This window comes from Qipengyuania xiapuensis, assembly GCF_019711395.1.
Taxonomy (GTDB): domain Bacteria; phylum Pseudomonadota; class Alphaproteobacteria; order Sphingomonadales; family Sphingomonadaceae; genus Qipengyuania; species Qipengyuania xiapuensis.
The window spans coordinates 1,056,816-1,169,533 of the sequence record NZ_JAIGNL010000001.1 but is presented as its reverse complement, the minus strand read 5'-3'; the positions used below and the strand labels follow the sequence as shown (position 1 = coordinate 1,169,533).

Here is a 112,718-nt window from a genome sequence, read left to right as displayed (position 1 = left end):
TTCAGCGCGGCATCGATCAGGCCGCGCGCAATGACCTTGAGGGCTAGCGTCTCTTCTGCGCCTTCGAATATCGAAAGCACGCGGGCGTCGATCCAGTACCGGCTCACCGGCATTTCCTCGGCGTAGCCCATGCCGCCATGGATCTGCAGCGCTTCACGCGATACCGTTTCGGCTGACCGGCAGGATATCAGCTTGGCGACGCTTGCCTCGCCGCTGCCCCCGCCCTCGTCGAGCCTCCTGCCGACATCGAATGCGAGCTGGCGGCAGGCGACATAGCGCGCCGCCATCTTTGCAATTTTGACCCGTGTCAGCTGGTATTCGGCAAGCGGCTGGCCGAAGACCTTGCGTTCACGCGCATAGGCGATCGCGGCCTTCAGGCTGGCGCGCATCAGGCCGAGCGCGCGGCCGGCGGTCTGGATGCGTCCGCCGGTCATGCCCGCCATCGTAAGGTAGAAACCGCGCCCAAGCCCCTCTTCGCCGCCGATCACATTGGCGTCGGGCACGAAGAAATCCTCGAAGGCGAGGTCGAAACTGTGCATGCCGCGATAGCCGATGGTCGGGATCGCCTTACCCTTCAGCGTCCCGCCGCCATCCTGTTCGACGAGGAATTCGTGTCCCTCGACGCTCGGTTTCTCGACAAGAAGGACGCTCAGCCCCCTGTGCCCCTTGGACCGGTCAAGATCGGTGCGAGTGACGACCATGAGCAGGCCTGCCTTGCCGGCAAAGGTGCACCAAGTCTTGGCCCCGTTGAGCAGCCAGCCGCCTTGGGTTCTTGTGCCCTTCAGGGCTAGCGAAGCGACATCGGAGCCGTAGTCGGGCTCGGTGATCGAGATCGCGCATAGCGGATCGCCCGCGGCAATTCGGGGCAGCCACTCCCGCTTCTGCTCTTCGGTGCCGCCTGCCAGCAGTGCCCGCGCGAGAATTTCAGGCCGCGTGATCAGGCTGCCCGCAGCCGCAAGCGAGGCTTCGGACAGGGCCTCGGTCACAGCGATCATCAAGGGCGTGTTCTCGCGCTCGCCAGCGCTCCCGCCATAAGCTTCAGGGATGGACAGGCCGAAAACACCCATCTCGCGCATCGGCTGGAGCAGGCTTTCCGGAACGGTCAGGTCCTTGCGGTGAATGTCCTCGGCAAGCGGCGCAACCACGTCCCTCGCGAAGCGAGAGAAGCCCTCGGCTGCCATTGCCGCCATCTCGTCGAGTTCGACCGCGCCCAGTTCGCCATCGTGTTCGACCACCCTTTCACCGAGATCGGAAAGGAAGGCAGGAGATGCGCCCCTGCTGCGCAGTTCGGCGAAATCATCGCTCGCGCGAATGGCAAGCAGCTCGCCCGTATCGATACCAAGACCGGCGTGGATTTCCTCCAGGCGGCCGAGCGAGGTGACGACACTCTCGGCGACGAAGGCGGTTGCCAGGTCCCGGTCGAGCTCGCTCATCCGCTCCTGACCTGCAAGGCAGCTTTGCGCGGCGAGCAGGTCGGCATGGACGACTGCGACCTCATAGCTCGCCAGCTGGTGCTCGTCGGCAAGCGCCGGATCGATCCGGCCATCGCGGGCGCAGCGTGCAGCCAGTGTCGCCACAGCACGCTCAAGCTCGTCGCCGATCCTGCCAAGAAGTTCGCGTGTCATTCTCTCTCCGCCTCATGACGGCAAAATTCCGTCATGCCCGTTCCCGCAATCAGCGGGAGCGGCACCCTGCAGTGGCTTGCGCTATCGGGCAAGGCGCGATTGCAGCGGGGCTCAGATTGCGGTGCTGAACTTGCGGAAGCTGTCCTCGCGATAGGCGTCGATGGTCGCTGCAAGCGTGCGTGCGTAGGGTCTGCCTTCGGGGAGCAGTGTGAGTGTGAGACCTTCGAGCCGCGCCAGTCCGCGATCCACGAATGGGTCCAGGCGGGTCCTGATGCCGGCAAGGATGCAGGGGGTGAGCTCCGCTTCGCCGCGGCACAGCAGGTGCTCGATGATCTCGCCCCTCATCCGGTCGTCGGCGCTGCGCACGATCCCGCGCGTCGTGGTCAGGCGATCCAGCGATGCGAGCATGCGGTAACGGCCGCTGTTCTTCTCATTCTGCGCGAGCAATTGCGGGAAGCTGCTGATCGCCGAGCTGCCCAGCCCGATCAGCGAATCCGCCCCATCGTCGGTAAAGCCCTGGAAGTTGCGCCGCAGCGTGCCTCCGGCAACTGCGATGGCCATCGGGTCGCGTGGTTTCGCGAAGTGGTCGAACCCGACGGGAACATAGCCCTTCTCCACGAGCAGGTCATGTCCACTTGCGGCCATGGTGAAACGCTCCTCAACGCTGGAGAGCGCTTTTTCGTCGATCATCCGCTGCCGCGGCACGATATGCGGGACGTGGGCATAGCCGAACAGCGCGATGCGGTCGGCACCGAGAATGCTGGCATATTCGAGGCTGTCCGACAGGTCCTGCGCCGACTGGTGAGGGAGTCCGTACATCAGGTCGAAATTGAGCGACGTAACGCCAGCATCGCGCAGCCAGTCGATCGTGCGACAGATCAGGCTGTCCTCCTGGACCCGGCCAATCGCCTGCTGGCAATGCGCGGCAAAGGTCTGAACGCCGAGGCTGGCGCGAGTAATTCCGGCCGCACCAATCGCTTCGCCCCACTCCGCCGACATCGAGCGGGGGTCGAGCTCGGTCGACCACACAGTATCGGACAACGTAAAATTGCGGTGCAGCGCCTCGACAAGGTCGAGGAACTCCTGCGGCAGGATGGCATTCGGACTGCCGCCTCCGAACGACACCCTGCTCACCCGGGCATCTTCGGGGAGCAGTTCGGCAACCGTCTCTATCTCGGCGTGAAGTGCCGTCAGGTAGGATTCCAGCCGGTGCCGCCTGCCTGCAGCGCCGGTATTGCAGCCGCAATAGAAGCAGATCTTCTCGCAGAACGGGATGTGCAGGTAGAGCGAGATATCGCCGCTCGCCCCCTCGATCGCCTCGCAGTATCTGGCCGGCTCCAGCGGGCCGAATTCGGCAGCCGTCGGATAGCTGGTGTAGCGGGGAACGGGCTTGGCGAGCAGGTCGGGGTAATGGGTCCACATGCCATCCTGCTGGAGGATGGCGTTCAAAGCTTCATTGACCTCGATCAATCTTCTTGCGCGAACATCCGGCGTGGCACCCTGATTGATGGCAGGCGCCCTCGCCATCATCCGGGGCGGGGTCGCCGAGATCGATCTCGATCACCTTTCCGCTACCGCAAAGCGTGACCGTGAGAGTGCGCTCCTCGGCAGGGAGCGGTCCGATCATCGCGGGAATGAGAGCCGAAACAGCGAGAAGCAGGGAATTCAAAGCCCCTACTCCTCTTCTTCGTCGATCAAGATGCGCTGCGCAGCACCGTCGAGATCGTCGAACTGTTCATGCTTCATCGCCCAGAAGAACACGGCGAGACCCAGTGCGCCCATCCCGAGCGCGACGGGGATAAGGATCGCAAGACCGCTCATCGTGCCGCCCTCGCCAGCCGGAGCGAATTGGCGACGACGATCAGCGAGCTCAGCGACATGCAAATGGCAGCGATCAGCGGCGTCACCATCCCTGCGAGCGCGAGCGGAACGGCCAGAACGTTGTAAATAATCGCGAATGCGAAATTCTGGCGAACGATCGCCATTGTACGGCGCGAGGCCCTGACGGCTGTCGCAACCGGCGCGAGTGTCTTTCCAAGAAAAACGGCATCGGCGGCCTGCTGGCTGATGTCGCTGGCCGTCCCGGGTGCAATTGAGGCATGAGCGGCGGCCAGTGCGGGCCCGTCATTGAGCCCGTCGCCCACCATCAACGGCTTGTGTCCCCTCGCCTTGAGTTCCTCAAGCATGGCGAGCTTGTCTTCGGGCCTTACCCCGCCGAAGCCCTCGATCCGGAGCTGGGAAGCGACCTTCTCGACCGCGCCCTTCGTATCGCCCGACAGGATCCTCGAAGAAATGCCAAGCTCGGAAAGCGTGGCCAGCGCCGTTTTCGCATCGGCGCGCAATTCGTCGGCAAACCCGATGGCGTAGCGGCGATCCCCGATGCGCAGCTCGGTACCGGGAGCCTCTGTCTTCTCGCTGCCGCGATGAAGGCGCACTTCCGTTCCCTGCCAATTTCCACGGATGCCGACGCCTGCGCTTTCGTCGATCTCGGTGATCTCGGCGGCGATCACGCCGTTCTCGCGCAGCTTTGCAGCAAGGCCCCGGCTGAGCGGATGCGCGCTTGCCTGCGCAAGGCCGAGCGCAACCTGCTGCGCCGTGACGTCGAGCGCCGAGACATCGGGAACGGGTTCGCCGAGCGTCAGCGTACCGGTCTTGTCGAACAGCGCGATATCGACCTCGGCCAGCCGTTCGAGCGCGCTACCGTCCTTGACCAGCACGCCCGCGCGGGACAGCGCGCCCGAGGCAACGACCTGCGCTGCAGGAACCGCAAGGCCAAGTGCGCAGGGACAGGTGATGATGAGCACGGCGATCGCGATGATCATCGACTGGTGCCAGCCTGCTCCGGCCAGCATCCATCCGGCAAATGCCAGCAGCGCCAGCGTGTGGACAGCCGGCGCGTAGAAACGCGAGGCACGATCGGCAATACGGACGTAGCGGCTGCGCGATTGCCCCGCCTCGTCCATGAGCCGCGCGATTTCGGCGAGAACCGTATCGTCATTCGCAGCCGTGACCTCGACCACCAGCGGTCCGTCGATGAGGATCGCCCCGGCATGGACGGTGTCGCCCACACTCACGGCAACCGACATGCTCTCGCCGGTCAGCATGGAGTTGTCGATCCGGCCTTGCCCCTCGAGGATGCGCCCGTCCGCCGCCAGTGCTTCGCCCGAGGGCACCAGCATGGTCATCCCCGCGGCCAGTTCCTTGGCCTCGAGCCGCGAAGTGCTGCCATCGGCCTGGACCACGGTGGCGTACTTGCCCATCCGCGACAGGAGGGCGCCGATCCCGGCGCGCGTCCGTCCGCGCATCGTGGCGTCGAGCGCCCGTCCGGTGAGCAGGAAGAACAGCAGCATGACCGCGCCGTCGAAATAGGCGTGCTCGCCGCCGACCACGGTCTCGTGGAAAGACATGATCGTCGCGAGCAGGACGCCGATGGAAATCGGCACGTCCATGTTCGTACGCCCGTGACGCAGCGCCATGAGCGCACTGGAAAAGAAGGGGCGGCCCGAATAGGCGACGACGGGCAAGGCGATCAGCGCCGAGAGCCAGTGGAACAGCTCGCGCGTGACCCCGCCCGCGCCGGACCAGACGCTGACCGACAACAGCATGATATTCATCATGCCGAAGCCCGCGACAGCCAGCGCGCGAAGCAGGCGGCGCGTTTCCTTGTCGTCCTGCGCCAGCGGGTTTTCGGCGGCTGGCTGCGCCTCGAAACCCAGACCCGCCAATTCAAGGATCAGGCTATCCTCGTCCCAACGCTCGTCGTGCCTGACAGCGACGCGCTTGGCAGAGAAATTCACCCGCGCAGCTTCGACACCCTCGAGCTGCGACAGGCCGCGCTCGATCTTGGCGATGCAGCCCGCGCAGCGGATCCCGGGCACGGTGAAGCGCGTGTCATGCTCCGCATGTGCCTCCCCGGGCGCCAGGGTTGCATGGGCGTTCACCCCAGCGGCCTCTCGATGCGGTATTCGCGTTCGCCTTCGGCGAGGATCAGCCGCACCAGCCACCGGCCTTCGGGAAGCGTCTCTTCACTCAGGAAACGATCGCCCTCGGCGGAATCGAGCTCCCAGCGAAGCGGCTCGGAGCGACCGAGGGGATGGCGAAGCTCCGCGATTGCCGTCACACCTTCGGGCGTACCTTGCGTGCGGACTTCGAGCCGTCCGTCACCGCTTCGGGCGATCTCGGCGGTCCAGCCGAGCTCGTTGGCCTCCTCCGCAGCGGCAAGCCAGGTGTTGAAGTTCTGGCTGGCGACATAGGAATTTTCGACCACCACGCCGCCGAAACTACCGACTGCCTGGCTCGCCATGAAGAAATTCACGGCAACAACGATGCCGAAGCCGCCGACCAGCACGCCGGTCATGTGCCATCCGCTGAAAGGCTTTCTCATCGGTCCTCCTCCGGAGCGCTAAATCGTATCGTGCCCCTGTCCGTCTCGGGGCGCTCGTCCTCGGTGGAAAGGACGAATGCGAATTCCTGCTGGGCGGTGCCACGCGGCGCGACGACATAGGCGCGCACGCTGCGTGTCTGGTCTGCGGGGACCGTGAAGGTCTGGCTGCGCGCGGCTGCATCGCGGCGAATACCGTCGGTCCAGAACACCCCGCCGTCGAGCTCTTCGAGCGTAACCGACATTTCGCGCGGTGTGCTGGACATGTTGCGCAGCCGCAGCGTGTAGGAGTTGCGCACCGAGCCGTCGCTCATCAGCATGAAGGGCGGGTTGCGGTCTTGCGCGATCGTGAGGTCGAGATGACTACGCGTCCCCAATGCGAAAAGCAGGGCGAGGCCCACGGCCGACCAGACACCGAGATAGACGAGCGTGCGCGGGCGCAGCAGTGCCTTCCACGCGGGTTTTGCCTCGCCTCCTGCAGCCTCACGGTCGCAATCCTCGAGCGTTGCATAGTCGATGAGCCCGCGCGGACGGTCGATCTGCGCCATCACCCGGTCGCAGGCATCGATGCACAGGCCGCAGGTGATGCACCCGATCTGGGGCCCTTCGCGAATGTCGATCCCCGTCGGGCAGACCTGCACGCACTCGGTGCAATCGATGCAGTCGCCGTAGCTTTCCGGGTTCTTCTTCGCCTTCTTGATGCTTCCCCGAGGTTCACCGCGCCAGTCCTTGTAGGTCACCAGCAGCGACTTCTCGTCCATCATCGCGGTCTGGATGCGCGGCCAGGGGCACATGTAGATGCACACCTGCTCGCGCATGAATCCGCCGAGGACAACGGTGGTCAGTGTGAGGATCGCGACCGTGATGTAGGCGACGGGCGCTGCCTCGCCGCGCCAGAAATCGTGAACCAGCGTCGGCGCATCGGCGAAATACATGATCCATGCGCCGCCGGTCCAGAAACCGATGAAGAGATAGATCGACCACTTGAGACCGCGCTTGGCCACCTTGCCCCAGGTCCAGGGAGCGGCATCGAGCCGCATGCGGGCGTTGCGATCGCCGTCGACGAAACGGTCGACGTGCTGGAAGACATCGGTCCAGACGGTCTGGGGGCAGGAATAGCCGCACCAGGCGCGGCCCACCGCGCTCGTCACGAGGAACAGGCCGATCCCTGCCATGATGAGCAGGCCGGCTACGAAATAGAATTCGTGCGGCCAGATCTCGATGCCGAACATGTAGAAGCGGCGGTTGGCCAGATCGACGAGGACCGCCTGGTCGGGCGCGTAGGGACCGCGGTCCCAGCGTATCCACGGCGTACCGTAGTAGATCGCCAGCGTGACCAGCATGACCAGCCACTTGAAGCGGCGGAACGGTCCGTCGATGCGCTTGTTGTGCACCGCCTTGCGCGCTTCGTAGAGCTTCTCCGGCACGTTCTGGCGCGGCGGCTCGTGCGGTTCGTGCCGCCGCGTCGCAGCCTCCGGCGAGGCGACGGCGCTGCTGACCGGTTCATTGGTCTTGGCAACGCCGTCCTCGACGACAACCGACCAGTCGCGGCCGGATTTGCCTTCCGGGTCGTCAGGGTTGCTCATTTGCTCCGTCCACGGCGCTTTCGGCAGTCACGGTCTCGGCACTCGTTTCGTCCGCGATAACCTCGTCCTCGCCGCCACCGCGCGTATGGACGTAGGCCGTCAGCATCTTGATCGTGACCGGGTCGAGCCTGTCGCCGAATGCCGGCATCACGCCCAGCTTGGGATTCAGGATCTGGGCGCGAACTGCCTCGGGGCTGCTCCCGCGTAGCCAGATCGCGTCGTCGAGGCGCGGCGCGCCAACGGTGCGATCACCCTGTCCGGCATTGCCATGGCAGACGCTACAATTCTCGGAATAGAGCTGCGCGCCCGCCGAGTTGGCGGCTTCAAGGCCGCTCAGCGACCGGACGTGCGATACGAGCGCGCTCATCTGGGCGCTGTCGAACGCGCCATCGAAGGACGGCATTGCGCCCTGCCTCCGGTCGGCGTCCGGCTGGCGGATACCGTTGGAGATCGAATATTCGATCGCGGTGAGAGATCCGCCCCACAGCCAGTCGTCGTCGTTCAGGTTCGGATAGCCCAGCTCCTGGTTGCCGCCGGCACCAGAGCCGTGACACTGGGTGCAATGGACGCGGAAGGCGGCTCCGCCACCGGCGGTCGCCTGCTGCATCAGTTCGGGATTGGCGAGCAGCTTCTCGACATCGGTCGCGGCAAGACGCTCGCCCACCGAGACACGTGCCTGGTCAGCGACGCTCATTTCCTCTGCCAGCTGGCCGCGGCTCGTCCAGCCCAGCAGGCCTTCGGTCGCGCTCGAGAGCATCGGCCACGCCGGATAGGCGATCGTGTAGCCAAGGCCCCAGATGACCGTCAGGTAGAAGGTCCAGAGCCACCAACGCGGTAGCGGTGTATCGAGCTCCTCGATCCCGTCCCACTCGTGGCCGACGAACTCGGTGCCGGTCGGCTGGTCGATGCGCTTTTCGTCATTCGCCATCGGTCTTGTCCTCGAAAATCGAATGGGCTGCATTGTGGTTGTGCTCGCGCGCTCCCGGACGGAACGGCCACGCACTCAGGCCGATGAACAGGATCAGCATCACGATCAGGAAGTAGCTGTCGGCGAAGTGGCGCAGCATTTCGTACATGGTCAGCGCCCCTTCTCGTTGGTGAGTTCTTCCTGCGCCGCGGCGCTTTCGACATCGACCAGCGTGCCGAGCATCTGGAGATAGGCGACGAGCGCATCCATCTCGGTCAGGCGCGAGGGATCACCGTCGTAATCGCGGACCTGCGACTTGGGATAGCGGCTGGCGAGTGCCTCCGCGTCGCCGAAGCTATCGGCCTGCAGCGCAAGATCGCTCTCGGCATTCTCGATCTGCTCGTCCGTATAGGGGACACCCACGCGGCGTAGTGCCGTCAGGTTCGCAGCCGGATCGGCAACCTCGAGGTCCGCTTCGGCGAGGAAGCCGTATTGCGGCATGATGCTTTCAGGCACGACATCCTGCGGGTTGACGAGATGCTGGACGTGCCATTCGTCCGAATAGCGACCGCCAACGCGTGCAAGGTCGGGACCGGTCCGCTTGGATCCCCACTGGAAGGGGTGGTCGTACATGCTCTCGGCGGCGAGGCTGTAGTGGCCGTAGCGTTCGACCTCGTCCTTGAACGGGCGGATCATCTGGCTGTGGCAGGTGTAGCAACCCTCGCGGATGTAGATGTCGCGCCCTGCCAGCTCGAGCGGGGTATAGGGGCGCATCCCGTCCACCTTCTCGACGGTATTGTCGATCCAGAACAGCGGCGCGATCTCCACGATCCCGCCGATTGTGACGGTCAGGAACGTCGCGACTGCCAACAGCGTGACGTTGCGCTCGAGCCGCTTGTGGCCCTTGGCTGTTGCTTCGACATCGGGCGGTTCCTGCGAGAGGGGAGGTGCCGAGATCGCTTCTTCGGGTTTGTCGGTCATGGTCTCCTGGCTCCCTTATTCGGCCGGTACGGCGGTGGGAGGGACGGGCCGGTCGGCCTCTTCGTCATGCGGGGTCTCGGTCATCGGCGCTTCGTCACGCAGGCGGCCGGCGAGCGTCTGCCAGACGTTGTAGAGCATGATCAGGAAGCCCGAGAGGTAGAGGAAGCCGCCAAAGGCACGCATCAGGTACATCGGCTGGAGCGCTGCGACCGTGTCGGCAAAGCTGTTCACCAGGTAGCCGTCGGCACCGTATTCGCGCCACATCAGGCCCTGGGTGATGCCTGCCACCCACATGCTGGCGGCGTAGAAGACGATGCCCAGCGTCGCGAGCCAGAAGTGCCAGTTGATCATGCGCAGCGAATAGAGGCGCTTGCGCTTCCACAGGCGCGGCACGAGGTAGTAAACGCAGGCGAATGTGATCATGCCGTTCCAGCCGAGCGCGCCCGAGTGCACGTGGCCGATCGTCCAGTCGGTGTAGTGCGAGAGCGAGTTTACGGCCTTGATGCTCATCATCGGGCCTTCGAAGGTGCTCATGCCGTAGAAGGCGAGCGCCATGACCATCATGCGGATGATCGGGTCGGTGCGGACCTTGTCCCATGCGCCGTTGAGCGTCATCAGACCGTTGATCATGCCGCCCCAGCTGGGCATCCACAGCATGATCGAGAACACCATGCCGAGCGTCTGTGCCCAGTCGGGCAGTGCGGTGTAGTGGAGGTGGTGCGGTCCTGCCCAGATGTAGAGGAAGATCAGCGACCAGAAGTGGATGATCGACAGGCGGTAGGAATAGACCGGACGCTCGGCCTGCTTCGGCACGAAGTAGTACATCATCGCGAGGAAGCCCGCGGTCAGGAAGAAGCCGACCGCGTTATGGCCGTACCACCACTGGGTCAGCGCGTCCTGCACGCCGGCGAAGAGCGAATAGCTGCGCGCGCCGAGCAGGCTCACCGGCATGGCGAGGTTGTTGACCACGTGCAGCATGGCGACCGTCACGATGAAGGCGAGGAAGAACCAGTTCGCCACGTAGATATGCGGCTCCTTGCGGCGCATGATCGTGGCGACGAAGACGAGGAGGTAGCAGACCCAGACGATCGTCAGCCACAGGTCGACGTACCATTCCGGCTCGGCATATTCCTTCGACTGCGTGATACCGAGCAGGTAGCCGGTCGCGGCCAGGACGATGAACACCTGGTAGCCCCAGAACACGAAGCGGGCCATTCCGGGCAAGGCGAGCCGCGCGCGGCAGGTGCGCTGCACGACATAGAAGCTGGTCGCGATCAGGGCGTTGCCCCCGAAGGCGAAGATCACTGCGCTTGTGTGGAGAGGACGCACACGCCCGAAGTTGAGATAGGGCTCGAGATTCAGTTCGGGAAAGACGAGCTGCAGGGCGATGAAGAGACCGGCGAGGAAGCCCGCGAGCCCCCAGAATAGCGTTGCGAGAACCGCCCAGCGCACCGGGTCGTCATCATAGCGTGTCGCTTCCTGCGGGATCTTGAAGAAACCGCTCAGCGATGCTGCCGGATCGAACCGGGCCACCGATACGATCAATAAGCCGAAGGCGATGATCGCGACGATCAGCGCGTGTGCGGCGAAACCGCTATCCTTAGCCCCCAGCATTGCGGCCATCGCGGCGAGCGCGACGAGAAACCACAGACCTGCCCTGCCCAGCGTCGTTTCAGCTTGCATTGAATTCTCCGTCGTTTGCCACTCGGTAGCGGCGCGCGCGCGAGCGCACTTTGATCCACGTCAAATTGGCGAAATTGTCAGGCAGCTTCGGTGAGGTAGCCCGCGCGCGCCTCGAGCGCTCGCAGATCGGGAATGCGCACGCCCGCCTTGCCGGTGGTTTCAAGCAGGCCAAGCTCGCGTAGTACGCTGAACTGACGGCTGACGGTCTCGATGGTAAGCCCGAGGCTGTCGGCGATGTCACGGCGCGACATCGGCAGATCGATCGAGAGCGTCCCGTCGCGCATCGAACCGATGCGCACCGCCATCGCGACAAGAAAGCCCGCGAGCCGCTCTGTCGCGGTCTTGCGGCCAAGCGCGAGCGACTTCTCGCGGCTGCGCGACAAGGAGCCACGGGCGCATTCGAGCAGGCTGCGAAGCACTGCCGGATCGCTGCGCGCAAGCTCGGTGAAGTCGCGATAGTCGAAAACCAGCAGTTCGCTCGGGCGTACCGCCTCCAGCGTATAGGAGTGTTCGGCGCGTGCGGGCACGACCACCAGCTCGTCGGGGAAGTGGAATCCCACCACCTGGTCGCGTCGGTCCGAAGCATGGGCGACGAGCTTTGTCGCGCCCGAGCAGACGAACACGAGATGGTCGGCATGAAGGTTGAGCGCGAGTGCCTCTTCCCTGCCTACCGCAGCCGCGCGACCCAGCGCCTGGAAGCGCAATATAGCCGCATCGCTGAGATTGGCGGGCAGGTGTATCCGGGCGAAACGCTCGAACTGTTCGGGAAAGGTCATCATGCGCGCTTCATGACTCTCGCGAAGTTGCGGCGCATTGATTTCGATCAAGGACCTTCGCTTGCCGAGCGGGCAGTTGGGCGGCGAGCACCGTAACAACCTGGGCTGCAAGGGGCAGCCGCTGCGGTGCCGGGATTGATACAATGAAACACATGCTTGCACTTGGCGCTGCAGCCATTGCTGTCGGCGCCTTTCCGACCCAGGCCCTTGCCGAAGAAGGCGAGGTGCAGGTCAAGCTTCTGGCGACGGCCGTCCTGCCCGACGGCAAGATCGACACCGTGAACGTCGACATCGTCGGCCTGCCTGCCGGTACGCAGACGGAAGCCAACGACAACGTCGTGCCGACCATCGCCATCGAGTATTTCTTCACCGACAACTTCTCGGTCGAGACGATCGCCGGTGTCACGCAGCACGATGTCGACGGCGTTGCCGGACTTCCCGGTGCCGAACTCGTCGCCGATGCGAAGATCGTGCCAGCAACGATCACCGCCAAGGCGCATTTCGACCTCGGCGGCGTGAAGCCCTATGTCGGTGCCGGCCCCACCTACTGGCTGATCTTCGACGAACAGCCGGGCGCTGCCACCCTCCCGCTCGGCGTCACCGACTTCAATTTCGACAATGAATTCGGTTTTGCCCTGCAGGCAGGTGTCGACGTTCCGCTCGGCGAGGACGGTTTCGGCCTGACGCTCGATGCGAAACGCTACTTTATCGATCTCACCGCGCAGTGGTTCGCTGGCAACACGCTGGCCATCGAGACCGAGCACAAGATCGATCCCTGGGTCCTCAGCGGCGGTATCAGCTACCGCTTCTAAGCTCGGCGATCAAAAGAGAACGCCGCGGAAGGTCCTCCCCTTCCGCGGCGTTTTCCTTGTCCGTCCGGCAATCAGAACGAATACTTGGTCGAGACCTGGACCTTCTGCAGGTTTCCGGACTCTCCGCTCTCCAGCGTGCGTTCGGCATACATGTATTCCAGGCCGATATCGATCGGGCGTGACGGCGAGTAGATGATATTCGCCAGCACGTTCCAGCTCTCGTCGGTCACGGCGCCGCTGGTCAGCAGCACCGGGTTGTCCGCCTTGAAGTAAGAACCCGCCACGTTCGAGCGAAGCTTGTCCGACCACAGGTGGCGATAGGCAGCGAAACCCGAATAGGTGAAGATCGGATCGAGATCGCCGTTGGCGTCGAGCGCGGCGTCATTGACGATGTTGAGACCGATGTAGCGGCCAAGACCGTCGCCGACCGTGCCCATGAAGCGGAAGTCGTCCTTGTCGCCGAGCGCGATCTTGCCCGAGAGGCTGAAGCCGTAGCCGAGCGCGCTGTCCTCGCCCGTACCGAAGTCGTCATCGGTAATACGCAGGTTGCGCAGGATGCCTGCCGCCGTGATCGAGCCCCAGTCCCCGCCGAGATTGTAGCGGGCAACGAAGTCGGGGAGCGTATCGTCGCCGGCCAGCACGCGGCCACCCGTAGGCGTGGTCACCGTGGTTTCCGGCTGTTCGACAGCCAGCATCAGCCCGCCATTGGTATAGCGGACCATGGGCTGGCGCTCGAAGACCGTGCCCGGCGTCGTCCCGATGAAATCGAGACTATCGGGCAGCGCGCCGACATTCTGGAAGGTCGACCAGGTCTGGCCGAACAGCCAATTGTCATAGGTGATGAAGGCCTGTCGCAGGCGCGGCTGGTAGCTGTTCGAAATGCGCTCGTCGCCGTTCGGCGTGACCATGAAATCGAGCTCGATCTGCGAGTTCAGCTTGTGCTCGGCACCGACATCGGTCGACGTCTTGAAGATAAAGCGCGACTGGCGGGCGTTGAAATCGGTATCCCAGCCCGAGGCTTCCCCGCCGACCGGAATGGCGCCGGGAATGAGGAAATCGCGCACGATGCTGCCCGAGGCGACCTGCCCGCCGCTGGTGCGCTGCGAGATCGCATCGAGCTTGACGTATCCGGCATAGGAAACGGTGGTGTTGCCGACGCGGAAGCCCTTGTCTTCCTGCTTTTTCGGCTCCTCGATCTGCGCGGCGAGCTCTTCCTGGCGTGCTTGCATTGCCCGGGTTTCGGCGAGGGCCGCCTCGGCCGCTGCAGCGCTTTCGGCCTGGTTGGCCTCCATCTGGCCTTCCTGCGCATCGAGCCGTTCGATGAGGCCCATGACCAGCGTCTCGAGCCGGTCCAGCCGTGCCTCGAGTTCCGCGTCCTGCGCCGCGGCGGGCGTTGCCGCGAGGCATGTCCCTGCCAGAAGCGCCACGCGAAATCCCGTCCTCATCCTGCTGCCAAGCATGTCCAATCTCCCTCGTCTGTTATCGAGACGGACAATGCGCCCACATCATAGGAGCGATAAATCGGCAGATAGTCGTAAGACCTTGGTCTGACAGCGCCGCCCCCTTCCCTGCTGCTATTCCGAGTCGGGAAAGGGAGACCGACCATGCTCAATGCAGTTCACCGGATCAGCGACGCCACCGAAACCCACTGCACGCCGGAACAGTATGACGAGCTGTACCGCCGTTCGGTCGAGGACAGCGACGGTTTCTGGCTCGAGCAGGCGAAGCGACTGGACTGGACGAGCGCGCCGACCAAGGCCGGCGATTGGTCATTCGACCCGGTCGGGATCAGCTGGTTCGCCGACGGCACTCTCAACCTGTGCCACAATGCGGTCGATCGCCACCTGGCAGAGCGCGGCAACGAGACCGCGCTTATCTTCGAACCCGACGATCCGCAAAGCCCCGGGCGCACCCTCACCTATCGCCAGCTTCATGCGGAAGTTGTCGCGATGGCCAATGCGCTCAAGGCGCTGGGCGTCACCAAGGGCGAGCGCGTGACCATCTACATGCCCATGGTCGTACAGGGCGTCACTGCGATGCTCGCCTGCGCAAGGCTGGGCGCGATCCACTCTGTCGTGTTCGGCGGGTTCTCACCCGAGGCGCTGGCCGGCCGGATCGAGGGTTGCGGCAGCCGCTTCGTGATCACCGCCGACGAGGGCCTGCGCGGAAGCAAGCGCGTGCCGCTCAAGGCCAATGTCGATGCGGCTCTCGACCAGCTGGACGAAGATGCCGGCGTCAAAGGCGTCCTCGTCGTGAGCCATACGGGCGGCGATATCGCCATGACCGCTGGCCGCGACCACTGGTACCATGAGCTCGCCAGCGATGCCGATTGCCCATGCGAGGAAATGAACGCGGAGGATCCCCTGTTCATCCTCTACACCTCGGGCTCTACCGGAAAGCCCAAGGGCGTGGTGCACACGACCGGTGGCTACGGCGTGTGGACCGCCACGACCTTCAACTACGTGTTCGATTACCAGCCCGGCGAAGTGTTCTGGTGCACTGCCGATATCGGCTGGATCACCGGCCACAGCTATATCGCCTACGGACCGCTGCTGAACGGCGCGACCCAGGTCATCTTCGAGGGCGTGCCGAGCTATCCCGACCACAGCCGCTTCTGGGAGGTGGTCGAGAAGCACAAGGTCAACATCCTCTACACCGCACCAACCGCCATCCGCGCGCTGATGCGCGAGGGCGACGACTTCGTGACCAGGCACGACCGGTCCTCGCTCCGGCTGCTCGGCACCGTTGGCGAGCCGATCAATCCAGAAGCCTGGCGCTGGTATTTCGAAACTGTCGGCGAGAAGCGCTGCCCGATCGTCGATACCTGGTGGCAGACCGAGACCGGCGGGGTGATGATCACCACGCTACCTTCGGCACATGACATGAAACCGGGTAGCGCGGGGCTGCCCTTCTTCGGGATCCAGCCGCAGCTGGTCGATAATGAGGGCGCTGTTCTCGATGGCGCGACCGAGGGCAATCTGTGCATCACGCATAGTTGGCCCGGTCAGGCGCGTACGGTCTATGGCGATCACGAGCGCTTCGTGCAGACCTATTTCAGCACCTACGAGGGCAAGTATTTCACCGGCGACGGCTGCCGCCGCGACGAGGACGGTTATTACTGGATCACCGGCCGCGTCGACGACGTGATAAACGTCTCGGGCCACAGGATGGGCACGGCCGAGGTCGAAAGCGCGCTGGTGAGCCACGCGAAGGTCGCCGAGTCCGCGGTCGTCGGATACCCGCACGATATCAAGGGACAGGGCATTTACTGCTACGTCACCTTGAACGCCGGCGAAGAGGGATCGGACGAGCTTTATGCCGAACTGCGCGGCCACGTCCGCAAGGAAATCGGCCCGATCGCCTCGCCCGACCATATCCAGTTCACCGACGGCCTGCCCAAGACGCGGAGCGGCAAGATCATGCGCCGGATCCTGCGCAAAATCGCGGAAAACGAATATGGTTCGCTGGGCGATACTTCCACACTGGCGGACCCAAGCCTTGTTGATCGGTTGATCGAAGGACGGCAGAACCGCTGAGCATCATGGCCCAGCGCATCATCATCGCCGACGACCACCCGCTGTTCCGCACGGCGCTCAGCCATGCGGTGGCCAAGGTGTGGCCCGATGCGGAGATCATCGAAGCGTCGAGCGCGGGAGAAGCGCGCCGCGAGGTCGAGCAGGGGGCGGAAGCCTTGCTGCTCGATCTTCACATGGAGGATTCGAACGGTCTTTCCGCGCTGATGGACTTCCGCCAGGATCATCCCGCCCTGCCGGTCATCATCGTGTCAGCAAGCGAGGAGCCGAGGGTCTATGCCGCGGCCAACCAGCTTGGCGCTGCGGCCTTCATCCCGAAATCCGCCAGCCTCGAGGAAATGCGCGAGGCGCTGTCCTGCGTTCGCGAGGGCGACAGCTGGTTTCCCGACAGCGAAGACGAAACCGATGACGACCTTGCACGCATCGCGTCACTCACCCCGGCGCAGCGTCGCATCCTCGGCCAGCTCAACGAGGGCCTGCTGAACAAGCAGATCGCCTACGAGCTCGACATCAGCGAAGCGACCGTGAAAGCGCATATCACGGCGATCTTCCGCAAGCTGGGAGTGGTCAATCGGACGCAAGCCGTCCTCTTGGCCGGCAAACTGATCGTCGATCAGGACACGGCGGACCCGGCGGAGGCCTGACCGTCTCCCTGCCCACGGGCAATGCAATCGGAAATCAGGGCCCGTAGCGCAGCCGGCGATGACGGCTTGAGCAACCGGTTCGCGCCCATCCTCTTGGCCGCAGCTTCGGTTTCCTCGCCAGCCTCTGCCGTAAGCAGGATCGCAGGAGGCCGCGCCCCCCACTCCTTCGTCAGCGCATCGTAGACACCATCGCCGCGTTCATCGTCGTCCAGGCGGAAATCCATGATCACCACATCGGGGGCTGCCGGACATGCGGCCCGCGCCTCGGCAAGGCTGCCGGCACAGGTGACCTGCAAGCCCCACTTCGAAAGCACGGCGGATGTCGCGCTGAGAGCGGCGGGATCGTTGTCGACCACCAGCACCCTTGCATCCGCGATGGCCGAGGCGCGCCGCTTCGGTTTGGCCTTGGGCCGCGTCTGCCAGCGCAGCACCGGCAGGCTGGCGGAGAAGCGGCTCCCCTTTCCGATCACGGAGCGGGTGACGATCTCGACATCGAGGAGCGCCGCGATCCTGCGCACGATGGCAAGCCCGAGGCCGAGGCCTTCCCGGTTGCTCGTGGCACCGCGCTGGAACTCGCCGAACAGCCGCTCGACGTCCTTCTCCGCGATCCCAGGGCCGGTATCGTAGACGCACAGGGAGATATCATCGCCGTCCCTGCGCACGCCGAGCAGGACACCGCCCTCGTCGGTGTAGCGCACGGCGTTGCTCACGAGGTTACGCGTGATGCTCGCCAGCAGGGCGCGGTCGGTATGCAGCCACGCGCTCGTCCGCACGCAGCGGAACCGCAGCCCCTTCTCCTCCGCCTGGACGGCAAACTCGCGCTCGATCTCGCGGAATATCTCCTCGAGCGCGACAGGTTCGAGCTTCGGTTCGATCCCGCCACCGTCGAGCTTGGAAATATCGAGCAGCGCTCGGATCAGGCGGTCGGCAGAGGAAATCGACCCGTCGAGGTCCCTTACAAGGCGCTCGAGCTGGTCGCGTCCGCGCACCTCCTCTCCGAGGGCTGATGCGAAGAGTCGAGCTGCATTGAGCGGCTGGATCAGGTCATGGCTGGCTGCCGCAAGGAAGCGCGTCTTGGACTGGGTTGCGGCTTCAAGTTTCTCGTTGGCTTCGCTGAGCTGGTGCGTGCGCTCCGCGACCTTCTGCTCGAGAGCCTGCTCGGCCCGCCGTTCTGCGGTCACATCGCTGTAGCTGGTCACATAGCCGCCGCCCGGCGCCGGATTGCCGACGATCAGCATGATGCGCCCGTCGGGCTGTTCGCGTTCCATGCGGTGCGTCCTGCCCGCGCGCATGTGATCGAGGCGGCGTGCGATCTGGCGCTCGATCTCGTCCTCGTCCGTGCCGCCGAGCCTGAGATTGAAGCGGATGAGCTCGGCGATCGGCGTTCCCACGCTGGCCAGCTCGTCGGGCAGTCCGAACATTTCCTGATAGCGGCTGTTCCACGCCACGAGGTTCATGTCTGCATCCACCAGCGCCACGCCCTGGTCGATGTTCTCGATCGCGAGCTGGAGCAGGTCACCGCTGAAGGTCAGGCGCCGGTTGGTCTCGTCGAACATGGCGACGACCTTTTCCAGCGGAACCGGGTCGCCCTGCGACCAGCTCGCCATCAGCATCCGGGCAGACGGTGTACCTACGACCCCAGCAATGGTGCGCTCGGCAAGCGCCATCACCTCCTGATCGGCAGGTGCGTCGTCACGATAAGCGCCCCCTAGCGTTTCGAGCGCACGCTTCTGGCCGACGAATTGCGCGAGCAGGAGGCGGATGTCGCCGACTCGTTTGCTGGTTGCGAACGCCGGGCGCATCCCCGGAGGTGTCATGCCCACGAATGCTGCAGCCTGCGCGGCATCCACCAGCGTTTCCCGCCCGAAAGCGGAGCCGGCCCAGTAGGCAGCGACATTGGCGCCGAGACTGAGGAGCACGCCTGAAACGAGCATATCGGGATGGATCGCAAGTAGCGGGGCCTGTCCGCTCGCCGAGGGCAGGATAAGCAGGGTCAGCCAGCACACGAAGCCCGCGACCAGCCCGCAGACCATACCCACCTTGTTGCCGTGGCGGCTGACCATGCCCAGCACCAGCCCGGGCGCGAACTGTGCCATCGCCGCAAAAGCCAGCGTCCCGAGGCCCGCAAGGTTCGCGGCGGCACCGAAGCCGAGATAGAACAGGTAAGCAAAGAACAGGAGCGCCGCGATGACGAGGCGCCGCACCATGAGGAGGCGGGTCGCAAGCCGGGTCCGGTCCCCTCGCCCGCGCAGCTCTCGCCGGAAGACGAGCGGCGACACGAGGTCATTCGTAATCATGGTCGAGAGAGCGACACTGGCGACCACGATCATGCCGGTTGAAGCCGCGAAACCGCCGATGAAGACGAACAGCGCAAGAGCCTCGTTCCCGCTGGCTAGCGGCAGAGCCATCACGATCATGTCCGAGGGCGTCGACGCTGGCAGGATGGCCAGGCCCGCCATCACGATCGGGACAATCACCAGCGAGGTCAGCAGGAGGTAGCCGGGGAAGAGCCATTGCATCGTGCGGCTCGCCCGGTCGGTCTGGGCCTCAACAAAGGTCATGTGGAACTGCCGCGGAAGGCATAGCGCGGCACAGGCTGCGATAAGCGTGAGGATGGCGAAGCGGGCATCGATCTGCGTGGCAGAAAAGGGCGAAGCCTCGGCCATCGTGGTGCTTTCCGCGGCAAAAATGAGCACGAGAGCAAAGGCTGCCACAGCCAGCAGTGCGAGGAGCTTCACGACAGATTCGACCGCGATCGTGAGGACCAGCCCAGCATTGTCGCCGGCGCTGTCTCCCCTGCGCGAGCCGAACAGGATAGCGAACAATGCCATGCTACCTGCCACGAGCAGGACCAGCTCATCTGCCGAAACGCTGGATTGCAGGTCGGGATCGAGGGCAAGCAACGTCGCGCCGACCGATTGGAGTTGCAGCGCCATGTAGGGCAGCGAGCCAATGGTGGCGATAATCGTCACCAGCGATGCGACCAGCGCGCTCTTGCCGTAGCGGGCCGAAAGGAAGTCGGCGATCGAGGTGGAATGCTGCGCCTTGGCCTGCGCGAGGATGCGCCGCACCAATCCGTAGCCGACAGTGAAGACGAGGATCGGTCCAAGGTAGATGGGCAGGTAGTGCCAGCCCGCACTCGCCGCCGATCCTACCCCGCCGAAGAAGGTCCAGCTGGTGCAGTAGACCGCAAGGCTGAGGCCGTAGATCCAGTCGCGCCTGCGCCGGGAAAGCGCCTGCCCCGACTGGCCGAGCCGGTCCTGCCGCGCCGCCAGCCAGAATAGCAGCGCGAGATAGAGCGTAGCCGCCAGGATTGCTGCGCCAAACAGCATCTCATCCTCCCTCCGCTTGCCAGCCTAACCCAAGGCCGTGAACTTGCAAAGAAAAGGGCGACACCGTGCGGTGCCGCCCTTCCCTGCGAGAGCCACGAAGGGCTTAGTGAGCGTGGGCTTCCCCGGCTCCGCGCGGAACGCGGATCGAGTCCACCAGCTTCTTGATCTCGACCGGCGGGCTGGCCGTCATCTTCGAGACCGCGATGGCGATGGCGAAGTTCAGCACCATGCCGACCACGCCGATGCCTTCGGGAGAGATACCGAAGAGCCAGTTTTCCGCCACGTTCGCTTCCGGGTTCATCAGCTTGAAGTAGAAGATGTAGCTGAAGGTGAAAGCGAGACCCGAGACCATGCCGGCGATCGCGCCTTCCTTGTTCATCGACTTCGAGAAGATGCCCATGAAGATGGCCGGGAACAGGCTGGCAGCGGCAAGGCCGAAGGCGAAGGCGACCACCTGTGCCACCCATCCTGGCGGATAGATGCCGAGGTAACCTGCCACCACGATCGCTGCAGTCGCCGCGATACGCGCCGCCATCAGCTCGCCCTTCTCCGATATGTCCGGCTTGAAGGTCGATTTGAGCAGGTCGTGGCTGACCGAGCTGGAGATCACCAGCAACAGGCCCGCTGCCGTCGACAAGGCTGCGGCGAGGCCACCGGCTGCAACCAGCGCGATCACCCATCCCGGCAAATTGCCGATCTCGGGGTTGGCGAGGACCATGATGTCGCGGTCGACATAGACCTCGTTCTCGCTGTCGGCGACCGGCGCATTGGTCACCACGCGTTCGCCCGAGGCGCCCGTACCTTCACCGAATTCCGGCGCGCCTGCGAAGGCATCACCGCTGCGGTACTGCATGACACCGTCGCCGTTCTTGTCTTGGAAGGCGATGAGGTCATTGCGCTCCCAGTTCTTGAACCACTCGGGGGCCTGCGAATACTCGGTCTCGTTCACCGTATCGATGAAGTTGATCCGGGCGAAGGCACCGACCGCGGGTGCAGTCGTGTAGAGCAGCGCGATGAACACCAGCGCCCACCCAGCCGACTTGCGGGCATCGGAAGCCTTGGGAACGGTGAAGAAGCGCACGATCACATGCGGAAGACCCGCAGTGCCCACCATCAGCGCAAGCGTGATGCAGAACACGTCGATCATGCTCTTCGACCCGTCGGTATACTCCCCGAAGCCCAAGTCGCTCAGCACGAGGTTGAGCTTCTGCAGGACGTACAGGCCGGACCCGTCGTTCACCGTCGAGCCAAGGCCGATCTGCGGGATCGGGTTGCCCGTGATCATGAAGCTCAGGAAGAACGCCGGCACCATGTAGGCGAAGATCAGCACGCAGTATTGCGCGACCTGCGTATAGGTGATGCCCTTCATCCCGCCGAGCACGGCATAGACGAAGACGATGCCCATGCCGATGATGACGCCCCAGAAGATCTGCACATCGAGGAAGCGCGAGAACACGATACCCACGCCGCGCATCTGGCCTGCGATATAGGTGAAGCTGATGAAGATCAGGCAGATCACCGCCACCACGCGCGCGGTCTTGGAATAGTACCGCGTGCCGATGAAATCGGGCACGGTGAATTGGCCGAACTTGCGCAGATATGGCGCAAGCAGGAGTGCAAGCAGAACGTAGCCGCCGGTCCAACCCATCAGGTAGACGCTCGCATCATAGCCGAGGAAGGCAATGAGGCCCGCCATCGAGATGAAGCTTGCCGCGCTCATCCAGTCGGCGGCGGTTGCCATGCCGTTCACGACCGGGTTTACCCCGCCGCCGGCAACGTAGAATTCCTTCGTCGAACCGGCCCGCGACCAGATCGCGATACCGATGTACAGCGCGAAGCTGAGGCCGACGAAAATGTAGATCAGGGTCTGTGTGTCCATGATCGCCTCCTCAGTCGTCGAGATCGTACTTGCGCTCGAGCGCCTTCATACGGACGACGTAGAAGACGATGAGCGCGATGAAGATGTAGATGGAGCCCTGCTGGGCGAACCAGAAGCCGAGCGGGTATCCGCCGAGCATGAACTGGTCGAGGAAGTCGCGGAACAGGATTCCGGCCCCGAAGGAACAGGCGAACCAGATCGCCATGAGTGAGACCAGCAGGCGGATATTGTCACGCCAGTAGGCGCCCTCCGCTTCGCTCGTCTGGTGGGTGTCGTTCTCGTCGGCCATAGCCTCCCCCTTTCTTCCTCTCCGGTCTGCAAAGCGCCCATGGATTCGGGAGCTTTGCCGGGAAGGCTATGCGGAGGAACGCCGCCGGACGAGCGCGACATAAGTCTAATGCGGGCTCAGCACTCCAGTGAGCCGAGGCTCATTTCGCGACCCATACGCGTCAATTGCGCGAGAAACAGCTCGGCAGATGCCAGCGCATCAGCGAGCGCATCATGCTGGGAATGCGGCGAAAGGTTGTAGCGTGCCCGGGATGCCTCCAGCCGGTAGGCTTCCGTCCCGACGAGCCCCGGACTGAGCTTGCGCTCCAACTCGAGCGTGCAGATGGCCCTGACCGGCGGGGCAATGCCGAAACGCTGTGCGACCAGCCGCTCGACAACTCCGCGTTCGATTGACGCTCCGTGGGCCACGACCACCTTGCCCGCCAGCGCTGCGAGCAACTCGTCGGTCACCTTGTGGCGATGTTCGCCTTCCCTCGCGCGTGTCTCGCCGATGCCGTGGACCGCGACCGCATCATCGTCGAGCCGGGCCTTGCTCCTGATATCGCGGCTGCTTGCTTGCGAAAGGTCGATCCCGGACAGGTTGAAAGGTAGCCACCCGGCCTGCAAGACATGCGCATCCTTGCCGAGGCCGTCGAGCTCGAAGTCGAGCGCGAGGAGCGGGACATGCGAGATCGGCGCACTCGCAGCCGGCCATTCGGCTTCGGCATAGGCCCGCAGCGATGCATGGTCCGATCGCCCACACTCCTTCAGGCGCCGGGCAAAGCGCCATTTGCGCAAGGCCTCAAGCAATGCCGCCCGCCAGATTGCGCTTGAGCGAGTCCAGCCCGCTGCCGATCACCTTGAAGGCATCCTTGAGGTATTCCCTCTCGAGAGGGCTCAGCTTTCGCGGATTGATCAGGTTGTCCGGCGCGGTATCGGTCCGGACCTGCTCTGCCTGGTGCGTGATCCTCAACTCGTTGACGAGCAGGAAGGCGTCCTTGAGGCTCTCCGCATCGCCCGGCGACATATGGCCCGAGGCTGCGAGTGCCTCCAGACGTTCCAACGTGCCCGTCTCCGAAAGACCCTCGGACAGTGCCAGGGTACGCGCGATGTCGATCGCCGGCATGATCGCCTGCGCCTTGGCGTCGAAGACCTTCTGGCCGTCTTCCGATTTTTCCAGGACGAGATTGCGGAATATCCCGAGCGGTATCTTGCTGCGCTGGGCGTCGCGCGCGAGGAAGCTCACGAATAGCGGGGATTGGCTCGCGAGGGCAACGACATCCTCGTGCAGACGTCCGGCGAGGCCCACGTCCCCGTGGACCGCGCGCATGTCGAAGTAGATCGTGGCACGCAGGATGGAATCCTCGTCGGGATCGGCGATCCAGCGTGCATAACGATCCTTCCACTCGCTCGCCGTGAGCCGCTGCTCCGGGTTCTTCGCCATGATCCCGCCCTTGCAATAGACGAAGCCGCTGTCGTCCAAGAGGTCTGAAATGCGCTCGCCCAGCGCCGCGAAATACGCCCTTCCCTCCTCATCGACGCGGTCGTCCATGACGATGCCGTTGTCCTGGTCCGACCCGACAAGCTGCTCGCCTCGAGCCAATGAACCGAATGCCAAGAGGGCATAGGGGACAGGAGGTGGCCCAAGCTCCGCCTCGGCCAGCTGCGCTGCCTTGCGATGCACCGCTTCGCCAAGCGCCGATGTGAAGCGCATGATGTGCTCGGCATGAAAGCCACCTGCCTCCATGCGGGCGAAGCTTTCCGGGATTTGCGCGGACGCTGCGACGAGGGGGGCGGGTCCGGCGGCTTTCGCCACCAGCATGCCGGTATCGATCGCACTGTCGCCGAGAAAGGCGAGGATATCGGTGGCGCTCAGGACGGCGAGGAGTTCGCCTCCATCGCCGAGGATGGGAATGTGCCGGAAGCCCCCCGCGGCCATCAGCGCCATCGCCTCGGCCGCGCTTGCATCGCGGGGCAGCGTCTGCGGCGATGCGGTCATCACCTCGCGCACCGGATTGTCGAGCGGGAAGCGTGCCGCAACAACCCGGCGGCGCAGGTCCTTGTCGGTGAATATGCCGAGCAAGCCTCCCTCGTCGCAAATAGCCAGAGTACTGACGTCGCGCTCGCTCATCAGGGCCGCGGCATCGCAGACGGGCATTTCAGGCGGGCAGGAGACCGGATCGCTATGCACGATCAGCTGCTCGATCGTGGCATGTTCGAGCGAACTCGATCGCTTCTGCCTCAAGTCGCGGACGGCGGCGCGAATGCGTTCAGTCTCGCTTTCGTTGAAATACTCACGCAGGCTCTCACTTTCCTCGCGAAGGCGGTGGAATTCCGTCGCGGGAAGGCAATAGACGAGCGTGTCCTCCAGCGCCCTGGTGGTATTCCGTACCTCTCCGCCGCGCAGCAGCGAAGGATAGGCAAAACACCCGCCCTGCCCCAGACGCATGGTAAGATCCTCGCCCGCGAGACGAAGCTCGACCGCACCGCTACGGATGATGAAGAGCTGGTCGTTGTGCGATCCGGCCTCGAGGATTGTCTCACCCGAACGGAAATAGCGCACGACAATACGCCTCGCGATGCGCGACTGCTGGTCCTCGCTCAACCGGTCGAAGGGCGGAGCATCGCCCAGGAAGGAACGGACCTCGCTCAATTCGCTGGCCATGGTCATGCCATAGCAGAGATGCCGGCGAAGCACCGCCCGACTTTGGTCGAAGGCGCTCGGCAAGGGTGTTCTTGATGGAGAGCCAGCCTTGGGCGCTGACGGGCCTCTGGTCATTTCTGGTAGCGGAGGAGGGACTCGAACCCCCGACACGCGGATTATGATTCCGCTGCTCTAACCACCTGAGCTACTCCGCCCCGAAAGGCCATGCGGCGGGTCCCCGACAAAGTGGGCTGCCCGCTCGGCAGGCGGCGCATTTAGGGCGCGCAGCCACCTTGGTCAACACTCATTTCCCGCGAAATGCGAACCGGCGCACGAATTCCCACGGACCGCCGCGATAGATGTGAAGCGCGAGGCCCGGAAAGGCGAATTCGCGCGGCTCGATCAGGCCCGAAAGCTCGGCCTGCAAGGCCTTGGCTTCCTTGGATGTCACCTTGTTCTGGATCGTGACGTGCAGCCGCGGGCGATGCTGGTCCTGCTTGGTGAGCATGCCGCGAAAATGCTCGGCGATCTCGTCGCGCAGCGCAAGGAGATCGGGGCTCGAAAGCTTGATTGCAGTTCCTCCGCCGAGTGACATCAGGCCCTCGACGCGCCCTTCGATGGGCGGCACTTCACCGACAAGCCGCGCCAGATAGCGCCGCGCTTCGTCCTCGCACTGGGCGGGAAGCGCGTGGAACAGCGTGACATGCGCCTCGAGGTAGTTGCGCTCGGGCGGAAAATGCTGCGTTCTGAGGTCGGTAAACCGGCGATGCAGTTCGGGCGGGAGTTCCGCCGTCAGGATCAGGGGCGCGTCGCCCTCGCTCACATTTCCCCGCGTTCGCGGCGCAGCGCCCGCCACTTGGCGGCGTTGCGATTATGCTCTTCGAGCGTCTCGGCGAAGACATGCCCGCCCGTGCCATCGGCAACATAGTAGAGCGCCTTGGTTTCCGCCGGGTCGAGCACGGCAGCGATGCTCTCGCGGCCGGGATTGGTGATGGGACCGGGAGGAAGTCCGGCGACCGCGCGGGTATTGTAGGGATTGGTGCTACGGAGCTCGGACACGCGGATCCGGCGGCCGAGCGGCTTGCCCTTGGTGATCGGGTAGATCGTCGTAGCGTCCGCGCCCAGCATCATGCCGATCCGCACGCGGTTCGACAGCGCGCCTGCGACCATGGGGCGCTCGTCAGCCTGGGCGGTCTCTTTCTCGACAATCGAGGCAAGGATCAGCGCTTCCTCGGGAGTCTTTACCACAGCCTTGTCAGTGCGCTTCTCCCAAGCTTCGGCGAGATAGGCATCCATCGCGGCCTGCATGCGAGAAATCACGGCGGAACGTTCCTCGCCCTTCTGGAAATCGTAGGTGTCGGGAAGGATCGAACCCTCCTCGGGCACCTCGATCTCGCCGACGAGCCCTTCCACCGCCATCAATCGCTCATGCACCAGTATCGAGGGCAGCCCCTCGGGAATGGTCACGAAGTTGAGCACCACGTCGCCGCTCTGGAGAATGTCCATAATGTCCGATGGAGTGGACATCTCCGGGATCGAATACTCTCCGGCCTTGATGGTGCCATCGCCCGCAAAGATGCGTGCACGCAGCAGGAAATCGTCGGCAGACGGTATGAGCCCCTCAGTCTCCAGCTTGCGCGCAATGGCGGTGACCGACGCACCCTGCGGCACGACGAAGCCGGCGTTCTTGGAAACGGTAGAAGTGCCGTACCAGCCGTTCGCGAACCAGATGCCGGCGCCTGCAATCAGCAGCGCGACGGCAGCCCCCAGTGTGAGGGCAGCCTTTTTCACCTTAGTCGACCTTCTTGACGATCAGCGATGCGTTGGTGCCGCCGAAGCCGAAGCTGTTGTTGAGGCAGGCCTTCACTTCGCGCTTCTTCGCCTCGAGCGGGACAAGGTCGACACCTTCGGTGCCTTCGTCCGGATCGGTCAGGTTGAGCGTCGGGGGCACGATCTGGTCACGGATCGCGAGGATGCAGAAGATTGCTTCCACGGCGCCCGCACCGCCCAGGAGGTGACCGATGGCCGACTTGGTCGAGCTCATCGAAGCACCGCACAGATCGTCGCCCAGCACGCGCTTGACGGCGGCCAGTTCGATCGTGTCGGCCATGGTCGAGGTGCCGTGCGCATTGACGTAATCGATGTCGCAGGGCTCGAGACCCGACTTCTTCAGTGCCATGCGCATGGCCAGTTCGGCGCCCTTGCCTTCAGGGTGCGGCGCGGTGACGTGGTATGCGTCGCCCGACAGGCCGTAACCGACGACTTCGGCGTAGATCTTCGCACCGCGTGCCTTGGCGTGCTCGTATTCCTCGAGCACGACGACGCCTGCGCCCTCGCCCATGACGAAGCCGTCACGGTTCTTGTCGTATGGGCGGCTGGCCTCTTCGGGACGGTCGTTCATGCTCATGTTGAGCGCGCGTGCCTGGGCGAAGCCGGCAACACCGAGCGGGTTGATGGTGCTTTCCGCACCGCCAGCCAGCATGATGTCGGCATCGTCGAGGGCGATCATGCGTGCGGCATCGCCGATCGAGTGTGCGCCGGTCGAGCAGGCGGTCACGACAGCGTGGTTCGGACCCATCAGGCCGTATTTGATCGAGACCTGGCCGCTGATGAGGTTGATCAGGCGTCCGTGGACGAAGTGCGGGCTGACACGGCCGGGGCCGCGTTCATGCAGGACGATCGATTCACTCTCGATGCCCGGCAGGCCGCCGATGCCCGAGCCGATCGAAACGCCAGCGCGCAGCTTGGTCGCCTCGTCCATGTCTTCAAGGCCGGCATCTTCGATCGCCTGTCCGGCGGCATCGATACCATAGACGATGAAGGGATCGACCTGGCGCTGGACCTTATGGTCGACGCGCTTGTCGGCATCGAAGCCCCACTCGTGGTCCTTGTCCTTTACCTCGCAGGCGATCGTGGCCTTCTGGTTCGATGTGTCGAAGCGGGTAATCTGCCCTGCCCCGCTCTTGCCGGCGATAAGGTTCTTCCACGAGGTTTCGACGTCACCTCCGAGGGGGGTGACCAGGCCAAGACCGGTTACGACGACACGACGCATGAAATTCTCCGCAAAAAAGACAACAGGCCCGGCCCATCATGAGGGTCGGGCCTGTCCGGTCCCGCCTGCTGGCGGGCAATTGAACAGCTAGGGATTAGCCCTTGTGCTCTTCGATGTACTTGGTCGCGTCGCCGACGGTGGTGATCTTCTCAGCCGCATCGTCGGGGATTTCGACACCGAATTCTTCTTCGAACGCCATGACCAGCTCGACGATGTCGAGGCTGTCTGCGCCCAGATCATCGATGAAGCTAGCTTCCTGGGTGACCTTGTCGGCCTCGACGCCGAGATGCTCGACGACAATCTTCTGCACGCGGTCGGCAGTATCGCTCATTCTATTCCCTCTCATCTTGGGGGTTTGATAATTGCTGATCGCCCTAATGAAGGGCGCGCGCTAGTGCAAGGGCCAGCTTGACCCTGCGTCAACTCTTCCACGCGCCTCCGCGTTTCCTACTGTGCAGCGCCCGAAGCGGCAGTCTCGGCCTCGACATTGCCTTCCTCGCCCGCAGCATATTGCTCCTCGGCGGGCTCTGCATAATGGATGGCGAGCTGTTCCTCGGCGCGCTGGCGGGATGCTATGCGCGACAAGCCGGCGGTCGGATAATCCTTGCCCGGCTCGAGCTCGAGCGTGCGCTGGTAAAGCTCGACTGCGCCCTCCAGATCACCCACGACCTCGCGGCACAGGCCGGCATTGAAGGTCAGCGTGATATGACCCGGCTGCGCCTCGTTGAGACGGTCGAACTCGGCGCAGGCTGCCGCCCAGTCCGACTTGGTTAGTTTGAGCGCCTTCTTGAACGGCTTGCGCAGCGGCTTTTCCATATCCTTGCGGCTTTCGAGGACGCGGATGTCCTCGTTGCGCTGGATCGGAGCGAAATCGCTGCGGACTTCCCAGGCAAAGCGTTCGACCATGCCGGTGACCATGTCGCTCACCGAGGGAACGCTGCTCTGGTTCCTGCAGTACCGCTGCGAGCCGGTGGTCGAGAAACCGCGGTCGTAAACGAGTTCGTCACGCGCATCGAGCATCTGCACCTCGCCGGTGAGACGCACGGTCAACTCACGGCAGCTGTAGGTGTACGTGCGATACTCGACGCATTTCTTGTCCGCGTCCTTGCGTACACACTTGCGCTCCTCGGTGGTGCCCGCAGGCAGCCGTTCGACCTCCGAAAAGGCAGTGCCGTTGATCCACGCCGCGGGGCCTTCGCCTTCGCCAAGACCCGAATCGCGGCGAACCTCGAAGTAGTTCTCGCCGTCGATGCGGGCGCGGCTCAGCGCATTGCGCAGTTCGAGCGCGAATTTCGCGCCTTCATTGCCGTCGAATCGCTCGACCACGAGTGTCTGGAATTCCGAAGGAGCATCCTGACCCGCAGCGTAAACCGCTGAAACAGGGAGAGTTTCTGCCGAAACTGCCGCCGGAATGATGCTTGCTGCAACTGCAGTCGTTACCGCAATCGACTTCGAAAGATACTTCACTTGAACGCCCCCTGCGTTGTCTGTTCGACCCAAGATTAGTCAGGAAAAGTGATTGGAATATGAACAAGCCGGGCGACAGCAAGGATTTTCCCTTGCCGCCGCCGGCGTTGACCTCACGATCTGGAACGCGGCACGACGTCCGCGAAGCTGGCCGGGATCAGCTGTTGTCGCCGGCTTTGTCCACGCGCGTCGCCTCTGCGCCTCCCGGCTTGGGTGCATCGATGGTGCGGATGTGCACGTCGCGCAGCTGGCGCGGGCTGACGAGGCTAGGTGCGCCCATCATCAGATCCTGCGCTTTCTGGTTCAGCGGGAATGCGATCACTTCGCGAATGTTCGGCTCGTCGGCGAGCAGCATCACGATACGGTCGATGCCCGGAGCCGAACCACCGTGCGGCGGTGCACCGAGCTTGAACGCCTCGATCATGCCCGAGAAGTTCTCGTCCACGTCGGCCTGCGAGTAGCCGGCGATTTCGAAGGCCTTGTACATGATGTCCGGGCGGTGGTTACGGATGGCGCCCGAGGACAACTCGTAGCCGTTGCAGACGATGTCGTACTGCCATGCGAGGATATCGAGCGGGTCCTTCGTCTCCAGCGCTTCCATCTCGCCCTGCGGCATCGAGAAGGGGTTGTGGCTGAAGTCGACCTTCTTCGCCTCTTCGTCGTACTCGAACATCGGGAAGTCGACGATCCAGCAGAACTTGAAGCAGTTCTCTTCGATCAGCTCGAGCACTTCGGCGACGCGGGTGCGCGCAGCACCAGCAAGCTTGGCGGCGTCCTTTTCCTTGCCGGCAGCAAAGAAGAGGCCGTCATTTTCGCCAAGGCCGAGTTCGGCGTAGAGCTTTTCCATGCCTTCGGTGCCGTGGTTCTTGGCGATCGGGCCGCCGAATTCGCCGCCCTTGCGGGTGACGTAGCCGAGGCCGGCAAAACCTTCCTTGCGGGCCCAGTCGTTCATTTCGTCGAAGAACTTCCGGCTCTTCTCATGCGTGTTCGGAGCAGGCACGACGCGGACCTTGCCGCCGGTGCCGACGATCTTCTCGAAGAGGCCGAAGCCGGACTTCTCGAAGTGGTGGGTCACGTCCGAAATGATCAGCGGGTTACGCAGGTCGGGCTTGTCGGTGCCGTACTTCAGCATCGATTCCGCATAGGGGATGCGCGGGAATTCACCGGCAGGCGTCACGGTCTTGCCGTTGGCAAACTCTTCGAACACGCCGGCGAGGACGGGTTCGATCGCCTGGAAGACGTCTTCCTGCGTCACGAAGCTCATCTCGAAGTCGAGCTGGTAGAATTCGGGCGAACGATCTGCGCGCAGGTCTTCGTCGCGGAAACAGGGCGCGATCTGGAAGTAGCGGTCGAAACCGGCGACCATCAGCAGCTGCTTGAACATCTGCGGCGCCTGCGGAAGCGCGTAGAAGCGGCCCGGGTGGAGGCGGCTGGGCACGAGGTAGTCGCGCGCGCCTTCGGGCGAGGAGGCACCGAGGATCGGCGTCTGGAACTCGCTGAAGCCCTGGTCGGTCATGCGGCGGCGCAGGCTGGTGATGACCTGGTTGCGCAGCATGATGTTGTTGTGGACGCGCTCGCGGCGCAGGTCGACGAAACGGTACTTGAGACGCGTTTCTTCCGGATAGTCTTCGGCCTGGTTGACGATCAGCGGCAGGTCGTCCGCGCGGCTCTGCACCGTGATTTCGCGGGCGAAGACCTCGATCTCGCCGGTCGGCAGGTTCTTGTTGACCGCAACCTCGTCGCGCGCCTTCACCGTGCCGTCGATGGTGACGACCGATTCCAGCTTCATCTTCTCGAGCACGGGCAGCGCCGGGCTGTCGCTGTCGGCCACGATCTGCGTGATGCCATAGTGGTCGCGCAGGTCGACGAAGAGCACGCCGCCATGGTCGCGCTTGTTATGCACCCAGCCGGAAAGACGGACGGTATCGCCGACATTGTCCTTGGTCAGCGCTGCGCAGGTGTGGGTACGATAGGCGTGCATCTGGAATTCTTTCCATTTTGGGATGTAAGGCGCTAAGGGCGCTGGCGTCGCGCTCCCCTAGCGGGGAATCGCGCGCGCTAACAGGGCACCAGCGGGCTTTTGTCAAGGTTCGCGCATGGTGCGGGAGCGGTACTCCGCTCAGACGACAGAAATGATACGATGAAAATACACGACCTGATTACCGATACCGAACGCCTCGCAGAGCTTTGCGAGCGCCTGGCGAAGAGCGAATTCGTCACCGTCGATACCGAGTTCATGCGCGAGAATACGTACTGGCCGGAGCTTTGCCTCGTCCAGATCGCGAACGAGGAGGAGGCAGCGGCAATCGATCCGCTCGCCGACGACATCGACCTCACCCCCCTGTGGGACCTGCTGTGCGACAACGAGGAAGTCCTCAAAGTCTTCCACGCCGGCGGACAGGACGTCGAGATCGTCTATAACTTCACCGGCAAGACGCCCCATCCGATCTTCGACACGCAGATCGCGATGATGGCGATCAGCCAGAACGAGCAGATCGGCTATGCCAACCTGGTCGAGAGCTGGCTCTCTCTGACCATCGACAAGGGCGCGCGCTTCACCGACTGGAGCCGCCGTCCGCTGACCGACCGCCAGATCGAATATGCGATCGGCGACGTGACGCACCTTTCGAAGATCTTCCCCAAGATCCTGAACAAGCTGGTGAAAACCGGCCGCGGTGCATGGCTCAATGCCGAGATGGAAAAGCTCGCCGACCCGGCGAACTATGCCAATGACGCGGACCAGGCATGGAAGCGAATCCGCTCGCCGGGCCGCAACCCCACCGTTCTCGGACGTCTCAAGGCGCTGGCGGCATGGCGCGAGGGCGAAGCCAAGCACAAGAACATCCCCCGCGGCCGCATCATGCGCGACGAGACGCTGGCCGACATCGCGAGCCACCCGCCCAAGAAGCAGGGTGATCTCACCAAGGTCCGCGGCCTCTCGAATGCGTGGAAGGACAACGACATCGGCAAGCGCCTGATGAAGGTACTCGACAAGGCCGAACCGCTTGCCAAGGAAGAGATGCCCGCCAAGCCCAAGCGCGGTGCCCCGCTCGGCAAGGAAGGTGCGCTGGTCGCTGACCTGCTCAAGCTGCTGCTCAAGATCCGCGCCCGCGAGATCGACGTCGCCGCCCGTCTGCTAACGCGTGCTGACGAGATGGAAGCGCTTGCGGCAGGTGTCCGAAAGTTGCCGATCCTCGAAGGCTGGCGCTACGAGGTCTTCGGCAAGGATGCGCTCGAACTGGTCGAAGGGCGACTCGCCTTTGCCGTGAAGGACGGCAAGCTGCTGATGACCCATGTCGATGATGTCCACGCAGGCATGATGCAAGCCGCGCAGGACGAGATCATTACCGAGGCAGAGGCCGGGTGAGCACTTACCTCCCCACCCTGAAGCAACTGCAATATCTCGTGGCGCTGCACGAGCATGGCCATTTCGGCCGTGCCGCCGAGGCGAGCTTCGTCTCGCAATCGACCCTGTCGGCAGGCATCCGCGAACTGGAATCGCTTCTCGGAGTGACGCTTGTCGAGCGCAGTCGCCGGGTCGTGCGTTTCACGGCACTAGGCAACCAGGTGGTCGAAAAGGCGCACCGTGTCCTGCGCGAGGCGGAAGAGCTTGCCGATCTCGTCCAGGCCGCCGGCAAGCCGCTTGCGGGCCAGCTGCGCATGAGCGTGATTCCCACGATCGCGCCCTTCCTCCTGCCGCGGTTCCTGCCGCGCATCCGCAAGGAGCGCCCCGAACTCGAACTGTTCCTGCGCGAAGAGACCAGCCACGATGCTGTCGAATCGCTCCAGCACGGACGCGTCGACTGCGTGTTGCTCGCCCTGCCCTTCAATACCGGCGAGGTGGACAGCGCGCATATATCGGATGATCCGCTCTACGTTGCCTTTCCCAAGGACGACCCGCGCGATCCGCCCGAAAGCGTCCCGGCAAGCATGATCGACGATGGCCGCTTGCTGCTGCTTGAGGACGGGCACTGCCTGAAGGACCACGCGCTCGCCGCCTGCAACCGGCCCGAGCTACGCGGTTCGACCACAATGATCGGTACCAGCCTGCACACTCTCGTACAGATGGTCGACAATGGTCTCGGCCTCACGATGTTGCCCGCCATGGCAGTGGAAGCAGGAATCCTGAACGGGACGGACGTCGTCGCGCGGCCGCTCAAGTCGAAATCGGCCAGCCGCGAAATCGCGCTCATCTGGCGCAAGAATTCACCGCGCCGGGAAGACTTCGAATTGTTGGCAGAGGAACTGCGCGCCGGTTAGGCGGACTGTTCGACAGGAGCTTTCGACTTCACGAATTTGTCGAGCTTCTTGTAAGCGAAAAGCGGCACGATCACGCTCAGCGCGATGCCGCCCAGAGCACAGATACCGAGCCAGATTGCCATTCCCGTCCCGCCCGAGGTGTACATGCCGTACAGCACCGGTGCAGCCAGCACGAGACCGCGGACTTCGTTGAAGACCATTGCGACGGCGCCGACCTTCAGAAGGTAGGACAGGATCAGGTGAAACGTTGCGCTCATGACTTATGAGATGAACGCAAATGGTTGAGAAAAAGTTCACCATGCAACGCGCGTTGCATCTATGAGGTGAAACGTTTCGTCGCGCGAATGTGGCGCAGATCGCCTTAATCCATGTGTTTCAGGCCGACCCGCAGGTAATCCCATCCGGTAATGACCGTCAGGATGGCTGCGCCCCACAGCGTGACGAGGCCCACGGTATGCGGGACATTCGCTTCGATCCCGCTCACCACGACATTCCAGTTTGGCAGGCCCTGCCCGAGGATGAGCGAGCCGAGCGCAAGCATCTGGAAGGTCGTCTTCCACTTGGCCAGGCGGCTGACCGGCACCGAGACCTGCAGCGGACCGAGAAATTCACGCAGGCCCGACACTGCAATCTCGCGCACGAGAATGACGAGGCCCGCCACGACATGCGCATCGCCAACATAGGGCCCGCGCAGTACGCCCTGCGCCGCCAGCACGAGGATCACGGAGGCAACCATGATCTTGTCGGCGATCGGATCGAGGAAGATGCCCAGCTTCGACACCGCACCACTCGATCGGGCGAGGTAGCCGTCGAAATAGTCGGTAATGCCCATCAAGCAGTACAGAGCAAAAGCCATCAGGAAGCCGACTTCCCAGCCCGGCCACCACAAAAGGAAGGCCAGCAGCGGGATTGCCACGATGCGCGAAAGCGTAAGGATGTTGGGCAAGGTCAGCATCTTCGGCCTCCCTAACGACAAACGCTGCGCCGCAAAACCCGCTGCGTGGGGTTGTCCGCCGCCACGATGTCTCTACCAATGGGTTCCGAGAGAGAGGTTGTCCTTCGGGGGGTCATGTTCACAAGCACGCATTTGCTGCGCACGAGGCGCTTCCTGCCGCTGTTCGTTACGCAGCTGTTCAACGCCTTCAACGACAATCTCTACAAGACCGCCATGGTCCTGTTCGTCGTCTATTCGATCTACAATTCGGAAGAGGCGGAGGGCATGTTTTCCGCCGTCGCATCGGGCCTTTTCATCCTGCCGTTCTTCATCCTGAGCGCGCTGGCCGGACAACTTGCAGACATGCGAGACAAGGCCTCGATCATCCGCAAGGTCAAGGCGTGCGAGATCCTGCTCATGGTGATCGGCGCAAGCGGACTGCTGCTTGCCTGGAAAGGCTACGAATTGCCGGTGAGCGTTTTCGGCCTGCAGACCAGCGTGCCGGTCCTGTTGATGTTGCTGGCACTGTTCATGACCGGCATCCAGTCGACATTCCTCGGCCCCATCAAATACGCGATCCTGCCCCAGCACCTGCGCAAGGACGAGGTGCTTGCCGGCACCGGCCTTGTCGAGGCCGGCACCTATATCGCGATCCTTGCAGGTACGATCCTTGCCGGCTGGATAGCCGTGGAGGTCGCTGCCGTCGGGATCGTCGTCACGTCGATCGTCGGCTATCTCGTAAGCCGTCAGGTGCCCCCGGCCCCGCCGCTGGGCAAGGTCGAGAAGCTCGACTGGCATATCCTGCGCGCCTCGCGGAAGCTGGTCAGCGACACGATGCACAATCACGAGGTGTTCTACGCCATCCTCGCGATCAGCTTCTTCTGGACCATCGGCGCCGTGCTGTTCATCCAGTTCCCGCCGCTCGCCAAGAACGTGATCATGGCCAGCAAGGAAGTGGCCAGCATCTTCCTCGTGGTGTTCTCGGTCGGCGTTGCCATCGGATCGGTCGCCATCAACGCGCTGCTCAAGGGCAAGGTCTCGGCACGCTATGCGCCGCAATCGGTCATCGCCATGGGCCTGTTCGTGGTCGCCTTCTACCTCGTCGCCAAGCTGTGGGAGGCCGACAAGCCGACCGAGCTGCTCGACGTGGCCGGTTTCATGGCCTGGCCCATGGCCAGCGTCCTGCTGCTGTGCCTGCTGGGCATCGCGGTTGCGGGCGGCATGTTCGTGGTCCCGCTCTATGCGTTCCTCACCACGCGCGCCGCACCCGATCAGGCCTCGCGCACGATCGCAGCCAACAATATCGTCAACTCGGGCGCTATGGTGATCGGCTCGCTGCTGGTGATGGCGATGAGCGCGGCCGGTGTCCCGATCGTCGAGCAGGTGCTGATCAGCGCCGGCATGTGCCTCGTGTCGGCATGGCTCGGACGCAAGCTGCTGACCGCCGAACGGCGTGCAGCGTCAGCATCGGCTACAGCTTAGATGATGAAGGCGAGGACTGCAGCGAAGGTGGCGAAATAGGTCGTCGCCACGCCGCGAACATCCGACGCGGTCAGCTTCCAGTCCACCGGCGCAGCCTGGGGTGCGTCCGCGAACATTGTGCGGCGCTGCGGCAATCCGGCCCGCATCCAGTGGCGGGCCGCTTCGCTAGAGAGGACTAATGCGCGTCTCATGATGCCCCTTTTAACGCTTTTTTAACCAACGGTTTCCCGAATAATCAAATGCGTACCAAATTGGGACGGTCGCGGAGCACGCTGGGGATAAGTGGGTAGCCGCGCCCCAGCGATTGCGCCTCTCGGCCAGCCCCGCTAACCGCCGAAGCCATGACAACGCGCCCAACGCCAGACGCCGCCCGACTGCTCGTCGATTGCCTGATCGAACAGGGGTGCGAACGCATCTTCACGGTCCCCGGCGAAAGCTTCCTGCAGGTGCTCGATGCACTGGGACAGCAGGACCGGATCGATCTCGTCACCTGCCGCCAAGAAGGCGGTGTCGCGATGATGGCCTGCGCCGACGGGGCGATGACCCAGCGTCCCGGCGTGGCATTCGTGACCCGCGGCCCGGGCGCGACGAATGCCAGCATCGGAGTGCATGTCGCCATGCAGGATTCGCAGCCGATGATCCTGTTCGTGGGCGATGTCGACAGCGAGATGCGCGACCGCGAAGGATTCCAGGAGGTCGACTTCGCCGCCTTCTTCGGTCCGATCGCCAAGTGGGCCGCCCGGATCGATTCGGCCGATCGCATTCCCGAATATGTTGCCCGCGCCTATGCGACGGCCATCTCGGGCCGTCCGGGCCCTGTCGTGCTCGCTCTGCCCGAAGACATGCTTGGCCGCGCAACGTCCGCCAAGCCGCGCCCGCGTGTCGAACGCCCTGCCCAAGCGCCCTGCCCCGACGCGATGCAGGCGATGATGGCGCTGGTTGCCGACGCGGCATCGCCGGTCGCGATCGTAGGCGGCGCCGGCTGGAACGCGAAGGCGCGCGAGTACTTCCAGCTCTTCGCCGAACGTCTTGGCATTCCCGTCGCCACGGCCTTCCGCCGGCAGGACGCGATCTCCCCGTCGAGCCGCGTCTATGCGGGCAACCTGGGCTATGGCCCGAACCCCAAGCTCGTCGAGCGCGTGAAGAATGCCGACCTTATTTTGGCCGTCGGCGCGAGGCTCGGCGAGGCGACTACCGACGGCTACACCGTCCCGCCGCTGGTGGCCGAAGACCGCAAGCTCATCCACATCCATCCCGATCCCAACGAACTAAACAGCGTCTATCCCGCCGATCTCGCGATCTGCGCCGAGATGGACGAGTTCGCCGAGAGCGCCGCGCTCTGGGATGATGGCGACCCGATCGACTTCGATGCCGGGGCCGAGGCACATGCCGAATGGGAAGCCTGGGCGACCGCCCACCCGGCCGACTACGCGCTCGACATGGGACAATGCGTCCAGTTCATGCGTGACACGCTCCCTGCCGACACCATCATCTGTAATGGTGCGGGCAATTTCGCCGGCTGGTGGCACCGCTATTGGCGCTACGAAGGTTTCCCGACGCAGCTTGCCCCGACCTGCGGTGCGATGGGGTACGGCGTTCCCGCTGCAGTCGCCGCAGCGCTACGACACACGGATCGCACCGTCGTCGCTGTCGCGGGCGATGGCGACTTCCTGATGAACGGACAGGAGCTGGCCACCGCCGTCCAGCATGGCGCGAACCTCATCGTCATCGTGGTCGACAACTCGGCTTACGGGACGATCCGCATGCACCAGGAACGCGAGTTTCCGGGTGAAGAGCGGATCAGCGGTACACGCCTCGCCAATCCCGACTTCGCCGCACTTGCGTCGGCTTTCGGCGGCTGGTCGGCCAGTGCGGCCACGACCGAAGAGTTCAAGAACGCACTGATCGCTGCGGAAGGACGCAGCGGTTTGCGGCTGATCCATTGCAAGATCGAAATCGAACAGCTCGCCGCGAGCGGCGCGACCGTCAGCGGATTGCGCGACCGCTGAGGTAATTCGGACCCGTTGCGACCAGCCGGTCGCACAGGGCGAGGTCGGTCAGATACCTGCCATGGAGCAGATCACCGACCATTCGTCCGGCTTGATCTCGGCAACCGAAAGCCGTGATAGTTTCACGAGCTCGCAATCCGCGAGCTTGGGTTCGGCCTTGATCTGCTTGAGAGTTACGGGCGAAGGCAGCTTGGTCTTGGGCACGACCTTCACGGCCGCCCACTTGCCTTCCGGATCGGTGGGATCGGTGATGCCGGCAACGCTGACCTCGCAGATGCCGACGATCTCGAGCCCCTCGCGCGAGTGGTAGAAGAACGCCTGGTCGCCCACTTCCATGGCTGCGAGATTGTTCTTCGCGCGGTGATTGCGGACACCGTCCCAAGTGCCCTCTTTCTCGGCGACGAGATCGTCCCAGCTGTATTTGAAGGGTTCGGATTTCATCAGCCAATACCGCGACATTCTCTCAATTCTCCTGGCAGTGGATCGGTGCGTGGGGAGGTGGTTAGCGGGGAGTTCCCGCGCTGGCCACCCCGTCCCCCCCCCAAGGGAAAAGGGATTCGCGATTAACGGCTTCTTAGCCTTGCGCCGGTAATCCCACGGGCAAGGCAAGTGCGGGGGTTTCCTTGAACCTTTTCAATGAGACAGTGTCGAAGGCCGGACGCCCCGTGCGGGCGATCGCATCTGTGCGCAAGCGCCGTGACTTCGTGACGCTGGGCATCGCGCTCGCCGCGACCCTGCTTTTCATTGCCACCGCCAGCTCTGTCCTTCCCGTCGCCATGCGCGCTTTGCAGGGCACCAGCGCAGGCCCGGATGTCGCGCTTACCAATGCCTTATTGCTGAACGTCGCGCTGATCCTTCTTGGATGGCAGCGCTACAAGGCGCTCAACAGCGAGCTCGAAGTGACGCGCATGTCGGAAGAAGAAGCGCGCCGCCTTTCCGAGATCGACGACCTGACCGGTTGCCTCAACCGCCGCAGCTTTGCAGAGGCGCTCGGTGAACTGCTGCTGTCGGGCAAGAGCGAGGATCGCGCCTTCGCAGCAATCGCGATCGACCTCGACAATTTCAAGCAGGTCAACGACCTCAACGGCCACGCAGCTGGCGACCTCGTCTTGCGGACCGCGGCAAAGCGTATCCGCTCGCTCCTGCCGGACGGCAGCTCGCTGGCCCGCCTTGGCGGCGACGAGTTTGTCTGCGTCGTTCCCTATCACCCCAGCTCGCCCGAGCGCATCGATCATCTCGCAACGCGCATGGTCGAGCAGTTCGCGATGCCCGTCATCAATGACGGCGTGGTACTGGAGGTGACTATTTCGATCGGTGTCGCCAGCTCGAACCTTCTCGAGGTCGGTACCGAGGACGAGAGCGGCGAGGACGCAGCGCAGAACCTGATGCACAAGGCGGATATCGCCATGTATCACGCCAAGAAGCAGGGCAAGAACCGCTTCTACTGGTTCGAGCCGAACATGGAGAGCGAGCTGCGCTTCCGCAACGAGCTCGAGGCGGGCATCCGTCGCGGTATCCAGAACGGCGAATTCGTTCCCTATTACGAACAGCAGGTAGATCTCGAGACCGGTGATGTCGTCGGCTTCGAAATGCTCGCCCGCTGGGAATCGCCCGAGTTGGGCATGGTCGGGCCGGACATCTTCATCCCGATCGCCGAGGAAATGGGCGTTATCGCCGAGCTGAGCGAAGGCCTGATCGAACGCGCTTTCGAAGATGCGCGCGAATGGCATCCCGACATCACGCTGTCGGTGAATATCTCGCCGGTGCAGATGCGCGACCCGTGGTTTGCGCAGAAGCTCCTGAAGCTGCTGGTCAAGCACCGTTTCCCGCCCAATCGCCTCGACATCGAAATCACCGAGACCTGCCTGCACGAGAACATCGGCATGGTGCGCTCGATGATCACCTCGCTCCGCAACCAGGGCGTGAAGGTCAGCCTCGACGACTTCGGCACCGGCTATTCGTCGCTGTCGCAGCTGCGCAGCCTGCCTTTCGACCAGCTCAAGATCGATCGCAGCTTCATCAGCGAGCTGAAGAACGAGGACCAGAGCGACAAGCTCGTCGACGCGATCGTCTCGATGGGCGACGGCCTCAAGATGCCGATCACCGCCGAGGGCATCGAGGACGAGAAGGTGCTCAATGCGCTCAAGCGCTGGGGCAAGATGCGCGGCCAGGGCTACTTCTACGGCAAGCCCGAGCCGGCGAGCGCTGTCACCAAGCGACTGGCTGCAGCCGGGCGTCTCGCCTCGTCTAACCCTGAGGGCGTGGTCGATATCACCGAGGCGATGCCCGGTGATCGCGACGGGGAAGACAAGAAGACCGGTTCGGGCAAGGCCGCCGGCTGACACTGGACGCTGCCCCGCGCAGCACCTAGATGCGCTGGGCAATGCGCGTCGACTTCATCAAGATGCATGGGCTGGGCAACGACTTCGTCGTGCTGGATGCGCGTGCGCGCGAAATCCCTGCGATGCAGCCGGCGATTGCGGCGGCAATTGCCGACCGCAACACGGGCATCGGCTGCGACCAGCTGATCCTGCTTGAGAAGAGCGATGCTGCGGACTTCCGCATGCGTATCTTCAACCAGGACGGCAGCGAGGTCGGTGCCTGCGGCAATGCCTCACGTGCGGTCGCCATGTTGCACGGCAGCGATGCCGAGATCGAGACCGCCGGTGGCATGCTTTCCGTGTCGCCCACCGCAGGCGGAGCTACCGTCGACATGGGTGAGCCGCGCTTCGACTGGGATGCAATCCCGCTGGCCTATGCGATGGATACGCTTTCCATGCCGGTCGGCTGGGAGATGCTCGGCGACCCGGGCGCGGTGAATGTCGGCAATCCGCACGTCATCTTCTTCGTCGACGACACCGACGCCGTGCCGCTCGACAGGATCGGTCCCGAGATCGAGGAGGACCCGCTCTTCCCCGAGCGCGTGAACGTGAACGTCGCGACCATCGAGGATCGCAGCCGTATCCGCCTGCGCGTATGGGAACGCGGTGCGGGCCTTACCCGTGCCTGCGGTACGGGAGCCTGCGCAACCGCGGTTCACGCCATGCGCCGCAAGCTCGTCGACAGTCCGGTGACTGTCGCGCTTCCCGGCGGAGAGCTGCAGATCGAGTGGACCCCGGGCGGCACTATCCGCATGACCGGCCCTGCGACCGAGAGTTTCCGCGGCAGCTTCGAATGGGACGAGTTCGCGTGAACGCGCCCGTCAAAGCTCCCGAAGTCGTCTCGCTGGGTTGCCGTCTCAACATCTCCGAGAGCGAGCGCATCCGCGCCATGCTGGCGGGCGAGGACAATCTCGTCGTGGTCAACAGCTGCGCCGTTACCAGCGAAGCCGTACGCCAGACCCGCCAGGCGATCCGCAAGGCACGAAAGGCCAATCCCGATGCCCGCCTGCTCGTGACAGGCTGCGCGGCCGATATCGAGCGCGAACAGCTTGCCGCGATGCCCGAGGTAGACGGCCTCATCGCGAACGAGACAAAGCTCGATCCGCGCGCATGGAATGTGCCAGCCAGCGCGCCGCCGGTCCCTGCCCTGCACACCCGCGCCTTCGTGGCAGTACAGAACGGCTGCGACCATGCCTGCACCTTCTGCGTCATCCCACAAGGGCGCGGGAAGAGCCGCTCGCTGACCGTTCCGGAGGTCTTGCGCGAGGTCGGAACCCATCTCGACGCCGGAGCAGGCGAAGTCGTCCTGACCGGTGTCGACGTGACCTCCTGGGGGCATGATCTGCCCGGTAGCCCTTCGCTCGGCTCACTGGTGCGCGCCGTTCTCGACGCCTTCCCCGCCCTCACCCGCATCCGCATGTCATCGATCGACGGGATCGAGGTGGACGAGGAACTGTTCGAACTCTTCGCGAGCGAAAAGCGCGTCATGCCGCACATCCATCTGTCGCTGCAGCACGGCAATGATCTCATCCTCAAGCGCATGAAACGCCGCCATCTCCGGGCCGATGCGGTCGAGCTGGTCCAGCGCCTAAAGTGGCAGCGCCCGGATATCGCCGTCGGCGCCGACCTCATCGCAGGTTTCCCCACCGAGACAGAAGAGCACCATGCGGAGAATCTCTCGATCATCCGCGAGCTCGATATCGTCCACGGACACATCTTCCCCTATTCGCCCCGCCCCGGCACGCCTGCCGCCCGCATGCCGCAGGTAGAGCGCGGCACGATCAAGCGCCGCGCTGCCGAACTGCGCGCAGAAGTCGCCAAGGTGCGTGCAGAGTGGCTGGCCACCCTCGTCGATAAGCCGCTGGAAGTCCTCGCCGAACGCGACGGCACCGGCTATTCCCCCGAATTCGCCCGCGTAAAGCTGCCTGAAGGCACGAAGCGCGGCTCCATCGTCTCCGTGACGCCCAAGACACTCGAGGACAATCTCCTGTCATGAGCAAACCCAGCTGGACCGAGCGCCTGTTCGGCGGCTTCAAGAAAACCTCCGATCGCCTGGCCGAAAACCTCACCGAGGCGGTCACCAAGGCGAAGCTGGACGATGCGACGCTCGACGATGTCGAGGATGCGCTGATCATGTCCGATCTCGGGCCCAGCGCCGCTGCGCGCATCCGCGAGAAGCTTAAAGAGAAACGCTTCGGCCTCGAGATCAGCGCGGACGAGCTGAAACAGGCGGTCGCCGACGAGATCGCCGCCATCCTCCGCCCGGTCGCCAAGCCGCTCGAGATTACCGCCTTCCCGCGCCCGCAGGTCCTTCTGGTGATCGGCGTCAACGGCAGCGGCAAGACCACCACTATCGCCAAGCTGGCGCACCTCTTCGTCGAGGATGACTACAACGTCATGCTGGCGGCGGGCGACACCTTCCGCGCTGCCGCGATCGGACAGCTGCAGACTTGGGCCGACCGCGTGGGCGTGCCAATCGTGCGCGGCCCCGAAGGCGGCGATCCGGCCTCTATCGTCTTCGATGCGGTCAAGAAAGGCACCGAGATCGGAACCGACGTACTGATCGTCGACACCGCAGGACGACTCCAGAACAAGCGCGAGCTGATGGACGAGCTGGCGAAGATCCGCAAAGTCCTCGGCCGCCTCAACCCCGAAGCGCCGCATGATGTGGTGCTCGTGCTCGATGCGACCAACGGGCAGAACGCGCTCAGCCAGATCGACGTGTTCAAGGAAGTCGCCGGCGTCACCGGTATCGTCATGACCAAGCTCGACGGCACTGCCCGCGGCGGCGTGCTGGTGCAGGCGGCCGAAAAGTACGGCCTGCCGATCCATGCTATTGGCGTGGGCGAGAAGATCGACGATCTGCGCCCCTTCGACCCCGATCTGGTCGCACGCGTCATTGCAGGAGTGGCCTGATGAGCGAGGCTGGCGAGAAGAAACCCACCGGCTGGCTGCACACGCTGGTCGACTACGGCCCGCTGCTGGTCTTCCTCGGCGTCTACAAGTTCTCACAGCCCGAAGGCGGTAGCGAGATCGCCGCGGTCATTTCGGGCACGGGCGCCTTCATGGTCGCCGCTGTCTTCGCGCTAGCGTTCAGCAAGTGGAAGTTCGGCAAGGTCAGCCCGATGCTGATCCTCTCCACCACGCTGATCATCGGCTTCGGCGCACTGACGATCTGGCTTCAGGACGAACGCTTCATCCAGTTCAAGCCGACCGCGATCTACCTGATGTTCGGCGCCGTGCTGATCATTGGCTGGCTGCGCGATCGCGCATGGCTGCAGGTCCTGCTGGAAGCCGCCTTCGAGGGCGTGACTCACGAGGGCTGGCTCAAGCTTTCGCGCAATTGGGGCTTCTTCTTCGTCTTCCTCGCCGCGCTTAACGAGGTGATGGTCCGCACGATGAGCTTCGAAAGCTGGCTCTGGGCGAAGCTGTGGGTGTTCCTGCCGCTGACCTTCCTCTTCACCTTCACACAGATCCCGATGCTGCTGAAGCACGGGCTGTCGCTGGATGACACGGACGAAGTGCTGAAGGATGAACCCCCGACGGGTTGAACTTGCAGGGCGGCTCGCTAGTGAGCCGCCGATGACCGATCATATCGAACTGCATTGGGCCACGCAGGCCGATCATGCCACGCTTGCCGACGTGATGTACGACGCCGTGCGCAACGGCCCCAGCAAGTACAGCGAGGCGCAGCGCGCCGCCTGGGTCCCCGAACGTCGCAGCGGCGATGCATGGGACGAGCGCCTAGCCCGTCAGGACGTGATCCAGGCTCGAAACCCGGAAGGCGAAACGCTCGGCTTCATGAGCCTCGATGCGGAGGGCTATATCGACTTCGCCTATATCCGGCCCGCTGCGCAGGGGAGCGGCCTTTTCCGCCGCATGTTCGAGGCGATCGAACAGAAGGCCCGCGAGAAGGGGGAGCAGCGCCTATGGGTCCACGCCAGCCTGATGGCGCAACCTGCCTTCGCAAGGATGGGCTTCACCGTGGTGGAACAGCAGGTCGTCCACATCGGCGAGCAGAGCTTCGAGCGCGCCGAGATGGAGAAAGTGCTGGCCTGAGGGCCCGCTAGATTTCGACCTGGCTGCCCAGTTCGACCACGCGGTTGGTCGGAAGGCGGAAGAAATCCATCGCCGTCGCCGCATTGCGGAGCATCCAGGCGAAGATCTTCTCGCGCCAGATGGGCATGCCCGGCTTGTCGCTGGGCAGCAGCGTCTGGCGGCTGAGGAAGAAGCTGGTGTGCATCATGTCGAACTCGCCGCCGCAGCGTTCCATTTCCTTCAGCCCCTGCGGCACGTTGGTCTCCTGCATGAAGCCATAGTGCAGCACGGCGCGGTAGAAACCGTCACCGAGGTCGTGGATTTCGCAGCGCTCGTCGGCATCGACATAGGGCGCATCGGCAATCAGCACGGTCAGGATCACCACGCGTTCGTGGAGGACCTTGTTGTGCTTGATGTTGTGCAGCAGCGCGGATGGCACGCCCGCGGTCTGGCTGGCCATGAAGATGGCGGTGCCGGGAACGCGCGTGGCGGAGTTCTTTGCGCTCTTGGCGAAGATTTCGATCGGCAGAGCCGTCTCGTGCATGCGCTCGCGCATCAGCTTGCGACCGCGTGCCCATGTGGTGAGCAAGGTAAAGGCGATCAGGCCGACGACAAGCGGGAACCAGCCGCCATCAGGCACCTTGAACAGGTTCGCCGCGAAATACGCACCGTCGATGATCAGAAAGAAGATCACCACTGGCGCTGCGTACCACCACTTCCACTTCCATACGCCGACGAACAATACGCCCATCAGCAGCGTGTCGATGGTGACCGCGCCCGTCACCGCGATGCCGTATGCCCCGGCGAGGTTCGACGAGCTCTGGAAGGTCAGCACGAGGATGATCACGGCGACCATCAGCGCCCAGTTCACGACCGGGATGTAGATCTGGCCCGCTTCGGTCTCGCTGGTGTGGCGGATCGAGAGACGCGGCATGAAACCTAGCTGCATGGCCTGGTGGGTGATGCTGAAGGCGCCCGAGATCACCGCCTGGCTGGCGATGAAGGTTGCCACGGTCGCGAGGATCACCAGCGGAAGGCGATATTCCTCGCTCGCAAGCAGGAAGAACGGGCTCTTCACGACCTCTGCCGCCTGCTCGGGCGGAAGGCTGGCAATCATCGCGCCCTGACCGAAGTAGTTTAGCAGGAGGCACGGCATAACGAAGCCAAACCACGAGAGGCGCATCGGGCCGCGGCCGAAATGGCCCATGTCCGAATAAAGCGCTTCGGAGCCCGTTACGGCCAGCACGACGGCGCCCATCGCGAGGAAAGCGACGAAGCCGTCGGTGACGAAGAACATCACCGCATAATAGGGGTTCAGCGCGTAGAGGATCTCGGGATGCTGGAAGATCTGGTTCAGGCCCAGCGCAGCAAGGGTCGTGAACCAGACGATCATCACTGGCGCGAACAGCGCGCCGACCTTTGCCGTCCCCCGGCTTTGCAACACGAACAGGATGACCAGCAGCACCAGCGCGATCGGGATAACCATCGGATCGAGCGTGTGATTGACCACTGTCAGCCCTTCCACGGCCGACAGGACCGAGATTGCGGGCGTGATCATGCTGTCGCCATAGAACAGCGAGGTCGCAAAGACCCCCAGAAGCACCACCAGCCAGCCCCATTTGGACTTGCCCATGTGGCGGCTAAGCAGCGCGACCAGCGCAAGGCTGCCGCCCTGCCCCTTGTTGTCCGCACGCATCAGGATGGTGACGTATTGCAGCGCCACGACGATCACCATTGACCAGAAGATCAGGCTGACGACGCCGAGAACGTGCATCCGGTCGATCGCGATATTCGCAGCACCGGCGAAGGTTTCGCGGAAGGCGTACAGCGGGCTCGTGCCGATGTCGCCGAAGACGATGCCGATCGCGCCGACCGCAAGCGCGGCCTTCGACCCACCATGGCCACCGCCATGCGAGGTTTCACCACCTGCGGGCGGTGCTGCGTCCGGCGCGTTGGCCGTGCTCATATGGTGGCGTATTCCTGCCGCATGGCGTCCAAAACCTGCATCTGCGGGGCTATCCCCCGTGCAAGGTCGCGGCGCTTAGCACCAAGGAAGGGCCACCGCAACACAAGGTAGACTCCCGCCTACTCGCCTGTCTCTTCGCGGGGCGGCGTTATGCCGAGCATTGCGTCGAGGCGCAGGAGGCGAAGGATCAGCGACTCGCGCCATGTGGCATCCTCGGGCGCATTCTCGAGCGCCTCGATCCACAATTCGCGCGTACGCAATGGCTGGCCTGCCCGCAACCAGGACAGGCCGAGAAAATACCGCGCACCGCCGTTGGAGCCATCGAGAGCCTCGGCACGCTCGAATGCATAGAGCGCAGCAGGGGTCAGGTTGCCCTCGCCATGTTCCACGAGGGCAATACCCAGAGCTATCCATGCCTCGAGGTCGCGCGGGTTTTCCTCGGTCGCGCTGCGATAGAAACCGGCGGCCTGCTCGAAATCTCCGCGCCGCGCGAAGCCGTCACCCGTCATGATCCAGCGTGAAGGCAGCTGCGTGCTGTCGAAATATTCGCGGCGCGCAGTGACAAGGAGCTCGCCGTCCACCGGCTGCTCGGCCGAAAATGCGCCGGGCGCAGCGGGCTGGCCGGGCGAGCCCTGCAGCCCGTAGCCAGCAAGACCGAAGAGCAAGGTCGCGCCGAGCAGCGACCAGCCGCCCTTCCCGACCTTCAGGAGAAATGCCGCGGCACCGAAGGTGATGGCGGCAAGGCCTATGACCAGAGCCCAGCTCATGCGCGCTTCCTGAAACGGCGCCAGAAGATCGCCGCAGCAATCAGCACCAGCAGCAAGGGTATGGCGAAAAGCGGCCAGGTGGATGCGCTCATGACCGGCTCGTAGCTCACGTAGTCGCCATAGCGCTCCATCAGCCAGCTGCGGATTTCCTCCGGCTCCTCGCCAGCCGCGATGCGGATGCGCACCTGGTGGCGCATGTCGCCGGCCATCGGCGCATCGCTGTCGGCAATCGACTGCGACTGGCAGGTGAGGCAGCGCAGCGTCTCCATCAGCTCCTGCGCCTGTGCTTCCTGCGCCGGGTCTTCGAGCTGGCGATAAGCATAGGGTGCGGGCGGCAGCGTCTGCTGCGCGGCCAGCGGCAATGCGGCCAGTGCCATGAGAAGGCCCGCGAGAAGTCTCATTCGCCGGCCTTGCGCAGTTCTTCGAGCAACAGGGGAACGTCCGAAGCGCGGACGTCGCCGATATGCTGGTAACGGATCCTGCCCTCGCCATCGACGACGAAGGTTTCCGGCACGCCGGAGGAGCCGATCGCAAGCTGCACTTCGGACAGGTCGTCGCGGCCGATACGGCTGTAGGGATTGCCGTGCTGGGCGAGGAACCGCTCGATATCCTCGGGCCGGTCGCGGATCGCCACGCCGACGATCTCAGCGCCCCCTTCCTTCAGCGCCTCCAGCTGGGGAGCTTCGGCAATGCAGGGCAGACACCAGCTGGCCCAGATGTTGAGAAGCTTCGGGCCTCCCTGCTGGAAATAGGCGCTGTTGACGGCGGGTTCGCCCTCGAAAGCAGAGGGAAGCTCGAAATAGGGCAGTTCATTGCCCACCATCCGGCTTTCGATGGTTTGGTCCTTCTCCTGCGTCAGCTGGTAGGCCGCGAGGCCGAGGAAGCCGGAAAACAGCAGCAGGGGTAGCCAGAGGCGCCAGCTCATTTGACGGTCTCCATCTCGAGGCGACGCGCGGCGCCCTTTCGTTTCGCCGAACGCCTGCGGAGATCGCTGCGGACCCGCCCGATCAGAGCGAGGATACCGCCCAGCGCGATCAGCATGCCACCGTACCAGATCAGCGTAACCAGCGGCTTCCACCAGAGGCGTACCTGCCAGCGACCGTCGGGTGCCTGCGTTCCGATGACGGCATAGAGCTGCCCGTTCCAGCGGGTCAGGAGCACGCTTTCGGCTGTCTGTTGTGCCGGCGCCCAGAAGTTTCGTGATTGGGGATTTATCTCGACCGGCTCGCCGCCAGAGTAGCTAACCTGCATGCGGCCCGACAGCGCGGTCCAGTTGGGGCCTGCGACCGGCTCGACGGCTTCGAGCGTGACTTCCCACGGTCCGACACTGGTTACGTCGCCCTCGCCCAGCGCAGCCAGTTTCTCCGTGGAGAATGCACTTTCGCTCGCCATGCCGAGCAGCGCGACAGCGAGGCCGAAATGCGCCAGCACCATACCCCACAGCGAAAGCGGAGCACGGCGCAGGCTACGGCCCCTGAGCGGAAGGAAACTTGCGACGCCCAGCGTGATCGCAAAGGCAAGGCCCAGCAGCGGGAGTATCGCGACCTCGGCGAGCAGGCCGAACAGCACGAGCGCCGCCAGCAGGAGCGCGACCAGCAGTGCAACCTCCTTCGAAATCCGTCCCCAACTGTCGCGCCGCCAGCGCAGCAGCGGCCCGACCGCCATGATGGCCAGCATCGGGAAGACGAAAATGGCACTGACCGGATTGAAATAGGGCGGACCCACCGACACACGGACGTCGAACGCCTCGGTCAGCAGCGGATAGAGCGTGCCGAGGAGCACGACCGCGAGGATCGCGCTCAGCATGACATTGTTGACCACCAGCGCGCCTTCGCGGCTCGCCACCGAAAAGCGCTCCCCCTCGCTGATCGAGCCTGCACGCAGGGCGAAAAGAAGAAGTGCGCCGCCGATGTAGATTGCGAGCAGGAACAGGATGAAGCTGCCCCGCTCGGGATCGACGGCGAAGGCATGGACACTGGTCAGCACGCCCGAGCGAACGAGGAAGGTGCCGAGCATGCTCATGGAGAAGGCGACCACGCCGAGCATGATGGTCCAGACGCGCAGGGCATCGCGGCTGGCAAGGACGCTTGCCGAATGCAGGAGTGCAGTAGCCGCTAGCCAAGGCATGAGCGAGGCGTTCTCGACCGGGTCCCAGAACCAGTATCCACCCCAGCCGAGCTCGTAATAGGCCCAGTAGCTTCCAGCAGTGATGCCGAGCGTGAGGAACACCCATGCCCCGAGGATCCACGGACGCATTGCCCGGGCGAAGTCAGGCGTGACCTGCTTGGTCAGCAATGCTCCGAGGGCGAAACTGAAGGCGACCGAAAGTCCGACATAGCCTATGTAAAGCGTGGGCGGATGGAAGGCGAGGCCGATGTCCTGCAGCAGCGGGTTGAGGCCTAGACCCTCCGCTGCGGGCTGCGCGAGGCGTTCGAACGGGTTCGAGGCGAGCAACAGGAAACCGTAGAAGCCGAGAGCGACGAAGCTCTGTGCGGCAAGCGTCGCCTGCATGGTCTTCTCGGGAAGGCGGCGTTCGACTGCCGCGATCAGGGCGCCCGCGAGCGCCATGACCGTGACCCAGAGAAGCATCGAGCCCTCGTGATTACCCCACGCACCCGACAGCTTGAAGATCATCGGCTTGGCGGTGTGCGAGTTGGCCGCGACGAGCTTTACCGACAGGTCGGTGATCGCGAACACCCAGAGCAGCGACGCGAAGGATACCGCTACCAGTCCGCCCTGTAGAATGGCTGCCGGACGCGTCAGGCGCGCGATCTCTGCATCCGCCCCGGCGCGCTGCGCCACGAGCCCTCCCACGAGTTGCAGGGCGGCAAGCGCGGCTGCAAGCCACAGCGCGGCGAGACCGATTTCGGCGATCATTCGATTCCTATCGTCGTCTCTCGCGCCATTTCGGCCGCCTGGTGCTCGTCCATGTCCTGCAATTCGCGGGGGACGTAATTCTCGTCATGCTTGGCGAGCAGCTTGTCGGCCTCGAACGTCCCATCTGCTGCCAGACGCCCTTCCGCCACGACACCCGAACCTTCCTGGAAGAGGTCCGGCAGGATGCCGGCGAAACGGACAGGGACGGCGGAATCCTCGCGCCCGGTCACGGTGAAGGTGACGGTGATGCCGTCGGCCTGCATCTCGACCGTACCGGGGGCAACCATGCCACCGAGGCGGACTGCCTGCCCGACTTGCGGCGGGTCAGCCTGCATCTGTTCGGGCAGGTAGAAATAGCTCGCCTGGTTGCGCAGCGCATAGGCGGCCAGCAAGCCGGCGCCCACAAGCGCGATGAGCGCCAGAACGACGAGCACAAGCCGCTGGTGTTTAGCCTTCATTTGCCCACTCTCGAACCCGAACGAACCTTCTCACGGCGTGCTTCGGCGCGCTTCATCGCCAGCCAGCTCCACGCCATCATCGCGAGGGTCGCACCTATGCCCAAGGCATAGGCTCCGTAAACGAAAAGCCACTGATCGAGTGCTTCACGCATCAATCGGCCTCCATGGCGCGGCGACGAAGCCGCGCGTCTGCCTGGATATCGGCGAGCAAGGCCCGCATTCGTGCGAGCACGACGCCGCCGAAAATGAGCGAAAACCCGATCACGGCGAAGAGCAGCGGCGCGAGAAACACGCCGTCGATCGCGCTCTTGCCCATCGTGATGCTCGGCGGTTGGTGGAGCGAGTTCCACCACACCACGCTACGGTTGATGATCGGGATGTTGATAGCCCCGATGAGGCCGAAAATGGCGGGAATCCGCGCCGAAACACCCTCGCGCTGGGCTGCCTGCGCGAGCGCGATATAGGCGATGTAGAGGAAGGCCAGCACCAGCATCGAGGTGAGACGTCCGTCCCATACCCACCAGGTGCCCCAGGTCGGCCTGCCCCAGATCGAACCGGTGGCAAGGCAGACGAGGGTGAACACGAGGCCCGGCACTGCAGCTCCGCGCGCAGCGATGGCGGCAAGCGGGTGGCGCCAGACGAGGAACACGAGGCTGGAAATGGCGATCGCGGTCCAGCCGCCCATGCCCAGCCATGCCGTGGGCACGTGGATGAAGATGATGCGCACCGTCTCGCCCATGAGGCGATCGGGCGGGACCTGCGTGAAACCCCAGTAAAGCGCCGCCGCGGTGACGAAAAAACCACTGACAAGCAGGAGCGGCGTCAGCCACCCTGCAAGGGCTAGGAAGCGTTTGGGATTTGCGAAACCGTGCATGTGTGTGAGCCGTCGCTGCCAGCCTATTGCAGCCCCTGCCCCCTGCCGCAAGGTGGATTAGCGCCCGATGAGCTCCTTGGCCATCTTGTCGGCGACCTGGTCGGGGGAAACGCCGGTCTTGTCGCTCTGCTCCCAGATCTGCTCGAGGCGACCCGGGATCAGCGCGATGCGCTTGCGCACCTCGTTGATGTCGCAGGGCGCGCCGTCGTTGCGGCACAGGTATTCGAGCGTGACCGAGATGATGCCGCCGGCGTTGATGACGTAGTCGGGCGCGTAGAGAATGCCGCGCTTTGCCAGCATCGGGCCGTGCTCGGGGCGCTTGAGCTGGTTGTTCGCACCACCAGCCACTATCTTGCAGTCTAGGCGCGCTACGCCTTCGTCGTCGAGGATCGCGCCGAGCGCGTTGGGCGAGAAGACATCGCAGGCGACCGACATAACGGCATCGGGGGCTGCCGTATCGGCGCCCAGCTCGGTTGCCAGCGCTTCGCAGCGGTCCTCGTGAATGTCGGAAAGGGTGAGCTTGGCGCCTTCCTTGGCAAGCAGGCGAGCAACGCCGCCACCGACGCTGCCGGTGCCCTGGATCGCCACGTGGACGCCTTCCATGCTGTCCTTGCCGAGCTTGTGCTTCACCGCGGCCTTGATGCCGAGGAAGATGCCGAGCGCGGTGAACGGGCCCGGATCGCCGCCCGCTGCATCCTCGCCATCGACCGGAAGGCCGGAGACGTACTGCGTGCGTTGTGCGACGGCCGCCATATCGGCTTCGGAGATGCCGACGTCTTCGGCGGTGACATACTGACCGCCGAGCGCTTCGACCGCATCGGCGAACGCAGCGAGCATTTCCGGCGTCTTGGTCCTGTTCTCGTCGGCGAGGATGACTGCCTTGCCGCCACCCATCGGGAGGCCGGCCATGGCGTTCTTGAAGCTCATGCCGCGCGACAGGCGCAGCGCATCGCGCATGGCGGCTTCGGGCTCGGCATAGTGCCAGAAGCGGGTACCACCCGCGCCCGGGCCGAGATGGGTCGAGTGGAGTGCGATAATCGCAGTGAGGCCGCTCTTCGGGTCGCGCACGAGCTGGACAAGCTCGTGATCGTCGTAATCCGCTTCGGTCCAGAATGCAGTCATCGGTCTCGTCGCCCCCTTGAAAGGTAACTTGTGACCCGGTGCAGCATAGAGAAAATGGGGCGATCGACGGGGTTCGAACCCGCGACCTCCGGTACCACAAACCGGCGCTCTAACCAACTGAGCTACGATCGCCACACGCCCCCGGAACGCTGCCGGGAAGGCGGCACATATACGCGAGAGGCAGGCCGTCAACCCGCCTTGCGCAACGGCGCGTGCCTGTTGCACAACAAGGTTCAAATGGGAAGTGAAAAAGCGCAGGCAAGCCAACTGGCGCAACTTTCTTTCTCGCCTTGCGACAGCGCCTTGAGGCTCTATCCTGCCTCGCCATGACCGGACCTGGCGAATCTTCCGCGCAATTGTTGCTGTCGAAACCGGGGGTACAACGGGTCCCCACAGATAAGCTCGAGCTTTTCCAGCTGCGCGATTTCGTGGGCGAGGAGCTGCGCGAAAAGATCATCTCGCTGATCGAGAAGGATCGCAGGCCCTCCACCCTCGCGGACGAAGGCGACGATCGCTATTTCCGCACGAGCGAGACCTGCGACCTCGATGCCGAGGAACCGGCCGTCCGCGAACTGGAAGCCATGCTCGCCGCGCTCAACGGAATCGACCCCGACTATGGCGAACCCCTCCAGGGCCAGCGCTACGATGTGGGCCAGGAGTTCAAGCCGCATTGCGACTACTTCAATCGTGACGGTCAGGACTGGGAGAAATACTGCTCGGTCGCGGGCCAGCGGACCTGGACATTCATGATCTACCTCAATGATGTCGAGGCAGGCGGTGCGACCCGTTTCAAGGCGGTGAAGAAGACTTTCCAGCCCGAGGCGGGCAAGCTGGTCTGCTGGAACAACATGCGGCCCGACGGGCGCGAAAACCCGAACACGATCCACCACGGCATGAAGGTCCGCAAGGGCGTGAAATACGTGATCACCAAGTGGTACCGCGAAAGGCCCTGGGGATGGTGAGCTTCGAAGAAGGCAAGGCTTACGAAGGCGGCTGCCACTGCGGGACGGTGCGGTTCAGCGTCACCATGCCTGCAGATCCGCTGATCAGGCGCTGCAATTGCACGATCTGCGCGATGAAAGGCGTCGTCATGATCGACGTGCCCATGTCATCGCTCAATATCATGCAGGGCGAGGATGCGCTCACGCTCTACACTTTCGGGAGCGGTGCCGCGAAGCACCGGTTCTGCTCGCGCTGCGGCATCCACCCCTTTCACCAGCTGCGTTCCGAGCCCGATCACTACGGCGTAAATCTCGCCTGCATCGACGGGATTTCGATCTACGACCTGCCCGACGTTCCGGTGTTCGACGGTCAGAATCATCCGGGCGATGGCAATGATTACGCCTATGTCGGCACGTTGCGCCTCGACCGCCACAGTGATTGATCCAGATCAAGTCCCAGCTACGAGCAGGGTGTTATCATGGCCTCCCAAGAGCGATGGAGAGGCACGAATGACCGACTATGGCAATTTCCGCGAAGGGCTGGAGCAACGCCTCGCAGCGCTGCTCGAGCGCGCCGAAGTGATCGAGGACGACCTGCGCCAGCCGCTGGACGCCGATTTCAGCGAACAGGCAATCGACCTGGCCGATGACGAAGCGCTCGAAGGGGTGGACGAAGTGTTGCGCCACGAGATCGCGCAGATCCGCCTCGCCCTGAAACGCATCGAGAGCGGGACCTACGGGACCTGCAGCCAGTGCGGGAAAGAGATCAGCAAGGGTCGTCTGGAAGCGCGCCCGATCGCGACTCGCTGCATCGACTGCGCCAGCTAGTCGCCCAAACGAAAAGGGCGGCCCCGCGGGACCGCCCTTGAATTCGTACTGTCTCGAAGAAGCTTACTTCTTCTTGAGCGACAGACCGCCGAAGCGCTTGTTGAAGGCTGCAACGCGGCCGCCTTCCTGAAGCTGCTGCTTGCCGCCGGTCCATGCCGGGTGGCTGGTGGGGTCGATGTCGAGAGCGAGCGTGTCGCCTTCTTTGCCCCAGGTCGAGCGCGTCTGGAATTCGGTACCATCGGTCATCTTGACCGTGATCATGTGGTAATCGGGGTGACCTTCGGCCTTCATTGTAAACGTCCTTCTAGCTTCGGAGCGGTTCCGACCGGTCCAGCTGTTTGTGGAGAAGGCGCGCGGTTAGCGCCGCGCGCGGAAATTTGCAACCCTATTCGGGTGCGTCGGCGATCATCGCCGTGAAGCTGACTTCGCAAGTGACCTTGCCATCGACGCTCGCCTTGCCGGCGAACTTGCAGACACGTGCGCGCTTCTGGACGAACTCGGCTTCGAGATCGAGCAGCACGCCGGGCGTAACCGGGGCGCGGAACTTCGCGTTCTCGATCGCCATGAAATAGACGAGCTTGCCCGACCCGGCGAGACCGAGGCTTTCCACTGCGAGCACGCCGGCAGCCTGCGCCAGCGCCTCGATCTGGAGCACTCCGGGCATGATCGGTGCGCCGGGGAAGTGCCCCTGGAAGAAGTCCTCGTTGAAGCTGACCGCCTTAACCGCGTGGATGCGCTCGTCGACGACGAGTTCCTTCACGCGGTCGACCAGAAGAAGGGGATAGCGATGCGGGAGGCGCTTGAGCACCTCGACGACGTCGAAACCGGTATCGCTCATCTGCTATCCCCCTTGTTTTCTAAAACTTAGCGGCCGGTCGGCTGTGCCGGCTGCTGCTGCTGCTGCTGCTGCGCTGCCTGCTGCTGGCGGGCCGCGATCAGGCGGATCTGCTGGACCTGCTGGTAGGCACCAACCGACTGCTGCGAGGGCTGCCAGCCCTGCGGAGGCGTGACCTGCACGGTCGTCGGCGCGGCATTCATCGCGTCGAGAACCTTCTGGTTGATGTTGGCAGTCGGATTCGACCAGATCGTGGCATCGGGCGAAAGCACGGCAACGATATTGTTCTGCGTGATAACCGACTGGAGCGCAGTGGCATACTGCTGGAGGACCTGCTCGACAGCGTAGACGCGCGCAGCGTCGACCTGGTTGGAGAGCTGTGCGAGTTCCTGGTCGAGCGTCTGGACCTGCTGAGCCTGCGGCGCTGCCTGGTAAGCCTGCATCTCGGTCTGGTTGAGCTGGCCGTCACCATCGGTGTCGAACGGCTGGACCAGCGTCTGGCGCTGCTGGCTCTTCTGCTGGAGCTGCGTGATCTGCGAGGCGTAGGTGGTGTTCACCTGCTGGAAGGCGGTGTTCAGCGAGTTGCTGAAAGCGATCGTCGCCGGAGCATTCGCGACAGCGATGTTGCCCGAAACCTGCGCCGCTGCGGGGGTGGCGGCGATGGCCGCGCCCATGAGGCTCGCGGCAGCGAGGGTCTGCTTGAAGAGTTTCATTAGAATTGTGTTCCTACGTTGAAGGACAAGGTCTTGGTGTCGTCACCCGGCTGCGTTTTAATGGCATGCGATAGATCGATCCTGAACGGACCGAAGGGCGAGTTCCAGTTGACACCGATACCTACGGTGATGCGGGGGCTCGGGCTGTTGCCGAGAAGCACCTCGCGATAGTAGCTGTTGGGGTCAATCACGATATCGTTCGGATCGCCCAAGGCGTTGAATTCGTTGGTCGACTGCAGCACTTCCTGGAAATCGTCGCTCGGATCGTCGGGAGTGTTGTTGTCGTTGATAATCGGGTTGAGGTCGGTATCGAACTGCAGTTCCTCGAATACCGGCAGGCCGCCGAGCGTGCGTGCCTGGAAGCCGTTCGGGAAATCGCCGAGCTGCGGACGGTCGATCGCGAAGAGCGAGCCGACATCGGCCCAGATCGACGGACGCAGGCCCATTTCGCGAGCGCCCGAGCCGAGCGGGATCTCCAGCTCTGCACGGCCGAGATAGTAGGCGCGTCCTCCCAGCGCATCGTCGAAGCGCGGATTGTCGACGCTGCGGAAGTCCTCGATCGTCTGCAGCGTGCGCGGCGTCGCCGGATCGTTGTCGAGGTCCTGATAGGCAAGACGGATCACGCGCGGGCCGAGGCCGCGGATGTCGAAGCCGCGGAACTGCGCTTCGCCGAGGAAGAAACGGTCGGTCAGGCGGACATCGTCGAAGCCGGGCGCCGCATTATCGTCCAGCGCGTGGATCCAGCCACCTTCGATATTGGCCGAGAAGATGAACCCGCTGCCGAGCGGGAACCACTTGCCCATGTTGGCGCGCAAGCGGGCATACTTCACGTCGCCGCCGAGGCCGGCCACTTCGCCGGTCACCGAGATACGCTCGCCGCGCGTGGGACGCAGGCGGCTATCGAGCGAATCGTAGTTGAGCGTCAGGCCCACGATCGACGAGGTACGCTGGCCGACAGCCTCGCAGACGAAGCGCGAGCTGGTGCATTCGAGAATGCCGTCGCCGTCGAAATCGCTGAAGTTGCCGCTACCGATCGTCACGTCTTCATAGTTGAAGGTATAGCTGCCGATCAGCGCCATGTACTCGCTCAGCGGCACACCCGCGCGCATCTGGAAACCGGTGGTCGCCTGCTTGTAGCGGTTGAAGCTGGTGGTGAAGCGTTCGTTGTCGAACTCGCGGTGGTAGATGTCCGCGCCCATCGAGATGTTGCGGTCGAACACATAGGGGTCGGAGAAGCTGATGTTCGCCGAGCGCGAGAAGCGCGAGTAGTTGACGCTCAGGCCAATGGTCTGTCCGCGGCCGCGGAAGTTGCGCTGGCGGATCGAGCCCGCGAGAATGAACTGTTCGATCGACGAGAAGCCTGCCGAAAGCTGCAGTTCGCCGGTCGGCTGCTCTTCGATATTGGCCTCGAGCACGATGCGGTCGGGCGCACTGCCCTCGACCTGCGTGATCTCGAAGTTTTCCTGGAAGAAGCCCAGCGACTTGATACGCGCTTCCGAGCGCTTGATCGCGAGGCTGTTGAACGCATCGCCCTCGGCCACGCGGAATTCGCGGCGTACGACCTTGTCCTGCGTCAGCGTGTTGCCGTTGACATCGATCCGCTCGACGTAAACGCGCGGCGCTTCCTGCAGGATGAAGGTGACGTCCATAGTGAGGTCGTCGGGGTTGCGGCGGAAATCGGGGCGCACGTCGGCAAAGGCATAGCCGAAGGTCCCCGCGAGGTCGGTGAGCTGCTCGACCGTGTCCTCGACCCGCTTCGCATCATACCAGTCGCCGGTCTGCATCGGCAGGCGCTGGCTCATCGATTCGCTGTCGAAGTCGCGCAGCTGGCTATCGACCTTAACCTCGCCGAACTTGTAGCGCTCGCCCTCTTCAACCACGTAGGTGATGATGAAGTCTTCCTTGTCGGGCGTAAGCTCGGCCACGGCGGAAACGACGCGGAAGTCGGCATAGCCTTCGGTCAGGTAGAAGGTACGAAGCTGCTGTTGGTCGAAGGCCAGGCGATCGGGATCGTAGCTGGTGTTCGAGCTGAGGAAAGTCAGGAGGCGCGCCTCCTTGGTGACCATCTCGCCCTTGAGCTTGCCATCCGAGAACTGCTCGTTGCCGATGATGTTGATCTGGCGAACCTTGGACTTGGGGCCTTCGTTGATCTCGAAGACGATATCCACGCGGTTCTGGCTGAGCTGGACGAGCTGCGGCTCGACCGTCGCGGCAAAGCGCCCCTGGCGCTTGTAGAGCTCGAGAATACGCGACACGTCGGCGCGGACCTTCGAGCGGGTATAGATCTGGCGCGGCGCAAGACGGATCTCGGGGATGATCTTGTCGGCCTTGATACGCTCGTTCCCCTCGAGGAGGATACGGTTGATCACCGGGTTCTCGGCCACGGTGATGACGACATTGCCGCTTTCGTTGACGACGCTGACGTTCGAGAACAGCTCGGTGGCGTAGAGATCCTTCAGGACCTGGTCGCCGGCTGCCTGCGTGTAGGCATCGCCGGGACGCAGGCGAATGTACGACAGGATCGTCTGCGGCTCGAGGCGCTGCGCACCGGCGACCGCGATGGTCCGGACGACGTCCTGTTGCTGGAGAGTGGCTGGCTGCTGGTCCTGACCCTCGTCCTGAGCGCCGGAGGCGGCAGTCGCATCGGCGTCCTGTGCCAGGGCCATTGCCGGCATAGCGCCGAGAACGGTTCCGGCCAGCAGGCCGGCCATCACGCGCTTGCTGCGCATTTTCGCTTCGCTTGCGGAAGTCGCAAATCCAGTCATCGACAAGGGAATTCCCGTCCTCAAATAATCCATCGACCCGCCCACGCTGAGGCCAGATGGCCCCCTGCCCGATGCAGGCCGCCCAATCAAGCCGTGTGACACCCGTTACGGGTGGAGCAACCGGCCCTGTCCCCGCCTAATTCCCGAAGAAGGGAAGTTTGGCGATATCGATGAAGGTGACGAAAACCATCAAGGCGAGCACGAGTGCCACGCCGGCCCTGTAGGCCACCTCCGTCGAGCGGGGTCCCAAGGGCTTCCGGCGGATTGCCTCTGCCGCGTAGAAAGCCAGGTGCCCGCCGTCGAGTGCCGGGATTGGCAGGAGGTTGATGAATGCCAAGTTAAGCGAAATCAGCGCCGCCAGGTTGAAGAAGGCGAGCGGTCCGAGGCTCAGCTGTTCGCCTGCATACTTGCCGATCGTGACCGGCCCGCCGAGCTCTTTCACCGACCTGTCGCCGACCAGAATCTGCTTGATCCCGGTTACCATCATGTCGACCAGCATGCCCGTTTGCTGAAGCGAAAGCTTGGCCGACTGGATGAGGCCGACGTCCTCGTAATCGTAGTGCGACCGCTCGGCGGCCGCGGTGATGCCGATCAGGCCGATCGTGCCCTTGTTGCCGAAGCGGTCCTCCTGCTCGACCGAGTAGGTTCGGACCGGGAAAACCATTTCCTCGCCGTCGCGCTCGATACCGATGTCGAGCACGGTGTTGGGATAAAGCTGGACCGCGCGGATCAGCTCCTGGAAACCAACGACAGGCTCGCCATCGACCGAGACGATCTTGTCGCCGACCTCCAGACCGGCGGCAGGTGCAGCCGATTCCTCGGAGAAGGAACCGATGGTCATCTGCTCTTCGACGTTCACCGGAACCGGCTTTCCGAACATCATGAAAAAGCTGATGAAAATCGCCAGCGTGACGAGGATGTTCATCGCCGGACCGGCGAAGACGATCAGGGCGCGTTTGCCGAGCGAGGCGTGATGGAAGCTGCCGTCACGCTCTTCGGGCGTCGCATTGGCGGCGGCTTCGGGATGCGGAATGCTCGCCGGATCCATGTCGCCCTTGAACTGGACGTAACCGCCCAGAGGCAAGGCGCTGACTTTCCAGCGGGTGCCTCGGCTGTCGGTCCGACCCCAGATTTCCTTGCCGAAACCGATCGAGAAGGCTTCTGCCTTCACGCCGAACCAGCGGCCCACGAGGTAGTGCCCAAGCTCGTGCAGGGTCACCAACGGCCCCAGCAGCAGCGGGAAGCCGATGATGTAGTAAACCCAGATGGGGATCGATCCGTCCAAAGTCAGGCTGTCTCCATAATCGCGTTGGCGCGCATGCGTGCATCCTCATCAACGCGCAGGACCTCTTCAAGGGTCCGCGGCGCGGGCGGAAGCGAATTTTCCGACAGGACGCTTTCCACCATTAGCGCAATGCGGCTGAATTTAATCTTACCGGCGAGGAATGCGGCCACGGCCACTTCGTTGGCAGCGTTAAGCACAGCAGGAGCCGCCCCGCCCGCTTCGGCTGCTTCGCGCGCGAGGCGCGTTGCCGGGAAGCGGGCTTCGTCCGGCTTGAAGAAGGTAAGCTCGCCGATCTCGGCAAGGTCGAGCGGTGCCATCGGCGTGTCCATGCGCGCAGGCCAGGCAAGGCACGAGGCGATCGGCACGCGCATGTCGGAAGGGCCGAGCTGCGCGAGCGTCGATCCGTCGCGATATTCGACCATCGAATGGATCACGCTTTGAGGGTGGACCACGATGCGGATGCGGTCGAGCCCGACCGGAAAGAGGTGATGGGCCTCGATCAGTTCGAGCCCCTTGTTGAACATTGTCGCGCTGTCGACGCTGATCTTCGCGCCCATGTCCCAGTTCGGATGGGCGATAGCCTGCTCGGGAGTGACCGCATTGAGGTCCTCGACCAGCCGCAGCGGACCGCCGCTTGCCGTCAGAGTGATCGTGCGCACCTCTTCCATCCTGCCGCCCTGCAGGCACTGGAAGATCGCATTGTGCTCGCTATCGACGGGAAGCAGGGTCGCGCCGTGCTTCGCGACCGCGGCGGTCATCACCTCGCCTGCAGACACCAGCGCTTCCTTGTTGGCCAGCGCTATCGTGGTCCCCTGCTCGATCGCCGCCATGACCGGTCCGAGGCCGGCGCAACCCACGATGGCTGCCATGACGATATCGACCGGCCTTGCCGCCGCTTCGCAAAGCGCCGCGCGCCCGGCGGCAGGTTCCACATCCGATCCGGCAAGCGCCTGCTTCAGTTCCTCGTAGCGCGCTTCGTCCGCGATCACGGCAGTCTCCGCCCCGAATTCGCGTGCGAGCTTGGCCAGTTCCTCGACATTGGAGTGCGCGGTAAGCGCGGTAACGCGCCAGTCGGAAGGGTTGCGGCGTACCAGATCGAGGGTTGATGCGCCGACCGAACCGGTAGCGCCCAGAATGGTGATCGAGCGTGTCATGCGCCGCCCAGCACTGCACCGGCGATAAGCGCCACGGGGATCATGCCGTCGGTCCGATCGAAGAAGCCGCCGTGCCCCGGGATGAGGTTCGAACTGTCCTTCACCCCCGCCTTGCGCTTGAGCCAGCTTTCGAGGAAATCGCCCGCCTGTGCGGCAGTGGCGAGTACAGCGCCTATCCCCACGATCATGCCGATTTCGGCCGGTTCGAAGCCAAGAGTATTCGCTCCGCTGATCTGGCGCGCCGCGAAATAGATGAAGATGGCCAGCCAGCTGCTGGCACCCACGATACCGCCGAGAAGGCCCGCCCAGGTTTTCGACGGACTGATCGCAGGTGCGATTTTCGGCCCGCCGATAGTGCGTCCGAAGAAGTAGGCGAAGGTGTCGACGGCAATGACCGTTCCCACCACCCCGACAATCATCGCGGTCGGCAGCTGGGTCAGGAAGACACCCGCAAGAACTATGTAAGCCGTGCCTGCAGCGATCGCGATAATGCGCGTCGCCATGCCCTGCGTCGCCTTGAGCACCAGCAGCACGAACTCGATCAGCGTCACCGTGACAACTGCGCCTATAAAGATGTCCAGCCAGATGCCTCCGGCCACGAGCGCGGCTATCGAGACGGCAAGCATTACCGCAGCGGACATCAGCCGCATGGGCAGGTCCGCATTCTTCGATTTCACCGCTGCATCACCTGCCGCCAAAGCGTCTCTCCCTACCCGCGAACTGGTCCAGCGCATCCTGCAGGTGCGCGGGCGTAAAGTCGGGCCATAGCACGTCGGTGAAGATCATTTCCGCATAGGCGCATTGCCACAAGAGGAAATTGGACAGCCGCACCTCCCCGCTCGTGCGGATTAGGAGGTCTAGCGGTGGCAGGCCGGCCGAATAGAGATTGGCCTCGATGCTCTCTTGCGTAATCTCGCCGGCCTCGGCCGCCAGCCGTGCAGCCTGGACGATCTCGGCCTGCGCCCCGTAGTTGAGCGCAACCGCGAGCGTGCGCGAGCCCTTCGATGTCTGCTCTAGTGCATCTTCGAGCATTTCGACGATATCGGGCGCGAGACCGCGCCAGTCGCCGAGGATGTGCAGCTTCACGTCATTGGCGATGAATTCGGGCAGGTCCGATTTGATGAACTTGCGCATCAGGTTCATCAGATCGTCGACCTCTTCGTCAGGCCGCTTCCAGTTTTCGCTGCTGAAGGCGTAGAGCGTCAGGCACTCGATCGGCGTGTCCTTGAGGCTGCGCACGAGTTCGCGAACCGCCTCCACGCCCTTGCGGTGGCCCATGGCGCGCGGCAGGTGCTTGCGCTTCGCCCAGCGCCCGTTGCCATCCATGATGATGGCAACATGGCGGGCTTCCTGGGTCGTATCCGTCATGCCTGCAAGGCCCCCGAGCGCCGCTTACTGGCTCAGGATTTCCTGCTGCTTCTTGGCCACGGCTTCGTCTGCTTCGGCGACGTGGGCGTCGGTCATCTTCTGGACTTCGCCTTCCATGCGCTTCTGCTCGTCTTCCGAGATTTCCTTCTTCTTCTCGTCTTCCTTCAGAGCTTCCATGCCGTCACGGCGAACGTTGCGGATCGCGATCTTGGCCTTTTCGCCGTATTCGCTAGCGACCTTCGCAAGGTCCTTGCGGCGCTCTTCGGTGAGGTCCGGCATCGGCAGGCGCACGTTCTGCCCGTCGATCATCGGGTTGAGGCCGAGATTGGCCTTGGCAATCCCCTTCTCGACCGCGGTCACATTGGCCTTGTCCCACACCTGCACGCTCAGCATGCGGGGCTCGGGCGCCGAAACGGTGGCGACCTGGTTCAGCGGCATCATCGAGCCGTAGACTTCGACCACGACCGGATCGAGCAGGCTGGTGTTGGCGCGGCCCGTGCGCAGGCCCGAAAGATCGCCCCTCAGGCTATCGACTGCGCCCTTCATGCGGCGTTCGATGTCGGCTTTGTCGTACTTGGCCATGGTTGGCTTCCTCGTCCTGTCTTTCGTTCTTAAGCGGTGTGATCGGTCACGACGGTCTGCACGCCCTCGTTCGAGAGCACGCGCGCCAGATTGCCCTTCTCGCGGATCGAGAAGACCACGATCGGAATGTCGTTGTCGCGGCACAGCGCAACGGCGCTTGCGTCCATGACCTTGAGGTTGTCTGCCAGCACCTTGCCGTAACTCACGGTTTCATAGCGCTTGGCGTCCTGGTTCTTCTTCGGGTCGCTGTCATAGACACCATCGACGCTGGTGCCCTTGAGTAGCGCGTCGCACTTCATTTCGGCGGCACGCAGCGCAGCGCCGCTGTCGGTGGTGAAGTACGGTGCGCCGACACCGGCAGCGAAGATGACGATGCGTCCCTTTTCGAGGTGGCGCTCGGCGCGGCGGCGGATCACCGGCTCGCATACCTGGTCCATCTGCACCGCGCTCTGCACGCGGGTCTCGACACCGATCTGCTCGAGCGCGCTCTGCATCGCGAGTGCGTTCATCACCGTAGCAAGCATGCCCATGTAGTCGGCCTGCGCGCGGTCCATGCCTTGTGCTGCACCGGCCATGCCGCGGAAGATGTTGCCACCGCCGATGACAAGGCAGATCTCGAGGCCGGTTTCCTTGGCCGCCTTCACTTCCTTGGCGAGCTCCAGCACGAAGGCCGGATCGATCCCGAACTGCTGGTCCCCCATCAACACCTCGCCCGAGAGTTTCAGAAGGACGCGGTTCATCTTGGGGAGGGTCATGCGGGAGATTCTCTTTCCAGTAGGTTTGCGCGGCCTTAGTGCCCTACTGCCGCGCTGCCAAGGGGCGCATCTCGCGCTCAGCCCGTTACGCGGACTGCGCAATGCCAGCTGGTGTGCTTGATACCCTTGGGCAGGGGCATCAACCGGTCACGTGCGAAACGCGATCCGAACCGGATATCGCCAAGTTCCATTCCGTGCCGCGCGGCGAGCTGTCCGAAGGTGACCGGGTCGAGCCAGCAGGTATGTTCGGGATTGTTGGCCACGATCCCTCCCTTCACACCCGACTTGACCACGTTGCGCCAGTACCAGGGGTTGGGCGTAGAGACGACCAGCACGCCTCCCGCCCTCAGGTTGCGCTTCACGCTGCGCAGGAAGCCACCGAGGTCTTCGAGATGCTCGACGAGGTCGCCGGCCACAATGACATCGAAATCCTGCTCGAAATCGAAATTCTGCGCATCGCCATGGCTGATATCGAAGCCTCGCGCCTGCAGGAATTCGACACCCGACTTGCTCAGATCCAGTCCCTTGAGAGACTTGGCCTTCTCGGCCAGCGCCTTGTGCAGCCAGTAGGGGCTGCGGTAATTTTCGGGATCATGCTCGACGCAGCCGACATCGAGCACATCGCGTCCTTCGGCATAGCGAATGGCGTAGGCGATCTTGTGATCGTCCCATGCGATACCCTCACCAAACAGCGCCGCATCTGCAGTGATCGCGGTTTCGGACAGCTTGGAGGGATCGGTGACGAAGTTTTCGGCCATGCGTGAGGAAATCCACCGGAGTGATCTGGCCTCTCGCGATAACCGCGCGAGCTTGATCTGAAAAGGACAAGGCTCCGGAGCGACCTCCGAGGGTCCAGATTTTGTTCGGCCTGATAATTGCGTGTAAGGTTTGGCCATCCCGGCAGATTTCTGGGAGGCGCAAGTTTTGGCTGGATCGCGTATATTCGGACCCGCTCGATCGCCGCCGGTGGTTACCTACCGGTCGTCTCCGCACGGGCGACAGAGGGCTGGAAAGCCCAGCGCGCGAGACAGTCGCCATCTGACCCTCAATATCGCCGGTTTCCTGACACCGGCCGCAGCAATCACAGTGGGATTCTTCGCCTACACCTTGAGCGACCGGCTCTCGGAAGAGCCCCATCTCCGAAAGGACGCAGAAACGGAAAAGTCGCTAAGTGATCCTCAAAGTCCCACCTCCCGGACCGAAATGAACCCGAGGCAGGTCACGCTACCTGCAGTAAGCCTGGCCCCGGAAGAACCGGCCAAGGCGAGCTTCGCGAGCGTCCAAGGCGCACCGATAGCGGCGCAAGGATCGAAAAAGCGCGATGACTGGAGACCGGCGACGCTGGAGCCGTCGACACCCCGGATCGCCACGAGACCACCCCAAGAAGCGCCAGCAAGCAGATTAGAAACGCAGGCGGACGCTATCATGCGACCGCTCGATCCCCCGATCTTCTCGGGAATCCAAACCGGTCCGTCGCTTGCCAATGGTAAGCTCGCCAAGGAATCCTTCGGCCCCAATGCGGCATTTGGCGGCACCGATGCCGCACCATTGGAAGATATGCAGATCGAGATCGTCATCGAACCCGAGGGGAATTCTGAAGAAGCCGAGCCCTCAAGCTCGCGCTACGTCCGCCGCGACTATTCGCGCACTGTGCATGTTGCAGGGGTGCGGAGGGATATCCCCATCGCGAAAAGCGAAATGATCCGCGCACAAGAGCTGCGCGACTCTTATCGTGACGGCATTCCTGCAGTCCGAGAGGTTCGTAAAAAGATGGAGGCGTTGAAGAACGCCCATCCGCGCGGCGCTTTGGCGAAGAACGGAATTCCCGGACAGCCGACGGGAATACACACGGAAAACGCGATGACCGGCAAGGTTGCGCAGGAAGCCGTCATCCTGGTCGAGGACGAACTGGCCTGGGTCCAGCTCGGCGCTTTACTGGAAATCGTCCAGCGCGGCATCGCTCCCGAAGAATACACCTCACTGGCAAGCTCTTCGGCCGCAGGAGCATTCGTCAGTCCATCGATGCTTCGCGATGCAGGTATCGATGCAGTTTACGATGCCTCGACACAGCAATTGGCGCTGGCAGCGACCGGCTGAACGAAAAAGGCCGCCGGAGCGAACTCCGGCGGCCCATTTTCTTGAGAAGCGAAGAGCGCTTAGCCGGCGACGGCTGCGGCGACTTCTGCTGCGAAATCGCTCTCTTCCTTCTCGATGCCTTCGCCGAGCTGGAAGCGGACGTAGTCCACCAGTTCGACCTTGGCACCGACTTCCTTGGCAGCCTGCTCGACGACCTGTGCGATCGGCGTCTTGTTGTCGATCACGTAGATCTGGCTGAGCAGAGCGTTTTCCTTGGCGTACTTGTTGATCGCGCCTTCGACCATCTTTTCCTGGACGTTTTCGGGCTTGCCGCTTTCGGCAGCCTTTTCCTGGGCGATGGCACGCTCGCGAGCGATTACGCCGGCATCGAGGCCTTCAGCGGTCAGCGCCTGCGGGAAAGCAGCGGCGATGTGCATGCCGAGCTTCTTGCCGAGGTCTTCGAGCTTGGCCTTGTCGCCTTCGCTTTCGAGAGCGACGAGAACGCCGATCTTGCCGAGGTCGGGAGCGACAGCATTGTGCATGTAGGGCACGATCACGCCGTTGGTGACCGAAACGGTCTTCATGCGGCGGATCTGCTGGTTCTCGCCGATGGTGGCGACGTTGTCGGTCAGCTTCTCGGCGACGGTGCCGCCTTCGGGGTAGCCGGCAGCCTTGAGGGCTTCGACGTCGTCACCGTCCACGCCGAGCGCGACAGTGGTGGTCTTGCGGACGAAGTCCTGGAACTTGTCGTTCTTCGCAACGAAGTCCGTTTCCGAGTTCACTTCGACGGCCACGCCCTTGGTGCCTTCGACGGCGAGGCCGACGAGGCCTTCTGCAGCGGTACGGCTCGACTTCTTCTGGGCGGTGGCGAGGCCCTTGGCACGCAGAGCGTCGACAGCGGCTTCGATATCGCCGTTGGATGCTTCGAGAGCCTTCTTGGCGTCCATCATGCCCGCGCCGGTCTTCTCGCGCAGGGCCTTTACGTCAGCGGCAGTGAATGCAGCCATGGTAATTTCCTTCTTGGTATCTTGAATGCGTAGGCACCGGGCCTGCTGTGGTCAGCGGCCCGGCGCGTAGCCTCGTAATGTGACGGGCGCATGGCGCGCCCGCCGGAACGATTGGGCCTTAGGCCGCAGCTTCCTCGGGCGGATTTTCCATCGCGCCGACGTCTGCGCCGCTGTCGGTCACGCCTTCGCCCTTGCCCGAACGGGCCGCTTCGCCAACGGCGTCACAGTAGAGCTTGATGGCGCGGGCAGCGTCGTCATTGCCCGGGATCGGGAATGCGATGCCGTTCGGATCGACATTGGTGTCGAGGATCGCGACCACCGGGATGCCAAGCACGTTGGCTTCCTTGATGGCGAGGTCTTCCTTGTTGGCGTCGACCACGAACATGATGTCCGGGATGCCGCCCATGTCGCGGATGCCGCCGAGCGAAAGCTCGAGCTTGTCACGCTCGCGCGTCAGCTGGAGGACTTCCTTCTTGGTCAGGCCGCCGGTGTCGCCCGAGAGCTGCTCTTCGAGCGTCTTGAGGCGCTTGATCGACTGCGAGATCGTCTTCCAGTTGGTGAGCATGCCGCCCAGCCAGCGGTGGTTGACGAAGTGCTGGCCCGAAGCGAGCGCTGCTTCGCGGATCGGGTCCTGCGCCTGGCGCTTGGTGCCGACGAACAGCACCTTTCCGCCCGAACGTGCGGTCTGGCTGATGAAGTCGAGAGCGCGCGCGAAGAGCGGCACGGACTGCGACAGGTCGATGATGTGGATGCCGTTGCGCGCGCCGAAGATGTACGGCTTCATGCGCGGGTTCCAACGGTGGGTCTGGTGGCCGAAGTGTGCGCCGGCCTCGATCAGCTGCTGCATGGTGACGGTAGGAGCCGCCATGGTCATTTCCTTTCCGGTTGTACCTCTGGAAGGCTGGAACCCGTGATGCGGAGCTTCCCGCGATCGGGCACCGGTATGAGCGCCTTCCATGTGGATTTGCCCGCCCTTCGAAATGGCCCGAATTGGCCGATTCTGTGGCGAACGGCGCGCACATAGTGGCCTTTTCCGGAGAAATCCAGACTCAATTCACCGACAAAAAAGGGAATCCGGCCGCAAAAAGGGCTTGACACACCGGAACAAAACGAGAACATTGTTCTCATCGCCGGAACACCCGGTGGGCATTAGGGGTTTTCCCGTAAATTTACCCCGGCTGTCAACAGCCTTGTGCACAGGCAGGCGGGTAAGGAGATGATCGAGATGTTCGCACTGTTCCTCATTGCCGTCTTCACCCTCGCCACGCTGACGGCGGTCGGAGTGCTTGCCGACAGCGGGCTGCGGTGGTGGTCCGCTTTCGGCATGCTGCGGCAGCGCATGAACCGCGGCTACGCAAGCGCCCCCGTCGGCCAGCGTCCGGTGATCCTTCAGGAATGCAGCCTGGGCTTCGCGCGTGCCCCCCGCGCCCGCCAGGTTATTCGGCGCTCGACGCAGCGCGCCGCCTGACCTTCGCATAGCGGAGCAGCGTGAACGGCAGCAGGGCAAGGTAGCCGATCCCGATCACGCTCAGCGTCCACCAGGGCTCGACGAGCAGCGCTGCAAACAGCAGCCCCACGAAAGCAAGCACCCACAAGCGAATGCCGCGCCGCGGACGCAGCGACGTCCAGCTTGGCGTCGCCATGCTCGAGATCATCAACAGCGCCACGGCAATCAGCCAAGGACCGACCAGCTCCGGTGCGCGGAAAATGTCGAGGTCGGTCGCAGCCCAGAGGTAGTAGGGCATGAATGCCAGCCCTGCCCCCATCGGCGCGGGCACGCCGGTAAGGAAGCCGAGCGACTTGTGCGGCTGCTCCTGCATGTCGATCTGGGCATTGAAACGGGCAAGGCGCAGCGCGCAGCAGATCGCGAGCGCAAGGGCAGCGAACCAGCCGAGGCGCGGCTCTGCCGAAAGCGACCAGAGATAAATAATGATTGCCGGAGCGGTGCCGAAGCTCAGCGAATCCGCCAAGCTGTCGAGTTCGGCGCCGAAGCGCGACTGGGCATTGAGTGCGCGGGCAATCCGCCCATCCATTCCGTCGAGCAGGCCAGCGACAATGATCGCCACCGCGGCCGCAGCCCATTGTTCCGAAATCGCGAACCGGATGCCGGTGAGGCCCGAACACAGGGCCGCCGCAGTAATCGCATTGGGCGCCATTGCGCGCAGCGACAGACCGCGCGACTTGCCCATGACCGGCTTTTCATCCTCGGCCGACTTGGGCCCAAGCCGCGCGCGCTCTTCGTACTGGCGATGCGGATCGGCATCCTGCGTACTCATTGCGAAACTCCCTCGAGCAACGGCTGCGATCCGATCTTTGCGATGACGGTCTCTCCTGCGATAACCTTCTGGCCCAGCATGACTTTCGAACCGGTGCCGCGCGGCAGGTAAACATCCACGCGGCTTCCGAAACGGATCATGCCCACACGCTGTCCAACGCCCAGCGTATCGCCCGGTTTCACGAACGGCACGATGCGACGCGCAATCAGTCCCGCGATCTGGGCGAAACCGACCTTCACGCCGTCCGAACGCTCGATGAGGATGAGCTGGCGCTCGTTGTCTTCGCTGGCCTTGTCGAGATCGGCATTGATGAACTTGCCCGGGATGTAGACGAGACGGCGGACCATTCCCGAGATGGGCGTGCGGTTGATGTGGACGTCGAAGATCGAAAGGACGATCGAAACGCGCGTCACAGGCCCGGGAGCCAGCCCCTCGGTCCCGCTGCCATCGTCAACGACGAGTTCGTGCGGTGCATCGACTTCGGTAATCTGGGCCACGGTTCCGTCGGCGGGCGAGACGATAAAACGCTCGTCCTGCGGCACGACACGATCGGGATCGCGGAAAAACGCGAGAATGCCGAGCGAAAGGAAAGCCATCGGCCAGGCGAGCGTCTCCCACGCGAACAGCGCGAAAAGCAGCGAAAGCCCGAAAGCGGCGATGCCGAACTTGCGCCCTTCCGGATGGATGCGCGGCAGGGTCGAGAAGACTTCGCCCCGCCCCTGACTGTCGAGTAGGTCACCTGCCATGCCGCGGGCTTACGCGCTCGATTCGCCCCTCACAAGCCGTTCAGGCCGTCTTGCGCACGAAAACCGTACCTGCAGAGTACCCGGCACCGAAGCTGCAGATCAGCCCGACATCGCCTTCGGCGAGGTCCTCGCTGTGCAGGTGGAAGGCGATGATTGAGCCCGCGCTCGAGGTGTTGCCATAGGTGTCCAGCACCGTCGGACTCTCGTCCTCGTTCGCCTCGTGGCCGAGCACGCGGTGAGCGATCAGGCGGTTCATACCGGTATTGGCCTGATGCAGCCAAAGGCGGCGCAGGCCCTGCGGATCTAGATCGAGCCGCTCGGCCTCGTCCACGATCATCTGCGCGACCATCGGCACCACTTCCTTGAAGACCTTGCGACCTTCCTGAACGAAGAGCTTGTCGGGTCCGCCCGCATCTTCCGGATAGGCGCGGTTGAGGAAGCCGAAGTTGTTGCGGATGTTGTTCGAGAACACTGTCTTGAGCTTGGTCCCGAGGATGTCCCAGTGTTCCGCCGGAGCGACCGCTTCGTCCTCGACCAACACCGCGGTCGCGACATCGCCGAAGATGAAATGGCTGTCGCGGTCGCGCCAGTTTAGGTGGCCGCTGGTAATCTCGGGGCTGACGACCAGCACGCTCTTGGCGTTGCCGGCGCGGATGTAGTCCGCTGCAGTCTGGATGCCGAAGGTGGCGGACGAGCAAGCGACATTCATGTCAAAGCCGAAACCGTCGATGCCCAGCTCCTGCTGGATCTCGATCGCCATCGCCGGATAGGGGCGCTCCATGTTCGATGCGGCGCACAGGACCGCGTCGACATCCTTCGGATCGCGGCCGGCACGTTCGAGCGCCTGCCTCGCGGCCTTCACGCCGATCTCGGCCAGGATCGAAAGCTCGTCGTTAGAGCGCGCGGGCCAGCGCGGGGCCATGACTTCGGGATCGAGCACCGGCTCCTTCGCCATGACGTGGCGCGCCTTGATGCCGCTCGCCTTCTCGATGAATTCGACCGAGCTTTCGGACAGCGGTTCCATCTCGCCTGCCTCGATTGCCGCCGCATTCTCTGCGTTGTGGCGGCGCACATATTCATTGAAGCTGGCGACAAGCTCTTCGTTGGTGATGCTCTCTTCCGGCGTGAAAAGGCCGGTGGAGGAAATGACGGGGCGACCTGTCAGTTGTGCTGTATCGTTCATGGCGCCTGCCTAGTCGCAGCCCTCGCACTAGGCAATAAAAAGGGCCGCCTGCCGTCGGCGAGCGGCCCCTCTGTCAGGTCGGGCGATGCCTTAGAAGGCGCCGCGCAGGGTGATGCCGTAGCTCCGCGGTTCCTGGATGAAGGCCGAGCGCGAGCCCGAACGCAGCACCGTGTTGAACGTCACCGCACGGGTGATCTGGTTCGTCAGGTTGTTGGCGAAGACTTCCAGCGCCCAGCTGTCGTCCTGCGCACCGATACCGGCGCGCAGGTTGATCTTGGCATTGCTGTCCTGGACATCGAACGGCACCGGAATGGCCGCCGCGAGGTTCGAGGGATCCACCGCCTGCGTCGACGTACGGCGATCATCTTCCATGCGGATCTGGCCGGTCAGGAAGAAGTCGAGGTAGTTGCCGAGGTCCCTCTCGTAGGTCGCGCCCATGATGGCCACGATGTCCGGCGCGTTCGTCAGCGAATTGCCGCACAGCGCCAGCACGTTCGGCGAGGTCTGGTCACCTGCGCAATCGTCGGGATAACGCGCGTTCATCGCGGTCAGGCCGCCGTTGAAGGTGAGGTTGGCCGACGGACGCCACACGGTCTCGATCTCGACACCGGTGGTCAGTGCGCGCGGCACGTTGAAGGTGGTGAATTGCGCACCGGTGAATTCAAGGACCTGGAAGTCGCTGAACTCCTCGTGGAACACGGCCACGTTGAGGGTCAGCGCGTCATCGAGAGCCTGCGCCTTCAGACCTGCTTCGTAGGCATCGACCTCTTCCGAGGCGAAGCGCGGGTCGGCACCGCCGGCCGCTGCCGTTGAATCGAGGTTGAAGCCGCCGGCCTTGTAGCCGTGCGTGAAGCTTGCGTAGACGTTCACCGGAGCATCGAATTCATAGGCGATCTTGCCGGTGTAGATGAGCTCGTTGTCCTCGAAGGTATCCGCGAATGTCCGCGGCAGGGGGAATACCGCCGCTGCCGGAAGGTCCGCAGGTGCGGTGAAGGCGAAACAACCCGTTCCGAAGATCGTGTTGATCAGCGGAGCGGGCACCGCACCAGCACCGATCGCACCGAGGATGGCCGGGCACAGGGTGTTGCTGTTGTTACCCTGTGCGAAGGCACCATCCTTGCTTTCGTCCGAATAGCGGAGGCCAAGCGTCAGCTTCAGCCCGTCTGCCACCTCGAGCGTATTGTGCGTGAACACCGACCAGCTGGTGCTGTTCTGCGAATAGAGGTTGGTGTTGGTCGTGCCAGCCGGATCGATGCCGCCCGAGAAGACGGTGAGCGGGTTCGGGCCGAGCGCACCTCCGGTGGGACCGAACAGCAGCGCGCCGATGAGCTCGCCGTAGTCTTCGCCCAGCTCGAAGCTTGCCGCCTGCGCGATATCTTCCTCGGCATAGTAGCCGCCGACCAGCCATTCGAGACGGCCGTCCCACGCATCGCCCTGGATGCGCAGTTCGTGCGTCATCGTCTCGATCTCCGTCACGTTGCTAGTGACATTGAACACGTCGATGCCGGAGAAATCGGAATCGTATGCTTCGAGGGCGTTATATTCGCGGTAGCTGCCGATGTAGACGATGTCGGCGCTGTCTCCGAGCGGGATCTCGATTTCGCCGGTGACACCCCACTGGTCGACCTCGGTGATCGGTTCGAAGTTGACCGATGCGATACGCGAATCAACGGCAGCCTGACCTGTCGTCCGGTCGAACGGGCTCGTCGCAACCTCAGGCCCCGACATGCCGCCGCGCGCGCCAAGGCCTACTAGACCGAACAGGCCGGCAGTCTCGACGGGCGACTGCAGCACTTCGAGCGCCGCGCCGAAGGGAGCGGTGCTTTCAGTGTAGTCGCCGATGATGCGGCCGCGGATGCCACCCTCGGTCTCGAAACCGAGCTGGCCGCGGATGAGGTACTGGTCGGCGCCGTTGGATTCGCCAATCTCTGCACCGGTTGCATCCTGCAGCGTGATGTAACCGTCACGCTCGCGATAGGCACCCGTCAGACGCAGCGCGAGAGTGTTCTCGACCAGCGGCGCGTTGATCGCGCCCTGGACGCTGAGAAGGTTGCGATTGCCATAGGTTGCGTTCGCGAAGCCGCCGAACTCGTTGAGGTCGGGGCGGTTGTTGGTGATGTTGAGGGCGCCGGCCGAGGTGTTGCGGCCGAACAGCGTGCCCTGAGGTCCGCGCAGGACTTCGACGCGCTCGACATCGACGAACTCGGAAAGGGCAACACCCGGACGCGACTGGTAAGCGCCGTCGATGAAGATACCGACCGCGCTTTCGAAGCCGATGTTGTTCGAGGTGGTACCCACGCCGCGGATACGCAGCACGACGGAGCCGGAAGCCAGCTGGGCATTCGAGGTCGAGAAGCTGGGGGCGACCTGCGTGATTTCCTGGACGTTGACGACGCCCTGGCGCTCCAGCGTCTCCGCGCCGACTGCGGTCACGGCCAGCGGAACTTCCTGGATGTCCTGCGCACGGCGGGTTGCCGTCACGATAATCGTCTGCGCACCCGTAGTCTCTTCAACCGTGGTTTCCTGGCCTTCTTCACCGGCCTGCGGCGTTTCCTCGGCCTCTTGCGCCAAGGCTACGCCGGGCACCGAAAGACCGATCGCGAGCGCGCTGCTCGCCAGCAGAAACTTCCTCATATTCTCTCTCTCCCACACGGCGCCTCGATGGGAATTATCAGATTATTGCCGAGAACGCCCTCCCTTTGGACGAACAGAAATGCATACGACTGGCCTTTGCGCAATCGTATGCGAGGGCGCTCGCCGCACCGCATCAAGCTGAGTGGCAATAGTGCAACAGTCCCCTAGCCGGATGCAGCCTGCGATACGCCTGCTTCCTGCGCGTCGAGCCATTCCAGCTGTTCAAGGATCACCGGCGTGACATCGCGGTGCGCGTTGTAGCCGATGAACAGGTCCATGTGGCCGTAGTTCGGGACCACGCGCTGCTGGTAGAGGTCTTTGCCATTGTGCTCGGCGAGCCACATGCGCGTGCGCTGTCCGCTCTCGGGATAGAAGATGCGATTGGTCGCCCCCGAGAGGAAGCTGATCGGAAGCGCGAGGCGTCGCGCAGCTTCTGGCGATGTGTAGACAGCCCTTCCCTCTGAATCGACGGCGAGACCCTCGTGCATGATCGCACCGAGCTGCTCGAACGGCTTCAGCGCAACACGGCTGAACATGCTGCCGAGCGCATTGTGCGTGTCGTGGCCGAGCTGCGAGTGATCCCAGCTGGGCCCGAACACGCCGAATACGCGGCGGCAGGTCGGGTTCTTGCACTCCTGCCCGTCAGGCATCGGGATCTGGTAGGCGACGGCGTCGATCTCGTAGTCGGTCTCGCTGCCCTGGCTCACGAAGTCGAGATGCCCGTCGAGCAGCGATATCTGCGAGAGCGCACCAGCCACGCCGAGATCGGCCTTTAGATAGTTGAGCCAGTCGGTGACCGGGTGGAGCGTCAGCTGCGAGCTGATCAGCGATCGCACGCCGGAAACGTGGCCGGCGCCGATACCCATCAGCAGGCTCATCGAACCCACGCAATGCGCGAGCGCCTGCACGCTGTCCGCTCCGGTGGTCTCACGGATCTTGGTGACTGCCGCAGGCCAGTCGTAGCGCGCGATATCGTCGATCGTGAATTCGGGCGGACGTTCGACATCGTTGCCCGCATCATTGCTGGCACGATAGTCGAACAGCCACACGTCGTATCCCTTGGCGACGAGGCTTTCGGTCAGGTTTTCGTCGACCGTCGGCGTTGCGAAGCTCGATGCGCGGACCGTGAATCCCGGCGCAAGCACCAGCGGGCCGCGCGAGCCGCCACGATAGCGGGTGAGGCCGATGTTCACTCCGTCGCCGGTCGGCACGATGTGTCTCTCTGCCGGCGGCAGGCGCATTTCGCGCGGAACGTAGCTCTCGAAATCACTCTTCGGGAAGTCGTTCAGCGTCGCCAGCATCCCGCCATAGGCACGGAAGACGGTCATGGCGAAGAAGCCCGCGTACTTCGCCGTGAAATAGGTCTCGATCGCCTTCTTTGCCTTGGGGATCAGGTTCACGACATGGCCGACCAGCGTGTCTGCGTCATGCACCTCGATCGTCGTCAGCTGGCGCATGAATTCATTGACGCCGAGCTTGAGAACGCCGCGACCGATCAGCTCGCCGCTCTCGTCCTCCCCGTGGCGCAAAGTGACGAATAGCGTGGTGAGATCGGTCCAGGGATCGGACTTGCCGCGCTGCTGGAGCGTCTTGAAACCATGGAAGTGGATCGGGCCGTCCGGCCCTTCCAGTACCATGTCGTAGAGCATTTTCCAGCTTTCCGGCTTGCCCGGATCGGCGACCAGCAGGCGGAAGGTGCCCTCGCGCACCTCGAGTGGCTCTGTCGAGATCGCGCTCACCAGCACGCTGCCGGTGATCGCAGAGCGATGCTCGCGCTCCTCGATCATGCGGTGGAGATTCTCGGTCGTCACGGTGAGCAGGAAGCTGCAATCGCTGCCTTCCGCGCGGCCCCATGCAGCGCCATTCGCATAGTCGTCGCGAATGCGCTCGGCATGGTCGCATGGCTTGTGGTGGCAGCCGGTGGCGCTGATGTGGCCAGCCATCGTCTCGGTGAAGGAAAGGCCGGGGCTCATCGCCTCGGGATGCTCCTTCACCAGCTTGCGGATGGCCTGCTTGCCTTCATCCACCGCACCGTTCTCGAAATGCATGGCAGCGGCCTCGATCTGGCGCGACACCGGATCGATGGCGTGGCCCGCCACCCATTTGGCGACCGACAGTTCGAGCTTGCTTCCGAAGTCGATCTCGAAGGGTTCGTCATCGACCTCGCAATCGTCCTCGACCGGCTCGGGCAGAGGCCCTTCGGCACCGAGGGTGTAGTCGATCGACCAGCCGTTGCGCTGCGCCATCTTTTCGAGCGCGCGTTCGGCAACGGCAGTGATGGTGAGAAGCGGGTTTACTCCTACTGCACCGGGCAGCGCCGCGCCGTCGCAGACATAGAGGCCTTCGTGCACCTCGGTTCCGCTCTCGCCGGAGAAGACGCGGCACGTGTCGTCGACCACGCCGCTGCTGGCATCGTCGCCCATGCCGCAGCCGCCGATCGGGTGGACGGTGATGAGCTTGCGGCCCATCTGCTCGTTCCAGATCGGATCCGAGAAATACTGCGCCTGGATGGCTTCTGCCGCCTGGCGCATGAGATCGTCGTCGCGGCCGAAAGTGTCCTGCTTGCCCGCATCGGGCCAGCTGATCGTGATCCGGTCGTTCTCGAGCTTCAACTGACCGTGGGAATCGTCGACGCTCATGACGAGATAGGTCTGCGTGCGCGCCATCGGACCCTTGTAGGCCCATTCGCCGATGCTTCCCGGATCGGTCTGGAAGGCTTCGCCCATCGACTTCGCATCGAGCAGCCGGGGTTTCACCTGGTCCATGCCGAAACGCGTGAAGCTGTCCGCCAGCGCCTCGCCGAAGAAGAAGGCCGGTGCCAGCGCCATGCCGATGATGCCGGGAGCAACGCCCTCCTCGATAACCAGCCCCTTGGTCACGTCCCTGGTATCGCGAATGTCGATCACGCCGGTGATGCAGGGACCGGGATAGGCCTCCTTGGCGACATCGCTCGCGCCGACACCGATCGCATGGATCGGCTGTGCGGTGAGCACGTCGCCCTGCTTCTCCGCCTTGAAGTAGCTGTCGTAGGCAAAGCCGAGCGCATCGCCATTGCCCGAGAAGCCTTCGCCCAATCGCTTCGACAGCGGCAGGCCGTGTTCGCGCGAGCGGAGCAGGATCTCGGTCGACCCGATCGTGCCCGCGCCGAGGACGACATGGTCGGCAGTAATGCTCGAAGGGCCCTTTGCGGCATCCTTGCCGTTGGCTTCCAGGTGGACCCGCCACTGCTCGCCGTCACGCTCGATCCACAGCACCTTCGCCTGCGTGAATATCTCGGCCCCGTGGTTCGCAGCATCGGGGAGATAGTTCATCAGCGTCGTGTTCTTCGCGCCGACATTGCAGCCCGAAACGCAGTCGCCGCAATTGGTGCAGGCCGGCTGCGGCACGCCGAAGCGGTTGGTCTTGTCCTCGAAAGTGACGTTGATCGGCGTCTTGTAGAAACGCTTGCCCATCGCCTTTGCCGAGTGCTCGAGCGCATCCAGCTTGCCGAGAGCGGGATAGCTTTCGGGATAGGGATTGGGCGCGAGCATTTCGCGTGCGCGCTCATAATAGGCGTCGATTTCTTCGCGGTTCTCGCGGAACGCGGCGGGCCAGTGGGCCTCGTCCAGCAGGCGCTTGTCGAGCTCGAGCGCGACATTGGCATTGATCAGCGAAGTCCCGCCGAGCCCGCAGCCGACCAGCGCATACTGGTCATCGTTCACATGGACTTCGAACAATGCGTCAGGCTCGCCGATCCGGCCGCCCTTGGCGTTGAACTGCATCGCGCCCTGCGCGTCTGCAAGTTTGTCGGGATATTCGCCCGGCAGGAATTCCTTGCCGCGTTCGAGCACGCAGACATCCTGTCCCGCACGCGCGAGGCGGCTGGCGGCGACGCCCGCGCCATAGCCCGAGCCGATGACAATGGCGGTGTAGTGCTTCTTCGCCTGCGAGAGCGGTTTCGCGATGCGCTTCTGCCGGGTCACTCTGCGGCCTCCCGCATGTCGTTGGACTTGTCGAGGAAGTCGCGCACACGCTTGTCGCCCTCCTCGTCGATGCGCGCATGGACGGCGCGGGAAAATTCGGCCCAGTGGCTGGAGGCTGCCTCGACCGCCGCTGCGGCCTCTCCCACCAGCTTCGTTTCGCGCCCGCTTCCCTCTACGCGGACCGGTTTCATCACCCCGTCGACCGGATCGTTGAACAGGCGCAGCGATGCGACTTCGAGTTCGTCCGAAACGAGCATCGCGGCGCAGCCCTGCACCCGCATGAGGCCCGGCTCGTCGAGCACCCAGCCGCCGGTGTTGAATACGCCGACTGGCAGATCGTAGCCATCGACCATCAGCTCGTCCTGGAACGGTTTGTGCGTATGGCCGAAGACGAACTGCACCTCACGCGGAAGCTCGCCCAATTCCTCGCGCAGCTCCGCGGCCAGCGGGGTCGAAAGATACCAGCCGATATCGTCGATCTCGTCCTCGCCCAGCACGTGGCGATAGCCTTCGCGCTGCTTTTCGGCACCGCGGCCTGCGGTCAGGTCGACGCCGGCGCGAATGAGATTGTCGAGCGTGATGCCGTACTTCAGTTCCATCTTCGGATTTATGCCGAGTTTCGAATGCAGCCCGCCGGTCACGCGGCGCGCGATGGCTTCGGCCATGTCGTGGCTCGCGCCTGCGCTCAGCATGGTCTGGTAGAGCGTACCTGCCTCGCCGCCGATCTGCCCGGCGCTGCCGAGATCGGACCAGAGGAAGTCGATCCACGGACCGTTCTGCTCCTCCAGTTCGTGCATCGTCGCGGGGCGCGGTTCGCTGCCTTCGAGGAAGCCGCGGAAGTTGGACAGCGCGCGGTACATGGAATCGAGATAGTGGCCGTGATGCATGACCACAGCACGACCACGCTGGCGGTCGGCAATGCCCCAGTTGGGATAGGCGATGTGGACATGCGCCCCTGCAAGATGCGGGCGGTGCGCGATCAGCGATTCCATCATTCGGCAACGATGCCTGGGCGTGCCAGTGATGGTGGTGATGTGTTCGAGGTCGCCCGGGATGTTGCCGTCCATCACCTCGGTGATGAAGCAGTGATCCTGCGCCATGCGCCACAGGTGATGATCGTGATTGCCCGCGATGTAGACGATGTCGCGGCTGAAAATCTCGCGCCCGTCCTTGGCGAAGAAGGCGTCGATCAGTTGCAGGAAGCTCTTCGACACGTCACCGAAAGGCGACAGGCCGAGGTCGAGCGCATCGCCGAGAAGGACCAGCTGCGGCTTCTCGTCATCCTTCAAGGTTTCGCGCAGCGCATTGGCGAAGCTGGCGAGAACCTCGGAAGGGCCGTCGGCAATTTCGTCCGCGCCATTTACATGGGTCAGCAGGCTGTCGCGCGCACCGAGATGGAGGTCCGAGAGGACGATCTGCGCGATGCTCACGCGATGGTCTCCAGGCAGCGGTAGAAAGCATCGCGGACGATCTTCTCGCGCGGATCGTCCCACTTGCCGGTGCCGAGCGTATTCGTGATCCAGGCGTAAGCGACCTCGTCATCGGGATCTGCAAACGCGAGCGAGCCGCCCACTGCGAAGCTGCCAAAGGCGCTGCGGGTGCGGGCGAATTCCCATTCGTCGAACGGCTTTTCGAATCCGAGCGAATAATACATGTCGGCTGTCAGCACCTCGTCGCGCAGGCCCTTCTTCGGATGCGCGTGCCCTCGCTTGAGGTAGTCCATGACTTCGGGAGTGATGCCCAGTTTCTCGCCGCCCTCAGCGAATGCCTGGTAGATCGCGGCAAGCCCTGCGGAAGACGCGATGCCGCCCGCGCCGCCCTGCCCGATCCGCCAGAACTCCTCGCAATCGAGTGCGCCCGGCCCTTCGAGAATGAGCGGATTGTTGAGCGTGCGGAACGCGAGCGTGCCCGGCAGGCACATGGCGAAGGTGAGTGGCCACGGCATGGTGGTGTGGCGGATGAAGAGGTCCTGCATGTGGAACCCCTCGATCCGTGCGAGACGGTCGCGATTGAATGTATCGGGCAGCCCAAGGAACACGTCGACGCCAAGCGGTCCTGCGACTTCCTCGGCGAAGAAGCGGCCGAGCCTGCGACCTTGCGGATCGCGGCGATGGATCAGCTCGCTGGCAATCCAGCCGAGAGAATAGGCGTGGTTGCCCGAGTGCTCGCCCGGCTTCCAATTGGGCTTCTGCGCCGCGATAGCCGCGCAAATCGCCTCTTCGTCGCCCATGTTGTCGAGCGTCAGCTTGAAGTCGATTGCGGCCAGTCCGCCCTGCTCGCTCAGCGCTTCGCCGATGGTCATCCGGCCTTTTCCGTGCGCGGCGAACTCGGGCCAAACATCGGCGACCGGCTCGTCGTAGGAGAAGAGGCCGCGCGACACTGCGACGGCCGCAGCCATGCCGGTGAGGCCCTTGGTCAGCGAATAGACGAGCGCAGCGGTCCGGTCGTCCCACCCCTCGGTGCGCGACTTTTCCTTCCAGCCGCCCTGGAGGTCGACCACCTTCTCACCGCGGTGATAGATCGTGCAGGCCGCTCCCAATGCGGCGCGGGCCTGGATCGGCGCAGCAAAAGCCTGGACTACGGGTTCGAACCCGGGTGCGACATGGCCGGTGACACGCGACTGCACGCCCGAGAAAGTGTTGGCGACGGGCTTCAAGGCTGAATGCGGCAAGATGAGCGACCCCTTCCATATGGCGGCCGCCCCCGCGGCTGCCTGCCATGAGGTCGCTAGCGAATAATGGTTAACGCAAGGCTTAGGACGAGCCGCAAGTCACGCCCGGAGCGCGATAATTTGCCTTGAACAGGATCGGGATGGCGGTGGTGGACAGGGCTTCCTCCAAACGCCTCGGCATAGCGGATTGATTAACAGTTCTTTTGCCGTTCTGTGGTCTCGGCAGGCCCACAGTTTGGCCCACACGCCATGCGGCCATAAAACCCAGCGGGGATAACTCGCACCCTTTTCGGTCAATCTGTCCTGTCCGGTGTTACGCCAGACAGGATGGACACGACGGAACCCAAATGAGACGAACCACACCTGCCGCCAAAACGGACGACGCGCGCTTTCCTGTCCGCATCAAGTTCAAGGTGCCTGACACGGGTCTAGGCGCAGATACGGACAAGGCTGAAAGCTGGCTACTGGAGCATGTCGGCAGCGGTCGCTTCGGCGTCCACAATGCGCCCACAATTGGCGGCGATGCAATGGCGGTCCACCTGCTGAGCGTCGAAGACGCCATGCGTTTCATCGCGGCGCATCCCAAGCTGAAACTGGCAGGCGGCGAAGAGCATCGGCCAGCGCAGCGTCCGGCCAGTGCGGACGACTTGCAAAGCGCTGGCGATTTCGTGTCCGCAGCGGTTGGCTATTCGCTGGTAGTGAAGGACGTTCTGGCGTCCCATGGGAAAGGCGGGGAATTGCCTCCGCTCTTCGTCTTGCCGGTCTATTTGCTGCTGGGCTTCGCCACGGAACTGACTTTGAAGGCTGCCTATTTACTCCACGGCGGCGAATATGCGCGCATCCTGACCGGCAAGGGCAACATGGGACACAGCCTCAAGAGTGCCCACGCCCACGCGCTCAGACAGGGCTTCCAGCCGGTCAATCCGGAAGGCGTGGCGACACTGGTCAGCGGCCTCCACGAAAGCCATGCGGGTTATTGGATGCGATACGACACAGCGCCGGACGGAAACATCACGCTTCCGCTGGCCAAGGCCTGCGTTGAGACCATCCAGAACGAATGCGTCCGGCTGTCCTTCGATCATGGGCTAGTCGCCAGACCCAGCTAGGCCAGCCTTGTCCATGTCCAGCCGGTCGCGGTATCCTGTCCGGCATGGCGAGACGGAAGAGACCGGGCAGGCTGGAGCGCGAGCGGATGCGACAGGAGCGCGAGCGGCCCGCTAGATCGAATGCAGGTCAATCCCTGCCAGCCGGTCAGGACAGATTTCCGAACGGTTGCGAGCGTCCACAGCCTTGCGTTCGTCAGGCGTCAGCAGAACCATCCTGAAATTGGTGGACAGCCAGTCCAAGACTTCGGCGTCAGTCGCGCCAGCGTCCACCAGCGCGCCTATTTCGCGGGTCATGGCGCGGACCGGCAGGACGTGTTCAATCTCCACCGTCTTCAACAGGTCCTTGCGCGGGGTTCCAGCCTCAATTGCGGCCTGTCTCGCATCGCGCGCGGCCACGCTGCAATGGGCGTCTTCGGCTAGTTTGTAGCCAGCGCCAAACCTGCCGCCATAGACGTGGTGGCGGGCCATCATTTCCGCGATGCGTTCGGCGCTATGGATGGCTCCACCGTTATCGGTGAAGCCCAGTTCCAGCGCCTCGTTTCGGGCCTGCCAGAAATGGCGAAAGACGGGCATCATTTCTTCGGGTTTGTATTTGCTCACTGTGGCTTTCCTTGCGCTCAGCACCACGGCTCACGGCGTCCAGTCCACGTCCGCGCCAGACCCTCGCTGACAAGCATGTCACCGATTGAGCGCCCGTTGCGAGTAATCACGCGCAGCTTGCGCCCATATTGGTCGCTGTCCCGCTCGCCAATGCCTTGCACGGCAAACGGGCCTTCGTTCAGCAGGTCGCGGAAGCGATAGGTCGCCTGCATCCCTAAATCATATTCGTAGTCGCATTGCGGACTGCCGATTTCCGGCGTGTCTATGTCTGCAACGCGTATCTTGTCGCCGTTCAGCCAGAGTGTGTCCCCATCCACCACGCAATTGCGGCGCGGACCGTCACCGCACAATTCAAGGTAGGGCTGCGCTGGGTCGCCACTGGCGAAGCCGGTCTGAGCGCTGGCCGCAGCCGCTTCCTGCGCGGTGCCGTGGCTCATGAAGGTGATTTTCTCTTGCTCGGCTGCGGCTCCGCTGTCCAAGTCGGCAACGCTCCAGAGGAAGGCCGCGCCAATGCCCATGGCGACCGCTCCACCGATCACTAGCGGCGCGCTCAGTTTGCGCTTGGGCTTGCCGAACCTAGCGGGCTTGGGAGACTTGCGCTTTCTCACGACGCCAGCACTCCAGCGAGCGCTTCGATCTGGCCCCTAAGCTGTCCAATCGCCGTGTCCAACTCGGACACAGACAGCGGCAAGTCGGCTTCGTCCATCAACTCGCGGGCGTCCCGAATAAGGGTCAGACTGTCTTCCAGCAGCGGCAGCGCTCCGGCTCCATCGCCTGCCATCAGCAGCACCATGGCCTCGGCGTGTTTCGCGGTCGCGGACGCTGTCCATCGTCCGGCCTCTTCGGCGGCTAGGGTCTGGGTTTCCATGTCGATCATCACTCTGTCACCAACGTGCCTTCGTAGAGGTCCACGGCTTCGTCGCTGTATTCCCAGCGCACAGACCGGAAGGCCTCGACAACATTCTGGCCATTGCAGTCAGCGGCAAGGTCCACGTGGCGGCTCAAATCCAAATAATCCCAGCCGTTGCCGACGCTGGCAGACAACACGTCGTCCGAGTTGACTGCCGACTTTCGGGCCATGAACGGCTTGAACCCGACGTAAGCGCCGAACCCGTTCTTGGCGTTGTATTCGCCTTGCACGATGTCTGGGTCATTCGGGCACGTGGACACGTTCCGAAACTGGACGCTGGCAGGGTCGCGCGTTTGGTTGGCCACGTATTCCTCCACCGCGCCATGCGAGTTACAGGCCGCGAGCGACACGACACAGGCGGCGGCGATGATTTTGCGGGCGATCATACCTGCGCCTCCCCTAGGCTGGCGATCTTGAAGTCCACCGGCATGACAACCCGCCAGCGCGTTTCGTCATGCGGTGTCATGATAAACAGGCGGCGCGGCTTGGCGTCGGTCTCTTCGTTGATGGCGAAGAGCGCTTCGCCATAGGCTTCAACTTGGCGGTCGATTTCCGCCACCGCGCGCTGGTGGAAGACGTCCATGGCCAGCCATTCCGTGCGGATGCGCGGCCAGTCCAGAAAGGCCTCCATGCCCTTGGCGTGGTAGTTCGTCACACCGTCCCACGTCCGGCAGACCGCGATAGCGGCGGCGGGTTCCTCGCAGGAGGGCAGGCGACAAGCCAGCGTGCGCGTCTTGCGCGGGACGAAGCCGCCCAGCAATGCGCGGCCCTTGCCGATGCGGCTTGATATTGTCTTCGGTGCTTCGCTCATGACGCTACCTCGAAACGGACAGTGACCTTGTCGCTGGCGACATTCAACACCTTGGCCAGTTCATCGCGGGCGCGATCAAGGATAGCGGGCACGGTGGCAGGCGCAATTGTCGGCTCTGCCTTGGGAGCGTCAGACCCGTCCACGGCGTCGTCAGCGTGAACGTCAGCGTGGACGTCCCATTGGTCCAGAACCTTGGCGTCTTTGCCCACGACGTCCGAAAGGAGCCGCCACGTCGTGCGGTTCTCAATGGGGCTTCCTCGCTTGGCGAGGACGCGCGAGAATTCCTTCCGAAATAGGTTTCGGACGCGATCTAGGTCGGACACCATGTAGATGGTCGCGCCATCGCTGGGCCGTTCCGGATTATCCAGCGCTGCGATCACGACAGCATCGGCGTCGTCCAGACCCTTCCAGCCATTGCCTTCGGCGTCGGCGGCGGTGAAGTTGACGAAACCGTCCTGCGTCGTGCGGATGCACACGCTCAGCGTTTCATCGCCGCGCGTGGCCAGATAATTCTGCGCCTGTCCGCGACCGGCCTTCTTTTCGAGTTCGTAGCCCTCGGCTCGCAGCGCACCCAGCGCGTGCGCCATCAAGGCTGGCTTATAGTTTGCCTTCGCCATGAATTACTTTCCAACTGCTCCGGCGAGAGGAATTCCCGTCCGCTGGGGAGCATGTAAGAGTAATTGGAGGGTAATTCAAGAGTAATTGCCTGAAGGCCTAGACCCCTCGGCGTCTTGCCCTGCGTCTCGCGCGTCGTGCGGCGGCCTTCTCACGGTCGCCACCGCGCCCGAATTCACCGGCCTGCGCGTTCGGCGTGATTGTCAGCACTGGAGCCGCCAGCGGGCGCCGCGGTGTTCATACGCTGGCCGCGAGCATATCCGGCTGGCCGGAAGCGGCAGGCGTCGGACACGTCAGCCCGCGAGAGGTTCTGGAGATTGCCGAAGATGTGGTGGAGGGGCGCTGACGCAATTTCGTCGAGCAGACCTTGGGCTAAAAGCGGTCATTCCGCTAACGACCCGATTGCGGTTCTAGACCTCACCTTCGAAGCTCGCCATAAGCTGACCTCGAAAGCTAATCGCGAGATAGTCCAATGCGCGTCGAACTTAGTTGCTGGCTTCCCAAAAAACCGGAATGGGTTTGGGAGCGTGTGCAGCAGTCCTCTACTTTAGACTTCGTGGCGGGACCTCTCATTCAATTTCGACCAAAAGCATCCGCCTTTCCGTCTGTTTGGAAAGAAGGAGACTATGCTGCCAGCATGCGCCTTTTTGGTGTCCTTCCAGTCGGCAATCAAACTATTGGGATCGAGTATCCTCCCGATGCACCACCGATGACGTTGCGGGACAATGGACATGGCACCATGGCCAAGAAGTGGGACCATTGGATTTTTGTCCGGTCTGAAGGAGAGGGAACTTACTATACTGACCGCGTGGACGTATCCGCTGGCGTACTCACGCCATTTGTGGCCCTCTTCGCAAAGCTCTTCTATTCTCATCGCCAACGCAGATGGAAGAAGCTGGCAGATTTGGCATAACATGTCTCTTATCGACAGATTGGCGCGCTAAGCAGACCGTCAGCTTTCCACCCCTGACGTCGCTCTCACCAAGCTATCAGTGTGCCAGGAGCGGACCGACGGCTAACGACCCGATTGCGGACGTAGAGGCGGTGTCGATCCATTGCCAAAACTGGCCATCGATCTCTGGGGCGAATTCTTTCGCCAACGCTTCCAATCGTGATCTTGTCAATCGTGAGTCGCACCTGGGGAGCATTGCCCTTTGCAATCCTCACCACTTGGTCTCTAGAGGGACAGAGGCGTTTGCCTTCGACCAGATAGGGCTAAATCGCACCTTATGCTTTCTTCTGCAGTGCAGAACCGGTGCGGCATCTCAATCAACGAACCATTCGAAATTGCCTCGATCCGTGGTGCAGCTTGTGTCCGGCCTGGTGGTCGGATTGCTGAAGAACTGCAGCATGATGGCATGCGAGCACTGATCGGTCGAACCCTGCACATGGTCACCGAATGGGAAATCCACCATGTATGCTGTGGGCAGTGCTTCTGCGATCGGTGCCGCGGTGATCGCGGGAGTAACCGGGTCGAAGCCACCGTTCAGAATCAGGACCGGGACATCGATACTGACTGGCAGATCGGTCTCATCGGACATTCTCGGAAGATCCAAATATTCGCAAAGAGCAATATACTCTCCGGCGTCGGCTTCGATATAGTCAGGCACCATTTCGAAACGCAGCGTTTCGAGGCTGCTTGCTTCTTCCAGTGACGACGTAGGATCTTCGGCGCACACGAAGGCATAATGCGTCGGAAGGGCGATGCCCGTTTCTCCCTGCGCCGGAATCGGTCCGACCATCATCCCGGGAACCGCATCGGTGATGTTGTTCTCGAGCATGGAGCTTACGACATGCGGGATAAACCGGGCTTTGCTAACGTCGTAGAGCGAGTTGTAGATCGCGACCGAGAACTGCTGCGCATCGACGAAGATGCTCTGTTCACCAACCGGTATCTCGAACGGCCTCTGCTCGAGTTGTCGGTAGAGTTTCCCGATATCGTTTTCCAATTGGGGATATGCCGCGCTGCAAACCTTATCCCGCGCGCACATCGTGATGACATGAGCCAACGCGGTCTCGTACCTCAGGTCGAGTGCAGTCTCCCAACTTGGATAGGCCAGAGACAGAGCGCCATCGAGCACGACTGCGCTCAGAGTTTCCGGGTATTCCCGCATAAGGTGTTGGCCCAGCATGGTGCCGTAGGATTCGCCGTAATAGATGATTTTGTCATAGCCGAGGGCTGCGCGCAGAGTGTTGAGGTCAGCGGCGTTTTCGAGGCTGTTGAAGGCTGAAAAATCGACACCAGTGGCGGATAGATCGTCGTAGCATCCCTTAAGCGCTTCAATCTTGGCAGTCTCAAGCTCGCTCCACGCTTGATAGGCTCCTGCGAGATAGTTGTTGGAAAGAGCGTTTACCGCAGAACACATCAGGTGCGGTGTGGCATAGGCAGTGCCGCGCTGGGAAAAGAAGACCAGGTCGTGGTTCTCCATCAGCTTGGTGAAATATCCATCGCGGTCGCTGAGGACCGAGACTTCGAGCAGGGTGAAACCGGAGCCACCGGGACCGCCATTGCCGAAGAATATCGGCTCTTTGGGGTCTTCGGCAGTCGAGCGCAGACGAACTACGGCCAGTGAGAACGTCCTTTTGTCGGGTTGCTCATGAAATTCCGGCACGGTGAGATATCCGCAATCAAAGGACATATCGGCCGGCATTTCGACAAAGCATTCTTCCACTGGCGAGAACTCGCCTGCGACCGTACCACTGTCCTCAGGCTCTGCAGCTTGGGCAGATGCCCCGAGCGCAATACTCATCCAGATTGCGATCATACGTTTCATCTTGGATCTCCAGGCAGTACGGGCGAACCTGTTTTTCAAATCTCCAGAGAGTCTCTGCCCCCTCGTGTCGCCATCGCTTTCGATCCGATGAAAGTCCGAAAAAGCCGTCGCCCCCGTGATGGAAGTGATCGGCAATCAATCACGAACGAACACGTAATCAGCTTCCTGTGTGCGGATGGTCAGGCTGCTACTATCGCTCGCCAAGCTATAGCCCGTTGCTCTCGGCAACTCGGCGGCGAGTTCTTCCCCGAATGTCGGACGCGGGCATAGAGCGCGGGTCGAAGCCACCGTGCCTATCGATATGGATCCATCGCCACCAGAAGGGCTCGAAGCGGACCACGTCGCGTTTCCGCGGTTGCAGTCGAGTTGCATCTGCAGATCCCCTGCATCTTGGAAGGACAGACGATGGCGGGCAGACAATTCGGGTGTCAGCCGGGTCGATGTACCGGAGGTCTCGACATCCGCTAGGCGCCAACTTGTCCCTTCCAGCGGATGAGGCGGAGCATAAAGCGTCTCGCATCCGGTCGTGAGAAGCGCAGCCGATCCCATCGCCGTGATAAGCAAGAACTGGCGTCGCAAGGCGTTGGTGACCGGGAACCGCATCTATTGTTCTCCTTCAGAAAGGATGTTTGCGAGGGCTTCGTCGCAGGCTGCTGCACTTCCGACGATTTGCTGGTCTTCGGCCAATGCCTGCCCACCCATATCTTCCGCCGCGCGTGTAAGCGTCTCGTCAACTTGCTCGGGAGTGAGATATCCGAGCTCTTGGGCAGCCTTTACCGTCGAACAGGTACCAAGCGTCAAACCCGAGCCTGCGCCGGCACCCATCATCGCGCCGCCGATTAGCGGGCCGATAAGCAGGGCGCCTCCCAAAAGTCCGAGCACTCCGAATAGCAGGGCGATTCCGACTTTCCCCATGAGATTGGTTTCCTCTTGCGTGTTTTGGATCACCCGCCTTCGACGAAGGCGTCGATGATCACATATGTTTCCGGTCCGTAGTTGATTGTGACGCGGTCGCCGCTCCGGGAGGTTGAGAATGTCCACCCCGCCGATCCATCGGCTTGCGCGCTGTCTGCACCATAGGGTGTAGTCCCGCGGATGAAGATCGCGCGCTTGAACCCGTCGGGCTTACTGACTTCGACCAGCGTTGTGCCGTCTTCGCCCCAATTGCGCTTCACGCCCGCGGGACAAGTCTGCGTTGGCGGGTTGCCTGCGAAGCCGCAGGCAACATGCGCAGTGGCATCGTAATCGGTGCCAGCAACTATGGCGTCTTCCGAGCCGACACTCCCATCAGGCGAAACACAGGCTGCCAGTGCACCGATCAGGAACGAAGTGGCCAGCAACTCTTTCATCGCATTCTCCCAGTCGGGATAGAAGCGGGGCGGCTACAGCGCCCCCTCGTCTCCTGTGTACATGACTTCCCCTACCGTACCGTCGCGATAGGCAAGGCAGCGCCACGGCGCCTGTGCGCCCTGGACATTGACGTAAATGCCAATGGCCGCTTCGGACTCCTCGATCCGGTTGGTTCCGAGCACGCGCGCACCGGTCTGTTGCGCGACCTTGTCGGCGCAGCGACTTTCGAGGCTGTTCGGACCCCGGATGGCTACCTGTTTCGAAGCGGCGGTCGCAGCCGGTGCGGGCGCGGCTTCTATCGGTCCGTTTTCGCCCAGTCCGGCATTGGCATCGCCCATGGGTATCGAAATCAGGCGCACGCCTTCGACATTTCCGACGACATTCCCGCCGGCCGCTGCTGCCGAAGCTTCACTAGGGCAGCCCACAAGCATCGCACTGTCATCCAGGTAATTCGATGTCGCAGCGGACTCACCCAGCCTTCGGCACGGATCGCCTGCATTAGGGTAGCCGTCGCCGAAGGGAGAAAGGCTTTCTGGTATTGCAACGAGCGTCTCCTCGGCCGGGGCCTCGGTCAAGGCATCGTCGCCTGTCGCTTCCCCGCCGCAGGCGGAGAGTGCCAGGGCTGCCGCCCCGGCCGAGAATACATAGAACTTCATATCAGCTCTCCAACTCTATCGGCGGCAGTTGGGGTGGCTGCCGATGTCCATAGCTGAGTCCACACGGCCGTTGACCACGATCATCTGGACGCACTGACGGCTGGAACGATTATACCAAACTGATCCCGCTCCATTCCGGCCGGACTCGAAGCTGTCGACGGGGCGGAAGCCCTGATTCTCGAGATAGGTTCCCGCGCCATCCCCTGCGGCACCAACGAGACGACGAATCCAAGCATCATCCCTCGTGGTCCTGCCGCTGGAAGTATCATAGCCACCGCGGCTCGAATGGTGACGCAGGTTGGCGTTCCGCTGGTTCACACCGGCACGATAACCGGCGCTATACTCGTCCGTACCGCGGCGGTTGTGATAGGAGGCGTTGTGAAGTCCGTCGGTGTAACCACGGTCATACTCCCGATCGGATTCACGTTGATTGTCATTGCGGTCGTCATCGTCATGCTTGCCGCCGAATATAGCACCGAGGATGGCAGCACCGGCCGCAACGCCCAATGCCGTCTTGACGCCAGAATTGAGGTGGTGGCCGCAATCCTGGTCCTTAGCGTCCGCGATTGACTGGACGCGGCCGCCATATTCTTCGACGCGCACGCAGTCATCGTCGTCCTCGTCCCACCAGTAGCTGTAGTCATAGCCTTGCGAGTTGCGCTCGTGGCTGACGAAAGCAAAGCCGCGATCGCGCAGGGTACGCTCTGCGGGTCCGGCATACATGCCGTTCACGTCGATCAGCTGGTTTGCTTTCTCGGCTAGGACCGGAGTGGCAACCATCGCGAGTGCCGCAGTTCCTAGGGCAAGATGTGCGATAAGCTTCATTCGTTTATCTCCAGAGCTAAGAATCAGTCAGAAGAGCGAAACGTCCATTCGACTTCTGTCGCGGCAGGCTAACATCTTGTCTTCGCAAACTTCCATGGACTTTACCTGCCAGAAAATTGGCATTAAATGCCAAGGAGATCTTGCTTGCTGAAACTCCCCGACACCAAGGAGCCAACGTGTTCTCGCAATCTGAATTGCAGAAGACCATCAGTCTCGTTGACAAGCATCACGCCGGGCTGGCGAGGACGAGGCTGGCGGCGGGGATAACCCGGCTCATGCTGCTAGCTCTCAATCCACCAAATGATGTCTGGAATGGCACAAGCTTCTCAAGTGCGAGCGAGTTACCTTCGGAAATCTCGGTGCGCGACGATCTGATATTGATCGCAAACTTGCTGAAGCACCGTGAACTGAGGGATTTGGTCGATGCTATTCTGGAAATGCCAAGGGTTTCCGGCGACCAGATAGCGATGAGCGCGCCGAACCTGGGCGAGGCCCTGAAGCAGGTCACGGAACAAGCCACAGACCGGAACCCGCCCTTCCGCTTCAGTCTGGATAGCGACGGAAGAATTGTGCGGATATTGATCGCCTCTCACGACGCCTTGGGAGACTTCGGCCGTATCTACGAACTGCTCGCTCAAGCCGTTCTCTTCCGGTTGATCGAGAGTTTTCTCGAGTACGCAGAGAACAAGGCTGAAGCTGTCGGCTCGATCATCTTTTCCTGCAGGATATTCGACGAAGAGCTTATTTCGAGTTTCAGTCGGGCCAATTGGCTGCGGGTCGAGCATTCAGCTCATGAAACGTCTATCAGTCTTCCGGCGGTCTTGCGTGCGAGCCCCAATCCGAGTGTCTTCGATGGACCTGTAGGAACAGGAAGAAGCGTCACTGCCGAATCCGATCAGGCCATCAACGCGGAATTCGATATCGAGCTGAAGCGAGCAATCGACGCTTCACTTCAATTGGAGAATCGTACGGTCCAGCTGGATGAGGTTGCGCAACAATTTGGTCTATCCCCAAGGACAGTCCTGCGGAAAATTGCCGAAAGCGGTAGTACCTTGCGGCAAATTTCAATCGACAGACGTATGGCGAGGGCATGCGAGCTCCTAGGCGATCCCTCCATCAAAGTATCGGACGTCAGCAGTGCGGCAGGCTACTCCGATCCCTCAAGCTTTGTCCGCGCGTTCAAGCGAAAATACGGCACCTCACCCCACCGGTGGAGACGTCAGGTGCATCCTGAAATGGACATTGATTGAGTACCAGCGAGCGATGCTCACACCGGTTTCGCCGCTGATCTAACGATCTGAACCTCGGATCAGTACCGCTACCTACACCCTATCAGCATGTCCGCGGTACGGTGCTTGCGCCACATACAGTTGGCACCGGATGATCAGCTGATGGCCCCGAGTTCGTCATAAGTCGATTGACGGCTATTTAAGGCGTCAATCTGAAATCAGAGCGTCCGCTTCCCACCCAATTCGTGCCGGTTTCGATGCGCACGTGGTGAGCCAAAAGCGGACAATCGCCTTCCAGCCCAATTGCGCACCACGGCAATCGCAGAGGATTTGGTGGCGGGACGTTAGTCCTCATAGCGGGTCCGGCAATGTCATCGCCACAACATGACCGCTGGCCCCTGTCGCGCGGGTGGGCGTGCGATCTGGGAAACTCTAGTTACGCCAGCAGGCTATCAGCATCATCGTCCCTGTCATGGCGTGCCCTGACAGCATTTTCACGCTGGGCGCGAGCGCGGGTCTGGGCGTCTTCGCGGCGCGCGGTCACACCGATGGACCGCGAGACCGCAAGGACCGTCCGGCTGAGCCTGTCCAACGCCTGAGCCTGCGCAGACACGACAGGTTCTCCAAACCGGTTTTCCGTCACAGCGCCGTTCGCCATGACGTGGTTCTGCAACTGGTCGCGCTGGACAATCATTTCCGCCAGCGAGGTCGCCTGCGCGATGTCATACGGCGACCAGCTTGCCGCCTCGCGGCAGGCGATGATCGAATGGAATGCGTCCAGCGCTTCCGCTGAGAGTTTGCGCATCGGCTCAATCCGAATGCGAGCATCCTTGAACAGTTGGACGGCTCCAGCGGGTCCGTTGTGCTTGGGTTTGGGCAAGGGAAATCCTCCAATTTCCCGAACCGTAACCGGCAAAAGTGTTAACACCAAACAGGTCCGGACAGGCCCAAAAACGGTAGTCAAAAGCGGACCGGCAGCTTTTCCATTCTTATTGACAAGGCCAATGTCCGATATTGGGTGGTTAGCGGACAGTCGGTGAAATCTTGGATTGGACAAGCTTCTTAGATCGCCATAGCATCGCCCCGCTTGAGCTAGCAAAGGGGGGAACGCTTGACGGCATATCCTGTTGATGTTGATCGGGATGCACGTTTTCTGCGGATCGTCGGCTGGATACTGCTCGCGATTACGCTCACGGCATTTGTGCCAACATACTTCATTCCGATGGTCCAGGGTGAGTTCGCATCGGACAATATCTGGATGCAACCTCACACTTGGGTCAGCTTTGTGTTTGCAGCCCTGTTCATCGCTCAGCCTTGGCTAGTCCTGCACCGCAACTGGCAATGGCACCGGAGAATTGGTTGGCTAGTTGGGGCGGTTGTTCTTGGTGCGGCGATCACTGGAATCGCTGTTCAACTAGCAGTTTGGCCCACTGTACCTGAGGACGATAGGAACCTCTTGCCTGCATCGTTTCGCTTGTTCCAGGTTCTGCCAACTCTGGTTCTGTTTTTCTTAGCCGGTGTGGCCTTGCGCAAACGACCGGATTGGCATTGGCGTCTAATGCTGCAATCGGCTTACGCCCCAGTTGGCATCGCCTTGCGCCGCTATGTCGACATGATCCCAGGACTATCGCCGGACACGAGCGGGCCTTTGCTAAGCCTCACTCTCCTATTTGGACTGATCACTTTTCTTGTAAGCGACAAGATACGCCATGGCCGAACGCATCCAGCCAACTGGTTGGGACTCGTGTTCTTTATCCTGACGGTCCCACTATCTCTCTTCATCGCTAGCACAGATTGGTATGCGCGATTAACGCTTGGACAGTGAGGCCGCCGTTCTCTTTGCGCGACGTCCGCAATCGGGTCGTTAGCGGAATGACCGCTTTTATAGCTTGTGGCCGACCATGGAATGCCTGTCCATTGACCGTCCAAGGCGAAATAGGCCCAGAAATGGCCGTGAAGTTTGAAGCGCTTTTCAGGGCCGCTGGGACGGGCGGCCTTCGTCATATGCAAACCTCCCCCCCCTTACCCCCAAGAGCGCACCCCATACCCCTAACCAATCCGGACACAGCGAGCGCTTAGCTTGGACATATGTCCTGGGCCTCTGGACACAGACACAAGCCAGACACCGGATTAACACCGCGAGGATTGCAAAGACGGTCCTTGGCCCTGTCCCCTGCCGCCCTCGCTCCCCTGTCCATTAACAGGCCCTCTAGGCCTATGCCCCGCTGGCCCATGGGTCCGATCGTTTCGCCAACGCTGGGTATGGGCACGGCACCCTTGCCCCATGCCCTCGCCTGTCCGCTGGCCCTAAAGCCAGTCGGGTGTGACGGTGTAGGGTTCGGTTACGTTTGGATAGATCACAGGCGAGCGCTTGCCAGCGGTGGCGTGGACAGGACAGCGTCGGCTTGGTTCCAGTTTGAGGCCACGTCTGAGCGAGCGGCTGAACGTGTAGGCCTTACCACAGACAGCGCAGGTCCCTTGCCAGACGCCTGTCCAGATAGTCCGGCCATCGGTGTGAGTGTGCCAGCTATATCCTGTCAGCCGATAGGAGCCGCGCTTGTCTGTCCAGACGGTGCCCACGGGCCATGGTCTTTCCATCCCGTCTAGGTCAGCCATGCTGGCCTCCGCTCCACAGAACCATTCTCGCGCGCGGACCATCGGACCAGTATCGTCACAGTGGAACTTGTTCCCCTGCGCTCCACTTGCGCAGGGGCAACTGGAGCGCCCTGCTCCAGTTCCACTTGACTATAGTGGTCCGGAAGCGGAGCGGAGCAAAATCTTGCTCCACTTCTGCTCCAGTTAAGTGGGGTTTTGCTCCAGTTCCAAAACCCAACTGGAGCAACCCTTTTTCCCGTTGCTCTAGACATCATCGCCGCTGTCCCGATTTAGCCTCTCGGTGAACTCCAATTGGGCGACAACGCCACGCTGCTTTTCAATGTCTGCGGACAAGCCATTGGACAGTTTTCGAGTGGTGGCCTTGTAATATTTCCGGTCCTCCAGCAGGCCCGTGTCCAGCCATCCCTTGATGATCTTTTTTGCGGCGGCTTCTTCCACACCGAATTCGTCCATGATGACATTTCCAACCCATCGCGGGTTCGTGGTGGTTCCGCCGCGAGCCGACGCTGTGAAGCGGTCACCCAGCGGCTTTTCGTATTCGTCCCCGTCATAGGTGGCGAACCGCTCATCGCCATATTCATGCCCCTTGCCGTCTGGGCCGTCGTGGATGCGTTCCAGACACCGCAGGACGTCGTGAGGCGAGACACCGGCAAAGCTGTCTTTCGGCGTCCACGGCTCAGCCACCGCCACCCAATCGGTCCGTCCGTATTGGTCGCGGTTGCCCAGTGGGACGCCCACTTTCTTGAACCAGTCAGCACCGCCTTTGCGGGCGCGGTTGGACTTGGCGTTGACCAGTTGAATGTAGTCCTCGCGCTCGCTTTCTGGGACGCCCAGTTCCTTGGCGACATCGGCGGACATGGGCTGAATGACCAGCACGGTCCTGACAGCGCCGGACATGCTGGACGCGCCACGGCTGTCATCGGCGGACGCCATGCGGTCGTTCAACTTGCGGGTGTGATGGACCAGCACAATGGCAATGCCCAAGTCAGCAGCCAGAGACTTCCATGTCCTGACCACGACGTCGATTGCGCGGTTATCGTTCTCGTTCACGGCGTGGGATTTGACGAACGGGTCAATGACCAGCACGTCGATCTTGTCTCGGCGGATGGCCTCGCGCAGCGCTTCGTCCACGGGCTTGGCGATCTTCAGGCCATCTCTCTCTTCCACGACGGTGCAAATCGACTGGGTCAGGCCTGACTGGTAGGACAGGCGTCCATTTATCTGGCCCATGTTGATGTCGAAATGTCTGGCCGCGCCGATTAGCTGGCGTTCGATTTCTTCGCGGTCGTCCTCTAGGTTCCAGACACAGACGCGCAGTGGTCCTTCCTGAAGCGCGAAGCCCAAGAATTCCTTGCCGGTGGCCATGGACATGGCGGCGGCGGCGACCAGCGTCGATTTGCCGGATGCGGTTGGCGCGACAATGCTTGTGATTTCGCCGCGCTGGAGGATGGTTCCAAAAACCCACTGGCGTGGCCGCAAGGCGGACCCGTCCAGAGACGCCAGCGGCGTGAAACTGTAACCGTCTGACAGGTCTTGTCCTGACCAGAACTCGCTATCGCTGGCTGCGTCCACCGGCTCGCGCTCTTCGCGTTTACGTTCGTCTTGTTCCCTCGCCTCGTGAAGCGACCGGACAGCGGCCTTGAAATCGCCGCCGTGTTGGAAATGGACGAATAGATCGAAGGCATCGCCATAGCGGCCCTGTCCGCCGCCGAATTCCTGTCCAACCCCAGCGATGGCGTCTGACCCAGACAGGGAAACCCATGTTTCACCGTCGTCCATGATGCGCGTGGCATAAGAGCCGGACGTCTGCTTTGGCGAACGCCAATTAAGCGGGTCACGCGGGTCTTGCTTGTAGCCGCAGGACGCCAGCGCTCCGGCCAAGTCATTATTGGCGTTGAACTCATCAATGACGGAAACATCATCACCACGCTCGGCGCGGCGTTTCTCGCGTTTCCGGCGCGCTTCCTCGGCGGCCAGTTTGCGGGCCTCTGCATCGCGCTTGTCCTGCTGGAGGACGTCGGCAACGGCTCTGCCAGCGATACCGGACCACGGGTCCAGCCCGTGTCCATTGATACGCTGGAATTCGTAGAACTGCGGCTGGCCATCACCATCGCGGGCGTCGGGCGGGACCGTTGGCAGGATTGAGATTTGCGCCGCGCGGGCCATCACGACGTCGGCAACTATGCCAAGGCCCGCTAGGTGGCCCGTTAACGCCCGCTGGAGCGCGTTCCACGTCTCATAGTCCACCGTGCCCGCCAGAGGCACGACAACGCGCCAGCGGCGGCTCTGGAGCGTTGCGGACGGTGTCGAGTAGATCAGGACCGCAGCGCCGCCCAGAAAGCCCGCCAGCGCCTTTAGGATGGCTTCCTTGGGATGGTTGCCCTTGTCCACGTCCACGCTGAGCGCGTGATACTTGCCAAACTGGCGCTGGACGTCGTGGCTGCGTCCGTTCCATTCGATGAAATTGCTGGGAATGAATGCTGGAGCCTTGGACTTGGCCAGCGCCTCTGGCTTGCTGGCGCGCTCCCAGATTTCACCAAGGGTGATGCGCTTGTATTCGCCACCCAGCTTGCTCTTGCGGGTGTCTTCGATGTCGCGGAGCAACAGGACATTGTGAGACCGCCAGTCAGCTTGCGGTTCGGCAAGGATTTGGGCTGGTTTTGCTGTGACATCGGCGGCGCTTGGTGTATGCACTGACAGGCTCACTTTCTGCCCGTCGCAACGCCTTCCCTCGGCTGCGCCGGGCATTTTTGTTTGAGGACTTGGGCCTCTTCGTCCGGCAGGGTTTCCCTAAGTGAGCGCGCGCCGGTTACGACGTGTCCACCGGCACGGCGGCCCGATCTATTTCCAGCAACAGCTTGGCGAGCCGCTTGGGCTTGGGACTGGAGCGCAGGCGGCTGTCCAGCCACTCGCGGACTTCGCCTAGATCGAACTCGCGGACACCATCGGCGGACGTGGACACGCAAGCTGGAAACCGGCCATCGCTGGCCATGCGGGTCAGGCTGGCGGGCGCGACATGAAGCAACTTGGCCAAGACGTCCTGCCGGATGGTGGGCTGGTTCACGCGGCCTCGCCGTTCACGAAGCGGTGAATTTCGGCGCGCGGGACCATATGCTTGCGCCCGATTTTGACGGACCGGATGCGCCCGTCTTCGGTCATTTTCTGGAGCGTCGGGCGGCTGATATTCAGCAGCGCACAAGCGTCGGCGAACTCAACCAGCAAAGGCTGGTCAGTGTCTTCGCGGGTTCGTTTACGTTTAGCGGTCAATGGTGCCTCCGTTTGGATGAAGGCTATTTATTCAGCCCACATTTAAACCGATGGCAACAAGAAAAACCCGCATAAACCCTGCGCTTTCCGTTAACAGCCCCGCCCTTTACTTACCCTTCTATTTGGCCAGATTTACGCGTTAACAATCACGGCGCAATCGAACGGAATGCTATTAACAGAAACATTCCGGCCTCGCGGACAGGGTCGAAATCGGGCCTGTTTTGGCAGGTCCAACTTTTTTTCCACAGGGTGTCTGGCGGGCGTCCTGTCAGACGTTTTTGGTGCAGTGAGCGGACCAGCGGTCCATCAGTTCACGGCGCTTGTCGAATGGTTCGGCGTCGCGCTCATAGGCCCGCTGGACCTTGCTTCCCACGACATGCGCCAGCGCGCGTTCTGCCACGTCACCGTCCACGTCTGGGCACCGCTCGGCGGCCCATTGGCGGAAGCTAGATCGAAAGCCGTGGGGAACCGCTGTCAGGCCTTCCAGCCTGAGAATTCGGACCAGTGCCATGTCGCTGAGCGGCTGGCCTCGCTTCTGACCCGCAAAGACGTATGGATTGCCGGACACGCGCAGCAAGCGGGCACGTGCCAGCACGTCCATGGCGGCATCGGTCAGCGGGACGCGGTGTTCCTTGCCGGTCTTCGTCCGCTCGGCTGGGATGGTCCAGACAGCCTTGTCCATGTCGAATTCGTCCCACGTGGCCAAGCGGACCTCTCCGGACCGGCTCGCGTTCAGTATGGCGAACTCCAGCGCCAAGCGGCCATGGGTCACCTTTTCGCGGAGCGTGGACACGAACGCGGGCACGTCGTCATAGGCCATGGCCTCAAAGTGCTTTTCGCGGCGCGGTTGCTTCGGCAGCGCAGCGGTCACAGCGCGGCGCGAGAGACCGCTTTCCGCCCAGTTGTGCGCGACCGCGAAATCCAGACAGGTTGCGACACGTGCCAGCGCTCGGCGGGCCGCTTCCGGCTTTTCCAGCCATATGGGCCGCAAGGCGTCAGCAACATCGCCAGCGGTGATTTCGTTCACGGGCATATGTCCGATGGCTGGCAGGACGTGATTGTCCAGAGAGGCCTTCCAGCCTGTCTTGTGCTTGTCGTTCTTCCAGCCGGTCTTGAGGCTGGCATGGGTCTTGTCCGCGACTTCCGCCAGCGTGGGCGTGTCTGTGGGCTTGGTGACCACTTGTCCGCCGCGAACCTGAGACAGGCGGGCCTCGCCGGTCTTGAGGCTCCTGCGGATTTCCTGAGCCTTGGCGCGGGCCTCTGTCAGGCCCACGAAATCCAGACTGCCAAGTCCGCGATCAACGCGCTTGCCATCCACTTGGACGCGCAGCTTCCAATTGGCTTTTCCACTGGCCTGCTTGACCAGCATCAGCCCGTCACCATCGGAGTGTTTCCCAGCCGGTAATTTGGCGATTTCTGCCGCCCTCAACTTGCCCATGTCCAACCCTTCACCATTAAGTGTGGGCCTGAACCGGTAGGCCCACAGTCAGGCCCACTTAGCAGCGGTTTGGTTCGGTTTCCATTGGTTTGCACCGATTGCTACCGAAACCACGCATTTCTGCGGGTTTGGTTTACAATGGTTGGCAATGTGTGGGCTTGGTTTGCATGGCGGTGGTGGACAGGGCTGGATTCGAACCAGCGTACGCTTGCGCGGGCAGATTTACAGTCTGCTGCCTTTAACCACTCGGCCACCTGTCCACACCGGTTCGCCATTCTCTTGTCGGAAGAGAAATTTGCGGGGATTCGCCTAGGCATCCCCTGCCGAGAGGCGCCCCTTTGGCGAAGCGGCGCTTGCCTGTCAATGCCCTCGCTGGCAGGAGCGCGACGCAATATCGAATTGAGGACGATTTCCATGGCAAAAGGCGAACGCAAACGCGCATTGAGGGGCCGGGCCGGCCGCATGAAGGGCGGACGCGGCAGCGGCCGTGCTGGTGCAGGCAACGTGCGGCTCTGGGGCCGCCACGCGGTCGAGGCAGCGCTCAAGAACCCTGACCGGCAGCACCGCAAGCTGTGGGCGACGCGCGAAGGCATCGCTTCGCTGGATGGCGAACTGCCGCCGGACTTCCCGGTGGAATATGCCGATGTGCAGGATCTCGCGCGGCTCGTCGCCAAGGATGCGCCGCACCAGGGCCTGGTGCTCGAATGCGCGCAGCTCGAGGACAAGTTCCTCGACGAAGTGCTCGACGGCGATCCTGCCCGCCCGATCGTGGTGCTCGACCAGGTTACCGACCCGCACAACGTCGGCGCGATCATGCGCTCTGCGGTAGCGTTCAATGCTGCTGCACTGGTGACGCAAGATCGCCACGCTCCGCCCGAAGGTGGGGTTATCGCCAAGTCGGCATCGGGCGCGCTCGAGACGCTGCCCTGGATTCGCGTCGTCAACCTCGCCCGCGCGATGGAAGAAATGGCAGAGGCCGGATACTGGCGCATCGGCCTGACCGGGCACACCGAGACGACCTTCGCCGAAGCCCTGCCTGCAGGGCCGGTCGCGATCGTCCTTGGCGCGGAAGGCGAAGGCATGCGCCACAATATCGAGACGCATTGCGACGCATTGGCGAAACTTCCGATCTCTAACGAAATCGAAAGCCTCAACGTGTCCAACGCAGCTGCGATTGCGCTATACGCTGCAGCAACACGAAGCTGATATCCGGTTCAGGGGGAGATTGGACGTGACCTACTACTCGACGAAAATCCGCGCGGTGGCTCTGGCCGCCGCAAGTTCGCTGGCGCTTACGGGCTGTCTCCTGTCGCCGGGCGCATTCACTAGCGAGCTGCAGCTGATGAAGGACGGCACCTTCAGCTATTCCTACGATGGCGAAATCCAGATGCTGGCGCTCTCGAAGCTGGCGCAGATGGCGGACAAGCCCGAGGAATTCAAAGCCGAGTGCTACGACGAGGAATTCGAAGAGCGCGAGTGCACGCTGGCTGAAACGAACGAGCAGCGCGCCGAATGGGACGCCGCCGCCAGCCAGCGCGAAGCCAAGCAGAAGGAAGAGGCCGAAAACATGAAGGCCTTCCTCGGCGGGATCGATCCGTCGAACCCCGAAGCGGCGCAGGAACTTGCCGACAAGCTCGCCCGCCAGCGCGGCTGGGAAGAGGTCACCTACAAGGGTGACGGCCTGTTCGACGTCGATTTCCGCATTTCGGGCACGATGACCCACGACTTCGCGTTCCCGGTGATCGAGAAAATGCCGATGGGCAACATGTTCGTCACCATGGTGCTGCGCGACGGCGGGCAGGTTCGCGTCGATGCGCCCGGCTTTGCAGCACAGGGCGGCGGAAACCCGATGCAGGGCATGATGGCTGGCATGGCCGGCCTCGCGCAGATGTCGGAAGGTTCGGAAGGACAGGATCCCGGCAAGATCGTCGTGCCAGAGGGGACCTTCACCATCGTGACCGACGGACGCATCCTCGCCAACAACACCGACGAGGGTCCGGTCGCCCACTCGCGCGGCGAAGCGCTGGTCTGGGAAATCAGCCCGCGTACCGAGCAGGCGCCGACCGCGCTGATAACCTTCGACTGAAGCCTTTTGCCGGGCCCTGAAAAGGGAAACGCCGCAGCGACCAAGGTGGTCGCTGCGGCGCTCGATCCCTGTTTGAAGGCGCGTCTTAGTTGACGGCGTCCTTGAGGCCCTTGCCGGCCTTGAACTTCGGCTGGTTCGAAGCCGGAATGTTCATCGGTTCGCCGGTGCGCGGGTTACGGCCCGTCGAAGCCTTGCGCTTCGCAACCGAGAACGTGCCGAAGCCGACCAGGCGCACTTCGTCGCCGTTCGACAGCGACTTGGTGATTGCATCGAAAACGCCTTCGACCGCGCTTGCTGCATCGCTCTTCGAAAGGCCGCTCGAATCTGCAACCGCGCCGATCAGATCGTTCTTATTCATTATGTGGGAACCCCCTCATTTGGTGTTTTGAATTTTGTCCGGTGAATCGTCTCTCCGGGAAGCGGGGAATTGAGAGGCTTTTGGCCTCACTGTCAAAGGCAAATTCCGCGAAAATGGGCGGTTTTCGGCCTGCGAATTCGATTTCTGCGACGAATTGATCAGGCTGGCCGCCAGCAAGCACTACGGGCACCCAGAATTAACTCTGAGTGCCCGTCGCGATTCGCTGCGGTGCAGCGTATCTTTTGTTAATGCGCGGTCGGCGAGCTTGCCCCGCCATGTGCCTGACCGGGCTGGCTGGCGAGATCGTCGGCCTCGGTCCACTCGATCGGAGCGGGCAGCGAGCTGAGTGCGTGCTCGAGCACTTCGTCGACATGTGCGACCGGCACGATCTCCAGACCCTCCTTCACGTTCTCCGGAATCTCGGCGAGATCCTTCACGTTCTCTTCCGGAATGAGGACCTTCTTGATGCCGCCGCGAAGCGCCGCGAGGAGCTTTTCCTTCAGGCCGCCGATCGGAAGCACGCGGCCACGCAGGGTGACCTCGCCGGTCATGGCAACATCGGGCCGCACCGAAACGCCCGAAAGCGTCGAGACGATCGAAGTGACCATGCCGATACCTGCGCTCGGACCATCCTTGGGCACCGCACCTTCGGGAAGGTGGATGTGGATGTTCTTGCGCTGGAAGATGCTCGGCTTGATGCCGTAGTGCGGCGCGCGTGCCTTCACGAAACTGAAGGCCGCAGCAACACTCTCGTTCATCACTTCGCCGAGCTTGCCGGTGGTCTTGATCTCGCCCTTGCCCGGCGTGGTGACGCTTTCGATGGTCAGCAGTTCGCCGCCCACCTCTGTCCACGCGAGACCGGTGACCGCACCGACCTGTGCCTCTTCCTCACTCATGCCGTGCTTGAACTTGCGCACACCGGCGAAGTCGGAAAGGTTTTCAGGCGTGATCTTCACGCTTTCGGCCTTGCCTTCGAGGATCTTGCGCAAGGACTTGCGGGCCAGGCGCGCCAGCTCACGCTCGAGCGTACGGACGCCCGCTTCGCGCGTGTAATAGCGGATGAGGTCGCGCAGGCCGTCTTCGGTCAGCTCGAATTCGTCGTCCTTGAGGCCGTGGTCCTTGACCTGCTTGGGCAGCAGGTGGCGGGTCGCGATCTCGACCTTCTCGTCCTCGGTGTAACCCTCGAGCCGGATGATCTCCATGCGGTCGAGCAGCGGCTGCGGCAGGTTGAGGCTGTTCGCCGTGGTGACGAACATGATGTCCGACAAATCGAGGTCGAGCTCCAGGTAGTGGTCCTGGAACTTCGAGTTCTGTTCGGGGTCGAGCACTTCGAGCAGCGCCGAAGCAGGATCGCCGCGGAAGTCCTGTCCGAGCTTGTCGATCTCGTCGAGCAGGAAGAGCGGGTTGCTCTTGCCGGCCTTCTTGAGGTTGGTGACGATCTTGCCCGGAAGCGAGCCGATATAGGTACGGCGGTGACCGCGGATTTCCGCTTCGTCCCGCACGCCGCCCAGCGACTGGCGGATGAACTCGCGGCCAGTCGCCTTGGCGATCGACTTGCCGAGCGAGGTCTTGCCGACACCCGGAGGGCCGACGAGGCACAGGATCGGGCCTTTGAGCTTGTTGGTGCGCGCCTGCACGGCGAGATACTCGATGATCCGGTCCTTGACCTTCTCGAGCGCATAGTGATCCGCATCGAGGATCTCCTGCGCCTTGGCGATATCCTTCTTCACGCGGCTCTTCTTGCCCCACGGCAGGCCGAGCAGCACGTCGAGATAGTTGCGGATGACGGTAGCTTCGGCGCTCATAGGCTGCATGGCCTTGAGCTTTTTCAGCTCGCTTTCGGCCTTGGCGCGCGCTTCCTTGGAAAGCTTGGTCTTGCCGATCTTCTCGGTCAGTTCGGCAATCTCGTTGCCGCCGTCCTCGTCGCCGTCGCCCAGCTCGTTCTGGATCGCCTTGAGCTGTTCGTTGAGGTAGTATTCGCGCTGCGTCTTTTCCATCTGCCGCTTCACGCGGCCACGGATGCGGCGCTCCACCTGCAGCACCGACAGCTCGCCTTCCATGAAGGACATCACCATTTCGAGGCGCTTCAGCGGATCGGGTTCGACCAGCAGCGACTGCTTGTCGGAGACCTTGGCATTGATGGCAGCGGCGATCGTATCGGCCAGCTCGCCGGCATCATCGATCTCGCCGAGCTGTTCGGCCGCGTCTTCGCCGATCTTCTTGTTGAGCTTGGCGTATTCGCCGAACTGCTCGACCACCTGGCGCATCATCGCGCTGATCTCGGTGCCCGAGGCGGTCGGCTCTTCGATGATCGTCACTTCGGCGGCGACATGATCGCTGACATTGTGCAGCGCCTCGAGCTTGGCGCGCTCCTGCCCCTCGACGAGCACGCGAACAGTGCCATCGGGCAGCTTCAGCAGCTGCAGCACCTGCGCAATGACGCCGGTGTCGTAGAGATCGGAACCTTCCGGATCGTCACAGCCCGGATCGAGCTGCGAGAGCAGGAAGATGTCTTTCGATCCTTCCATCGCCTTCTCAAGCGCCGCCACCGACTTGTCGCGCCCCACGAAAAGCGGGACGACCATGCCGGGAAAAACGACGATGTCGCGAAGCGGAAGGAGGGGAAAGGTCTCGGTCATATTCATACTGTCCATCTGCGGCCCCGAAAGGGACCGTGTGTTGGATACGAATATGGGAACGCCCCCCGCGCTTCGCAACGCGGGAGGCGTCTAATCTTGGGGATTGGCGGTGGTTAAACCGCTCTCGGGCTCGTGATCAGCCGAAACCGGGGATGTTCATGCCCGGTGGAAGGCCCATTCCGCCCTGGATCGCCTGCATTTCCTCGGCCGACTTGCGATCGGCCTTGTCGCGCGCATCGTTGAAGGCGGCAGCGACGAGATCCTCGACCATCTGCTTTTCTTCGGGCTTCATCAGGCTCTCGTCGATATCGACGCCGATGATGCGGCCGCGGGCGGTCGCGCGGACCTTCACGAGGCCACCGCCAGCCGAGCCTTCGACCTCGATCGTGTCGAGCTTGGCCTGCGCTTCGTTCATCTGGGTCTGGATCGTCTCGGCGGCCTTCTGGGCGGCAGCGATCATCTCTTCCATCGATTTCATCGGTCTTTCCTCGTTCTCAGGCCCTGCGGTTCCAGGGTATTTCGCGCCGCTGCGGGGGGAGTTCGGCGCCGTCTTCCAACATTTCGGCATCGGGGAAGGCAGCTTCAACCGCTTTCACCATCGGATGTTCGCGCATGGCGGCTTTCGCAGCTTCGACCTTGGCCTGCTTGGCCTCCTCGATCGAGGGGACCGCCATCGCAGGGTCGCCGACTTCCAGCTGCCAGCGCGTGCCGGATAACGCATATAGCGCATCTTTCAGGATCGGTTCGATATCCTGGTCGAACCTCGGATCGCGCGAATAGACCAGCTTGCCTTCTTCGACGCTGATCGGCCTGACCTGGTAGCGCATCAGGTTCGCCGCCTGCATCTGGCCGACCTGATCGACCTTCTCGACCAGCTCCTCCCAATCGAGTGATGCCGTGGTTGCCGGCGCCGCGCTCTCACCCGGAGTGGCAGCAGGAGCAGGACCGCGCGCTGCGAGCTCTTCCAGCTTCTTCGCGAGCTTTCCGGGATCGGGGAGGTTCGAGGCATGCAGCACGCGCAGCAGCGCCATCCGTGCCGAGACCAAGGGATCGGGTGCCTGGCGGACTTCGTCGTGACCCTTGAGCAAGAGCTGCCAGAGGCGATGCACCTGCCCTACTTCGAGCCTTCCGGCCCATTCGGTCAGCTGCTCGCGTTCTTCCGCGGTAGAGGCCTCCGCCTCGCCGCCCGAGACCTGCGCCAGCGCGATGCGGTGGGTGAGGTCCATGAGGCTGCGCATGAGAGCCAGCGGCTCCACGCCGAGCGCATACTGATCGTCCACCGCCGCCAGCGTCGCCTTGGCATCGCCTTCGAGGATATGTGCAAAGAGCCGGCGCTGCGCACCGCGATCGGCAAGGCCGAGCATGTCGCGCACGCGCTCTGCGGTCACCTTGCCGCCCGTATCCATGTCGGCATGGGCAATCGCCTGGTCGAGGATAGAGAGGCCGTCACGCACCGAACCTTCGGCGGCATTGGCGATGATGTGGAGCGCCTCTTCTTCGGCCTCGACACCTTCCTTGCGGCAGATCTCGGCGAAATGGGCTTCGAGCAGTTCGACCGGGATGCGGCGCAGGTCGAAGCGCTGCGTGCGGCTGAGCACGGTGATCGGGAGCTTGTCGACTTCGGTGGTGGCGAAAAGGAATTTCACATGCGCCGGCGGCTCTTCCAGCGTCTTGAGCAACGCGTTGAAGGCGTTGCGCGAGAGCATGTGGACCTCGTCGATAATGTAGATCTTGTAGCGAGCGGAGACCGCCGCATAGCGGACCGCCTCGATGATCTCGCGAACGTCGTCGACGCCGGTGTGCGATGCGGCGTCCATCTCGATCACGTCGATGTGGCGGCCCTCGGCAATCGCCTGACACGGTTCGCATACGCCGCAGGGGCTGATCGTCGGACCACCCTCGCCGTCGGGACCGATGCAGTTCAGGGCCTTGGCGATGAGACGCGCGGTCGAGGTCTTCCCGACCCCGCGAACGCCCGTCATCAGGAAGGCATGCGCCAGCCGGTCACGCGCAATGGCGTTTGCCAGCGTGCGCACCATCGCATCCTGGCCGATCAGTTCGGAGAAGGTCTGCGGGCGATACTTGCGCGCAAGCACGCGGTAAGGCTGCGCAGGTTCCGACGGTGCGGCGGAAGGCGCCTCGACCGGAGCCGGCGCCGGTTCGGCGGGCTTTTCCACGAGAGGCTCTGCAGGCGCGGGTTCGGGAGCGTCTCCGAACATGGAATTCTGGCCGGCAGCCTCCAGTTCGGCGGCGCTCGGTGCGTCGTCCTCGACGTCGCTCTCCCACGGAAGTCCGTCGGTATTCTCCGGTGAATCACCCATGCAGGATTAGGTAGGCGCAGACGCGCCGAATGTCACATGCAGAGACGTTCGAATTGTGGGTGAAAAAGGAGCCGAGCGACCCGTCGCAATTCACCTGGGCTGCTTCCTTCCGGACCTGACCCGGTGAGCGAACGCAAACGTCCACCCGACTCCCGGCGCGCCATATGGCGATGCCGGGGCCAGAAATCAATTACCTAAAATTATCGGCGTAGGCCTGCAGCTTCAGCGTGTGCGGCGGGGTGGCGTGGACGCGTGCGGGGATGCCGTATTTCTCGGCATAGGCCTTGGCCTCGTCCTTGCTCGGGAAGGTGAGCTGCACCTGTGCCTGCGTGTCGCCGCTGCCAGTCCAGCCCATCAGCGGATCTGCACGGCGTGCTTCGGACTGTTCGAACTCGAGCACCCACTCGTCGGTGCGGGCCTTGCCCGACTGCATCGCGCTCTGCGGCCTTTGGTAGATACGTGCTGCCATAGTGGGCGCCCTGTAATTCAGCCTTCGCTTTTTGAAAAGGCGTTCTTGGTCTTCAAACTGGGCTTTTCCGCCCATGGTTCCTCGGGCCAGCGGTGCTTGGGGTAGCGGCCCTTCATGTCCTTGCGCACATCGGCCCAGCTCCCGCGCCAGAATCCCGGCAGGTCGCGAGTCGACTGGATCGGGCGACCCGCAGGGCTTGTGAGCTTGAGCAGCAGCGGCGTATTCCCGATCATCGGATGGCGTTCGAGGCCGAACAATGCCTGCACGCGCACTTCGACACTGGGCGCATCATCGCCGGTATAATCGATCCGGTGTGTCGTGCCCGCGGGCGAGGTGAACTCGCGCGGTGCCTCGCTGTCGAGCCGCTGCCGGTCGTTCCAGTCGAGCAGGCCCAGCAAGGCGTCGACAAGCTTGCCCTTGCCTAACTCCAGGTTGCGCTTGCCCTCCAGTAGCGGGGCGAGCCAGAGATCGGCGCTTGCAGCCAGCCGCTCTTGCGCCAAGGCATCCAGCCCGATGAATGTGGCCCGCGCCTGCAACTCGGCAGGAACCAGCTTCCCCAGGTTTTCCAGAGCCTTGTCCACAAGGATACCCACAAGCAGCTCGGGATCGGGGTTCGGGTCGGGTCCGCTGGAAAGTGTTATCGCGCCTAGCCGTCGCTCCAGCCGCGCTTCGACCCTGCCATCCTTCCAGCGCGCGACCGAGCGCTTCTCGATCCGGTCGCCGAGCCAGTGCAGCAGGTCGGCCTCCTCGAGCGCGATGGCCGATGTGATGCGTGCTCCCTTGGCCTGCCCCTGCGCGTCGCCGATCACGAGGAATTGCGCCCGGGCCAGCGGGGATGCCGGGTCGAGCATGAAGCCGCGTCCGCCGGCCGCGATCCAGTTCTCGCCCGAAGGATCGCGCCGCCTGGCGATGAACTCGGGTCGACCGGCTGCAAGCAGGATAGCGGGTGGCACGCCGTCCTTCCCGCTATCGGTCACAAGCGAACGCGCCTGTTTCGCCCAACGTCCAGCCAGCTTGCGACTGGCTTCGGCGCGCGACCCGCGATCTGCATTCCAGCGCGAGAGGCGCGCCTCGAGGTCTTCCCCGCGCCCGCCAAGCCCGCGTTCCTGCAGCAGGAGCGCAAGGCGCGCTGCGGTTTCCGCATCACCGTGCTCGGCGCCGAACAGGACCGTCGCGGCCGAAGAAGGGTCGAGCGGCAGGCTCGCCAGCCGCTTGCCGAGATCGGTGATCCGTCCCTCCGCATCGAGCGCGCCCAAGCCGGAAAGCGTCGTACGTGCCGCCATGACCGAGGCTTCTGGCGGACTGTCCAGCCATTGCAGGCTGGCCGGATCGCCGGTTCCCCATTTCGCCAGATCGAGCACCAGGGGCGCGAGGTCGGCGGTCTCGATCTCGGGCGGATCGAAGCGGGGCCGCCCGGCATGGCCACCCTCCTCCCATAGGCGATAGGCCACACCCGGCCCCTGGCGCGCTGCACGCCCTGCCCTTTGCGCGGCTGCCGCCTGGCTCGCGCGGTGGGTGACGAGATGCGTCGTGCCTGCGGCCCGGTCGAACTCCGCCCTTCGCGAAAGGCCCGCATCGACCACCACCGAAACGCCGTCGAGCGTCAGCGAGGTTTCGGCAATCGCCGTCGCCAGCACGATGCGGCGGCGCCCTTCGGGATCGCGGCGGATGGCCGCCCGCTGTTCGGCTGGCTGCACTTGCCCGTGAAGCGGGAGCACCAATGCGCTGGAAAGCCTCGCTTCCAGCCGTTCGCGCGTCCGCTCGATCTCGCCCACCCCCGGCAGGAATGCGAGGATATCGCCTTCCTGCTCCTTCCACGCGGTCGCGATCGCGGATGCCATCGCGTCCTCGATCCGCTCCTGCGGTGACGAACCGAGCCAGCGGATATCGAGAGGATAGGCGCGGCCTTCGCTTTCGATCACGGGCGTACTCTCGCCCATAAGGGCGGCAAAGCGCGCCCCGTCGATTGTCGCCGACATTACCAGCACCCGCAGGTCTTCACGCAGCACGCCCTGTGTCTCCAGCGAGAGGGCAAGGCCGAGATCGGTATCGAGATGCCGCTCATGCGCCTCGTCCAGCAACACCGCCGAAACACCGGGAAGCTCGGGATCGTCGAGGATCGTGTTCACGAAAATCGCCTCGGTCACCACGAGCACCCGCGTCTTCGCCGAGCGTTTGCTGTCGAGCCTCGTGATGTATCCGATCGTCTCGCCGGGCTTTTCGCCCAGCATCTGCGCCATACGTTCGGCAGCGGCACGCGCCGCCACGCGGCGCGGCGAGGTGAGGATCACCGTACCCTTGCACCAGTCCTCATCGATCAGGGCGGGTGCAACGGCAGTCGTCTTGCCGGCCCCAGGCGGTGCGACCAGCACCGCCCCGCTATTGGTGCGCAAGGCTGCGAGCAGGTCCGGAAGAACGTCGTGAATCGGAAGGCGATCGGTCACGAAGGCGCTATTCGCACACATCCTCATCGCGCACAGCCCCCGAACCGGCCGGAATTCCCAATCCGTTGTTAAGTGGCGGGATTTCCGTTGCATTTGCTGAAACCGCGCAATTGCTGTTATCTAGCCGCATTCCTTGCTTCTCCGGTCGGGTCGGAGAGGTGGGGTTTTTTGTCGCCGCACCGCCAACAGGCGGGCCGACGAGGGGCCGCACAACAAGGGAGAGGTTTATGAAAAAGATGATGACCGCACTGGCCGCCGTGACGATGGCCATGGGCATGACTGCCTGCAGCGAGACCGCCGAAACCGAGGCAGTTGCCGAAGCCGGCAGCCTTGCCGGCACCTGGAGGGTCAATCTCGATACTGCTGAGTTCGAGAACGATACGCGCAATTTCACGCTGGCCGATGGTCAGTTCCAGTGTGACAGCTGCAACCCGCCCTATGGCTATGCCGCAGATGGCGAATGGCAAACGGTCGATCGTCCCGGTGCGGACGGCCAGAAGATCGAGATCGTCGACGAGAACACCGTCCGCTTCAGCAGCCGCCTTGGCGACAAGGAAATGGGCGGCGCAGTCTGGACCGTGAGCGAGGATGGCCAGTCGGCCACCGCCGAATGGACCGATCTCGGCGGCGACACACCGGTCACCGGGACCACGAAGTTCACGCGTACCGCAGCGGGCGCCGAAGGCTCGCATGCTGTCTCGGGCGAATGGGCGGTCAGCGATGTCGCCGACATCAATGAAGAGGGTCTCGCCTTCACCTACACGATCGATGGCGAGACGCTGACCAGCAGCGACAACGGCGGCAGCTGGACTGCCACTTTCGGCGGCGAACCGGTCGCTATCGAAGGCAGCGAGTCCAACGTGATGGTCGCGGTCGAAAGGCTCGGCGAGAACTCCATCCGCGAAACCTATTCGCGCGACGGCGAGACGCTTTCGAGCACCGACATCACCATCGACGGTGACACCATGTCCGGCGTCTCGACGGACGCACGCGACGGCAGCGTGGTACGCTGGACCGCAACACGTCAGTAATATCTTCGGATCGGATTGGCCCGGCCTGCCGCGTGCAGGTCGGGCCTTTTCGCGTCAGTAGCCGCGCGAGACCGCGAACAGCGCGGCCTGGGTCATGGCGCGGCGAGCCTTGCCATCGGGGAAGATCGACAAGGCGTCGATGGCGCGCTGCGCGAAATGCCGCGCACGGGCCTTGGTATCGGCGACGGCATTGTGCCGTTCGATCAGCGTGATCGCCTCGTCGAGATCGTCGTCCGAAGTCCGGAAGCCGGCGATTGCCGCTTTCCAGAATTCGCGCTCCTGCTCGTCTCCACGCGCGTAGGCGAGGATGACGGGCAGCGTCATCTTGCCTTCCCGGAAATCGTCGCCGCGGTCCTTGCCCATGGCAGCGGCATCGGAATCGTAATCGAGCGCATCGTCGACGAGCTGGAAGGCGACGCCGAGATTGCGACCGTATTCGTCGAGCGCCTGCTCTTCTTCGTCGCTGCATTCGGCAACAACCGCAGCGATGCGGCTTGCTGCGGCGAACAGCGCCGCAGTCTTGGCGCGGATGATGTGAAGATAGCGCTCCTCGCTCGTATCGATCTTGCGCTGGGCGGTGAGCTGGTCGACCTCGCCCTCGGCGATGATCGCGCTCGCGCCTGAAAGGATCTTGAGGACCTTGAGGCTGCCGTCCTCGGTCATCAGCTCGAAGCTGCGGCTGAAGAGGAAATCGCCGACAAGGACCGTCGCCGGATTGCCGAAAATGATGTTGGCGGCCGCCTTGCCGCGCCGCAGGTCGCTGCCGTCGACGACGTCGTCGTGCAGCAGGGTCGCGGTGTGGATGAACTCGACCGCAGCGGCGAGCTTGTGGTGGCGCGTGCCGCTGTATCCAACCAGCTCTGCACCCGCGAGTGTGAGCATGGGGCGCAGGCGTTTGCCTCCCCCGGAAATCAGGTGCCCGGCGAGTGCCGGGATGAGCGGAACCTCGCTCTGCATCCGGTCAAGGATGACCTGGTTTACCTGGTTCATGCCCGCGGCAGTCAGTTCGAGCATGGGCTCGATCGAGGCCTCGGGGCCCTTGCGCGGCAGGGGTACGATTTCGGCAGTCATTGCAGCTTGGCCATGTCCTGCCTAAGCTTTCTTGGCAAGGGAGCTTTTGCCGTTAATCTGACAATCCATGACGCAGGACGCGCAACAATCCGCTGACGAAGACGCCACCCTGGCCGGTTTTCGCAAGAGCATCGACAATATCGATGCTGCACTCGTGCACATGCTGGCCGAACGGTTTCGCATCACGCAGGCGGTGGGCGCCTACAAGGCGAAGGTCACGCTGCCCCCAGCCGATCCCGCACGAGAGGCGGCCCAGATTGCTCGCTTGCGCAGGCTGGCAGAGGAAAGCGAGCTCGATCCCGAGTTCAGCGAGAAGTTCCTGCGCTTCATTATCGATGAAGTGATCCGCCACCACGAACAGGCGCGCAGCGGGACCTAGCTTTCCGCAGCCGTCCCTGCACGCGGCAGTTTCAGGTAGACCATGAGGCCACCCAGGTCCTCGGATTCCCCGAGTTCGACAATGCCCCCGTAAATCTCTGCCACGTCGCGAACGATCGCCAGGCCGAGGCCCGTGCCCGGCTTGCCCGTGTCCAGCCGAGCGCCGCGATCGAAGATCCGGTCGCGTTCGGCATCGGGGATGCCCATACCGTCGTCCTCGACCCAGATCGTGCAGTGGTCGATGTCGATCGGATCGGCGTCGACTGTGACGAAAACGCTGCCACCACCGTATTTCGCCGCGTTCTCGATCAGGTTGCCGAGGATCTCGTCGAGGTCCTGCCGTTCGATCGCAACCGCCGCGCTACGATTGCCGTCGAGATCGAACCGCGTGTTCTCATAAATCCGGGTGACCGCCCGCAGTACGCTCTCCGCACTCGACCACACATCCGCGCGAGCATGACCACTGGCCCGCCGCCCGACTGCGCGCGCCCGGGCGAGGTGATGCTCCACATGGCGCTGCATGGTCTTGGTTTCGCGGCACACGAGGTCCGAAAGCTTGGGATCATGCGCGGTCGCAGCATTGGTGAGGACGGTCAGCGGGGTCTTCAGCGCATGCGCCAGATTGCCGGCATGGGTGCGCGCTTCCTCGGCCTGTTTCTCGCTATGCGCGAGCAGCGCGTTGATTTCATCGACCAGCGGTTCGACTTCGAGGGGCAGCGGCTCCTCGATCCGGTTCGCGCCCTCCGATCGCATCGACTGGATCGCCGCGCGCACGCGCCGGAGCGGCTGGAGACCGTAATAGCTCTGCAGCACCGCCATGATCAGGAGGCCGAGGCCCAGGACAGCGAAGCTCCAGATAAGGATCGAACGGATTCGGGCGATCTGGAAATCGAGCTCTTCGCGCGCCGAAGCGACAGTGAAAGTCCAGCGCGTGTCGCTGTCGGGCAGGATGATATTGCGCTCGACCACGCGCAGCGGTTCGTCCGCGAACTGCTCGCTGTCGTAGAAGTGGGGCTCGTCGTCGATGTGGCTGCCATCGACCTCGAGCGTGCGGTCCCACAGGCTGCGGCTGGGATAGGGCTCGCGGCCCGGCCCGCTGATCTGCCAGTAGACACCGCTGTTCACTTCGAGGAAGCGTTGGTCGCCGAGCGAACGATAGAAGCGCACGTCGCCCCAGTCGTCGACCTCTGCAGAGGCGATCAGGGC

General features: G+C 63.0%; 108 protein-coding genes, 3 tRNA genes and 1 other RNA gene (2 of these 112 cut by a window edge). 27 read left to right on the top strand and 85 right to left on the bottom strand.

Translation table 11 applies throughout. The features are described from left to right. The 11 genes from K3163_RS05950 to K3163_RS05900 all read right to left on the bottom strand — a co-directional run. Positions 1-1,625 carry the 5' portion of an acyl-CoA dehydrogenase family protein gene (locus K3163_RS05950; protein ID WP_221553489.1) on the bottom strand. Its footprint begins 13 nt before the window's first position, so only the first 1,625 of its 1,638 coding nucleotides appear in the window; it begins with the start codon at positions 1,623-1,625; its stop codon lies off the left edge, out of view. Between the two features lie 111 nt (positions 1,626-1,736). Then, on the bottom strand, positions 1,737-3,047 hold the full coding sequence (hemN, locus tag K3163_RS05945) for an oxygen-independent coproporphyrinogen III oxidase (RefSeq protein ID WP_221553980.1): 1,311 nt from the start codon (positions 3,045-3,047) through the stop codon (positions 1,737-1,739). A 252-nt stretch (positions 3,048-3,299) separates the two neighbouring features. Then, complete coding sequence (ccoS, locus tag K3163_RS05940) at positions 3,300-3,446, bottom strand: cbb3-type cytochrome oxidase assembly protein CcoS (RefSeq protein WP_221428772.1); 147 nt, start codon at positions 3,444-3,446, stop codon at positions 3,300-3,302. Continuing rightward, positions 3,443-5,566 (bottom strand): heavy metal translocating P-type ATPase, encoded by a 2,124-nt coding sequence (locus tag K3163_RS05935; RefSeq protein ID WP_221553488.1) that lies wholly within the window; start codon positions 5,564-5,566, stop codon positions 3,443-3,445. Before K3163_RS05935 ends, ccoS begins: the two co-directional genes overlap by 4 nt. Beyond that, entirely contained in the window at positions 5,563-6,009 is a 447-nt protein-coding gene (locus K3163_RS05930; protein ID WP_221428774.1) for a FixH family protein, read from the bottom strand. The genes K3163_RS05935 and K3163_RS05930 overlap by 4 nt, the downstream gene beginning before the upstream one ends. After that, complete coding sequence (gene ccoG, locus K3163_RS05925) at positions 6,006-7,592, bottom strand: cytochrome c oxidase accessory protein CcoG (protein ID WP_221553487.1); 1,587 nt, start codon at positions 7,590-7,592, stop codon at positions 6,006-6,008. The genes K3163_RS05930 and ccoG overlap by 4 nt, the downstream gene beginning before the upstream one ends. After that, a complete protein-coding gene (gene ccoP / locus K3163_RS05920) occupies positions 7,579-8,520 on the bottom strand; it encodes a cytochrome-c oxidase, cbb3-type subunit III (protein WP_221553486.1) in 942 nt (313 codons plus the stop codon). The genes ccoG and ccoP overlap by 14 nt, the downstream gene beginning before the upstream one ends. Next, positions 8,510-8,668, bottom strand: a complete 159-nt coding sequence (locus K3163_RS05915) for a cbb3-type cytochrome c oxidase subunit 3 (RefSeq protein WP_221428777.1) — start codon at positions 8,666-8,668, stop codon at positions 8,510-8,512. The genes ccoP and K3163_RS05915 overlap by 11 nt, the downstream gene beginning before the upstream one ends. A gap of 2 nt (positions 8,669-8,670) precedes the next feature. Further along, on the bottom strand, positions 8,671-9,480 hold the full coding sequence (gene ccoO, locus K3163_RS05910; protein ID WP_221553485.1) for a cytochrome-c oxidase, cbb3-type subunit II: 810 nt from the start codon (positions 9,478-9,480) through the stop codon (positions 8,671-8,673). Positions 9,481-9,495: 15 nt separating this feature from the next. After that, positions 9,496-11,163, bottom strand: a complete 1,668-nt coding sequence (gene ccoN, locus K3163_RS05905; protein WP_221553484.1) for a cytochrome-c oxidase, cbb3-type subunit I — start codon at positions 11,161-11,163, stop codon at positions 9,496-9,498. A gap of 77 nt (positions 11,164-11,240) precedes the next feature. Continuing rightward, positions 11,241-11,990 carry a helix-turn-helix domain-containing protein gene (locus tag K3163_RS05900; protein WP_221553483.1) on the bottom strand — a complete coding sequence of 250 codons (750 nt, stop codon included), beginning with the start codon at positions 11,988-11,990 and terminating at the stop codon, positions 11,241-11,243. 92 nt (positions 11,991-12,082) lie between these two features. Here K3163_RS05900 and K3163_RS05895 point away from each other — a divergent pair, with 92 nt between their 5' ends. Continuing rightward, complete coding sequence (locus K3163_RS05895) at positions 12,083-12,751, top strand: OmpW/AlkL family protein (protein ID WP_221553482.1); 669 nt, start codon at positions 12,083-12,085, stop codon at positions 12,749-12,751. 71 nt (positions 12,752-12,822) lie between these two features. Here the strand turns inward: K3163_RS05895 and K3163_RS05890 are convergent, their stop codons facing one another. Then, on the bottom strand, positions 12,823-14,178 hold the full coding sequence (locus tag K3163_RS05890) for a DcaP family trimeric outer membrane transporter (RefSeq protein ID WP_345719703.1): 1,356 nt from the start codon (positions 14,176-14,178) through the stop codon (positions 12,823-12,825). A gap of 177 nt (positions 14,179-14,355) precedes the next feature. On the opposite strand from K3163_RS05890, the gene acs reads away from it, so the two are divergent. Both acs and K3163_RS05880 read left to right on the top strand, forming a co-directional pair. Further along, positions 14,356-16,287, top strand: a complete 1,932-nt coding sequence (acs, locus tag K3163_RS05885) for an acetate--CoA ligase (RefSeq protein WP_221553481.1) — start codon at positions 14,356-14,358, stop codon at positions 16,285-16,287. Between the two features lie 5 nt (positions 16,288-16,292). Further along, the gene (locus K3163_RS05880) at positions 16,293-16,928 is read left to right on the top strand and encodes a response regulator transcription factor (RefSeq protein WP_221553480.1); all 636 of its coding nucleotides are present in this window, start codon (positions 16,293-16,295) and stop codon (positions 16,926-16,928) included. Here K3163_RS05880 and K3163_RS05875 read toward each other — a convergent pair. The 12 genes from K3163_RS05875 to aspS form a co-directional block, all read right to left on the bottom strand. Next, positions 16,898-20,260 carry a PAS-domain containing protein gene (locus K3163_RS05875; RefSeq protein WP_221553479.1) on the bottom strand — a complete coding sequence of 1,121 codons (3,363 nt, stop codon included), beginning with the start codon at positions 20,258-20,260 and terminating at the stop codon, positions 16,898-16,900. The genes K3163_RS05880 and K3163_RS05875 overlap by 31 nt on opposite strands. 103 nt (positions 20,261-20,363) lie before the next feature. Then, a complete protein-coding gene (locus tag K3163_RS05870; protein ID WP_221553478.1) occupies positions 20,364-22,139 on the bottom strand; it encodes a sodium:solute symporter family protein in 1,776 nt (591 codons plus the stop codon). Between the two features lie 10 nt (positions 22,140-22,149). After that, complete coding sequence (locus K3163_RS05865; RefSeq protein ID WP_221428787.1) at positions 22,150-22,428, bottom strand: DUF4212 domain-containing protein; 279 nt, start codon at positions 22,426-22,428, stop codon at positions 22,150-22,152. A 116-nt stretch (positions 22,429-22,544) separates the two neighbouring features. Next, the gene (locus K3163_RS05860) at positions 22,545-23,204 is read right to left on the bottom strand and encodes an exonuclease domain-containing protein (protein WP_221553477.1); all 660 of its coding nucleotides are present in this window, start codon (positions 23,202-23,204) and stop codon (positions 22,545-22,547) included. A 4-nt stretch (positions 23,205-23,208) separates the two neighbouring features. Continuing rightward, positions 23,209-25,071, bottom strand: coding sequence for a DUF294 nucleotidyltransferase-like domain-containing protein (locus K3163_RS05855; RefSeq protein ID WP_221553476.1), 1,863 nt, complete (start codon positions 25,069-25,071; stop codon positions 23,209-23,211). 117 nt (positions 25,072-25,188) lie between these two features. Next, a tRNA-Met gene (locus tag K3163_RS05850) sits at positions 25,189-25,265 on the bottom strand. Positions 25,266-25,354: 89 nt separating this feature from the next. Continuing rightward, positions 25,355-25,873 carry a 2'-5' RNA ligase family protein gene (locus K3163_RS05845; protein ID WP_221553475.1) on the bottom strand — a complete coding sequence of 173 codons (519 nt, stop codon included), beginning with the start codon at positions 25,871-25,873 and terminating at the stop codon, positions 25,355-25,357. After that, complete coding sequence (gene mltG, locus K3163_RS05840) at positions 25,870-26,841, bottom strand: endolytic transglycosylase MltG (protein ID WP_221553474.1); 972 nt, start codon at positions 26,839-26,841, stop codon at positions 25,870-25,872. The genes K3163_RS05845 and mltG overlap by 4 nt, the downstream gene beginning before the upstream one ends. A 1-nt stretch (position 26,842) precedes the next feature. Beyond that, entirely contained in the window at positions 26,843-28,102 is a 1,260-nt protein-coding gene (gene fabF, locus K3163_RS05835) for a beta-ketoacyl-ACP synthase II (RefSeq protein WP_221553473.1), read from the bottom strand. Between the two features lie 94 nt (positions 28,103-28,196). Continuing rightward, positions 28,197-28,433, bottom strand: a complete 237-nt coding sequence (locus K3163_RS05830; protein WP_006834437.1) for an acyl carrier protein — start codon at positions 28,431-28,433, stop codon at positions 28,197-28,199. A gap of 116 nt (positions 28,434-28,549) precedes the next feature. Next, on the bottom strand, positions 28,550-29,569 hold the full coding sequence (locus K3163_RS05825; protein WP_221553472.1) for a tetratricopeptide repeat protein: 1,020 nt from the start codon (positions 29,567-29,569) through the stop codon (positions 28,550-28,552). A gap of 157 nt (positions 29,570-29,726) precedes the next feature. Next, complete coding sequence (aspS, locus tag K3163_RS05820; protein ID WP_221553471.1) at positions 29,727-31,550, bottom strand: aspartate--tRNA ligase; 1,824 nt, start codon at positions 31,548-31,550, stop codon at positions 29,727-29,729. 159 nt (positions 31,551-31,709) lie between these two features. On the opposite strand from aspS, the gene rnd reads away from it, so the two are divergent. Beyond that, complete coding sequence (gene rnd, locus K3163_RS05815; RefSeq protein ID WP_221553470.1) at positions 31,710-32,936, top strand: ribonuclease D; 1,227 nt, start codon at positions 31,710-31,712, stop codon at positions 32,934-32,936. Beyond that, positions 32,933-33,829 (top strand): hydrogen peroxide-inducible genes activator, encoded by an 897-nt coding sequence (locus tag K3163_RS05810; protein WP_221428796.1) that lies wholly within the window; start codon positions 32,933-32,935, stop codon positions 33,827-33,829. The genes rnd and K3163_RS05810 overlap by 4 nt, the downstream gene beginning before the upstream one ends. Here K3163_RS05810 and K3163_RS05805 read toward each other — a convergent pair. Beyond that, positions 33,826-34,086 (bottom strand): hypothetical protein, encoded by a 261-nt coding sequence (locus K3163_RS05805; protein WP_221428797.1) that lies wholly within the window; start codon positions 34,084-34,086, stop codon positions 33,826-33,828. The genes K3163_RS05810 and K3163_RS05805 overlap by 4 nt on opposite strands. 104 nt (positions 34,087-34,190) lie before the next feature. Continuing rightward, on the bottom strand, positions 34,191-34,784 hold the full coding sequence (gene pgsA, locus K3163_RS05800; protein ID WP_221553469.1) for a CDP-diacylglycerol--glycerol-3-phosphate 3-phosphatidyltransferase: 594 nt from the start codon (positions 34,782-34,784) through the stop codon (positions 34,191-34,193). A 114-nt stretch (positions 34,785-34,898) separates the two neighbouring features. Here pgsA and K3163_RS05795 point away from each other — a divergent pair, with 114 nt between their 5' ends. Next, complete coding sequence (locus tag K3163_RS05795; RefSeq protein ID WP_221553468.1) at positions 34,899-36,245, top strand: MFS transporter; 1,347 nt, start codon at positions 34,899-34,901, stop codon at positions 36,243-36,245. Here K3163_RS05795 and K3163_RS05790 read toward each other — a convergent pair. Next, complete coding sequence (locus tag K3163_RS05790; protein WP_221428800.1) at positions 36,242-36,436, bottom strand: hypothetical protein; 195 nt, start codon at positions 36,434-36,436, stop codon at positions 36,242-36,244. The genes K3163_RS05795 and K3163_RS05790 overlap by 4 nt on opposite strands. Positions 36,437-36,586: 150 nt before the next feature. Between K3163_RS05790 and K3163_RS05785 the strand changes: the two genes are divergently transcribed. Beyond that, complete coding sequence (locus K3163_RS05785) at positions 36,587-38,254, top strand: thiamine pyrophosphate-binding protein (protein WP_221553467.1); 1,668 nt, start codon at positions 36,587-36,589, stop codon at positions 38,252-38,254. Between the two features lie 48 nt (positions 38,255-38,302). On the opposite strand, the gene K3163_RS05780 is transcribed toward K3163_RS05785, so the two are convergent. Next, the gene (locus K3163_RS05780; protein ID WP_221428802.1) at positions 38,303-38,713 is read right to left on the bottom strand and encodes an EVE domain-containing protein; all 411 of its coding nucleotides are present in this window, start codon (positions 38,711-38,713) and stop codon (positions 38,303-38,305) included. Between the two features lie 164 nt (positions 38,714-38,877). Between K3163_RS05780 and K3163_RS05775 the strand changes: the two genes are divergently transcribed. The 6 genes from K3163_RS05775 to K3163_RS05750 are packed head-to-tail and all read left to right on the top strand — an operon-like array spanning position 38,878 to position 44,694. Beyond that, entirely contained in the window at positions 38,878-40,596 is a 1,719-nt protein-coding gene (locus K3163_RS05775) for a putative bifunctional diguanylate cyclase/phosphodiesterase (protein ID WP_247712469.1), read from the top strand. Positions 40,597-40,637: 41 nt separating this feature from the next. Next, a complete protein-coding gene (dapF, locus tag K3163_RS05770) occupies positions 40,638-41,447 on the top strand; it encodes a diaminopimelate epimerase (RefSeq protein ID WP_221553466.1) in 810 nt (269 codons plus the stop codon). Then, a complete protein-coding gene (mtaB, locus tag K3163_RS05765) occupies positions 41,429-42,631 on the top strand; it encodes a tRNA (N(6)-L-threonylcarbamoyladenosine(37)-C(2))-methylthiotransferase MtaB (RefSeq protein WP_221553465.1) in 1,203 nt (400 codons plus the stop codon). Before dapF ends, mtaB begins: the two co-directional genes overlap by 19 nt. Next, positions 42,628-43,551, top strand: a complete 924-nt coding sequence (gene ftsY / locus K3163_RS05760) for a signal recognition particle-docking protein FtsY (protein WP_221428805.1) — start codon at positions 42,628-42,630, stop codon at positions 43,549-43,551. The genes mtaB and ftsY overlap by 4 nt, the downstream gene beginning before the upstream one ends. Next, positions 43,551-44,186: an inner membrane-spanning protein YciB gene (locus tag K3163_RS05755; protein WP_221553464.1), complete on the top strand. Its 636-nt coding sequence runs from the start codon at positions 43,551-43,553 to the stop codon at positions 44,184-44,186. Before ftsY ends, K3163_RS05755 begins: the two co-directional genes overlap by 1 nt. A 31-nt stretch (positions 44,187-44,217) precedes the next feature. Continuing rightward, positions 44,218-44,694: a GNAT family N-acetyltransferase gene (locus K3163_RS05750; RefSeq protein WP_221553463.1), complete on the top strand. Its 477-nt coding sequence runs from the start codon at positions 44,218-44,220 to the stop codon at positions 44,692-44,694. Between the two features lie 7 nt (positions 44,695-44,701). On the opposite strand, the gene K3163_RS05745 is transcribed toward K3163_RS05750, so the two are convergent. From K3163_RS05745 to K3163_RS05700, 10 genes are all read right to left on the bottom strand, one after another. Further along, complete coding sequence (locus K3163_RS05745) at positions 44,702-46,639, bottom strand: potassium transporter Kup (protein ID WP_221553462.1); 1,938 nt, start codon at positions 46,637-46,639, stop codon at positions 44,702-44,704. A gap of 119 nt (positions 46,640-46,758) precedes the next feature. Continuing rightward, positions 46,759-47,406, bottom strand: a complete 648-nt coding sequence (locus tag K3163_RS05740) for a tetratricopeptide repeat protein (RefSeq protein WP_221553461.1) — start codon at positions 47,404-47,406, stop codon at positions 46,759-46,761. Then, positions 47,403-47,807 (bottom strand): cytochrome c-type biogenesis protein, encoded by a 405-nt coding sequence (locus tag K3163_RS05735; RefSeq protein WP_221553460.1) that lies wholly within the window; start codon positions 47,805-47,807, stop codon positions 47,403-47,405. Before K3163_RS05735 ends, K3163_RS05740 begins: the two co-directional genes overlap by 4 nt. Beyond that, positions 47,804-48,331 (bottom strand): DsbE family thiol:disulfide interchange protein, encoded by a 528-nt coding sequence (locus tag K3163_RS05730; protein ID WP_221553459.1) that lies wholly within the window; start codon positions 48,329-48,331, stop codon positions 47,804-47,806. Before K3163_RS05730 ends, K3163_RS05735 begins: the two co-directional genes overlap by 4 nt. Next, positions 48,328-50,283 (bottom strand): heme lyase CcmF/NrfE family subunit, encoded by a 1,956-nt coding sequence (locus K3163_RS05725; protein WP_221553458.1) that lies wholly within the window; start codon positions 50,281-50,283, stop codon positions 48,328-48,330. Before K3163_RS05725 ends, K3163_RS05730 begins: the two co-directional genes overlap by 4 nt. Continuing rightward, entirely contained in the window at positions 50,280-50,741 is a 462-nt protein-coding gene (gene ccmE / locus K3163_RS05720; RefSeq protein WP_221428813.1) for a cytochrome c maturation protein CcmE, read from the bottom strand. The genes K3163_RS05725 and ccmE overlap by 4 nt, the downstream gene beginning before the upstream one ends. Next, complete coding sequence (locus tag K3163_RS05715; RefSeq protein ID WP_221428814.1) at positions 50,738-50,893, bottom strand: hypothetical protein; 156 nt, start codon at positions 50,891-50,893, stop codon at positions 50,738-50,740. The genes ccmE and K3163_RS05715 overlap by 4 nt, the downstream gene beginning before the upstream one ends. Beyond that, on the bottom strand, positions 50,893-51,615 hold the full coding sequence (gene ccmC / locus K3163_RS05710) for a heme ABC transporter permease CcmC (protein WP_221553457.1): 723 nt from the start codon (positions 51,613-51,615) through the stop codon (positions 50,893-50,895). Before ccmC ends, K3163_RS05715 begins: the two co-directional genes overlap by 1 nt. A 57-nt stretch (positions 51,616-51,672) precedes the next feature. Continuing rightward, positions 51,673-52,737: a Leu/Phe/Val dehydrogenase gene (locus K3163_RS05705; RefSeq protein ID WP_221428816.1), complete on the bottom strand. Its 1,065-nt coding sequence runs from the start codon at positions 52,735-52,737 to the stop codon at positions 51,673-51,675. 55 nt (positions 52,738-52,792) lie between these two features. Beyond that, positions 52,793-52,869, bottom strand: a tRNA-His gene (locus K3163_RS05700). Positions 52,870-53,063: 194 nt separating this feature from the next. Between K3163_RS05700 and K3163_RS05695 the strand changes: the two genes are divergently transcribed. The 3 genes from K3163_RS05695 (at position 53,064) to K3163_RS05685 (ending at position 54,506) form a co-directional block, all read left to right on the top strand. Continuing rightward, positions 53,064-53,699: a prolyl hydroxylase family protein gene (locus K3163_RS05695; protein ID WP_221553456.1), complete on the top strand. Its 636-nt coding sequence runs from the start codon at positions 53,064-53,066 to the stop codon at positions 53,697-53,699. Beyond that, positions 53,693-54,121, top strand: coding sequence for a GFA family protein (locus tag K3163_RS05690; protein WP_247712468.1), 429 nt, complete (start codon positions 53,693-53,695; stop codon positions 54,119-54,121). The genes K3163_RS05695 and K3163_RS05690 overlap by 7 nt, the downstream gene beginning before the upstream one ends. 67 nt (positions 54,122-54,188) lie before the next feature. After that, complete coding sequence (locus tag K3163_RS05685; RefSeq protein ID WP_221553455.1) at positions 54,189-54,506, top strand: TraR/DksA family transcriptional regulator; 318 nt, start codon at positions 54,189-54,191, stop codon at positions 54,504-54,506. Between the two features lie 63 nt (positions 54,507-54,569). Here K3163_RS05685 and rpmE read toward each other — a convergent pair whose 3' ends face one another. The 11 genes from rpmE to K3163_RS05630 form a co-directional block, all read right to left on the bottom strand. Further along, positions 54,570-54,797 carry a 50S ribosomal protein L31 gene (gene rpmE, locus K3163_RS05680; protein WP_221428819.1) on the bottom strand — a complete coding sequence of 76 codons (228 nt, stop codon included), beginning with the start codon at positions 54,795-54,797 and terminating at the stop codon, positions 54,570-54,572. A gap of 94 nt (positions 54,798-54,891) precedes the next feature. Beyond that, positions 54,892-55,344: a 3-hydroxyacyl-ACP dehydratase FabZ gene (fabZ, locus tag K3163_RS05675; RefSeq protein WP_221428820.1), complete on the bottom strand. Its 453-nt coding sequence runs from the start codon at positions 55,342-55,344 to the stop codon at positions 54,892-54,894. A gap of 26 nt (positions 55,345-55,370) precedes the next feature. Beyond that, a complete protein-coding gene (locus tag K3163_RS05670; RefSeq protein WP_221553454.1) occupies positions 55,371-56,054 on the bottom strand; it encodes an OmpH family outer membrane protein in 684 nt (227 codons plus the stop codon). Continuing rightward, entirely contained in the window at positions 56,054-58,783 is a 2,730-nt protein-coding gene (bamA, locus tag K3163_RS05665) for an outer membrane protein assembly factor BamA (protein ID WP_247712467.1), read from the bottom strand. Before bamA ends, K3163_RS05670 begins: the two co-directional genes overlap by 1 nt. A gap of 172 nt (positions 58,784-58,955) precedes the next feature. Further along, positions 58,956-60,104: an RIP metalloprotease RseP gene (rseP, locus tag K3163_RS05660; protein ID WP_221553453.1), complete on the bottom strand. Its 1,149-nt coding sequence runs from the start codon at positions 60,102-60,104 to the stop codon at positions 58,956-58,958. A 2-nt stretch (positions 60,105-60,106) separates the two neighbouring features. Further along, positions 60,107-61,258 (bottom strand): 1-deoxy-D-xylulose-5-phosphate reductoisomerase, encoded by a 1,152-nt coding sequence (gene dxr, locus K3163_RS05655; protein ID WP_221553452.1) that lies wholly within the window; start codon positions 61,256-61,258, stop codon positions 60,107-60,109. After that, positions 61,255-61,956, bottom strand: a complete 702-nt coding sequence (locus K3163_RS05650) for a phosphatidate cytidylyltransferase (protein ID WP_221553451.1) — start codon at positions 61,954-61,956, stop codon at positions 61,255-61,257. The genes dxr and K3163_RS05650 overlap by 4 nt, the downstream gene beginning before the upstream one ends. Continuing rightward, positions 61,943-62,626, bottom strand: a complete 684-nt coding sequence (uppS, locus tag K3163_RS05645) for a polyprenyl diphosphate synthase (protein ID WP_221428824.1) — start codon at positions 62,624-62,626, stop codon at positions 61,943-61,945. Before uppS ends, K3163_RS05650 begins: the two co-directional genes overlap by 14 nt. Before the next feature lie 24 nt (positions 62,627-62,650). Further along, entirely contained in the window at positions 62,651-63,208 is a 558-nt protein-coding gene (frr, locus tag K3163_RS05640) for a ribosome recycling factor (protein ID WP_221428825.1), read from the bottom strand. A 29-nt stretch (positions 63,209-63,237) separates the two neighbouring features. Continuing rightward, a complete protein-coding gene (gene pyrH, locus K3163_RS05635; protein WP_221428826.1) occupies positions 63,238-63,963 on the bottom strand; it encodes a UMP kinase in 726 nt (241 codons plus the stop codon). A gap of 77 nt (positions 63,964-64,040) precedes the next feature. After that, on the bottom strand, positions 64,041-64,721 hold the full coding sequence (locus tag K3163_RS05630; RefSeq protein ID WP_221553450.1) for a class I SAM-dependent methyltransferase: 681 nt from the start codon (positions 64,719-64,721) through the stop codon (positions 64,041-64,043). 328 nt (positions 64,722-65,049) lie between these two features. Here K3163_RS05630 and K3163_RS05625 point away from each other — a divergent pair, with 328 nt between their 5' ends. After that, positions 65,050-66,060 (top strand): hypothetical protein, encoded by a 1,011-nt coding sequence (locus tag K3163_RS05625; RefSeq protein ID WP_221553449.1) that lies wholly within the window; start codon positions 65,050-65,052, stop codon positions 66,058-66,060. Positions 66,061-66,119: 59 nt separating this feature from the next. Here the strand turns inward: K3163_RS05625 and tsf are convergent, their stop codons facing one another. Beyond that, positions 66,120-67,046 carry a translation elongation factor Ts gene (gene tsf, locus K3163_RS05620; protein ID WP_221553448.1) on the bottom strand — a complete coding sequence of 309 codons (927 nt, stop codon included), beginning with the start codon at positions 67,044-67,046 and terminating at the stop codon, positions 66,120-66,122. A 118-nt stretch (positions 67,047-67,164) separates the two neighbouring features. Beyond that, the gene (gene rpsB, locus K3163_RS05615) at positions 67,165-67,914 is read right to left on the bottom strand and encodes a 30S ribosomal protein S2 (RefSeq protein ID WP_221428830.1); all 750 of its coding nucleotides are present in this window, start codon (positions 67,912-67,914) and stop codon (positions 67,165-67,167) included. Positions 67,915-68,262: 348 nt separating this feature from the next. Here rpsB and K3163_RS05610 point away from each other — a divergent pair, with 348 nt between their 5' ends. Further along, a complete protein-coding gene (locus K3163_RS05610; RefSeq protein ID WP_221553447.1) occupies positions 68,263-68,514 on the top strand; it encodes a hypothetical protein in 252 nt (83 codons plus the stop codon). On the opposite strand, the gene K3163_RS05605 is transcribed toward K3163_RS05610, so the two are convergent. From K3163_RS05605 to K3163_RS05575, 7 genes are all read right to left on the bottom strand, one after another. Continuing rightward, positions 68,483-69,322 carry a CDP-alcohol phosphatidyltransferase family protein gene (locus K3163_RS05605; protein WP_221428832.1) on the bottom strand — a complete coding sequence of 280 codons (840 nt, stop codon included), beginning with the start codon at positions 69,320-69,322 and terminating at the stop codon, positions 68,483-68,485. The two genes, K3163_RS05610 and K3163_RS05605, sit on opposite strands and share 32 nt — an antisense overlap. Next, positions 69,319-70,068, bottom strand: a complete 750-nt coding sequence (locus K3163_RS05600; protein ID WP_221553446.1) for a phosphatidylserine decarboxylase — start codon at positions 70,066-70,068, stop codon at positions 69,319-69,321. Before K3163_RS05600 ends, K3163_RS05605 begins: the two co-directional genes overlap by 4 nt. A gap of 40 nt (positions 70,069-70,108) precedes the next feature. Next, on the bottom strand, positions 70,109-71,251 hold the full coding sequence (locus tag K3163_RS05595) for a beta-ketoacyl-ACP synthase III (RefSeq protein ID WP_221553445.1): 1,143 nt from the start codon (positions 71,249-71,251) through the stop codon (positions 70,109-70,111). 90 nt (positions 71,252-71,341) lie between these two features. Then, positions 71,342-73,885, bottom strand: coding sequence for a TonB-dependent receptor (locus tag K3163_RS05590; RefSeq protein WP_221553444.1), 2,544 nt, complete (start codon positions 73,883-73,885; stop codon positions 71,342-71,344). Positions 73,886-74,049: 164 nt separating this feature from the next. Further along, positions 74,050-77,847: a GMC oxidoreductase gene (locus tag K3163_RS05585; RefSeq protein ID WP_221553443.1), complete on the bottom strand. Its 3,798-nt coding sequence runs from the start codon at positions 77,845-77,847 to the stop codon at positions 74,050-74,052. Then, a complete protein-coding gene (locus K3163_RS05580) occupies positions 77,844-79,277 on the bottom strand; it encodes a metallophosphoesterase (protein ID WP_221553442.1) in 1,434 nt (477 codons plus the stop codon). Before K3163_RS05580 ends, K3163_RS05585 begins: the two co-directional genes overlap by 4 nt. Next, on the bottom strand, positions 79,274-80,518 hold the full coding sequence (locus tag K3163_RS05575; RefSeq protein ID WP_247712466.1) for a serine hydrolase domain-containing protein: 1,245 nt from the start codon (positions 80,516-80,518) through the stop codon (positions 79,274-79,276). Before K3163_RS05575 ends, K3163_RS05580 begins: the two co-directional genes overlap by 4 nt. Positions 80,519-80,865: 347 nt before the next feature. Here K3163_RS05575 and K3163_RS05570 point away from each other — a divergent pair, with 347 nt between their 5' ends. Further along, positions 80,866-81,624, top strand: a complete 759-nt coding sequence (locus K3163_RS05570; RefSeq protein ID WP_221553441.1) for a hypothetical protein — start codon at positions 80,866-80,868, stop codon at positions 81,622-81,624. 111 nt (positions 81,625-81,735) lie between these two features. Here K3163_RS05570 and K3163_RS05565 read toward each other — a convergent pair whose 3' ends face one another. The 6 genes from K3163_RS05565 to K3163_RS05540 are packed head-to-tail and all read right to left on the bottom strand — an operon-like array spanning position 81,736 to position 84,562. After that, on the bottom strand, positions 81,736-82,224 hold the full coding sequence (locus K3163_RS05565; protein WP_221553440.1) for a hypothetical protein: 489 nt from the start codon (positions 82,222-82,224) through the stop codon (positions 81,736-81,738). A 17-nt stretch (positions 82,225-82,241) separates the two neighbouring features. Continuing rightward, entirely contained in the window at positions 82,242-82,832 is a 591-nt protein-coding gene (locus tag K3163_RS05560; protein WP_345719702.1) for a thermonuclease family protein, read from the bottom strand. Further along, positions 82,829-83,101 carry a hypothetical protein gene (locus K3163_RS05555; RefSeq protein ID WP_221553439.1) on the bottom strand — a complete coding sequence of 91 codons (273 nt, stop codon included), beginning with the start codon at positions 83,099-83,101 and terminating at the stop codon, positions 82,829-82,831. Before K3163_RS05555 ends, K3163_RS05560 begins: the two co-directional genes overlap by 4 nt. Beyond that, entirely contained in the window at positions 83,101-83,520 is a 420-nt protein-coding gene (locus K3163_RS05550) for a hypothetical protein (protein ID WP_221553438.1), read from the bottom strand. Before K3163_RS05550 ends, K3163_RS05555 begins: the two co-directional genes overlap by 1 nt. Then, on the bottom strand, positions 83,517-83,945 hold the full coding sequence (locus K3163_RS05545) for a hypothetical protein (RefSeq protein ID WP_221553437.1): 429 nt from the start codon (positions 83,943-83,945) through the stop codon (positions 83,517-83,519). The genes K3163_RS05550 and K3163_RS05545 overlap by 4 nt, the downstream gene beginning before the upstream one ends. Further along, positions 83,942-84,562, bottom strand: coding sequence for a hypothetical protein (locus K3163_RS05540; protein ID WP_221553436.1), 621 nt, complete (start codon positions 84,560-84,562; stop codon positions 83,942-83,944). Before K3163_RS05540 ends, K3163_RS05545 begins: the two co-directional genes overlap by 4 nt. A gap of 194 nt (positions 84,563-84,756) precedes the next feature. On the opposite strand from K3163_RS05540, the gene K3163_RS05535 reads away from it, so the two are divergent. After that, positions 84,757-84,906, top strand: a complete 150-nt coding sequence (locus tag K3163_RS05535; protein WP_221553435.1) for a hypothetical protein — start codon at positions 84,757-84,759, stop codon at positions 84,904-84,906. A gap of 126 nt (positions 84,907-85,032) precedes the next feature. Next, entirely contained in the window at positions 85,033-85,473 is a 441-nt protein-coding gene (locus K3163_RS05530; RefSeq protein ID WP_221553434.1) for a hypothetical protein, read from the top strand. 352 nt (positions 85,474-85,825) lie between these two features. Here the strand turns inward: K3163_RS05530 and K3163_RS05525 are convergent, their stop codons facing one another. The 6 genes from K3163_RS05525 to K3163_RS05500 form a co-directional block, all read right to left on the bottom strand. Then, a complete protein-coding gene (locus tag K3163_RS05525) occupies positions 85,826-87,334 on the bottom strand; it encodes an alpha/beta hydrolase (RefSeq protein WP_221553433.1) in 1,509 nt (502 codons plus the stop codon). 135 nt (positions 87,335-87,469) lie between these two features. Next, complete coding sequence (locus tag K3163_RS05520) at positions 87,470-87,937, bottom strand: META domain-containing protein (protein ID WP_221553432.1); 468 nt, start codon at positions 87,935-87,937, stop codon at positions 87,470-87,472. After that, positions 87,938-88,249, bottom strand: coding sequence for a hypothetical protein (locus K3163_RS05515; RefSeq protein WP_221553431.1), 312 nt, complete (start codon positions 88,247-88,249; stop codon positions 87,938-87,940). It abuts the gene before it with no gap. A 29-nt stretch (positions 88,250-88,278) separates the two neighbouring features. Beyond that, positions 88,279-88,683, bottom strand: coding sequence for a hypothetical protein (locus K3163_RS05510; protein WP_221553430.1), 405 nt, complete (start codon positions 88,681-88,683; stop codon positions 88,279-88,281). Positions 88,684-88,716: 33 nt separating this feature from the next. Beyond that, the gene (locus K3163_RS05505) at positions 88,717-89,340 is read right to left on the bottom strand and encodes a hypothetical protein (protein WP_221553429.1); all 624 of its coding nucleotides are present in this window, start codon (positions 89,338-89,340) and stop codon (positions 88,717-88,719) included. Between the two features lie 15 nt (positions 89,341-89,355). Then, on the bottom strand, positions 89,356-90,165 hold the full coding sequence (locus tag K3163_RS05500) for a hypothetical protein (RefSeq protein ID WP_221553428.1): 810 nt from the start codon (positions 90,163-90,165) through the stop codon (positions 89,356-89,358). A 176-nt stretch (positions 90,166-90,341) separates the two neighbouring features. Here K3163_RS05500 and K3163_RS05495 point away from each other — a divergent pair, with 176 nt between their 5' ends. After that, positions 90,342-91,415 carry a helix-turn-helix domain-containing protein gene (locus K3163_RS05495; RefSeq protein WP_221553427.1) on the top strand — a complete coding sequence of 358 codons (1,074 nt, stop codon included), beginning with the start codon at positions 90,342-90,344 and terminating at the stop codon, positions 91,413-91,415. A 415-nt stretch (positions 91,416-91,830) separates the two neighbouring features. Here the strand turns inward: K3163_RS05495 and K3163_RS05490 are convergent, their stop codons facing one another. Then, positions 91,831-92,199: a hypothetical protein gene (locus K3163_RS05490; RefSeq protein ID WP_221553426.1), complete on the bottom strand. Its 369-nt coding sequence runs from the start codon at positions 92,197-92,199 to the stop codon at positions 91,831-91,833. A gap of 306 nt (positions 92,200-92,505) precedes the next feature. Here K3163_RS05490 and K3163_RS05485 point away from each other — a divergent pair, with 306 nt between their 5' ends. Then, positions 92,506-93,219: a hypothetical protein gene (locus K3163_RS05485; protein WP_221553425.1), complete on the top strand. Its 714-nt coding sequence runs from the start codon at positions 92,506-92,508 to the stop codon at positions 93,217-93,219. Positions 93,220-94,253: 1,034 nt separating this feature from the next. On the opposite strand, the gene K3163_RS05480 is transcribed toward K3163_RS05485, so the two are convergent. The 5 genes from K3163_RS05480 to K3163_RS05460 all read right to left on the bottom strand — a co-directional run bounded on the left by K3163_RS05480 (position 94,254) and on the right by K3163_RS05460 (position 98,975). Further along, positions 94,254-96,758: an AAA family ATPase gene (locus K3163_RS05480; RefSeq protein ID WP_221553424.1), complete on the bottom strand. Its 2,505-nt coding sequence runs from the start codon at positions 96,756-96,758 to the stop codon at positions 94,254-94,256. A 61-nt stretch (positions 96,759-96,819) separates the two neighbouring features. Beyond that, positions 96,820-97,074, bottom strand: a complete 255-nt coding sequence (locus K3163_RS05475) for a hypothetical protein (RefSeq protein WP_221553423.1) — start codon at positions 97,072-97,074, stop codon at positions 96,820-96,822. After that, complete coding sequence (locus tag K3163_RS05470) at positions 97,071-97,277, bottom strand: helix-turn-helix domain-containing protein (protein WP_221553422.1); 207 nt, start codon at positions 97,275-97,277, stop codon at positions 97,071-97,073. The genes K3163_RS05475 and K3163_RS05470 overlap by 4 nt, the downstream gene beginning before the upstream one ends. 268 nt (positions 97,278-97,545) lie before the next feature. After that, complete coding sequence (locus K3163_RS05465) at positions 97,546-98,715, bottom strand: tyrosine-type recombinase/integrase (protein ID WP_221553421.1); 1,170 nt, start codon at positions 98,713-98,715, stop codon at positions 97,546-97,548. 174 nt (positions 98,716-98,889) lie between these two features. After that, positions 98,890-98,975: transfer RNA gene (locus tag K3163_RS05460), tRNA-Tyr, on the bottom strand. A gap of 154 nt (positions 98,976-99,129) precedes the next feature. Between K3163_RS05460 and rlmB the strand changes: the two genes are divergently transcribed. Continuing rightward, on the top strand, positions 99,130-99,921 hold the full coding sequence (gene rlmB / locus K3163_RS05455) for a 23S rRNA (guanosine(2251)-2'-O)-methyltransferase RlmB (protein WP_221428840.1): 792 nt from the start codon (positions 99,130-99,132) through the stop codon (positions 99,919-99,921). A 25-nt stretch (positions 99,922-99,946) separates the two neighbouring features. After that, positions 99,947-100,801: a hypothetical protein gene (locus tag K3163_RS05450; RefSeq protein ID WP_221428841.1), complete on the top strand. Its 855-nt coding sequence runs from the start codon at positions 99,947-99,949 to the stop codon at positions 100,799-100,801. 85 nt (positions 100,802-100,886) lie between these two features. On the opposite strand, the gene K3163_RS05445 is transcribed toward K3163_RS05450, so the two are convergent. The 7 genes from K3163_RS05445 to hrpB all read right to left on the bottom strand — a co-directional run bounded on the left by K3163_RS05445 (position 100,887) and on the right by hrpB (position 109,053). Then, entirely contained in the window at positions 100,887-101,159 is a 273-nt protein-coding gene (locus tag K3163_RS05445) for an HU family DNA-binding protein (RefSeq protein ID WP_221428842.1), read from the bottom strand. Between the two features lie 245 nt (positions 101,160-101,404). Next, positions 101,405-103,798 (bottom strand): endopeptidase La, encoded by a 2,394-nt coding sequence (lon, locus tag K3163_RS05440; protein ID WP_221429433.1) that lies wholly within the window; start codon positions 103,796-103,798, stop codon positions 101,405-101,407. 136 nt (positions 103,799-103,934) lie between these two features. Continuing rightward, on the bottom strand, positions 103,935-104,276 hold the full coding sequence (locus tag K3163_RS05435) for a YbaB/EbfC family nucleoid-associated protein (RefSeq protein WP_221428843.1): 342 nt from the start codon (positions 104,274-104,276) through the stop codon (positions 103,935-103,937). Positions 104,277-104,292: 16 nt separating this feature from the next. Further along, a complete protein-coding gene (locus K3163_RS05430) occupies positions 104,293-106,119 on the bottom strand; it encodes a DNA polymerase III subunit gamma/tau (RefSeq protein ID WP_221553413.1) in 1,827 nt (608 codons plus the stop codon). Between the two features lie 61 nt (positions 106,120-106,180). Further along, positions 106,181-106,275, bottom strand: an RNA gene (gene ffs, locus K3163_RS05425) — signal recognition particle sRNA small type. Between the two features lie 34 nt (positions 106,276-106,309). Then, positions 106,310-106,588 carry an ETC complex I subunit gene (locus tag K3163_RS05420; protein ID WP_221553410.1) on the bottom strand — a complete coding sequence of 93 codons (279 nt, stop codon included), beginning with the start codon at positions 106,586-106,588 and terminating at the stop codon, positions 106,310-106,312. Positions 106,589-106,605: 17 nt separating this feature from the next. Continuing rightward, a complete protein-coding gene (gene hrpB, locus K3163_RS05415) occupies positions 106,606-109,053 on the bottom strand; it encodes an ATP-dependent helicase HrpB (protein ID WP_221553409.1) in 2,448 nt (815 codons plus the stop codon). 206 nt (positions 109,054-109,259) lie between these two features. Here hrpB and K3163_RS05410 point away from each other — a divergent pair, with 206 nt between their 5' ends. Then, positions 109,260-110,063: a hypothetical protein gene (locus tag K3163_RS05410; protein WP_221428846.1), complete on the top strand. Its 804-nt coding sequence runs from the start codon at positions 109,260-109,262 to the stop codon at positions 110,061-110,063. A gap of 54 nt (positions 110,064-110,117) precedes the next feature. On the opposite strand, the gene K3163_RS05405 is transcribed toward K3163_RS05410, so the two are convergent. After that, entirely contained in the window at positions 110,118-111,134 is a 1,017-nt protein-coding gene (locus K3163_RS05405) for a polyprenyl synthetase family protein (RefSeq protein WP_221553407.1), read from the bottom strand. A gap of 67 nt (positions 111,135-111,201) precedes the next feature. On the opposite strand from K3163_RS05405, the gene K3163_RS05400 reads away from it, so the two are divergent. Further along, positions 111,202-111,513 (top strand): chorismate mutase, encoded by a 312-nt coding sequence (locus K3163_RS05400; RefSeq protein WP_221553404.1) that lies wholly within the window; start codon positions 111,202-111,204, stop codon positions 111,511-111,513. Here K3163_RS05400 and K3163_RS05395 read toward each other — a convergent pair. Continuing rightward, a protein-coding gene (locus K3163_RS05395; protein WP_425594718.1) for a sensor histidine kinase crosses the window boundary here: on the bottom strand, positions 111,510-112,718 show its 3' portion. It continues 297 nt past the right edge of the window; 1,209 of the gene's 1,506 nt are visible here — the last part of the coding sequence; its start codon lies beyond the right edge, outside the window; its stop codon occupies positions 111,510-111,512. The genes K3163_RS05400 and K3163_RS05395 overlap by 4 nt on opposite strands.

Excerpts from the sequence above, each read along its gene's own strand:
- hemN (WP_221553980.1), bottom strand. The coding sequence starts at position 3,047 with ATGTGGACCCATTACCCCGACCTGCTCGCCAAGCCCGTTCCCCGCTAC.
- ccoS (WP_221428772.1), bottom strand. The coding sequence starts at position 3,446 with ATGAGCGGTCTTGCGATCCTTATCCCCGTCGCGCTCGGGATGGGCGCA.
- K3163_RS05930 (WP_221428774.1), bottom strand. The coding sequence starts at position 6,009 with ATGAGAAAGCCTTTCAGCGGATGGCACATGACCGGCGTGCTGGTCGGC.
- ccoG (WP_221553487.1), bottom strand. The coding sequence starts at position 7,592 with ATGAGCAACCCTGACGACCCGGAAGGCAAATCCGGCCGCGACTGGTCG.
- ccoP (WP_221553486.1), bottom strand. The coding sequence starts at position 8,520 with ATGGCGAATGACGAAAAGCGCATCGACCAGCCGACCGGCACCGAGTTC.
- K3163_RS05915 (WP_221428777.1), bottom strand. The coding sequence starts at position 8,668 with ATGTACGAAATGCTGCGCCACTTCGCCGACAGCTACTTCCTGATCGTG.
- ccoO (WP_221553485.1), bottom strand. The coding sequence starts at position 9,480 with ATGACCGACAAACCCGAAGAAGCGATCTCGGCACCTCCCCTCTCGCAG.
- ccoN (WP_221553484.1), bottom strand. The coding sequence starts at position 11,163 with ATGCAAGCTGAAACGACGCTGGGCAGGGCAGGTCTGTGGTTTCTCGTC.
- K3163_RS05895 (WP_221553482.1), top strand. The coding sequence starts at position 12,083 with ATGAAACACATGCTTGCACTTGGCGCTGCAGCCATTGCTGTCGGCGCC.
- acs (WP_221553481.1), top strand. The coding sequence starts at position 14,356 with ATGCTCAATGCAGTTCACCGGATCAGCGACGCCACCGAAACCCACTGC.
- K3163_RS05880 (WP_221553480.1), top strand. The coding sequence starts at position 16,293 with ATGGCCCAGCGCATCATCATCGCCGACGACCACCCGCTGTTCCGCACG.
- K3163_RS05875 (WP_221553479.1), bottom strand. The coding sequence starts at position 20,260 with ATGCTGTTTGGCGCAGCAATCCTGGCGGCTACGCTCTATCTCGCGCTG.
- K3163_RS05870 (WP_221553478.1), bottom strand. The coding sequence starts at position 22,139 with ATGGACACACAGACCCTGATCTACATTTTCGTCGGCCTCAGCTTCGCG.
- K3163_RS05865 (WP_221428787.1), bottom strand. The coding sequence starts at position 22,428 with ATGGCCGACGAGAACGACACCCACCAGACGAGCGAAGCGGAGGGCGCC.
- K3163_RS05855 (WP_221553476.1), bottom strand. The coding sequence starts at position 25,071 with ATGGCCAGCGAATTGAGCGAGGTCCGTTCCTTCCTGGGCGATGCTCCG.
- fabF (WP_221553473.1), bottom strand. The coding sequence starts at position 28,102 with ATGCGTCGTGTCGTCGTAACCGGTCTTGGCCTGGTCACCCCCCTCGGA.
- K3163_RS05830 (WP_006834437.1), bottom strand. The coding sequence starts at position 28,433 with ATGAGCGATACTGCCGACCGCGTGCAGAAGATTGTCGTCGAGCATCTC.
- aspS (WP_221553471.1), bottom strand. The coding sequence starts at position 31,550 with ATGCACGCCTATCGTACCCACACCTGCGCAGCGCTGACCAAGGACAAT.
- rnd (WP_221553470.1), top strand. The coding sequence starts at position 31,710 with ATGAAAATACACGACCTGATTACCGATACCGAACGCCTCGCAGAGCTT.
- K3163_RS05805 (WP_221428797.1), bottom strand. The coding sequence starts at position 34,086 with ATGAGCGCAACGTTTCACCTGATCCTGTCCTACCTTCTGAAGGTCGGC.
- pgsA (WP_221553469.1), bottom strand. The coding sequence starts at position 34,784 with ATGCTGACCTTGCCCAACATCCTTACGCTTTCGCGCATCGTGGCAATC.
- K3163_RS05795 (WP_221553468.1), top strand. The coding sequence starts at position 34,899 with ATGTTCACAAGCACGCATTTGCTGCGCACGAGGCGCTTCCTGCCGCTG.
- K3163_RS05790 (WP_221428800.1), bottom strand. The coding sequence starts at position 36,436 with ATGAGACGCGCATTAGTCCTCTCTAGCGAAGCGGCCCGCCACTGGATG.
- K3163_RS05785 (WP_221553467.1), top strand. The coding sequence starts at position 36,587 with ATGACAACGCGCCCAACGCCAGACGCCGCCCGACTGCTCGTCGATTGC.
- K3163_RS05780 (WP_221428802.1), bottom strand. The coding sequence starts at position 38,713 with ATGTCGCGGTATTGGCTGATGAAATCCGAACCCTTCAAATACAGCTGG.
- dapF (WP_221553466.1), top strand. The coding sequence starts at position 40,638 with ATGCGCGTCGACTTCATCAAGATGCATGGGCTGGGCAACGACTTCGTC.
- mtaB (WP_221553465.1), top strand. The coding sequence starts at position 41,429 with ATGGGACGAGTTCGCGTGAACGCGCCCGTCAAAGCTCCCGAAGTCGTC.
- ftsY (WP_221428805.1), top strand. The coding sequence starts at position 42,628 with ATGAGCAAACCCAGCTGGACCGAGCGCCTGTTCGGCGGCTTCAAGAAA.
- K3163_RS05755 (WP_221553464.1), top strand. The coding sequence starts at position 43,551 with ATGAGCGAGGCTGGCGAGAAGAAACCCACCGGCTGGCTGCACACGCTG.
- K3163_RS05750 (WP_221553463.1), top strand. The coding sequence starts at position 44,218 with ATGACCGATCATATCGAACTGCATTGGGCCACGCAGGCCGATCATGCC.
- K3163_RS05745 (WP_221553462.1), bottom strand. The coding sequence starts at position 46,639 with ATGAGCACGGCCAACGCGCCGGACGCAGCACCGCCCGCAGGTGGTGAA.
- K3163_RS05740 (WP_221553461.1), bottom strand. The coding sequence starts at position 47,406 with ATGAGCTGGGCTCTGGTCATAGGCCTTGCCGCCATCACCTTCGGTGCC.
- K3163_RS05735 (WP_221553460.1), bottom strand. The coding sequence starts at position 47,807 with ATGAGACTTCTCGCGGGCCTTCTCATGGCACTGGCCGCATTGCCGCTG.
- K3163_RS05730 (WP_221553459.1), bottom strand. The coding sequence starts at position 48,331 with ATGAGCTGGCGCCTCTGGCTACCCCTGCTGCTGTTTTCCGGCTTCCTC.
- K3163_RS05725 (WP_221553458.1), bottom strand. The coding sequence starts at position 50,283 with ATGATCGCCGAAATCGGTCTCGCCGCGCTGTGGCTTGCAGCCGCGCTT.
- ccmE (WP_221428813.1), bottom strand. The coding sequence starts at position 50,741 with ATGAAGGCTAAACACCAGCGGCTTGTGCTCGTCGTTCTGGCGCTCATC.
- K3163_RS05715 (WP_221428814.1), bottom strand. The coding sequence starts at position 50,893 with ATGCGTGAAGCACTCGATCAGTGGCTTTTCGTTTACGGAGCCTATGCC.
- ccmC (WP_221553457.1), bottom strand. The coding sequence starts at position 51,615 with ATGCACGGTTTCGCAAATCCCAAACGCTTCCTAGCCCTTGCAGGGTGG.
- K3163_RS05705 (WP_221428816.1), bottom strand. The coding sequence starts at position 52,737 with ATGACTGCATTCTGGACCGAAGCGGATTACGACGATCACGAGCTTGTC.
- K3163_RS05695 (WP_221553456.1), top strand. The coding sequence starts at position 53,064 with ATGACCGGACCTGGCGAATCTTCCGCGCAATTGTTGCTGTCGAAACCG.
- K3163_RS05690 (WP_247712468.1), top strand. The coding sequence starts at position 53,693 with ATGGTGAGCTTCGAAGAAGGCAAGGCTTACGAAGGCGGCTGCCACTGC.
- K3163_RS05685 (WP_221553455.1), top strand. The coding sequence starts at position 54,189 with ATGACCGACTATGGCAATTTCCGCGAAGGGCTGGAGCAACGCCTCGCA.
- rpmE (WP_221428819.1), bottom strand. The coding sequence starts at position 54,797 with ATGAAGGCCGAAGGTCACCCCGATTACCACATGATCACGGTCAAGATG.
- fabZ (WP_221428820.1), bottom strand. The coding sequence starts at position 55,344 with ATGAGCGATACCGGTTTCGACGTCGTCGAGGTGCTCAAGCGCCTCCCG.
- K3163_RS05670 (WP_221553454.1), bottom strand. The coding sequence starts at position 56,054 with ATGAAACTCTTCAAGCAGACCCTCGCTGCCGCGAGCCTCATGGGCGCG.
- bamA (WP_247712467.1), bottom strand. The coding sequence starts at position 58,783 with ATGCGCAGCAAGCGCGTGATGGCCGGCCTGCTGGCCGGAACCGTTCTC.
- dxr (WP_221553452.1), bottom strand. The coding sequence starts at position 61,258 with ATGACACGCTCGATCACCATTCTGGGCGCTACCGGTTCGGTCGGCGCA.
- uppS (WP_221428824.1), bottom strand. The coding sequence starts at position 62,626 with ATGACGGATACGACCCAGGAAGCCCGCCATGTTGCCATCATCATGGAT.
- frr (WP_221428825.1), bottom strand. The coding sequence starts at position 63,208 with ATGGCCAAGTACGACAAAGCCGACATCGAACGCCGCATGAAGGGCGCA.
- pyrH (WP_221428826.1), bottom strand. The coding sequence starts at position 63,963 with ATGACCCTCCCCAAGATGAACCGCGTCCTTCTGAAACTCTCGGGCGAG.
- K3163_RS05630 (WP_221553450.1), bottom strand. The coding sequence starts at position 64,721 with ATGGCCGAAAACTTCGTCACCGATCCCTCCAAGCTGTCCGAAACCGCG.
- tsf (WP_221553448.1), bottom strand. The coding sequence starts at position 67,046 with ATGGCTGCATTCACTGCCGCTGACGTAAAGGCCCTGCGCGAGAAGACC.
- rpsB (WP_221428830.1), bottom strand. The coding sequence starts at position 67,914 with ATGGCGGCTCCTACCGTCACCATGCAGCAGCTGATCGAGGCCGGCGCA.
- K3163_RS05610 (WP_221553447.1), top strand. The coding sequence starts at position 68,263 with ATGATCGAGATGTTCGCACTGTTCCTCATTGCCGTCTTCACCCTCGCC.
- K3163_RS05605 (WP_221428832.1), bottom strand. The coding sequence starts at position 69,322 with ATGAGTACGCAGGATGCCGATCCGCATCGCCAGTACGAAGAGCGCGCG.
- K3163_RS05600 (WP_221553446.1), bottom strand. The coding sequence starts at position 70,068 with ATGGCAGGTGACCTACTCGACAGTCAGGGGCGGGGCGAAGTCTTCTCG.
- K3163_RS05595 (WP_221553445.1), bottom strand. The coding sequence starts at position 71,251 with ATGAACGATACAGCACAACTGACAGGTCGCCCCGTCATTTCCTCCACC.
- K3163_RS05590 (WP_221553444.1), bottom strand. The coding sequence starts at position 73,885 with ATGAGGAAGTTTCTGCTGGCGAGCAGCGCGCTCGCGATCGGTCTTTCG.
- K3163_RS05570 (WP_221553441.1), top strand. The coding sequence starts at position 80,866 with ATGAGACGAACCACACCTGCCGCCAAAACGGACGACGCGCGCTTTCCT.
- K3163_RS05555 (WP_221553439.1), bottom strand. The coding sequence starts at position 83,101 with ATGATCGACATGGAAACCCAGACCCTAGCCGCCGAAGAGGCCGGACGA.
- K3163_RS05550 (WP_221553438.1), bottom strand. The coding sequence starts at position 83,520 with ATGATCGCCCGCAAAATCATCGCCGCCGCCTGTGTCGTGTCGCTCGCG.
- K3163_RS05545 (WP_221553437.1), bottom strand. The coding sequence starts at position 83,945 with ATGAGCGAAGCACCGAAGACAATATCAAGCCGCATCGGCAAGGGCCGC.
- K3163_RS05540 (WP_221553436.1), bottom strand. The coding sequence starts at position 84,562 with ATGGCGAAGGCAAACTATAAGCCAGCCTTGATGGCGCACGCGCTGGGT.
- K3163_RS05530 (WP_221553434.1), top strand. The coding sequence starts at position 85,033 with ATGCGCGTCGAACTTAGTTGCTGGCTTCCCAAAAAACCGGAATGGGTT.
- K3163_RS05525 (WP_221553433.1), bottom strand. The coding sequence starts at position 87,334 with ATGAAACGTATGATCGCAATCTGGATGAGTATTGCGCTCGGGGCATCT.
- K3163_RS05520 (WP_221553432.1), bottom strand. The coding sequence starts at position 87,937 with ATGCGGTTCCCGGTCACCAACGCCTTGCGACGCCAGTTCTTGCTTATC.
- K3163_RS05515 (WP_221553431.1), bottom strand. The coding sequence starts at position 88,249 with ATGGGGAAAGTCGGAATCGCCCTGCTATTCGGAGTGCTCGGACTTTTG.
- K3163_RS05510 (WP_221553430.1), bottom strand. The coding sequence starts at position 88,683 with ATGAAAGAGTTGCTGGCCACTTCGTTCCTGATCGGTGCACTGGCAGCC.
- K3163_RS05505 (WP_221553429.1), bottom strand. The coding sequence starts at position 89,340 with ATGAAGTTCTATGTATTCTCGGCCGGGGCGGCAGCCCTGGCACTCTCC.
- K3163_RS05500 (WP_221553428.1), bottom strand. The coding sequence starts at position 90,165 with ATGAAGCTTATCGCACATCTTGCCCTAGGAACTGCGGCACTCGCGATG.
- K3163_RS05490 (WP_221553426.1), bottom strand. The coding sequence starts at position 92,199 with ATGCGCAAACTCTCAGCGGAAGCGCTGGACGCATTCCATTCGATCATC.
- K3163_RS05480 (WP_221553424.1), bottom strand. The coding sequence starts at position 96,758 with ATGCCCGGCGCAGCCGAGGGAAGGCGTTGCGACGGGCAGAAAGTGAGC.
- K3163_RS05465 (WP_221553421.1), bottom strand. The coding sequence starts at position 98,715 with ATGGGCAAGTTGAGGGCGGCAGAAATCGCCAAATTACCGGCTGGGAAA.
- rlmB (WP_221428840.1), top strand. The coding sequence starts at position 99,130 with ATGGCAAAAGGCGAACGCAAACGCGCATTGAGGGGCCGGGCCGGCCGC.
- K3163_RS05445 (WP_221428842.1), bottom strand. The coding sequence starts at position 101,159 with ATGAATAAGAACGATCTGATCGGCGCGGTTGCAGATTCGAGCGGCCTT.
- lon (WP_221429433.1), bottom strand. The coding sequence starts at position 103,798 with ATGACCGAGACCTTTCCCCTCCTTCCGCTTCGCGACATCGTCGTTTTT.
- K3163_RS05435 (WP_221428843.1), bottom strand. The coding sequence starts at position 104,276 with ATGAAATCGATGGAAGAGATGATCGCTGCCGCCCAGAAGGCCGCCGAG.
- K3163_RS05430 (WP_221553413.1), bottom strand. The coding sequence starts at position 106,119 with ATGGGTGATTCACCGGAGAATACCGACGGACTTCCGTGGGAGAGCGAC.
- K3163_RS05420 (WP_221553410.1), bottom strand. The coding sequence starts at position 106,588 with ATGGCAGCACGTATCTACCAAAGGCCGCAGAGCGCGATGCAGTCGGGC.
- hrpB (WP_221553409.1), bottom strand. The coding sequence starts at position 109,053 with ATGTGTGCGAATAGCGCCTTCGTGACCGATCGCCTTCCGATTCACGAC.
- K3163_RS05410 (WP_221428846.1), top strand. The coding sequence starts at position 109,260 with ATGAAAAAGATGATGACCGCACTGGCCGCCGTGACGATGGCCATGGGC.
- K3163_RS05405 (WP_221553407.1), bottom strand. The coding sequence starts at position 111,134 with ATGACTGCCGAAATCGTACCCCTGCCGCGCAAGGGCCCCGAGGCCTCG.
- K3163_RS05400 (WP_221553404.1), top strand. The coding sequence starts at position 111,202 with ATGACGCAGGACGCGCAACAATCCGCTGACGAAGACGCCACCCTGGCC.